Origin of the sequence: Palleronia pelagia, from assembly GCF_900110115.1 — a bacterium.
GTDB classification, from domain to species: Bacteria; Pseudomonadota; Alphaproteobacteria; order Rhodobacterales; family Rhodobacteraceae; genus Palleronia; species Palleronia pelagia.
The window spans coordinates 222,859-334,078 of sequence record NZ_FOCM01000002.1 but is presented as its reverse complement, the minus strand read 5'-3'; the positions used below and the strand labels follow the sequence as shown (position 1 = coordinate 334,078).

Below are 111,220 nucleotides of genomic sequence, written 5' to 3'. Positions count from 1 at the left end.
AGCGAAAAGGATGAAGAGGCCAAGAACGATGCGCTTCATGAGCATTCCAGATAGGATGCTCCGGGCTTTTTCACACCCGGATGGCGCGGGACCTATGGCGATGTGGCCGAAATATGCGGCTTGGGAATTGTCCGCGACGGCGGAAGCGTCCGGTCGGTCGCGCAGCAGATTCGGATGCGAGATTTGGACGACACCCAAAAAGCTATGCGTTTCGCCACGAACGCAGTGCGCAGAGATGAGTGGCAGGTCACGACCTTCGTCCGCGAAGTCCTTGGCCCGGCGAAATCCCTGACACGTCAGGCCGCCGGAAAATCCACCCGCACGCTGTCTTCGGGGAAATGATCGAAGCTTTTCGGCCAATCCAGCCCGGGCCAGTGGATGTCCACGGCGCCGTCCGCGGGGCGGTAGGCGGCGGTGAACAGCGTGCCGAACCCGTGCGAGAACGCGGTTGAGTAGAGGGGCGGCTTCAGGAAGGCGCCCACGAACTTGTCCTGCGTTTCGGGATGCAGGGTCAGGCGATGCAGAAGGAATCGCTCGCGCTCGACCGTCGCGGTAAAGCGCGCGTGGCTCGACCATTCCACCCGTTCCTGGTGGTTCGTCGCAACGGCGGCGTGGGTGATCTGGGTGGGCCGGTCGGGCGTGAGATAGGCCGTCAGGTAATTGCGCTGACGGTCCAGCACCGTGACGTTGTAGCTCATATGCGAGGGCACTCGTTTCAGAACGGCGCCGGCCTCGTCCGCGGTGGCGCAGGTCTGCAGGATATAGCGCAGGATCAGTGGCACGCCGAAGCCCTGGCCGACCTCGCGCCGCCCGCCGAAGGTCAGCGACACGGCGAGACCCGCGTCGTTCACCCCGTCGACAAGCCCGAACAGCCCGTCGGTGGTGCCGATGACGCCCCGGCCCTGCCACCGGGTCTTCATCACCACGGCATCGAAGGCTTTCTGCGAATAGTCGTAGTTGCGCACCAGCAGGGGCGTCTCGCCGGGCCAGATCGCCTGGCTGCATCCCGACAGATACGCGGGCGGCGTGTAGAAGCTGAGAAACCGCGCCTGCGCGTCGCTGCCGCCCGCCAGTTCGCACAGCGTGTCGTAGAGATCGGCGATCTCGGGCATGTGGGTGCGAATCTGCCGGCGCGACTCGAGATAGGTGGGCCGGCCGCGAAGACCCTCGCGCCGCCACCACGCGTGGTAGGCAGGCCAGTATTCGGCGAAAAGCCCGGCCCATTTCGGGCCGGGCTGATCCTCCGAGACGGCTCGGAACGTCAGGCTCATGAGGCCCCTTACATGATCTTGAAGGCGGGGCTTTCCGTAGCGGCGGCCGAGGGCAGCGGTCGGGCCGAGTAGGCCTTCTTGATGCCGTCGATCCAGGCGCGGGACTTGTCCGTCAGCTGGAAGTTCTTGGTCATAGACCGACCGCGCGTCACGAGGATGCCCAGGTCCGCCCCTTCGTAGCGATAGTCGCCGGGGGCCGAGATGCGCAGGAAGAACGCCTCGTCCTCGCCCTCGACGGCGCGACGGTGATAGTCGAAGCGGTCGAAGGCGATCGTGCCGTCCTCGTGCATCTTGTAGATGCCGGTGGGCGGCGCGTGGGTGATGATGTCGACGTTGTCCTCGGTGTGCTTGATGACCATCTGCGACCACGAGTCGATCATGTCCGGGTCGGCCCAGCGGGCGTTCAGCTCTTCCACGTCCAGCTTGAAGGGCTTCTTGGAAAACTCCAGCAGGTGGAACAGGAACAGCGGCGCGTCCGCGTGGGCGAAGGCCGCGTGGTTGGTCATCGACGACGCGCCGGTGATGCGCGGGTTCAGCTCGCCCAGCCAAATGTCGCCGGTCTTCTTGTCGATCAGGAAGTCGAGCTCGAAGTAGCCGCGATAGCCTTCCTTGCGCAGCTGTTCGCCGAACTGGAAGGTCAGCTCGCGCGCCTTCTGCCGCGCCTTCGGCGCGAAGGCGGTCGAGAAGATCTCGTTCCCGCACCAGCCGCCGCGATAGGGCGTCAGCTCCTTGAAGCCCACGAGCTCGGTCATCAGCGGGCCGACGATCGTGCCCTCGGACGTGGCGCAGGCCTCGATGGCCGAGCCGCGGCAGTCGATGCGCTTCATGATCTTGATCTCGCCCTCGTCGACGATCTCGTGCTCGTGCTTGCGCCAGTCCTCTTCCGAGTTGATGAAGAAGGTGGTGTGACCGCTGTCGCCGAAGGCCGATTGCAGAACCAGGTCGTCGCCCAGGTCATGCTCGGCGCAGATCTTCTTCAGCTCGTCGTAGGACTTCACCTCGGCCAGCGTGTTGGGCACCGACGGCACGCCGGCCTTGTTGCCCACGCGCACGGTCTCGATCTTGTTGTCCATGGATTGGCGCAGCTTCGCCTTGGGGAACCAGACTTCGCCGCCCAGTTCCTTGACCAGCCGCTCGGTCGTCTCGTCGAACATCAGGAACACGAATTTCGGCTTGCCGCCGCGTGCCTTGACGTAGTCGACAACTTCCTTGTGCTGCAGAAGATAGTTGTTGATGTCCTCGATCGACTGGAACTCGTCATGCGGGATTTCGCTGGGGCACAGCACGTTCGGGTGCTTGCCGTCGAAGCAGTCCATGTAACAGATGAACTTGAAATTCTTCACCCACTCGTCCAGCCCGAGCAGGTTGAAGTTGGTGGCCGAGACGAAATAGATCGGATCCTTGTTGGTGTGGAAGAAGCGCCGAATCTCCGAGATATTTCTCAGGGTCTTCTTGGGCATCAATGTCTCCTCTGTCGTCTGTTTTTTGTTATTTCGGTCTGCTTTCAGGTCTTCTTCTTGTGGACCAGCTTGTTCAGTGCCTCGGGCGTGAACACGCGCAGGCCCAGGTCGGGGCGGTATCCGTGGATCTCGCTCACGTCGAGCGCGCGCATGAACGCCAGGATCTCGTGGCTGATGACCTGCCCCGGCACCAGGATCGGAAATCCGGGCGGGTAGGGGATGATGAAGCTGGCCGAGACCAGTTCCTCGCCATCCACCAGCCGGGTCATCAGGTTGTCGTCCAGGCTGAGATAGTCGCAGTTGGTCTCGTCGTAGGCGAGGAAGAACGCCTCGCGGATGTCGCCCTCGGGCGTGTCGCGGCCCGAGCGGAACGCCTCGTGGAAGCGTGAGAAGTCGGGCAGGGGCGGCACGTCCTCGATCAGGGCCTTCACCCGGTTGTCGAAGCTGCGCCGCTCCATCAGTGAGGCGTCGTCCAGCAGGTCGTCGAGCCCGTTGGCGATCTCGACCAGCACCTCGATCAGGTAGGCGACCGAGCTTCGGGTGGTCCCGATATTGGTCATGAACAGGACCGAGTTGCGCGAGGTCTTGTTGATCTGGATGCCGTAGCGATCCATCAGCACCTTGGTCTTGAAGGTGTCGCCGTCCCAGCCCGTCCCACCGACGGCCAGGGTCACGCGGGTGGGATCGAGGACGAATTCGTCCGTGGCCCAGATCTCCTGCTTGTCCGACCAGCCCTCGTGCGCGTCGTAATAGGCCGTGACCCCGCTTTCGCGGTATTGCTCTGGGATCATGTCCTTGGGCGTCAGGACCCGGAAGTATTTCTTCAGCACCGGGTGGGTCATCACCGCGCGGCGGATCGCCATGGCGGATTCCACCTGCCGCTGCACGAATTCGAACCCTTCCAGCTCGACCTGGCGGCGGCCCACGTCCAGCGACGCGATGATCTGGTAGTTGGGCGAGGTCGAGGTGTGCGTCATGTAGGCTTCGTGGAAGGCCTGTTCGACTTCGCCTTTGAAGTCCATGTCATTCACATGGATCATCGATCCTTGCCGCAGCGAGGTCAGCGTCTTGTGGGTCGACTGGGTGGCGTAGACCCGCACGCGTGCGTCGGGCGGCGGCACCAGCCGCGTATTGATCAGAGTTTCATCGTCTGCGCCTTCGAGCGCCTCCTGCTGTTCGTTCCAGGCGCGCGCACATTCCTCGGTGCGCAGCGTCTCGCGCAGGTCGTTGGCCACACCCATGGCGGTGCGCTGGCGGTAAGTGGGGCCGAAGCGGGCGAAAGCAAACCAAGCCTCGTCCCACAGAAAAACCAGGTCCTTCTTGATGGCGAGGCATTCTTCCATCACGCGGCGAACGTTGTAGACCAGCCCGTCGAAGGTCGAGCTCGTCAGAAGCACCATCCGAACTTTGTCGAGCTTGCCCGCCGCCTTCATCTTCAGCAGCGTGTGCTTGATCTCGGAGATCGGCACCGCGCCGTACATCGAGTATTCATGCAGCGGATAGCTGTCCATGTAGGCCACGTGCGCACCGGCCAGCACCATGCCGTAATGGTGCGACTTGTGGCAGTCGCGGTCGACCAGCACGATGTCGCCCGGCCGGACCAGCGCCTGAACCACGATCTTGTTGGATGTCGACGTGCCGTTGGTGCCGAAGAACGTCTGCTTGGCCCCGAAGGCGCGGGCTGCGAGTTCCTGTGCCTCCTTGATCGGCCCGCGTGGCTCCAGAAGCGAGTCGAGCCCGCCCGAGGTCGCGGACGTCTCGGCCAGGAAGATGTTCGGCCCGTAGAAATCGCCCATGTCCTGAATCCAGTGCGACCGGCTGATCGATTTGCCGCGGCTGATGGGCATGGCGTGGAACACGCCGGTGGGCTGCTTGGAATATTCCTTCAGCGCGGTGAAGAACGGCGTCTTGTAACGCCGGTTCACGCCGCGCAGCACGTTCAGATGCAGTTCAAGGAAGTCCTCCTGGTTGTAGAACACCCGGCGGCAGCGGCCCAGGTCCAGCCCGGCGATATCCTCGGCCGAGCGGTCGGTGATCAGATAGGCGTCCAACTCGGGGCGGACCCTGGCGATTAGGCGGCAGGCCTCGGGGCCGTATTCATTGGGCTGCAGCCCGTCCACGTCGGTGTTGTCGCTCAGACGCTTCAGGTATTCCTTGATCATCGGCAGGTTGTTCTTGGATTTCAGAACCAACCCGGGCCGGACGATGACCGCCTGGACGTTGTGGTTGAACAGGATCCCGATCAGCGCGTCTTCGAGGCTGGGCACGAAGACCGGTTCATAGATGAACTGGTCCTCGCTCCGCCGCGCGCGCTGCAGATTGTTGCGCAGGAACCGCTCCTGGTGCTCGGTCAGCTGATCGACGACCAGAACCTCGAAATAGGGTCGTCCCAGTGCGCGAGCCTCGGGGGGCAGGGTGGCCTCGTCCTCGAAATCGTCGAGATCCGTATCTCCGCCCACCAGCGGGATACTGCGGCGCCGGAACGCGCCCGAGGTCAGCGCCCGCGCCACCCGCCGCAGCGACGTCGACAGCTCCGGGATATTGCGCTGGTCCAGCATCTTGCGCAGATGCTCGAAGGCGATCCGGCCCGGGAAGGCCCAGTAGATCTCGATCGGCGCAAGGCTGTCGAACAGCTCTTCCGCACGTGCGATCAGCCGGTCGCCGCGCCGCCCCTCTATGCCGTCGGCCGACATCGACTCGGCCACCTCGCGCAGGGCGCTCCACCGGTCGGCCCTGAGTTGCGTGAAGCTGTAATAGTCGCTGATCGACGGAAGTGTGACGTCCCTTGGTTGCTCATTCATGCTGGCTCTCCCTTGGTGCGCCACACTTCGGCGCGTCATATTATTGGGGCCCGGGCGTTAGCCGGTGCCCGTGCCCTTGAAGTTCGCGCCGCTCCATTGGCTGAACTGCACTTGTTTTCCATCAGATAGCGCGGTGCGCGGGTCTGCCATGTCAACCCCGGCGCGCGATCCCTGTCCCGGCGTCTCGAGCGGGCCGAGGGTCGAAAGATAGGCATCCGTGCCGCTGGTGCGGTCGTAGACGGAAAAGTCGGCGGCCCGGTCGCGGAAGGATTTCAGAACCTGGCCCAGCCCCTTGAGGCCGGTCTCGCGCTGGCGGCGGACCATGTCGAGATCCACCTCGATGGGGAACATGTCTTCCTGCCCGGCGGACTGGTGCAGCACCGTGGCCGCGGGATCGACCACCAGCGACCGGCCCACGCCGCCCGCGCCCAGTCCATTCACGTCGATGACGTAGCACTGGAACTGCGCCGCCGTGGCCTTGGCGATGGAAATCTCGGCCTCGCGGTCCGTGGTGCCGGTCAGGACCGGGTGCAGCAGCACCTCGACCCCCTGGCTGGTCAGCTGGCGCGTGGTCTCGGGGAACCAGATGTCATAGCAGATCGACAGGCCGAACCGGCCCACGTCGGGCACGTCGAAGACGCAGAAATCGGTGCCCGAGCTGATCCCGGCCTCGTAGGGCTTGAACGGGAACATCTTGGAGTATTTCGATACGATCTCGCCTTCGGGATTGATGACCACCGAGGTGTTGTAGATCGAGCCATCCGCCCGCTTTTCGAACATCGACCCCGGGATCAGCCAGATGCCGAAGCGGCGGGCGTCTTCCTGGAACTGGGCGATGGTGTCGTTCGGGAATGGCTGGGCATACTGGTCGAGCGGGCCGAACGGCGCCAGTTCCGAGAACAGGACCATCTGGGTCCACGGGAACCGCGCCATCAGGATCTCGATCCGGTGGCGCATGTCTTCGACGTTGGAATGAAGGGCCGAGACGTGCATCTGCACGCCGGCAATGGCGAATGGTTTCATGTCAGGCGTTTGCCTCCTGGAACGTCCCGCGGCGCATTCGGTGCGGCGGGATCGGAATTCTTGGTGTCGGACAGGTCGGGGACCGGTCCCTGGTCGCGATGGGCGGTCATACGCCCTGGCGCGACGAGTTGCAGGTAGCTTTTCAAGCTCGGGTCGCTTTTACAACACCTCCGTGAGTTGGTGGGTCTAGAAGGTCGGCGGCGTGCAGGCGCTGACGATGATGCAGGGCTCGTGCCCGATATTGCGGAAGCGGTGGGGCAGGCGGCTGTCGAACAGGTACCCGTCGCCGGGGTTCAGCACCCGCACCTGGTCGTCCACCGTCACCTCGATGATGCCCGAGATCACCACGCCCGATTCTTCGCCCTCGTGGCTCAGCATGTCGGGACCGGTGTCGGCGCCGGGCGGATAGCGTTCGTGCAGCATCTGCAGGGAATGCTCGGCCGCGCGCCCGATCTGGCGCAGCGACACCCGGGCGGCGGCGTCGCCGAATCCGGCTTCTTGCGGCGACAGCTCGGTGAATTCGCTGGCGGCGTAGAAATAGCGTGCCTCGCCCTCGGCTTCGCACTCGGCGAAGAACTCGGACATGGTCAGGGGCAGGGCGTCCAGCAGCGATTTCAGCGACGCCACCGATGGGGATGTCTTGTTCTGCTCGATCAGCGAAATGGCGCCGCCGGTCAGGCCCGCGCGGGCCGCAAGGTCGCGTTGCGACAGTCTTTTCTCTTCGCGCACCGCCCTGAGCCGCCTGCCGATATCCACTGCCACACCCCTTGTTCAAGCACTCGCTTGATATAATAAGCGGTTGGCGCAGGGAAAGGTCAACGGGTGTCGTGCAGTCCACTTGCCTGCGGAGACGGGCGATTCCGGGAAATGGAACTGATCCGCCAGAATCACGATTGACAAGAATAATAAGCAGCCACATGAGTATTCTCATCGCACTTCGAACTTTCAAAGGCAGGATCACGGCCATGACCAAAACCACCGCCGACAAGAAGACCGCCGCCAAGCGCAGCAAGGCCGCCAGCCCGCGCAAGACCCGCGCCAAGGCCCAGGCCGAAACGGTCACCACCCCGGACGTGGTCGCGACCCATATCGCTGCGCCGCAGACCCACGCCCCCGTGCCGGCCCATACCGCGGGCTCGAACGACGCGCTGATGGCGCGCCGCAATGCTGCCGTTCCGCGCGGTGTGGCTTCGGCCATGCCGTTCTTCGCCGCCAAGGCCGAGAACGCCGAGCTGTGGGACGTCGAAGGCAACCGCTACATCGACTTCGCCGGCGGCATCGCCGTGCTGAACACCGGTCACCGCCACGCCAAGGTCGTCGAGGCCGCGAAGGCGCAGGAAGACCTCTACACACACACCTCGTTCCAGGTCGTTCCCTACGAGCCCTACGTCGCGCTGGCCGAGAAACTCAACGCGCTCGCCCCGGGTGAGTTCGAGAAGAAATCGCTGCTGGTCACCACCGGCGCCGAGGCCGTTGAAAACGCCGTGAAGATCGCCCGTGCCCATACCGGGCGTCCCGGCATCATCGCCTTCTCGGGCGGCTACCACGGCCGCACGCTGATGACGCTGGGCCTGACCGGCAAGGTCACCCCCTACAAGAAGGACGTGGGCCCGTTCCCCACCGACATCTTCCGCGCGCCGTTCCCCGATGCACGCCAGGGCGTGACGGTCGAGGATGCGCTGAAGGCGCTCGAGACGCTGATGCTGACCGATGCCGATCCGTCGCGCATCGCCGCCATCATCCTCGAGCCCGTCCTGGGCGAAGGTGGCTACGTGCCGGTCCCGGCCGAGATGTGGCAGGCGCTGCGCGCGATCTGCGACAAGCACGGCATCCTGCTGATCTCGGACGAGATCCAGGCGGGCTTCGGCCGCACCGGCACCTGGTTCGCCATCGAGCATTCGGGCGTCGCGCCCGACCTCATCACCGTGGCGAAATCCATGGCCGGCGGCTACCCCATCGCGGGCGTCATCGGCCGGGCCGATGTCATGGACGCGCCGATGCCGGGCGGCCTGGGCGGCACCTACGGCGGCAACCCGGTGGCCTGCGCCGCCGCGCTGGCGGCGATCGAGGCGCTGGACAGCGAGGGCCTGCTGGAGCGGTCGACCCGCATGGGCGAGCATTTCCGCGCCCGTTTCGCCGAGATCGGCGCCCGCACCGCGCCCTATCGCATGTGGGACATCCGCGGCCTTGGCGCGATGCTGGCTGTCGAGTTCGTGACCGATTTCGAAACGGCCACGCCCGACGCCGCGCTGACCAAGTCGGTGATCGCTCACGCCCAGAAGCGCGGCCTCATCCTGCTGGCCTGCGGCATGCACGGCAACGCGTTGCGCATCATGGTGCCGCTGACCGCCAGCGACGCCATCGTGGAAGAGGGGCTCGAGATCTTCGAAGCCGCCCTCGCGGACGCGGTCGCCGAACGGATGGCCCACGCGGCGGAATGATCGCCGCCCCGCGATGAACCTTTCCCGCCGTGGCGCGCGTTTCCCGTGTGCCACGGCTTTTCTTTGACGACAGGAGATTTCCCATGCTGGATCAGACCACCGACCTCGCGTCACTGCTGAACGATCCCGACCTTCTGGTCACCCGTGCCTACATCGCCGGCGAATGGGCCGATGCCGATGATGGCAAGACCTTCACCGTCACCAACCCCGCGCGCGGCGACACCATCGCCGAGGTCGCCGACCTGTCGCGCACCGAGGTGGCCCGCGCCATCGACGCCGCCCACAAGGCCCAGAAGGAGTGGGCGCAGTGGACCGGCAAGGAACGCGCCGCCGTCCTGCGCAAGTGGTACGACCTGATGGTCGAGCACGCCGACGACCTGGGCACCATCCTGACCGCCGAGCAGGGCAAGCCCCACGCCGAGGCCAAGGGCGAGATCATGTACGGCGCCAGCTTCATCGAGTGGTTCAGCGAAGAGGCCAAGCGCGTCTACGGCGAGACCATTCCCGGCCACCAGCGCGACAAGCGGATCACCGTGATCCAGCAGCCCATCGGCGTCGCGGCGTCGATCACTCCGTGGAACTTCCCCAACGCCATGATCACCCGCAAGGTCGGCCCCGCGCTGGCCGCCGGCTGCGCCTTCGTCGCCCGCCCCGCCGCCGAGACGCCCCTGTCGGCGCTGGCGCTGGGCGTGCTTGCGGACCGCGCCGGCATCCCCAAGGGCGTGCTGTCCATCGTGCCGTCCTCGCGCAGCTCGGAGATCGGCAAGGAATTCTGCGAGAACCCGATCGTGCGCAAGCTGACCTTCACCGGCTCGACCGAGGTGGGCCGCATCCTGCTGCGCCAGGCCGCCGACCAGGTGATGAAATGCAGCATGGAGCTGGGCGGCAACGCGCCCTTCATCGTGTTCGACGACGCCGACATCGACGCGGCGGTCGAAGGTGCCATGATCGCCAAGTTCCGCAACAACGGCCAGACCTGCGTCTGCGCGAACCGCATCTACGTGCAGGCGGGCGTCTATGACACCTTCGCGGCCAAGCTGAAGGAAAAGGTCGAGGCGATGAAGGTCGGCGACGGCCTGGAAGAGGGCAGCCAGCTCGGCCCGCTCATCAACCGCGACGCGGTCGAGAAGGTGGAAGAGCATGTCGCCGATGCCAAGTCCAAGGGCGGCAGCGTCCTGACCGGCGGCCAGCCCCACGACCTGGGCGGCACGTTCTACAAGCCCACCATCGTCACGGGCGCGACCCAGGACATGGTCTTCGCCCAGGACGAGACCTTCGGCCCCATGGCGCCGCTGTTCAAGTTCGAGGACGTGGACGATGTCATCGCCATGGCCAACGACACCATCTTCGGCCTGGCCGCCTATTTCTACGCCAAGGACCTGAGCCTGGTGACCAAGGTTCAGGAAGCGCTGGAATACGGCATGGTCGGTGTGAACACCGGTCTCATCTCGACCGAGGTCGCGCCCTTTGGCGGCGTGAAGCAATCGGGCCTTGGCCGCGAAGGCTCGCGCCACGGCATGGATGAGTTCATGGAGATGAAATACATCTGCACGTCGGTCTGACCCGCAGACCCGAAATCTCGCAGAAAATCCAGGCGCCGCGTCCCGGAGAGGGCGCGGCGCTTGCCATTCTCAGTCGCCGTAGATCGCCGTGACCGGGTCGCTGCCCTCGCGCACGTAGCCGCGATACATGCCCTCGCAGTTGAACGGCAACGCCAGGTTGCCCCGCGCATCCACTGCGATCACCCCGCCCGAGCCGTCATTGGGCGCCAGGTCTTCCATCACCACGTGGGTGGCTGCGTCGATCAGCGACTGGCCCGCGTGACGCATCCGCGCCGCGATCTCGGCGCCGGCGGTGTAGCGGATGAAGACCTCGCCATGGCCGGTGCCCGACACGGCGCAGGTGGCGTTGTCGGCGAAGGTGCCCGCCCCGGGGATCGGCGTGTCGCCGACGCGGCCCGGCAGCTTGGCGGTCATCCCGCCCGTCGAGGTCGCGGCGGCCACGTTGCCCTGCCGGTCGCAGGCCACGGCCCCCACCGTGCCGTGCTTGCGGGCGGGATCGTCGTCCTCGACGCCCTGTTCGCGCATGGCCAAGGTCTTTTGCAGCGCGTCCCAGCGGGATTGCGAGAAGAAGTAGTCCCGGTCGCCCATGGGCAGGCCCGCGCGCTCGGCCAGGGCCAGCGCGTTCGGGCCGATCAGGCAGACATGGGGGGTCTGCTCCATCACCGCGCGGGCAAGGCGGATGGGGTTTTTCGGCCCGAAGACGCCCGCGACGGCACCGGCCGACCGGTCGCGCCCGTCCATGACGCAGGCGTCCATCTCCTGCTGGCCCTCGGTGGTGTAGACCGCGCCGCGGCCGGCGTTGAACAGCGGCTCGTCCTCCAGCGCGCAGACCGCCGCGCAGACGGCGTCCATCGCGCTGCCGCCCGCGCGCAGGATATCCTCGCCCGCCGCGACGGCACGGGCCAGCCCGGCGTGGTAGTTCGCCTCGGCCTCGGGCGTCATCTTGGATTTCAGGATCGTTCCCGCGCCGCCGTGGATGGCAAGGGCGTAGGGGGTATCAGGCATTTGGTGTCTCCAATCGGGCCTCGACGGCGCAATAGGCCGCGATCTCGGCATGGGTTGCGATCCACACATCGCCCTTGGCGGTGATGTGGTCCAGCAATTCCTCGAGGATGAAGATGCGCGAGCGGTATCCGATCACATGCGGATGCATGGTCAGCAGGAACAGCCCGCCATCCTCGTGGGCGCCGTCGAATTCGCGGCGGAAGATGTCCAAGACGTCGGCGGGCGGGGTATAGGGCCGCTGCGCGCCGAAACGGTTCATCAGGAAATAGGCGGCATCGTCGCGGATCCACTCCACCGGCAGCTCGACGATACCTGTAGGGACACCGTCGGCCACGATCTCGTAGGGGTCATCGTCGGAGAAAAGCGAGCTGTCATAGCCCAGCCCCATCTCGCGGGCGATGGCCAGCGTGTGGTCGGAATAGTCCCAGGACGGCGTGCGCATCCCCACGGGCCGGCTGCCCGTCACGTCCTGCAACGCGTCGGCGGCGCGCAGCATCAGCTCGCGCTCGGCCTCGGGCGGCAGCTCGGTGTTGCGTTCGTGGATCCAGCCGTGCAGCCCGATCTCGTGCCCCTCGTCGACCAGCGCGCGTTGTTCGTCCGGGTGCAAGAGCGCCGAGACGGCGGGCACGAAGAAGCTCGCCCGCGCGCCGAAGCGCTCCAACACCCGCTTGATCCGCGGCAGGCCCGCGCGCGCGCCGTATTCGCCCCAGCTGAGCCGGGCGATGGAGCGCCCGCCGTCGCGCAGCTCGTTCGTCTCGTGATCGCTGTCGAAGCTCAGCGCCACCGCGCAGCGCGCGCCGCCGGGCCAGATTCGCGGCTTCAGCGACTGGCCCGCGCGGACGGCCTCGACGCGGCCGCGCCACTCGGGCTCGTCCCACTGCCATGGCTCCCGGCTCATGCGCGGCCCCCGTCCACCGACAGGATCTGCCCGGTGATCCAGCCCGCCTGGTCCGAGCACAGGAAGACGGTGGCGTGGGCGATGTCCTCGGGCGTGCCCAGCCGCCGCATGTGCGTGCCCTCGATCACCTGCTTCTGGCGGTCGGGTCCGAAAGCCTCCCATTGCCGCGCGGTGGCGGGGTTCGAGATGACGAAGCCCGGCGCGACCGAGTTCACGGTGATGCCGGCCGGCCCGAGTTCCAGCGCGAGCTGCTTGGTCAGGCCCACCAGCGCATGCTTGGCGGCGGCATAGGCCTGTATGCCGGTCAGGCTGGGGCGCAGCCCCGCGCCCGACGAAATGGTGACGATGCGTCCCGCACCGCGGGCCTTCATGTCCGGCGCGGCGGCCTGGGCACACCACATGGCGGCGTCCACGTTGGCCGCGAAGACGGCGTGCCAGTCGTCGGGCCGGATGTCGTCGATGGGGCGGCCCACCTGTCCGCGCACGCCACCCGCCGCGCAGACCAGACCGTCGATCCGGCCGTGGGCGTCCTGCACCGCGGCGATTGCACCGGCAGCGCCCGCGCGGTCGCCCAGGTCGGCGGCATGGCGGCTGGCGACGTCGAGATCGTTCAGGCCGGCCTCGTCGATGTCGATCGCCGCGACGATGGCGCCGGCGTCGCGCAGCCCGTCGCAGATCGCGCTGCCGATGCCCTGCGCCGCGCCGGTCACGGCGAAGACCCGCCCGTCCAGATCTACGCGCATAGGGGCGACAGTTCGTCCAGAAGGTCGGGCGATTGCGCGCGGCGGCCGGTCTCGATGTCGCGGATCAGCTCGACCATGCGTGCGAGCACCGGCATCTTCAGCCCGTGGGGTCGGGCGATGTCCAGCATAATCGCCATCTGCGCGTCGACCTCGGTCTTGCGCTTGCGCACGGCAAGGTCGCGCCAGATGCCGGAATGCGTTTTCGCCGTCTTGCGGTTGTGCGCGACCATGCGGTCCAGCGACTTGGCCATGCCGGCGCGGTCGGCGCGGCGGAAGGCCTCGGGGTCGAAGCCGTTGAACCCCAGCGGGCTGATGCCTTCGGCGGCGGCCAGGCGCATGACCTCGTGGCCCAGCGCCTCGTAGACTGGGCGGTGGTCGGGCCGGTCCAGCGCGTCGGACATGGATAGGGGGGTCAGCGCGGTGGCGAAAAGAAGCGCGCCATATCCAAGCTTTCCCCAGAGATATCCCCAGATATTTTCCGTCAACACCGCGTCCGGCTCGACCAGCGACAGCAGGGCATGGATCTCGCGCGCGCGCGGGGTGATCTGCCCGTCGAGCTCGCCCACGGCAATGGCGGCGCGGTTGCCGTAAAGGATTCGCCCGGGTTCCAGCCAGTCGGCGCCGAAATTCACGAAGCAGCCCAGCACGCGCTCGGACCCGATGCGGGCGGCGATTGTCCGCTCGTTCAGGCCGTTCTGCGCCGAGACGACATATCCACCGGGGGCCAGGTGCGGCAAGGCCATGTCCAGCGCCGCCTCGGTGTGGTGGGCTTTGACCGCAAGGATGATGCGGTCGAACTGACCCGTAAGCGTTTCGGGGGTGGAGGCCATAAGCGGCTGCACGAAGTCTTCCACCGGCCCCTCGATCCGCAGGCCGTCGCGCATGGCCGCCACGTGGTCTTCCACGATGTCGACCATGTGGACCGCGTGGCCCTCGCGCGCCAGCACCGCGCCGATGACGCCGCCGATGGCACCCGCGCCCCAGATCAGGATCGTGTCGCTCATGCCCAGTCGCCGTCCAGCAGCGCGCGGGTTTCCTCGACCGCCACGGCCCACAGCCGGTCGGTGTCGGCGTCGGGCTTCTGGTAGACGCCGCCGTAATTGCCGTCGCCGATCAACTCGCGCACTCCGGCCGCGTTACGGTCGCGCAGCTTCTCGAAGGGCACGAAAGGTTTCTGCGCGTCGGGCAGGGGGCGGCCGGGCAGGCGGGTCCAGGGAAAGTTCTCCATCCAGCTGGCGTGGCTGGCGACCGGGTCGATTTCCTGCACCGTGGCCCAGGTCTTCGGTGCCTTCCACCAGTCGTGGAACCGGCAGCGTGCGCCCTCGTGCGCCTCCATCCATTCGGCGCAGACGGGCTGAACCGGGCTGTTCCCGCCGTGGCCGTTGACGATCAGGATGCGGCGGAACCCGGTCGCGTAGAGGCTGTCGAGGATGTCGCGCACCAGCGCGGCGTAGGTGGCGAGCTTCAGGCTGACGCTGCCGGGGAAGCCCATGAAGTAAGGCGTGAGGCCGTAGGCCACTGCCGGGAAGACCGGCACGCCCAGCGGCGCGGCGGCGTCGGCGGCCACGCGTTCGGACAGGATCGAATCCACCGACAGGCTCAGGTAGGCGTGCTGCTCGGTCGAGCCGAGGGGCAGGACGGCCCGGTCATCGGTCTTGAGGTATTCCTCGACCTCGAACCAGTTGCTTTCGCTGATCTTCATTCGGCGGCATCCCTCGCGGGTTTGGGTTTGCGGCGGCAGGCCTCGATCGCGGGCAGCAGGTCGCTGCGGATGGACTGCACGTCGGGGGTATGGCGATATTCGAACGCCGCCTGGCCATCGGCCAGATCGCGGTTCAGGTAACCGGCGCCCGAGGCATAGATCACGACCTCGGCCTCGGCGATGCGCTGCGCTTCGTCGGCGTCGCCGCGCACCACCATGGACAGGTTCGAGACATGCGGCGCGAAGCGCTGGATGCCGGTCTTCATGATGGTGACGAAGCCCGGGAAATAGGAATAGCCGACCACCTTGGCGTCGGGGGTCAGGCCGGCCAGGGCGACGCGCGTCGCCTCGTTCGGGATCAGCGTCACCGCTACCGCGTCGACATCCGGTGCCCGCTCGCGGATCTGCGGCAGCAGGGTGCGCGGCCCGATGATCAGGTCGTGGCCGCCGGCGGTGTCGAACTGTTCCAGCGTCACCACGTCGATGGTGTCGGTGCCGGACAGGTGCGGGCGCAGGTCGTTGGCGTAACTTTCGGTGGCATCGTGGAAGTTGCCCACCATCAGGATGCGGATGCCGCGCGAAACGGCGGGCTGTGCCATGGCCACGCGCAGCGACAGGTCCGCCGGGGACAGGCCCGCTTCCCGCCCGGCGGCCAGGAGGTTGCCGATCATGGCGTCGATGGCGCCCAGCTTGCGGCGCTGGTCGTCGCCCGACGCGCCGCGCACGAAGGTGCCCGATCCTGCACGCCCCTCGATATGACCGGCCGATTGCAACGAGGCATAGACATGTGAGACGGTCACCGGTGAGATGCCGACGCGCTTGGCCAGCATACGGACGGAAGGCAGTTTCTGGCCCGTCGGCAGTTCGCCCGAGGCGATGCCGAATTCCAGCGCACCGCGCAGCTGGGTCGAGACCGAGACCGACGATTTCGGGTCGATCGCGGCGACGATTCGCTCCACGGCCGGATCAAACTGTGCCTGCTTTTCGCGCATCCGTTATACCCAAGTGAAACGATACCGGTCATTTATCCTATATCGAGACGGAATGCATCCGTCCACCGTTTTCACTGTTACAAAATTCTCTTGACCGTTCGCAAAATCGCTCCTTAACGTGACAGACAATGATAACAGTCCGACCGGGAGTCGCCATGACCAAACACCTTCTCAAATCCGCTGTCGCCGCCGCGGCCTTGCTGGCCGCCGCGCCCCTGGCCGCGCAGGAGCTGACCATCGGTCTGCGCGCCGGTCCGGACTCCATCGACCCGCACTGGTCGACCCTGGGCAGCCAGGCCGAGGCCCTGCGCCACGTGTTCGATACGCTGGTGGACGTGGACGACACCCTTCAGCTGAAGCCGGGCCTTGCGGTCAGTTGGGAGCCGATCGACGACACCACCTGGGAATTCAAGCTGCGCGAGGGCGTCACCTTCCACGACGGCTCGCCCTTCACCGCCGAGGACGTGAAATTCTCGATCGAGCGGATCCCCGAGGTCACCGGCCCGATGTCGATGACCCTTTACACCAAGTACGTGGACACCGTCGAAGTGGTCGACGACCTGACGCTTCGCGTGAACACCAAGGGCATCGCCCCCGCGCTGCCCAACGACTTCACGCGCCTTTTCGTCGTGCCGTCCGAGACGGGCATGGAGCAGGGCAACGAGGAGTTCAACTCGGGCGAGGCTGCCATCGGCACTGGGCCCTTCACCTTCGTCAGCTGGGAGCCCAAGGGCGACCTCGTGCTCGAGCGCTACGACGACTACTGGGGCGAGACGCCTGCGTGGGAGCGTGTGGTGCGCAAGGAAATCCCGGACGACGCCGCCCGCGTGGCCGCGCTGCGCTCGGGCGAGGTCGACCTGATCAACTACGTCCCGGCCAGCGACTACCTGGCCATGCAGAACGACGGCGACATCGAGACCTTCGTGTCGGACTCGGTCTACATCCTGAACGTCCAGCCCAACGTGAAGGACGAGGAGCCGCAGCCGATCACCGTCAACGGCGAAGAGGTCGACGGCAACCCGCTGCAGGACAAGCGCGTGCGCCAGGCTCTGGACCTGGCCATCAACCGCGACGTGCTGGTCGACGTGGTGCTCGAAGGTCTGGGCACCCCCGCCACGCAGCTGATGCCCGAGGGCTTCTTCGGCTATTCCGACGACATCGGTGCGCGCCCCTACGACATCGAGCAGGCCAAGGCCCTTCTGGCCGAGGCGGGCTACCCGGACGGGTTCGAGGTGGATTTCACCTGCACCAACAACCGCGTGCCGGGTGACGCCGTGGTCTGCGAGGCGCTGGCGCAGATGTGGTCGCGGCTGGGCCTGACGGTCAATGCGCAGGCGCTGAACGGCACCGTGTTCTTCCCCGCCGCCGCGCGCGAGGAATACACCATGGCGATGTCGGCCTGGGGCACCCTGACGGGCGAGGCTGCCTATACCTATGGCGCGATGATCCACTCGAAGGACGACGAGCTGGGCTTCGGCAACTTCAACCGGACCGGCTATTCGAACCCCGAGTTCGACGAGGTCTTCCAGCAGGGCACCCAGACCCTCGAAGCCGAAGAGCGCCGGGCGCTTTATGAGCAGGCGTCGGAGATCGCCATGGAGGACCGCGCGCTCATCCCGACCGTGATCCTTCAGACGGTCTGGGCGGCGGATGCCGACACGCTGGACTTCGCCCCGCGCGTCGATCAGGAAACCCGCGCCTACGAGATCACGCCGGCCGAGTAAGGCCCGCGTTCCCGACCTGACGGGCCGGGGCGGCTCCTGCCGCCCCGGCCATTCCCCCGAAGACCGCCCCACGCGACAGGGACCCCCCGCATGCTCGGCTATCTCATCCGCAGGCTCGCCCAGGCTGTCGTCGTGGTCTTCGCCATGTCGATCATCGTCTTCACCGGCGTCTATGCCATCGGCAACCCGATCGACGTGATGATCGATCCCGGCGCGACCGCCGAGATCCGCGAGAAGCTGATCGCGCAATACGGGCTCGACCAGCCGCTGTGGCGGCAATATTTCACCTTCCTCGCCAACGTGGCCCAGGGCGATATGGGCACCTCGATGGTCTACAACATTCCCGTGGTGGACCTGGTGTTCTCGCGCCTGCCCGCGACGCTGGAGCTGGTGTTCGTGTCGGTCTGCATCGCGACCTTCATCGGCATCCCCGCCGGGCTTTACGCCGGCTATCGCCCCGACAGCGTGGCGGCCAAGCTGATCATGGCGCTGTCGGTGCTGGGCTTTTCGGTGCCGACCTTCTGGATCGGCATGCTGCTGATCATGACCTTCGCGGTGAACCTGGGCGTGCTGCCATCGGGCGGGCGCGGAGACGTGGGATCATTGCTGGGCATCCCCACCTCGCTCGCCACGCTCGACGGGTGGAGCCACGTGATCATGCCCGCGCTGAACCTGTCGCTGTTCAAGATGGGCCTGATGATCCGCCTGACCCGCGCCGGCATGGTCGAGGCGATGCGCACCGACTACGTGAAATTCGCCCGCGCACAGGGGCTGACGGATCGCGAGATCATCTTCAGCCACGTCCTGCGCAACATCTCGATCCCCATCGTCACGGTGTTCGGGCTTGAGCTCGGATCGACGCTGGCCTTCGCCGTGGTGACCGAAAGCGTGTTCACCTGGCCCGGCGTCGGCAAGCTCATCATCGACTCGATCCTGCAACTCGACCGGCCGGTCATGGTGACGTATCTCGTGCTGGTGGTGATCCTGTTCGTCCTGATCAACCTGACCGTGGACCTGGTCTATGCCCGGCTTGACCCGCGGGTGCGTCTGAAAGGGGGCAGCTGATGTCCGATACCCTGACGCCCGAAGGCAACGTCACGGCCACGGCCTCGGCCGCGCCGGCCGAGACGCGGGCCAGCCGGTTGCGCGACTTCTGGTCCGACTACCGCCGCTCGCCCATCGCCTTGCTGTCGCTGGCCGTCGTGGTGCTGCTGGCCGCGCTCAGCTTCGGCGCGCCGCTGGTCGCGCCGCAGGACCCCTACGACATGGCCGCGCTCGACTGGCTCGACGCGTTCCTGCCGCCGGGCACCGAGGGCTCGGGCGGCTACACCCACCTGCTGGGCACTGACAATGCCGGGCGCGACATGCTGTCGGCCATCCTATACGGCCTGCGCACGTCTTTCGTGATCGGGCTCAGCGCCGGGGCGCTGGCGCTGATGGCGGGGATCTGCGTGGGGCTCAGCGCGGCCTATTTCGGTGGGCGGCTGGAAAGCCTGCTGATGCGGATCGTGGACCTGCAGCTGTCGATGCCCGCGATCCTGCTGGCGCTGGTGCTGGTCGCCATGCTGGGGCAGGGGGTCGGGCAGATCATCCTGGCGCTGGTGGTGGCGCAATACGCCTATTTCGCCCGCACCACCCATGGCGCGGCCACGGTCGAGCGCGGCAAGGATTATATCGAGGCCGCCCGCTCGACCCCGTTGCCGACCCGCCGGGTGCTGTTCCGCCACCTGCTTCCGAACGTGCTGCCGCCGCTGATCGTGGTGGCGACGGTCCAGGTCGCCAGCGCCATCGCGCTCGAAGCGACGCTCAGCTTTCTCGGCGTGGGCCTTCCCCTGACCGAGCCGTCGCTGGGCTCGCTCATCTCCAACGGTTTCAAATACATCCACACGGACCGCACATGGCTTTCGATCTATCCCGGCATCTTCCTGATGATCACCGTGGTCGCCATCAACCTGGTGGGCGATCAGGTGCGTCACGTCCTGGACCCGAAGAACCAGCGATGACCGCCGCACTGGACGTCCGGGGCCTGACCACCCGGTTCGAAACCCGGGGCGCCACCGTGACGGCCGTCAACGACGTGAGCTTCGCGGTCGAGCCGGGGCGCATCCTGGGCCTTGTCGGCGAAAGCGGCTCGGGCAAGAGCGTGACCGGCTTCTCGATCCTCGGGCTCATCGACAGCCCGGGCGAGATCGCGGCGGGCGAGGTCCGGATCGACGGCGACGACCTGCGCGCCATGTCGCCCGACCAGCTGCGCCGCATGCGCGGGCGCAAGGTCTCGATGGTGTTCCAGGACCCGATGATGACTCTGAACCCGGTTCTGCGGGTGGGCGACCAGATGGCCATGGCCGTGCGCGTGCACGACCGCGTGTCGAAACGGGCCGCGTGGGACCGCGCGCGCGTGGCGCTCGAGACCGTGGGCATCCCGGCGCCCGCCGAACGGCTGCGCGCCTATCCCCACCAGCTTTCGGGCGGGATGCGCCAGCGGGTCGCCATCGCCACGGCGCTGCTGCACCGCCCCTCGGTCATCATCGCGGACGAGCCGACCACCGCGCTTGACGTGTCGATCCAGGGTCAGATCCTGGCCGAGGTCCGGCGGCTGGCCGACGAGACCGGCACCGCCATCGTCTGGATCACCCACGACCTGGCGGTGGTGTCGTCGCTGGCCGACGATATCTGCGTCATGTACGCGGGCCGCATCGTGGAAAGCGGCACGGCCGAGCAGGTGATCGGCCATCCGCGCCACCCCTACACCAGGGGCCTGATCGACAGCGTGCCGTCGCGCGGCCAACCGGGCGAGGCGCTGCCGCAGATCCCCGGCTCGACACCGCAGCTGGCCGACCTGCCCACGGGCTGCGCCTTCCGGCCCCGCTGTTCCCGCGCGTCGGAGCTGTGCCGGACCGACCCGCCATTGATCGGCAAGGACCACACCGCGCTCTGCCATCACCCGATCGAGGAGCCCGCGCCATGAGCCTTCTGCGCGTCGATGCCGTGTCGAAACGGTTCAGCCGCACGCCCGGCCTGCTGGGCCGCGCCGCCGACCGCCTGACCGGGCGCAACTCGGCCGAGGTGGTGCATGCGCTGACCGGGATCGATTTGCGTGTGGAACGGGGAGAAGTGCTGGGGCTCGTGGGCGAAAGCGGGTGCGGCAAGTCCACGCTCGGGCGGATCGTGTCGGGGATCTATTCCCCCAGCGACGGCGCCGTGACCCTTGCCGGCAAGCCCGTCGCGCGCGATGTCGGCGGCGATGCACGCAAGCTGACAACGGCGGTGCAGATGATCCACCAGGATCCCTTCGCCAGCCTCGATCCCCGCATGAAAGTGGGCGAGACCATTTCCGAGGGGCCGCGCCTCCACGGGCTGTGGACCGCGGCCGAGGCGCCCGAGCGGGTGCGCGCGCTGCTGGCGCAGGTGGGGCTCGATGGCGGCTATGCAACGCGGCTGCCACACCAGTTCTCGGGCGGGCAGCGGCAGCGCATCGCGATCGCCCGCGCGCTTGCCATGGAGCCGGACCTGCTGGTGCTGGACGAGGCCGTCGCCTCGCTCGATGTTTCGATCCAGGCGCAGGTGCTGAACCTGTTCCTCGACCTGCGACGCGAGCTGGACCTGACCGCGCTGTTCATCAGCCACGACCTGAGCGTCGTGCGCCATGTCTGCGACCGCGTGGCGATCATGTATCTGGGCCGCGTGGTCGAACTGGCCAAGGCCGAGGATTTGTACGAGGCGCCGCAGCACCCCTACACCAAGGCGCTGTTCGCGTCCGTGCCCACTCTGGGCACCGGGCGGGCGGCCTTCCAGCCCATCAAAGGCGAGATCCCGTCGCCGCTGAACCCGCCAAACGGTTGCGCCTTCCATCCGCGTTGCCCGTTCGCCGGCCCGCGCTGCAAGGCCGAGGTGCCCCGGCTGACCAACGCGCCCACGGGGCAGGTCGCCTGCCACCTGAACGACGGCGGGACCGGGGCGCGCGCCGCGGCATGAATGATTTCGCAACGCTGTCGGGTCGGGTGAACGACCTTCTGTGCGCGGTGAACGCGCTGCAATGGGACTCGCGGGTGATGATGCCGGCCGCCGCCGCCGCCAGCCGCGGCCAGCAGATCGCGACCCTGAAGGGCATGGCACGCGAGCTGATCCTGTCGCCCGAGATGGCCCGCGCCACCGACGCAGCGGTTGACACGGCCACGACCGAGACCGAGCGCCGCGCGGCCCGCGCCATGGTCGAGGCGCGCAGCCACCACGCCCGCATTCCCGCCGACCTGTTGCAGGCCCAGGCCGAGCAGGCGGCCAGCGCCAATGCCGCGTGGGTGGCCGCGCGCCGCGATGCCGATTTCACGGTGTTCCAGCCCTATCTCGCCCGCAGCATCGAGCTTGCCCGCGCGCAGTCCGATGCGCTGGGCTTCGACGCGCATCCTTATGACCCCTGGGTCGCGCTGTTCGAGCCGGGTGAGACGGCGGCAAGCATCGCGGCCCTGTTCGACCGGCTGCGCGACGGGATCCTGCCCATCCTCGACGCGGCGCGCGGGCGACCCCGGCCGCGCACCGATTTCCTGTCGCGCCACTTCCCCGCCGCCGCGCAGCAGGCACTCTGCCGCGATCTCGCGGCGCGCGTGGGCTTCGACTTCACACGAGGGCGGCTCGATACCACGGTGCACCCGTTCGAGATCAGCCAGACCCATGCGGACGTGCGGATCACCGCCCGGTGGGAGGAGACCTACCTGCCCATGGCGATCTTCGGCACGCTGCACGAAGTCGGTCACGGGCTCTACGAGCAAGGCATCGACCCGGACCTCGCGCGCGGACCGCTGGCCACCGACCTGCCGGGTCTCTACGCCGTGGGCGGCACCAGCTTCGGGATGCACGAAAGCCAGTCGCGCCTGATCGAGAACCACGTGGGCCGCGCGCCGGCCTTCTGGCAGGCCCATTTCGGCCTGTTGCGCGACGCCTTTCCCGACCAGTTGTCGGACGTGTCGCTCGAGGAATGGCTGGCGGCGATCAATTCGCCCCGGCCGGGGTTCATCCGGATCCAGGCCGACGAGCTGACCTATGACCTGCACATCATGCTGCGCGTGCGGCTGGAAATGGCGCTGCTCGACGGCAGCCTTGCCGTCGCCGACCTGCCCGAGGCATGGAACGCCGCCATGCGCGACGACCTGGGGCTCGACGTGCCGGATGACGGGCAGGGCTGCCTGCAGGACGTGCATTGGTCACACGGCTATTTCGGGTCGTTCCCGACCTACACCATCGGAAACATGACGGCGGCGCACCTGTTCGAGACGTTGTCGCGCGATCCCGAGGTGGCGGCCGGGTTGTCCGATGCCGACTACGCGCCCTTGCGCGCCGCGTTGGGGCGGCATGTCTGGCGGCACGGCCGGTCCAGGATCCGCGCCGAGATTATGCGCGACGCGGGGGCCAATGGCGCGCCCGAGGATGCGTATCTGCGCCACCTGTCCACGCGGTTCGGCTGACCCGCCTCAGCGCGATTTCGGCGCAACCGGCGGCCACATGCGGGAAAACACGCCGTCGCGCTTCAGCAGGCCATGCTGGAGGGCGGCAAGCACATGCACCCCCAGGATCAGGCTGATCGCCCATGCGCCGTAGAAATGCACCGCCTTGGCGGTGTCGGCCAGCGCCTCGGACTTGGGGACAAGGAAGGGCGCGTTCACTGCGTTCAGCGCCTCGATCGGGAAGCCGCCGGCGATCACCCGCACGTAGCCCGCCACCGGCATGACGATCAGCAGGATATAAAGCGCGGTGTGGCTGGCCGCCGCCGCGCGGGCCTGCCAGGCGGGCAGGTGCGCGGGCAGGGGCGGCGTCGGGGTGAGCAGGCGGTAGGCGATGCGCAGCACGGCGAGCAGCCCCACCAGCACACCCACGTTCTTGTGAAAGATGAAGAGCCGGTTCTGCACGGTGCGGCTCAGCCCCTCCTGCACCATGAGCCAGCCCGCGACGATCATGGCGATGACCAGAAGGGCCATGATCCAGTGAAACAGGCGTGCGGTGGTCGCGTATCCTTGGGGCGTCCGGCTCATGGCGATCCTCGCGGTTCTACGCCGACGGGCAGGGCCCTTGCGGCAGTGCCGTTGGGCGGCACTTGACCCCGCCCGCTTTGCGCTAACCTATCATTCATGAGCCTGTTACACACGGATTTTTCCTCGCCGCCCCCGGCCATTGCGCGTACCCGTGCGGTGACCGCCCCGGCGTGGCGCTTTGCCGCCGCCGCGCTGCTGGGCGCTTGGGGCGTGGCGCTGCTGGCGACGTGGCTCATGCAGGGGGACACGGGCGCGACGGGGGGCGCCACGGTCGTGTATCTCGCCGCCTGCGCCTTCGTCGGCTACCGGATCCAAATGGCCTATCCCCACGACGCGCTGGGCTGGTGCAACCTTGTCACCCTGGCGCGTATGGGCATGGCCGCCGCACTGATCGTGCCGATCATTGATCCCGGCGCCAGCGGCTGGGCGGTGACCGCGCTTGCCGTTGTGGCGCTGTCGCTTGACGGGGTCGACGGGTGGCTCGCGCGCCGGCAGAACCTGTGCTCCGATTTCGGCGCCCGCTTCGACATGGAGGTGGACTCGGCCCTTGCCGCGCTTCTGGCGCTGAACGCGCTTGCCGCCGGGCAGGCCGGACCGCTGGTCCTGATCCTCGGCGCGCCGCATTACCTGTTTCTCGTCGCGGGCTGGATGATGCCGTGGATGGCGCGGCCGCTGCCGCAGCGGCTGGGGCGCAAGGCCGGCTGCGTGCTCCAGATCGCGGCGCTGATCGTGGTGCAGGTGCCCGCGATCTCCCCGACGCTCGCCACCCTGGCGGTGGGTATCGCGGTGCTGGCGCTGGCCTGGTCTTTCGGCCGCGACATCCACTGGCTCTGGCGCAGGCGCGCAGGGTGAGCCCGGGGCGCCTTGTGGGGCCCGTCCTGCTGCTGCTGTCGGCCCTTCTTCTTCACCTGCTCCTGATCCAGCCCAACCATCCCGGCGCGATGACGTGGCAGGCGCTGTTCCTGTTTCCGCTGGAGCTTCCTGCCATCCTGCTCGCCCTGATCGCGGCCTCGGGGCGGGTGGCGTTCGTCTTGCGGTTGGCGGTGACGGTGCTGCTCTGCCTGCTCGCGGTCCTGAAGGCTGCGGATTTCGCCTTCTTCACGGCGCTGGGGCGCGGGTTCAACCCGGTGGCCGATATCGTGCTGGTCGGCGCCGGGTTCCGGCTGCTGTCGGGCGCCATCGGCCTTGTTCCGGCGATCCTGGCGGCGGTCGGTGCGGTGATCGCCACCGCATTGGTGGTGCGCGCCACCTGGTGGGCCACCGGCGTCTGGGCGCGGGTGCAGCCGCCCATGCTGGCGCGCGGGGCCGCGGGTGTGGCCGCGATCGCCGCTGCCGGCGTCGCGGTGGGCGAGATCGGGCAGACCATGGGCCGCTGGCGGCTGCCCGTCGATCCGCCTGGCGCCGCTTTCACCGCCCGGGTCGCGGTGGAACGCGTCGGGCTGGCGCGGCGCACGCTGGCCGAGCTGCGCGATTTCCGCATCGCCGCACTGCGCGATCCCATGGCCGAGCGCGACGATCTGTTCGACCTGATCGACCGCGACGTGCTGCTGGTCTTCGTCGAAAGCTATGGCCGGGCCAGCCTCGATACGGATCTCTATGCCGCGACGCACCGCCAGACCTTGCGCGACGGGGCCCGGCGGTTGGAGGCGGCGGGGCTAGCCATGGCCTCGGGCTTCGTGTCGGCGCCGACGCAGGGCGGGCAGAGCTGGCTGTCGCATGCGACCTTCGCCAACGGGCTGTGGGTGAACGGCCAGACCAAGTATTCCGCCGTGCTCGCCTCGGGGCGCGAGACGCTGTTCCACCTGGCCGCCCGCTCGGGGTTCCACACCGCCGCCGTCATGCCGCAGATCACGCTGGACTGGCCCGAGTCCGCCGTCATGGGCTTCGATACCATCCTGGCCGCCGCCGACCTGGGCTATGAGGGTCCGGCCTTCAACTGGGTGACCATGCCCGACCAGTTCACCTTCGCCGCGCTGGACCGGCTGGTGCGGGATCCCATCGACCAGCCGGTCTTCGCCCAGCTCGCCACCGGGTCGTCGCACGCGCCCTGGGTGCCGGTGCCCGAACTGGTGGAGTGGGACGCCATCGGCGACGGGCGCATTTTCCAGTCGATGGTCGAGGGGGCCCCGACGCCGGAAGAGGTCTGGCGCGATCGCGACCGGGTCCGCGAGCAGTATCGCCGGGCGGTCGACTACGCGCTGTCCAACGTGATCGACTATGCCGCGCGCCACGCCGACGACCCGCCGCTGATGATCGTGACGGGCGACCACCAGGCCGCCGATTTCGTGGCGCTGGACGATCGCAGCGATGTGCCGGTTCACGTTATCGGTCCCCCGGAGCTCGTGGCGCAGGTGCGGGACTGGGGCTGGCGGCCCGGCCTGATCCCGGCGCCGGACACGCCCGTGATTGGCATGGACCGGATGCGCGACCGTCTGATCGGCGCGTTCACAAGCGGCCTGGCCGCCGTTCCCCTGGGGGGCTGAGCGTGCCGCGCTTGCCCGGATGGTTGCGGCGCGTGGCGCAGGTCGCGGTGGCGGTTCTGCTGCTGGGGCTGCTCTGGCGTTATGCCGGCGGGGGCGAGGCGCTGGATCGGCTTTGGCAGGCGCAGCCCGGCTGGCTGCTCGCCGCCTGGATCGCGCTGGTGACCCAGACCGTGCTGTCGGCCCTGCGCTGGCGCCTGACCGCCGCGCAGCTGGGCATTGGCATGAGCCGGGGCCGCGCGCTGTCGGAATACCTCGAGGCGCAGCTTCTGAACCAGTCGATCCCCGGCGGCGTTCTGGGCGACGCGCGCCGGGCGGTGCGGGCGCGCGACCAGGCGGGCATGTGGGCGGCGGGGCAGTCGGTGGTGATCGAACGCCTGGCGGGGCAGGTGGGCCTGTTCCTGTGCCTGGCCGTCGGCTTCGCCGCGACCCTTGTCGTGCCGGGCCGGGTCGACTGGCCCGGCTGGCTGGCCGTAGCCATCGCGCTGGGCCTTCTGGCCGCGGCCCTCGTGCCGCCCGGGCTGGCCTGGCTCGCGCGCCGAAACGACCGCGCACGCGCCATCTGGCGACCCGTGGCGCACGCGCTGCTGGCGCCGCAGGTGCTCCGCGCGCAGCTGATCCTGAGCTTTGGCACCGCGCTGTGCAACCTCGCGGGCTTCGCGCTGGCCGCGCGGGCGGTGGGGGCCGGACTTGGGCCCATCGAGACGCTAACGCTGGTGCCGCTGATCCTGCTTTCCATGCTCATCCCGCTTTCCATCAGCGGGTGGGGATTGCGCGAAGGGGCGGCTGCGGTGCTGTTCCCGCTGGCGGGGTTGTCGGCCAGCGCGGGGCTCGCGGCGAGCGTCACCTTCGGGCTGCTCCTGATCGCGTCGGCGCTGCCCGGCGTAGTGGTGCTGCTGCTGCGCAGACCAACCCCGGCCTGACCCGCCGGGTCAGCTTCCGGCGACGCGGCGCGGCTTGGCGTGGACCGGGTCCAGTGCGGCCTGCGCGTCGGGCGCCAGCGCACAATCGAAGACCACGTCCGATCCCAGCGAGAACACGCGCGTTTCGGGACGCAGCGCGTCGGACAGTTTCTCGGTCGGGTGGGGCAGGGTCAGGCCCAGCTGCCCGCCGCCGATCAGCAGCGGCGCGACCGAGACCTGGAGGCGCGTCAGGCACCCGGCCTCGATGAAATGCGAAATGGTCGTGCCGCCGCCCTCGATCAACAGGGATTGCAGGCCCAGGGCGTGCAGCGCCGCCAGGATCTCGGCCGGGTCGAACGCACCGTCCGGCGCGGCAAGGCGGACCACCTCGACCCCGTCGGGCCGCGGCAGGTCGACGCCCTGTATGACGATGCGGCGCGTGGCCTGGCAGTGCAGGAGCGGAGCGTCGTTGGGCAACCGTCCGCGCGGGTCGATGACCGCGCGCACGGGGCTGGGACCGGGACACAGCCGCACGGTCAGGCGCGGCGTGTCGTGCAGCGCGGTGCCGACCCCGATCACCACGCCGTCGACCAGCGCCCGCATCCGGTGCAGATGGGCCAGACCGTCCGGCCCCGAGATATCGCGTGCATCGCCCGTGACGGTGGCCACGCGCCCGTCCAGCGATTGCCCGATCTGGGCGACGGTCATGGGGCCGAGGTCGCGCCGGGCCAGCGGGCCGTAGAGCGCAAGCGCCGCGCGTTCACCGGGGGACCAGCTGCCGCAACAGGTGCAGAACCGTCCGTCTCGCACGGCAAGTAGGCGCTCCCAGACGCGTTCGGTGACCTCGATCGGCTCCATCACGCCCCTCCGCCGGGTATGGCCAGCAGGTCGATGTGACCCACGCGGCACTCGGCGGTGCCGGCGGCGGCCACGCGCCGCTGGCCCCATTCCCCCGCGCCGGCGGCCCCCGCGATGCCGCGCACCAGCTCGGCCTGCAACGCGGCGGCGTCGGGGCCCAGCCGCCACGGGCTGCGGGCGGTCCGGACGTCGAAGCCGGCGGCCTCGAAAGCCGCGGCACTGCGGTCGCCCGCCTCTGGCCCCATGGCGATGCCGAAGCCCTTGTCGGTCTGCTGATCGGCATTGAACGTGTCGGTCACCGCCGCGTCTTCGGGGTCGAGCGGGGTCCAGCCCATGTGCCCGTCGTAGGACAGCGCGGCGTAGAACGGCACGTCCAGCCGCGCCGCGAGGGCGCGCACCCAGTCCTCGGACGCGAGGTCCAGCAGGGCCGAGGCGGTCACGATGGTCACGTCCTCCAGCGGTAGGTCCTCGAGCCGTTGCAGGTCCAGCTCGTGGGTTTGCGCCCCGTCGCCGGCAGCGGCCGCGGCGTGGGGCAGAAGGTCCGGGTCGTTGTCCACCAGGTGCCATTTCGCGGATGCGGGCAGGTGCGGCCCGAGAGCGCGCACGGTGGCGCCGGTGCCGCAGCCCAGGTCCAGCACGACCGGATCGGGGCCCGCCGCCTCGGCTGCCTGCCGCAGCAGCGTCGCGTCCCGCGCCGCCATGTCGGCGGGCTCGCGCAGGGACAGCCAGTCGGCGGAAAAGCCCATGTCTAGACCTCGCCCTCGTACCAGGCGCGGGCCACGTGGCTTTCGTGGAGCAGGATGCGCAGCTTGCGCAGCCGCCCGCCGTCCTTCAGGTGTCCCTGCTTCACGAACTCGGCCATGCCGTCGAAGATATGGCGGCACAGGAACTCGGTCGTGGTGAACTTGCCCTTGAACTCGGGCACCTCGTCCAGGTTCTGGTAGCGCAGCGGCTCGAGCACCTTCGAAAGCCCCTCGGTGGCCAGGCCGATATCGACGACCAGGCCGTGCTCGTCGATGTCTTCGGTGAAGAAGGCGGCGTCGACGGTGAAGGTCGCCCCGTGCATCCCCTGCGCGGGGCCGAATACGGGCGAGGGCAGGGAATGGCCGATCATGATGTGGTCTCGGACTTCGACGGCGAACATGGTTGCTCCTTAAATTGGGTCGTAACGGACGCGGTGGCACAGGGTCGCGGGGTCGCCCAGGATCGCGCCATACCGTTCGGGCAGGTCGGCGAAGGCCGTCTCGCCCGAGATGAGGATATCGAGCCGCGGATCGCGCAGAAGGTTCAGCGCCATGCCCAGGCGGCGGGCGTAGTCCCAGCGCGCGCGCCGGTGCGGGGGCACCTGCCCGACCTGCGAGCCGATGATCCGCAGGCGGCGGCTGTGGAACGCGCCGCCCAGCGGGGCGGCGACCGTGCCGCTGCCGTACCAGCTGGCCTCGACCACGGCGGCCTCGACCCCCGCGCAGTCGATGGCAGAGGCCAGCCCGTCGGCGGTGGCCGAGGTGTGAATGACGACGTCGCAATCACGCGGGGCCGCCTCGGGGCTCGCGAAATCGCAGTCGAGCGTGCGGGCCGGCATCGCGCGGTCCGCGTTGACGTCGACCAGCGTGACCTCGGCCCCCGGAAGACGCGCGGCCAGGTAGCCTGTCAGCGTGCCGACCAGCCCGGCCCCGATCACGGCGATCCTGTCCCCGGCCCCCGCGCCGCTGTCCCACAGGATGTTCAGCGCGGTTTCCATGTTTGCGCCCAGCACGGCACGGTCGGCGGGCAGCCCGTCGGGCAGGGGCGTCAGCGCCTCGGCGGGCAGGCGGAATTGCGTCTGGTGCGGGTAGAGCGCGAAGACTTCCTGACCCTCGCGCGGACCTTCGAGCACGCGGCCCACGGCGGCGTAGCCGTATTTGACCGGGAAGGGGAAATCGCCTTCTTGTGCGGGCGCGCGCATGCGCCCCGCCTCGCTGTCGGGAACGCGGCCCTCGAAGACGAGCCGCTCGGTCCCGCGGCTGATCCCGGAATAAAGCGATCCGACCGCGATGCCGTCGCCCACCGCGCCCGCGCGCGCACTGACGACGCCCGGTGCGTCGCACCACAGCGCGGTGGCGTGCATGTTCATGGCAGCAGGTGCCCCGACCGGGCCGCCTTCGTCGCCAGGTAGTGCGCGTTCAGCGCCGAGCGTCCGACCTGCAAAGGCACGCGCTCGACCACGTCGATGCCGTGCTCGGTCAGGCGGGCGATCTTGGCGGGGTTGTTGGTCATCAGCCGCACGCGCGAGATGCCAAGGGCGTGCAGCATCTGCGCGCCGATGCGGAAGTCGCGCTGGTCGTCGTCGAAGCCCAGCCACTGGTTCGCGTCGACGGTGTCCAGCCCGGCATCCTGCAGGTTATAGGCTCGCATCTTGTTGGCCAGGCCGATGCCGCGTCCCTCCTGGTCGAGATACAGCAGCACGCCGCCCGCGGAGTCGCCCATCGTGGTCATGGCTGCCCGCAACTGCGGGCCGCAATCGCACTTGCGGCTGCCCAGCACGTCGCCGGTGAAACAGGCCGAGTGCAGGCGCACGAGGACGGGCTGCGAGAAATCCGGCTGTCCGACCTCGACGGCCGAGTGTTCGCGTCCGCCACCCTCGGCCCGGAAGACATGGACGCGGCCGGTCTCGGAGCTGTCGGTGGGCAGGGGCGCCGCGCTGACGCGGCCGTGCGAGGCCGACGTCCCGAGCGCGGCAAGGATGTCACCCGCGGCGATGGTCAGAAGGCCAAGCCGCGTGGCCTCGGCACGCCCGGCGCCCAGCGGCACCACGACGGCCGCCGGGAGCAGTTCCTCGGCCTTGGCCAGCCCCACGGCGGCGGCGTGCAGGTCCGAGCCGGGCTCGGCCGCCGCGGGCGGCACGGGCGTGACGGGCGCCAGGGTGGCCATGCCGCCCGCCATGGTGCGGATGGCTGCCGCGGTGCCGACGCGGGCCAGCGGCAGCCGCATGATGCTGCCGGTGCCCGGCGCGGGATGCGCGCCCAGGGCCACGGCGCGGTGATCGGTCAGCGCCAGCTCGACCGGGCCGAGCGACGACAGGGCGGCCAGGCGCGCGTCCGACAAGGGCTCGACCAGCGCGACAAGCGCAGAGCGCGCGCCGTCGGTCACCACGACCGGCAGGCCCATGCGCAGGTCGCCGCGCGCCCGCGCCAGTTTCTCGGTCCCGCGCGGGGCGAGAGCCGCGATGCCGGTGTCGTCATCCGCGGCGGGGTGTCTGAAGATCTGCAAGGCCGTGGTCCAATCGCTACTCAAGCTGGAAGATCAACTTAGGCGGGCTGGGACCAAGGCAAGCTGCGCGACGCGTTTCCGCCGGCCCGCGGGGTGAGGCCACTGGACGCAGGGCGGGGCGCGCTAAATGCCCCTCAACCAATGATTCATCGCAAAGGCGCCCCGATGCAGCACTGGCTGGGCTTTCTGAGGTCGTTCCTGATCTATCACAACCCCGTGACGATTGCGGCCTGGCGGCGGTTCTATCGCGGCGTTTTGACGCCGGGGGATCTGGTCTTCGACGTGGGCGCGCACATGGGAACGCGGGCCCGGGCCATGCGGGCGGCGGGCGCCCGGGTCGTCGCCTTCGAGCCGCAGGCCCCTTTCGCCGGGTTCCTGCGCCGCACCCTGCCGCGCGACATCACCCTGGTCGAGGCCGCGATCGGCGCCGAGGAGACCGTGGCCGAGATGGCCGTGTCGTCGCGCCACCCGACCGTGTCGTCGCTGGCCACCGGCTTCGTCGGCGGCGCGTCGCAGGCGCACGGGTTCGAGCATGTCAGCTGGGACAGGCGCCAGCAGGTGCAGATGGTGACGCTGGACGGCCTGATCGCGCGTCACGGGATGCCGTCCTACGTGAAGATCGACGTCGAGGGCTTCGAGATCGAGGTCCTGTCGGGCCTGTCGCAGCCGTTGCCGATGCTGTCGGTCGAATACCTGCCCGCCTTCCCCAAGCTCACCGTCGGCGTGATCGACCGGCTGTGCGCGCTGGGCGACTATCGCTTCAACCCCGTGCAGGGCGAGACGGGCGCGTTCCTCTGGCCCGATTGGCGCGATGCCGATGCCGCGAAGGCCTGGCTGGCCGGTCTGCCCGAGGACGCGGAGTCCGGCGATCTTTTCGCCCGGGTCGCGTCGCACTAGTGGCAGTCACCCCCCGCGGATGATCCGGGCGAAAGGCGTGAACAGGTCCGGGCCGGCGGCGATGACGTCACCCGTCGTCTCGGGCGGGCCGTCTGGCGTCCAGCTCTCGACCCGCGCCCCGGCGGCCCGCAGCAGGACAATCCCGGCCGCGATGTCCCATGGCTGCAACCGCCGTTCCCAGAACCCGTCCAGCCGCCCGGCCGCCACGTAGGCGAGGTCCAGCGCCGCCGCGCCGAACCGGCGCACCCCGGCGCAATGCGGGGCGATCCGGGCGATGTCTGCCGCGTGGTCGTCGATATGGGGCATGTCACCGAAGGGGATGCCGGTCCCGAACAGCGCCGCGGTCATGTCGCCACCCGGGGACGGCGCGATGGGGGCACCGTTCAGGGTGGCGGGACCGTCGCGGGTGGCGGCGAAGGTCTCGCCGCGCAGCGGGTCATGCACGACGCCGAGCGCGAGGCCGCCGTCATCCTCCAGCGCGATGGACACCGCGAAATGGCCCAGCCCGTGCAGGAAGTTCGTCGTGCCATCCAGCGGGTCGACGATCCAGCGGCGCGGGGCGGGCGCGCCGGCGCCGGTTTCCTCGCCCAGCCAGCCGTCCCTGGGGCGGGCGGCCTGCAACCGGTCGCGCAGGTGCCGCTCGGACGCGAGATCGGCCTGCGATACGAAATCGCCGGCCCGCTTGGATTGCGGCTGCAAGGTCGCGCGGTTCTGCCAGTGATGGCGCAGGATGTCCCCCGCTTCGCGCGCAAGCTCCACGGCCAGCGCAAGGTCTTCCTCCCGTCCGCTCATGCCGCCCGCCCCGTCACGCGGTCGAGAACGGCCAGCAGTCCCCGCCCGGTGTCGTCCCAGCTGGGAAGGTCACGGGCGGCGCTGCGCGCGGCCCCGGTGGCACCCGCATGGGCCACGGGATCGCTCAACAGGCCGCGCAGCGCGGTCGCGAAGGCGGCAGGGTCGTCGGGCGGCACCAGCCGGCCCGCACCAGGCGGCACGGTGCCCGGCACCGCGCCCGCCATGGTCGCGACGATGGGCAGACCGCTCAGCAGCGCCTCGTCGAAGACGATCCCGTACCCCTCGTACCGGGTGGCCAGCGCGAACAGATGGGCCCGGTCGTAGAGATCGCGCAGCCGGTCGTCGGGGACCCGGCCCGCGATCTCGACCCGGCCGGTCAGCCCCGCGCCGGCGATGCGGTCGCGCAGCCGGGTTTCGAAGCCGTCCTGCCAGGGCGCGCCGACGATCACCGCGTGCCACTTCAGATCACCAAGCATCGCCAGCGCGTCGACAAGCGTGTCGTGACCCTTGCGCGGGTGCAGCAGCCCCACGGACAGGATCAGCGGCGGGTCGTCCTTCGCCCTTTCGGTCGACGGCCGCGGCTCACCGCTGCGGCCCGGGCGCAGGACGGTCACGTCATTCTCTGCAACGCCGTAATCGGCCAGCAGCACGTCGCGGATATGCGGGCTGGGGACGATCACATGCGCCGCGCGGGCGAGATTGCGCCGCTCCTGCGCGGCAAGGCGCGCGGCGGTCTCGGGGGGCAGGTAGCTTTCGTGGGCCAGCGGATGATGGACCAAGGCCACGATGGGCGCCGCGATCCGCGCGACCGCGGCGTCGGGCAGGGCGCCGAAGGCCAGACCGTCGATGATGACGACCTCGTTGCCGGGCAGGGCGGCCAGCATGTCGGCCGCCCGCGCCATCTCGGTGTCGGTCGGGAAGGGGAAATCGCCCGGCAGGACCACGGGGCGCATGCCGTGCCCGGCGCGGCGCACGGCCTCGATCAGGCTGCGGTCGTAGTGGTATCCGCCGGTGGTGGCGTTCAGGTCGCCGGGAACGGCAAAGGCCGCGTCATGGGGCAAGATATTTCTCCCTGGATCGCTTGGAAGGCTTAGGGCGCGGCAGGGGCCGGGCAATGGGCGCGCGTGCGGTGGCGTGCGGGCCACGCCTGTTTTCGCGGCACGGATGCGCGAAATTGCGTCAGCCGCTTCGGAGTCGGGGTGGCTTGGGTGTCGTCGCGGCGAATTTCGCGCGGCCGATCCAGGCGGTTTTCGCCCGTTTCTCGGCCTGCCGGGCCCCGCGCCGCGGGACGCCGAAACCGCAGAAAGGATTTGACACGGCGGCGTCGCTGCGATGACAGTGCGGAAAGTGAAACGTTTCAATTCACGCCGAACACCACGGACTGCCCCAACCCGGAGCGACCTGACATGACCGAGACGCTGAAGCTGTCGATGGAGGGAATCGTCAAACGGTTCGGCGGCGTCGTGGCCCTGGACCACGTCGACTTCGAGCTGCGCCGGGGCGAGGTCATGGCGCTGGTGGGCGACAACGGGGCCGGCAAGTCGACGCTGATCAAGACGCTGGCCGGCGCTCACATGGCCGACGAGGGCGTCATGCGGCTGGACGGTGAGCCGGTGCGCTTCACCTCGCCGCAGGATGCCTGGTCGCGCGGCGTCGCCACGATCTTTCAGGAACTGGCCCTGGCCGGGAAGATGACCATCGCCGACAATATTTTCCTCGGCCGCGAGATCACCCGCAGCGTGGCCGGCATCCCGTTCCTCGACCGCCGCGCCATGCATCGCCGCTCGCGCGAGCTGCTGGAAGAGCTCGACGTCCATGTGCCCGACATCCACACCTGGGTCGAATACCTCTCGGGCGGTCAGCGGCAAGGCGTCGCCATCGCAAGGGCGCTGAATATCGACGCCGACGTCATCGTCATGGACGAACCCACCGCCGCACTGGCCGTGGCCGAGGTCCGCAAGGTGCTGGAGTTCATCAAGACCCTGCGGCGCCAGGGCAAGTCCGTCATTCTCATCTCGCACAACGTGCAGGATGTGTTCGAGGTGTCCGACCGGATCACCGTGCTCAGGCGCGGTCAGCGGATCGGGCTGCTCGAAACCCAGAAAACCACCCCCGAAGAGGTGGTCGGCTACATCACCGGAGCGGCCGAGACCAAACGGCGCCCGGTTGCGGCCGGTTGAACCAAGACAAACCCATCACGGAGGTCTTTCCATGTCACTGACGAAATCACTGTCGCTGGGCGCCGCACTGGGGCTTGCCACCGCAATCCCCGCCGCCGCGCAGGACGACACCACGCAGATCGCGTTCATACCCCAGATCGCGGGCATTCCCTACTACGTCGCGATGGAGGAGGGCGCGCAGCGCGCGGCCGAGGAACTGGGCGTCGAGTACGTCCAGGAAGGTCCGACCAGCACCAACGCGGCGGACCAGCTGCGCATCTTCGAAAGCTTCGTGAACCAGGGCTTCGACGTCATCGCGATCTCGCCCCTGGACGAGGAAACCCTGAAGCCCGCCATCGCGCGCGCGCTCGAGGCCGGGATCGTCGTGCTGACCTCGGACGCGGACGCGCCGGGCAGCGACCGGCAGTTCTTCGTCGCGCAGGCCCTGGACCAGGACCTGGGCTACACCCTGCTGGATGAGGCGGTCGAGCGCATCGGCGAAAGCGGCAAGATCGCGATCGTGTCTGACTCGCCCACCATCCAGTCGATGCAGAACTGGATCGCCGCCATCGAGGAACGCGCGGCCGAGGCCTATCCCGAGATCGAGATCGTGTCGGTCGACCACACCGACGGCACGGCGCAGCGGGCCTACCAGTTCGCCACCGACGCCATGACGCGGAACCCCGACCTGAAGGCGGTCCTGGGCATGGCCTCGACCACCTGCCCGGGCATCGCCCAGGCGGTCGAGGCGGCCGGGCTGGTGGGCGAGGTGCTGACCGCCGGCTATTGCTCGCCCAACACCGCGCGCGAATACATCAAGTCGGGCGCCATGCCCTTCTCGGTGCTGTGGAACCCGGCCGAGCTGGGCTACCTGACCGTCTGGGTCGGCGACCACTTGGTCGATGGCGGCGAGATCACCGAGGATTTCGAGGTCGACGGCTTGGAGCAGACCATCCAGTACCTGCCCGAGAACGACGTGATCCTGCTGGGACCGCCCGCCGTGTTCACCGAAGAGAATGTGGACGACTTTGACTTCTGAAGCCTCGGACGCGCGCAACCGCGCATCTGTGATCTCCCGGCCGATCCGCATCGGCCGGGAGGTGCTGTTGCTGATCGCGCTGGGCGTTCTCGTCGCGATCTTCGCCAGCCAATCCGAATTCTTCCTGTCCGAACGCAACCTGACCACGATCCTGCGCAACTCGGTCGATCTGGCCGTAATCTGCGCCGGGATGACCATCGTCATCATCCTGGGCGGGATCGACGTGAGCGTGGGCGGCATCGTCGCGGTGTCGGCGGTGCTGATCGGACGGGCCTATCAATACGACATGCCCGACATGGTCGTGGTGCCCATCGGCCTGGCTGCTGGGGCGGCGCTGGGCGCCATGAACGGCGCCATCATCGCCAAGTCGCGCGTGCCGCCCATCGTGGCAACGCTAGGCACCATGTACATCTTCATCGCCGTCCTGTTCCTGGTGATCGGCGGCGTCTGGATCAGCGGCCTGCCCAACACCCTGTCCTTCCTTGTGCTCGGCGAGTTCTTAGGTCTGCCCTCGGGTCTGTTCGTGATCGGCGCGATCTACGGGCTGTCGTGGCTCATGCTGCGGCGCACGCCGTGGGGCCAGCGGGTGGTGGCCATCGGCTGTGACGAGCATGCGGCGCGGCTGGTGGGCATCCGGGTGGACCGCACCAAGATCCAGGCCTACGCGCTTCTGGGGCTTTTCGCCGGGCTGGCGGCGGTCCTCTACGTCGCGCGGCTGCGCAATGTCGAGGTGAACATCGGCACCAACATCGCGCTCGAGGCCATCGCGGCCACGATCCTCGGCGGCGCCAACATCCGGGGCGGCATCGGCAGCCTGCTGGGCACGCTGATGGGCGTGCTGTTCATCAAGATGACCCAGAACGGGCTGGTACTGATCGGGGTGTCGTCGCTGTGGGAAACCGTGGTGATCGGTGGCCTTCTGATCGTGGTCCTCGTGCTGGACGCGCTGGAAACCCGGAGGACGTCATGAAGGATCCGCTGACGCAACGCATGGTGTTCCTCACCGGGCTGCTGGTGCTTGCCGGAGTGGCCGGGGCGCTGCTGTCGCCGCATTTCCTCCAGGGCTCCACCGTGGGTTACCTGCTGCAATACGTGCCGGTCCTGGGCGTGCTGGGCATGGCGCAGACGCTGGTGATGCTGTCGGGCGGCCCCGGCATCGACCTGTCGGTCGGCGCCACCATGTCGCTGGTGGGCCTTGCCATCGCCGCGATGTTCGGCGCCGGGGTGCCGCTGCTGCTGGCTTGCGCCGTGGGCCTTGTGATCGGCGGCCTGCTGGGCGCGGTGAACGCCGTGCTGGTCTGCGTGCTGAAGGTGCCGTCGCTCATGGGCACACTCGCCACCTTCTTCGCCTATTCGGGCCTGGCGCTGGCGCTGACCGGCGGCGCGCCCATCGGGGGCATCCCCGACTGGTTCGCGGGTCTGGCGCAGGGCCGGTTCCTGGGCATCCCCGTTCACATGTGGGTGGTCTTCGTCCCGCTGGCCGTGGTGCTGCACGTGATGCTGTCGCGCACCCGGATCGGCAGCCATATCTACGCCGCCGGCAACGACGAACGCGCCGCGTTCCTGTCGGGGGTGAAGGTCTGGAGGCTGCGCTTCGGGCTTTACTGCCTCAGCGGGGTCATCGCCGGGCTGGCCGCGATCATGACCCTGTCGTGGTTCCAGGCCGCGCGACCCGACGCGGGCGAGGGGATGGAGCTTCTGTCGGTGACCGTCGCCGTGCTGGGCGGCGCGCATATCTTCGGCGGGATCGGCCGGATCTCGGGCACCGTGCTCGCGGTGCTGATCGTCACCACGCTCCAGGTCGCGCTGCAGCTCGCCAACATCTCGCAGGCGTGGCAGCTGGCGGCGATCGGGGTGCTGCTGATCGGCAGCGTCATGGCCGACAACGCGGTGGGCGATCGTCTGCGCGCGGCGGCCCGCCGGGCCGCCTCCTGATCACGGGGCGGTCCAGCCGAACCAGTCCTTCTGCACCGCATCCGCACCCGACCCGTTCGCCGGGTCGGTGACATTCAGGCCGCGCGCCTGCGCCACCGCCAGGCACAGCGCTTGGCAGGTCAGCGCGGCATCGAAAGCCGCGCCCAGCGTGCCCAGCGGCGCGTCGAACCCGGCCAGCTGATGCCCGACGCCCAGCTGGTCCAAACCGTCGCGCAGCGACAGGGTGCGCGCGTCTCCGGCCGCGTCGGCGCCGCACAGGGTGGCGTGATCGCCGGGGCGCAGCATGAACTGGGCGCCGTGGGCGAAGTTCTCGGACTCGAAGGCGAAGGCCGTCAGACCGCCCGCTTCGTGCATCTTGGCCGCGCCGTACTCGGCCGACCCCAGGGCCGCACCGCTGCCCAGGAAGAAGAACCGGCCGTCGGAGGCCATGCCCGTCGCCGCAGCGTCCGCGGCCGCGTGTGCGCACGGGGTTCGGCCGTGGAACAGCGTCGCGATGGCATCGGGGTCCGGATCGTCCATCAGCGATGCCAGCGCCAGCAGCGTCACGTGGTAGTCCAGCCCGTGGGGGATCGCCCGGCTCACCGGCGTGTAGGGCAGCGCGACCACATCGTCCGCAGCCTTGCCCAGGGCGCTGTCCGGCCTGAGCGTGATCGCGATGGTGCGGGCGCCGCGTGCGCTGGCGGCGCTCAGGGCTTCGACGGTGCGACGCGTGCCGCCCGACAGGCTGATGGCGATGACCGTGTCGCCCGCCGCGATGGGCGCGTCCCACAGCATCTCGGCCGCCGAGGCCGGGCGGATATCGATCCCTGTCCTGCGGGCGTGGTGGGCGATGGCCCGCGCGGCGAACAGGCTGTCGCCGCAGCCGCCGACCCAGACGGGCCGCGTCCGGTCCAGCGCGATGCGGGACGCCGTGCCGACAAGCGCGCGCGCCGCCTCGGCCAGTATGTTGGGTTGTTCGTCCAGTTCGCGCGCCATCAGCGCGTGGCTTTCGGAGGCGTTCATGGCTGGATCTCCCCGTTGCCCCGGTGCCGGTCTACCGCGCCCCCTAGGTCAGCCGGGCGGACCGGGCCGATTTCGGTCAGGATCGACGTCACCAGGGTTGGCGGCACGATCTCGAGCTCGGGGGCCGCGGTCGTGGCCGTCTCGCCCGGTTTCAGAAGGAAGTCATAGCGGCGAAGCGGCGGCGCCGGCAGTTCGTCCCGTGTCCGGTCGCCCACCTTGAAAAGGTCCGCGGCGCCGTGCACGGGGATGCCGTTCGCCATTGCCGCCCGCGCCGCGGGAGTCGAGCCGACGGTGTTGCTGATACCGCCGTCGCGCGTGACGCTTTCGGCGCCCAGCAGCACCGCGTCGGACAGCGTCACCGCGTAGTCCAGCGCGGCGTCGGGCAGGAAGGCGATCTCGACCCCCAGGTCGGACAGCGCCGTCATGTAGCGCCGGCCGCCGTCGATGGCGCGGCTTTCGGGGATGATGATCCGGTCCAGGCCGGGACCGTTCGCCAGCGCGCGAACGAGGTCGGCCACGGTGCTGGAATAATCGAAGATCAGCGGCGCGCGCGTTCCGGCCAAGGCGGTGACACCCGCCTCGATCAGGGCGCGGCGGCGCGCTGCGGCGGCGCCCTCCCATTCGGCGGCGCGGTCGGACAGCAGGCGCGCGGCGTCCCGTGGGTCCAGCTCGGACGCGCCGGCCGTCTGCCAGCGCAGCGCGTTGGCGACGATGGGCGCGCCCTGGCCTCGGGTCCGCGCGATGAACTCGGCCAGCGCCAGCGCCTCGTCCCGCGCGGTCGGTCGGTCTGCGGCGGCCAGCCGGGCGACCAGTGGCAGGGCCAGCGTCACGTGGTTGGACGCGCCCAGCGTGCCCTCGTCCACGATGTCCAGAAGACCCTGCATGGTGGTCTCGTCGGGGGCGGGCCAGCCGCGCTCGGTCATCTCGGCTGCGAAATCGAACCGTTTCTCAGGCATGGGTGTCCTTCGGTGTTCGGGCGTCAAGAAAGGCCCCGACCTCGGAGCGGTCGGGCAGCCCGGTCTGCGCGCCGTAGGCCCGGACCGACAGCGCGGCCGCGGCGTTGGCGAAGCGCAGGGCCGTTGCGTCGTCTGCCCCGTCCAGCCGCGCGGTCAGGAAGGCGCCGGCGAAGGCATCGCCCGCGCCCGATGTGTCGGTCACGGGGACGGTGTGGCCGGGCAGGCGGGCGACCTCGCGTCCGCCGCGTTCCACCCGCGCGCCCGCGTCGCCCATGGTCGTCACGACGGTCCGGTCAGCGCGGTCGCCCACCGGGCCGATGGCGGCCTCGACGGCCGGGCGGCTCTGCGCGCTCAGGAACAGCAGGTCCACGGCCTCCACCAGCGCGCGCACCGACCCGCCCGAACTGTCCAGGTCCGCCGCCTCGAGATCCAGCGACACCGTGGCGCCGGCAGCGCGCGCCAGCTCGATCGCACGCAGCGCCAGGTCATGGCGGGTGAAGGTCATGTGCAGGTGGGCGATCCCGTCGAAGGCTTTCGGGGTCAGGTCCTCGGGCCGGGGCAGGTAGGCCGGGCTCAGCGCCTTCACCAGCGACTTCTCGCCCCGGTCGTCCACCATGATGACGCAGAAGAACGTGGCCGCGCCCGGTCGCACCGCAAGGTGGTCGAGATCCAGACGCTCCCGCTCCAGTGCCGCGCGCGCCTCGGCGCCCATCGCGTCGTCGCCAACGGCGGCCAGCAGCCGGGTCGGCATGCCCAGGCGCCGGGCCGCGACGGCGACGTTGGCGGCCATGCCGCCGGGGCATTGCAGCACCCGTTCGCCGTCGACCTTCTGATCGGGCCCCGGCGGCTTCGGCACCCGCAGGATGATGTCCATGTCCATGTCGCCCACGCACAACAGGCGGGGCGCGCCCGATACGTCGGTCATGTCAGCGCTCAGCCCCCGCGGTCTCGGTGGTCGTATCGGCCACGCCCAGGGACGCGGCGGTCGGGATGCGGCCTTGCGCCCCCATGGATTCCAGCGACAGGCTGGCGCCGCGCGTCGCCAGCTCCAGCGCCCGGGGCGCGTCGCCGCTGGACAGCCAGGCGGCCAGGAAGATGCCCGTGAAGGCGTCGCCCGCGCCGGTGGCATCCACCATGTCGATGCCGGGGGCGGGACAATGCAACGGGGTCTCGCCGGGGCGGTAGAGCGTCGCGCCCGCCGCGCCGTCGGTGATGAGAAGCGCCTTGCAGCGCGCATCGTCGGAAAGGCCGAACAGCCGCTCGGGCGCGTCGGCCGCCTCGGGCACCGCCGGGGCGAAGGCGTCCAGGGTTTCGCGGTTCAGGACCAGCAGGTCGAAGGTCCCGAGCAGCCCGGCCATGTCGTCGCGGCCGCGCCGCGTCTCGGGCAGGCCCGCGCCATGCAGCGCCATGCGGAAGCCCGCCGCGTGCAGGTCGGCCGCGACCTCTTCCGCCGCGCCCAGATGGAAGCCGTCGAAATGGACGCAGGCCGGCGCGGTCGCCCCGTCGTGGACGGTCAGGCGGCGTGCCAGCAGCTCGGCCGGGATGTTGAGGGGCTCGTTCACGATGGTGCGGCGGCCGCCATCCTCGACCAGCACGATGCAGCGCGACAGGCGGGTGCCCGGCTCCTGCAATGCGCCGCTCGCATCCACGCCGCGGGCGGCCAATTCTTCCAGCGCCCAGACGCTGTCGGGGTCGTGGCCAAGGCGCGTCACCAGCTCGACCGACAGGTCCAGCGGCGCGCCGAGTCCGGCGGCGAAGGCGGCGACGTTGGCGGCCGGGCCGCCCAGCATCTTGTCGATGGAGTGTGACGTGGTGCGGGCGCCGGGAGACGGCACCTCGCCGATCCGCACCATGTAATCGATCGAGATATAGCCGACGCAGATCAGCCGGGGCCGGTCGGGGCGGGCGGATACCTCGTTCCGGGGGCGCCGGGCGATCAACGATCGCGCCAGGCTGTTGGGCCGGTAGTCCAGCGTCTCGACGGCGTCGAGCACGGCCTTGCGCGCCGCGCTCGAGACGCCCTTGCTGTCGTTCAGGACATGGGACACCGTTCCCACCGACACGGCGGCCAGCCGCGCCACGTCCTTTATCGTGGCCCGACGGCTTCGTGCGTTGTCTTCCGGTGCCGCCACAGGTCCCCCGCGTCCGCTTCATTGAAACGTTTCACCGATCAGCGCCCACCTGTCAATGCGCTGTTCCGGCGCCGCCCGTGGCGACCGGGTGTCAGGCGGCGACGGCGCCCGTTCGCGACGGGCGGGGGCCGCGCAGCAGAAGCAGCAGCGCAAAGCCCAGCTCGGAGACCGTCACCACCAGCAGCAGCGCGACCTTCACGGCGGCCAGCCAGCCGGCCTCGGGCAGGGCGAACATCTGCACGCTGTCCACCAGGTATCCGGTGCCGCCGACGATCAGTCCAAGTCCCAGCAGCCGGGGATAAAGGCCCGAGCGCATCACCAGCGTGCCCAGCAGCCACAGGTGCAGCCAGAAGAAGACCTGCCAGATCCACACGCCCGCGTCGTGGACATGGCGCATGAGCCCCGCAAGCTCGACCCTCTGCGCCATGCTGAAACTGTCCAGCGGCACGGTGCCGTCGGCCAGCGCCAGCGACGCGGCGTGGAAGAACAGCATCGCCGCCATCACGGCGACCATCATCATCCGCGCGAAGGCCGCCGCCAGCGACAGCGTCGGGTTCACGGTGCGGAACATGAAGAACAGCATGGCCGAAACCATCACCTCGGCGGTCATCATCACCACGTCGCCGACCAGCCCCGCGTGAAACAGGCCGCGGCGCTCGGCGATGTTGGCGAAGGTGGCCGCCGGGTCGCCGGGCACGTTCAGCAGGCCGGGGACATAGAGGATGGCGAACCCGCCGGCGACGGCGATCACGAGATACAGCGCGCCGGTCACGCGAGCGTAGGCGCGGGAGGTTGGATCCTGGAAAGCGTGCATGGCGGGCCTCCTTTCAGTGTGAGCGATATTGAAGGGTGTCTAATGCTCTGCGAAGATGCAGGGAATTGACCGGAATTGCCGAGCTGATATGCGTATTCGCATGGATTGGCGCAGCGTCACCTTCGATTGGAACCGGGCCCGCGCCTTCCTGGTGACGGCCGAGGAAGGGTCCCTGTCCGCCGCCGCCCGGGCGTTGAAACTGGCGCAGCCCACGCTGGGCCGCCAGGTCGAGGCGCTGGAGGCCGAGCTTGGCGTCGCGCTGTTCGAACGGACGGGCCGGGGCCTGCGGCTGACACCGGCGGGTCACGAGCTGCTCGATCATGCGCGTGTCATGGGCGAGGGGGCGCGCGCCCTGTCGCGTGCGGCCTGGGGTCAGACCGAGGCGATCGAAGGCGACGTGGCGATCTCGGCCTCGGACGCCTACGCGGGGTATCTCCTGCCCCCGATCCTCGAGCGGCTGCACCGGTCCGAGCCGCGAATCCGCGTCGAGATCGTCGTCTCGAACGACCTGTCGGACCTGTCGCGCCGCGAGGCCGACATCGCGGTGCGCAACGTTCGCCCGTCCGAGCCCGACCTGATCGCCCGGCGCGTGCGCGACGCGCAGGCCCGGCTGTTCGCGGCGCCGGCCTATCTCGACCGGCTGGGGCGTCCGGCGGATGCGGCCGGCTTCTCGGCGGCGGAATTCATCGAGATCGACGCGGCTGGAAGCCTGATGGGATTGCTGAATGCGCGCGGCTTTCCCCTTACGCCGGAGAACTTTCCGTACCGCTGCCGCAACTTCACGGTGATGTGGGAAATGGTACGCCGCGGTTTGGGGCTCGGCATCCTCGACGACCGGATCGGCGATTCCGATCCGCAAGTCGAACGCGCGGTGCCTGGTTTCGCGCCGATCGACTTTCCTGTCTGGATCGTCGCCCACCGCGACATCGCACGCTCCCGTCGCCTGCGGGTGGTGTTCGACGCGCTGGTCGAAGGCTTCGGCGGCTGAGAGCGGCCAGGTCGCCGGATGTCCGGTAATCCGACCAGCCGAGTGCGCCCGTTTGTTGCGAATGCTTCGCAGGTGCATTGACGTGACCGCCGCCCGACACTAGCTCTTGCAATAGGGCAGTCGGATCGTCGGCTGCGATGAAGCGGGAGCTACCGATGATCCTTGGCAGGAGAGCCTTTCTGGCACTCGTCACGGCCATGGGCCTTGCGCAGGCCGCTGGCATGGCCGCCGCGCAGGAGCGTCTGTCGGTCGTCGCCACGACCGGCATGATCGCCGATGCCGCGCGCGAAGTCGGGGGCGACCTGGTCGACGTGCGGGCCCTGATGGGGCCAGGTGTCGATCCGCACGCCTATCGCCAGACCCGCAGCGACATCGTGGCGCTGGCCAATGCCGACCTCGTGCTGTGGAACGGTCTCTATCTCGAGGCGCAGATGGAGGAGTTCCTGCTCGAACTGGGCCGGGACCAGCCGGTGGTCGCGGTGGCCGAGGGCGTTCCCGCGGACCGGCTGATCGGCAGTGCGGATTACGACGGCCGCTATGATCCGCACCTGTGGATGACGCCCGAGCTGTGGTCGCGCGTGGTGGAAACCGTGCGCGATGCCCTGATCGAGGTGCGCCCCGAGGGCGCGGACACCTTCACCGCCAATGCCGAAGACTACCTGTCCGAGCTGTCCGACCTGGCCGACTATACCGCCGAGGCCCTGTCGTCGGTGCCCGCGGACCGCCGCGTGCTGGTCACGGCGCACGATGCCTTCGGCTATTTCGGCGCGGCCTATGACTTCGAGGTCATCGGCATCCAGGGCATCTCGACAGAAAGCGAGGCGGGGTTGCGCCGTGTCTCGGACCTGGTCGACCTGCTGGTCGAGCGCGACATCGGCGCCGTTTTCGTCGAGACCTCGGTCAGCGACCGCAACATCCGCGCCCTGATCGAAGGCGCCGCCGCCGAGGGGCACGAGGTCGCCATCGGGGGCGAGCTCTATTCCGACGCCATGGGTGAACCGGGCACCTACCGCGGAACCTATATCGGCATGATCGACTCGAACGCGACGACCATCGCCCGGGCGCTGGGCGGCGAGGCGCCCGAGGCCGGGATGCGGGACCTGCTGAACTGATGGCCTCCCCGATGACCCCTGGCCACCAGCCCACCATCGCAGCCGAAAACGGACGGGCCGCCCGGCCTGTCGCCGTGCCCTCGGGCGCGCCACTGGCGGTCCGCGGCCTGACCGTGTCGTATGGCGAGAAGCCTGCCGTCTTTTCGGTCGACGCGACCTTCCCGGCGGAATCCATGTCGGCGATCATCGGCCCCAACGGTGCCGGGAAATCGACGCTGCTGAAGGCGTCGCTGGGCGTGATCCCGCTCCTGTCCGGCGATGTCTACGTCTTCGGCCAGGCCATCGAGAAGGCCCGCGAGCGGATTGCCTATGTTCCCCAGCGCGCCAGCGTCGATTGGGACTTCCCGACCACCGTGATGGATGTCGTGCAGATGGGGCTGTATCGCAGGGTCGGGCTGCTGGGCCGGCTCTCGGGCAGGATGACGGCCCGCGCGCGGGATTGTCTTGACCGCGTCGGCATGGCGGATTTCGCCCATCGCCAGATCGGCCAGCTGTCGGGCGGCCAGCAACAGCGCGTGTTCCTGGCGCGCGCGCTGGCGCAGGACGCGGATCTCTACCTGCTGGACGAGCCTTTCGCGGGCGTGGATGCCGCGACCGAGCGCGCGATCATCGACGTGCTGAAGACGCTGAAGGCCGAGGGCAAGGCCGTGGTCGCCGTCCACCACGACCTGTCGACCGTCCGCGACTATTTCGACCACGTTTTCCTCATCAACGTGCGACGCATTGCCGAGGGGCCTGTCGCCACGGCTTTCACGACCGGGAACCTTCAGGCGACCTATGGCGGGCGGCTGGCTGCCACCCACCTCGACGAGCTGTCGCCGACCGGCGGGGCGTGATGCAGACGTTCCTCGACGCGCTGTTCCTGCAGGCGGGCTATAACGCCGCGCTGGTGTCGATCGGGGCTGCGCTGCTGGGCTTTGCCGCCGGATCGGCCGGGACGTTCCTGTTTCTCAGGAAACGCGCGCTGGTCTCGGATGCCGTGGCCCACGCGACCCTTCCCGGCGTCGGGATCGCCTTCATCGTCATGGTCTGGCTCGGCGGGGACGGGCGCAGCCTGCTGGGCCTGCTGGCGGGTTCGGCGCTGACGGCGTGGATCGGGCTCTTGTTGATCGAATGGATCACCCGGCGCACCCGGCTGGCCGAGGATGCGGCCATCGGCGCGGTGCTGGGCGTGTTCTTCGGGCTGGGTGTGGTTCTTCTGACCGTCGTGCAAAGCATGAGCGCGGGCCGGCAGGCGGGGCTGGAAACCTTCCTGCTGGGCTCGACCGCCGGGATGCTGTTCGAGGACGCGGTGGTGATCGCTGTGGGCGGATCGCTGACGGTGCTGGCCACCTGGCTTCTGCGCCGCCCGATGACGCTGGTGGCCTTCGACAGCGAATACGCCGCCGCCATGGGATACGATGTGCGGCGGATCGATCTTTTGATGATGGGCCTCGTCATGGCCGTGACGGTGATCGGCCTGAAACTGGTCGGACTGATCCTGATCGTCGCCATGCTGATCATTCCCGCCGTGACCGCCCGTTTCTGGACCGACCGGTCGCACCGCGTGATCTGGATCGCCGGGGCGGCGGGCGGCGCCTCGGGATACCTGGGGGCCGTGATCTCGGCCTCGGCCCCGTCGATGCCCACCGGTCCGATCATCGTGCTGGTCGCCGCGGCGATCTTCGTCGTGTCGCTGTTCTTCGCTCCCGGTCGCGGTGTGCTGGCCGCCGTGATGCGGCACCGCCGGTTCCAGGCGCGGGTGCACCGTCGGCAGGGGCTTCTGGCCCTGGCGGCGCAGCACCCGATCCGCGAAGCCTATACCGTGCGGCTTCTCGCGCGCGAGGGGCTGGTGCGCCCCGACGGCGTGCCGACCGATGCGGGCCGCGCGCAGGCCGCCAAGGTCGCCCGTGACGAACGCCGCTGGGACGTGGCGCGCGAGGTGCACCAGGATGCCGGGCTGACGGGCCGCTACGACGGGCTGACCCCCATCGAAGAGGTCTTCACCCGTGACGAGATCGACGAGTTCGACCGACGGCTCGGCCCGCCCATGGGCCTGGGGGACGTGTGATGGGGGCCGAGTTCGTCCAGTTCTCGCTGACGCCGATCCTGATCGGGATCTTCGCGGCCATCGCCTGCGCGCTGCCCGGAAACTTCCTGATCCTGCGGCGCCAGGCCCTGATCGGTGACGCCATCAGCCACGTTGTCCTGCCCGGCATCGTGGTGGCGTTCCTGCTGACCGGGATGGTCGCCGCGATACCGATGATGATTGGCGCGGCGGGCGCGGCCATTCTGGCCGTCATCCTGATCGAAGCGGTGAAGCGCCTGGGCCAGATCGAGCCGGGCGCGGCCATGGGCGTGGTCTTCACCACCATGTTCGCGGCCGGGGTGCTGATCCTCGAGCAGACCGACACCAGCCAGGTTCACCTGGATGTCGAGCACGCGCTGATGGGCAATCTCGAGTCGCTGATCTGGTTTCGGGCCGATGGGTGGGGCTCGCTCCTCGATCCGGCGGCGCTGGCTTCCCTGCCGGACGAGCTGCCGCGCATCGCGCTGGTCTGTGCGCTGGTGGTCGTGCTGACGCTGGTCTTCTGGCGCTGGCTGAAGATCGCGACCTTCGACGAGGGTTTCGCGCAGGCGCTGGGCATCCCGGCGGCGGCGGTGGGCTTCGGCCTGATGGTCACCGCGGCCGTGGCCGCCGTCGCGGCCTTCGACGCGGTGGGCTCGATCATCGTGATCGCCATGTTCATCTGCCCGCCCGCCGCCGCGCGGCTGATGACCAACCGGCTGGCGCACCAGGTCTGGTGGTCGGTCGCCTTCGCCACGCTGTCGGCCATCCTGGGCTATGTCTTCGCGGGCTACGGGCCGCTTTGGTTCGGGGCGCAGAACGCGGTGAGCGCGGCCGGAATGATCGCGACCGTGTCCGGCGTCATTTTGGGGCTCGCCTGTCTCTTCGGTCCGCACCGGAGCCGTGTGGGCGCAGGTCGGGACGAGGCCGCCTGATCGGAACGGCAGCGCCACCCGGCCGTTGACCGCCAGGGGTGGGGGAGATCGCCTGCCGCTGCCCGAAGGGCCGATCCGTAGCCAGGATCAGCCGCATCGAGCCAAGGAAGGTAAACGCATGTACGGAGAGATCGAAGGCACCGGGTTCGAGACCATCGACCCTGATTTCGAGTCCTGCCTGATCGGCCACGCGCGGGTCGAGAGGCTGTGGACCGGAGCGCGCTGGTCGGAAGGTCCGGTCTGGTTCGCCGCCGGGCGCTACCTGCTATGGTCCGACATTCCCAACAACCGCATCCTGCGCTGGGACGACACCGACGGCAGGGTCTCCGTCTTTCGCGAGCCGTCGCGCAATGCCAACGGGCACACGGTCGACCGGCAGGGCCGGCTGGTGTCCTGCGAGCACCTGTCGCGGCGGGTCACCCGCACCGAGCATGACGGCCGCGTAAGCGTCATCGCCGACCGCTACGAGGGCAAGCGCCTGAACTCGCCCAATGACGTGGTGGTGAAATCGGACGGCTCCATCTGGTTCAGTGATCCCAGCTACGGGATCCTGATGGATTACGAGGGCGCCCGCGCCGAAAGCGAGATCGGCGCATGCCACGTCTATCGCGTGGCGCCGGACGGCCGGATCAGCATCGCCGCCGACGACTACATGAAGCCCAACGGGCTGGCCTTCTCGCCCGACGAAAGCGTGCTCTACATCGCCGATACCGGCGTGACCCACACGCCGGGCGGACCCAAGCACATCCGCCGTCACGCGGTGGCCGAGGATGGCACCCTGTCGGGGGGAGAGGTTTTCGCCGAATGCACCGCCGGGTTCTTCGACGGCTTCCGCGTGGATCGCGATGGCCGAATCTGGACCTCGGCCGCCGACGGGGTGCATTGCTACGCGCCCGATGGCCGGTTGCTGGGCAAGATCCGCATCCCGGAGCTGGTGGCCAATGTCTGCTTCGGTGGCGCCAAGCTGAACCGGCTGTTCATCTGCGGGACCACGTCGCTCTACTCGGTGTTCCTGAACGTGAACGGCGTGTCACCGGTCTGAGGTCGGTTCAGTCCTCGCTTGCCAGGAAGCCGCCCGATTGGCGTTGCCACAGCCGGGCGTAAAGTCCGCCCTTCGCCAACAGCTCGGCGTGGGTGCCCTGCTCGGCGATGCGGCCGCCATCCATCACAACCAGCCGGTCCATGGCGGCAATGGTGGACAGCCGGTGCGCGATGGCGATCACGGTCTTGCCCTCCATCAGAACGGACAGGCGCGACTGGATGGCGGCCTCGACCTCGCTGTCGAGCGCGCTGGTCGCCTCGTCCAGCACCAGGATCGGCGCATCCTTCAGCGCCACGCGGGCGATCGCGATGCGCTGCCGCTGGCCGCCCGAAAGCTTCACGCCCCGCTCGCCCACGTGGGCGCCCAGACCGCGCCGCCCCTCGGCATCGCTGAGGCCCGGAACGAATTCCTGCGCCTCGGCCATTGCGACCGCCTGCTCGATCTGGGCCTCGCTGGCCTCGGGGCGGCCGTAGGCGATGTTCTCGCGCACCGAACGATGCAGCAGCGCGCTGTCCTGGCTGACGACGCCGATGGCGGCGCGCACGCTGTCCTGCGTAACTTCGCGCACGTCCTGCCCGTCGATGGTGATACGGCCCGCGTCGATGTCGTGCAGCCTGAGCAGCAGGTTGACCAGCGTCGACTTGCCGGCACCCGAGCGGCCCACGAGGCCCACCCGTTCGCCGGGACGGACATGCAGCGTCAGGTCGTTCAGCACCGCCATTGGCCGCGCATCGTCGGCGCCGGAATAGCGGAAGGTCACGCTGTCGAACCGGATCTCGCCCGCGACGGGCACGAGCGGCGCGGCGCCGGGGCGGTCCTGCACCGCGCGCGGCAGCGACAGGGTCGAGATCCCGTCGCGCACGGTGCCGATATTCTCGAATAGCGCGGCGAATTCCCAGGTGATCCAGTGCGACATGTTGTTGAGCCGCAGGGCCAGCGGCACGGCCACGGCCACGGCACCGACCTCGACCCGGCCCGCGGACCACAGCCACAGCCCGATGCCCGTCACCGCGGCCACCAGCGCCACGTTGATCGTGTTGAGGAAGATGTCCTGCGCCGCCGACAGCCGCATCTGGCGATGGACCGTGCCCAGGAACCGGTCCATCCCCTCGCGCATCCAGGCCTCTTCCCGGTCGGAATGGGAAAACAGCTTTACCGTGGCGATGTTGGTATAGCTGTCGACGAACCGTCCGGTCATGCCCGCGCGCGCGTCGGCCTGACGTTGCGCGACCTGTCCAAGCCGCGGCACGATCACCCACAGCATCACGCCATAGGCCGCGGCCCACGTGGCGAAGGGCAGGGCCAGGCGCCAGTCCAGCGTCGCCGCCAGCACCAGCGCCGACAGGAACAGGGTCGATACGTAAACGCCCACGTCGACCAGCTTCATCGCGACCTCGCGCACGGCCAGCGCGGTCTGCATCAACCGTTGCGAGATCCGGCCCGAGAACTCGTCGTTGAAGAACCCGATCGACTGCCGCAGCAGGTAGCGATGGGCCTGCCAGCGGATGCGCTGGGGGAAATTGCCCATGAGTGTCTGGTGCATGATGACCGTCGACACCGCGTTCAAGAGCGGCAGCACCAGCAGAAGCACCACCGCCATGAACAGGATGCGCCCCCCGTGCAGGTCCCAGAACTGGTCGCGGGGCGTGGCGGACAGGTCGTTGACGATCTCGCCCAGCCAGCCGAACAGCGCGACCTCGATCACGGCCATGGCACCCGACCCGAGCCCCAGCAGCACGAGCCATGGCAACGCGCCCCGGCTGTAATGCAGCATGAACCGTCCCAGCGTCGCAGGCGGCATCTGCGGCGGGTCATCGGGATAGGGCGCGATGCGCCGCTCGAACCAGGCAAACATGGGCTGTCCTCGGGGTGTCGCGCGGCCCGTCGGGCAGGCGGCGCAGGGCCTCAACATAGGCAGGTTGCCGGCTGTTGTCAGGGCCGGAATCGGCCACCTCCGCAAGCCCCGGCCCGAGGACGCCCGCGACGGCAGGCCATTACGACGCCACGTCGCTTGCGCAAGCGCTTGCAATGCGCGGGCGCCCCCCTAGTTCCCACGAAATACCCGCAGGAAAGCGGGTCGGCGAAAGGGCGTTACCGGGTGAGATCACGCCCGGCGAGTGGGACGATGCGTAAATGACGAAGAATGTACTGGTGCTCGATGACGAGGCCCTTATCGCCTACGACCTCGCCGACACGGTCGAAGCATCGGGACGCAAGGTGATCGGCCCCGCGATCTCGATCAACGAGGCCCGGGAACTGGCCAAGAAATACTGCCCTGACATCGCGCTGCTCGACATCAATATCCGCGGACAGACCGTATGGGAACTGGCCGAGGAACTGCGGCACCTGGGCTGCGCCCTGATCTTCTGCAGCGCGAACGCCGCGCCGAGCGATCCCGACTTCGCCTTCGCCGATTGCACCTTCGTACCGAAGCCGTCCTCGCCCGAGAAAATTTGCAAGGCGCTGGAACAGGCGGGGTAACGACGGCTGGCCTCGTGGCTCAGTCGTCGCCGTCCATGGCCGAGAAGACCAGCCGCCGCCGATAGCCCGAGTCCAGCCGCTCGGCCTCGACCTCGCCCGAGAGCTGGTGCGCCGTGGCCGAGACCAGCCGGGTCCCGAACCCGCTGCCATCGGGCACGTCGTCGGCCACGCCGTCTTCCAACCAATTCAGATCGATTTTACCGTCCGCATCGGTCCAGTCGATCCGCAGCGTGCCGCCATCGACGGCGAGCGCGCCGTACTTCATCGAATTGGTGATCCACTCGTGGAAGATCAGGGCGAGCGGCGTCAGCCGTTCTCGGCCGATGAGCACATCGGTGCCGTCGATCTGGATGGAATGGTCGTCCAGGACCGGCGACAGGACGGCGTCGATCACGTCACGCAAGGCGAATTCGTTGACCTCGTCCAGCCCGGTGGAAAGCGAATGGGACCGGTCCAGCGCCTGCAGGCGACCGCGCAGGGTCGCGGCGAAGGACTCCACGTCCTTTACGTCGCGGGCCGACACGCTGATCAGCGACGACACCACGGCAAAGAGGTTCTTCACCCGGTGATGCATCTCGCGGATCAGAAGTTCGCGCTGGGCCAGAAGCTCGCGCTCGGGCGAAACGTCGTAGGTCACGCCGATGAACTTGCGTTCGCTACCGGCGGGCACGCGCCGCCCCATGCCGTGCAGCCAGCGGGTGCCGCCGTCGCGCAGCTCGATCCGGAACACCTCGTCGAAATCTCGGTCGCCGTCCATGGCGCGGCGCAGGGCCGAGTTCACGCGGTTGCGGTCCTCTTCGGGCAGCTTCTCGAGGATTACGTCCATGCTGTCCTCGTTCGTATCCTGCGACAGGTCCAGCAGCGTGCGCTCGGTCTCGTCCAGCGTGATCGCGTCGCTTTTCGGCTCGTACTCCCACACGCCGATCCCGGCCACGTCAAGCGCAAGGCCCAACCGCTCCTGCTGCTCCTTCAGGTTCCGCTCGAGCATCAGGATGTTGGTGACATCTGTGAAGATCAGGGTCGCGCCGTCGGTCTCCCCGTCAAGCCGACGATAGGGCACGACGCGGGCGACGAAGGTTCGATCCTCGGTCTGGCTGCGGTATTCGCCGGACTCGTTGCGCCCGGCGGCCGCGCTGGCCATGTCCAGATATTCCTGGTCCGTCAGCTTGCTGGGGATGTCCGACAACGATTTGCCGACGCTGTGCTTGGACAGGTTGAAAAGATCCTCGGCGGGATCCGTATAGCTGCGCAGCCGCAAGTCCCGGTCAACCACCATCACCACCAGCTCTGTCGAGCCGAAGAAGTTCTTTAGGTCGGCATTGGCGACCGTCAGCTCGTCGACCTTGTTCTTCAGTTCGTCGTTGACGGTTGTCAGTTCCTCGTTCGTCGATTGAAGCTCTTCGTTCATCGACATCATTTCTTCGTTCGAGCTTTTCAGCTCTTCGTTCGTCGTCTCGAGCTCTTCGACGGTCGAACTCAGACGGTGCCGGGCCGATTGCAGTTCTTCCTCGAGATACCGCAGTTGGCCGTTCTGGGGATCGACCTCGGTCATCTCGTCGCCCTCGAAGGGCTGGAGCGGGCCGGTCTCGCGGATGACGAGGAGGGTCGAGGTCATCTCGATCGGCTCGGCGGCAACCGAACAGGGGATCTTGCCGAACTCGGTCGCGATCTCGACCTCGGGCAGGGTCACGCGGCGGGCCTCGGTACGGCTTTCGCGCAGCATGGCGCCCAGCACCTCGCGCAGACCCGGGCGGGCGAGCGACGGGACGTGCACATAGCGTTCGACCCGGTCGGGGAAATCCAGGTAGCGGCCGACGCGGCCCCATTTCTGCAGCAGGTTGCCCTGGTCGTCGATCAGCATGCTGACCGGCGCATAGGCCTCGGCCAGGCGGCGGAGCGCGGCGCTTTCGGTCGCGTCCTCGCGCGGCCGGGACCGCTCGCGATAGGGTGTCGCCGCCCGGCGTTCCCCGTCGCGGGTCGAGCCCCGCGCCAGTTGCAACGAATAGTGGCTGCGCACCGACTTGCGACGGAAGATGCGCGCGCTCTGGTCGATGGTCTCGAACAGGTCCTCGAACCGGCCGATGGCCTCGGACGAGCCAAGGAAAAGATAGGCATCCTTGCGCAGCGCGAAGTGGAACAGCGGCACCACCTGTGCCTGGATCTCTTCGTTGAGATAGATCAGCAGGTTGCGGCACGAGACCAGGTCGATCTTCGAGAAGGGCGGATCCTTGATCAGGCTGTGCAGGCTGAAGCGCACCATGTCGCGCACCTGCGGGATCAGCGAAAAGTTGTCCTGGTTGACGATGGTGTACTTATCGCGGAATTCGGCCGGGATATCGGTCAGGGCCGACAGCGGGAACGTACAGGCGCGGCCCAGGTCCAGCATCTTGTCGTCGATATCGGTGGCGAAGATTTGGACGTAGGGGCGCACGTCGTGCTTGCGGATCGCCTCGATGAAGTAGATCGCGTAGGTGAAGGCCTCTTCCCCGCTGGAGCAGCCGGGAACCCACAGACGGATTTCCTCGCCGTTGCGCGCGTTCGCCACCAGCGGCTCGATCACCTCGGCGTTGAGCTTCTCGAAATGCTCGGTGTCGCGGAAGAACCGCGTCACGTTGATCAGCAGGTCACGGAAGAGCAGGTTGCACTCTTCCAGGTTCGACTGGGTGAAGCGCAGGTACTCCATCCCGTCGTCGATCCCCAGAACCTGCATCCGGCGGGCGACGCGCCGCACCAGCGTGGGGCGCTTGTAGCTTGAGAAATCGTGCCCCACGGTCTCGCGCAGCCGGTCGCACAGCGCGTCGATGTAGTCGGGGCTGTCGATCTTGGCCGAGCGCGCCGTGGTCTGCATCTCGGTGCGGTCGAAGAAGCGGGACAGATGCTCGATGATCCCGTCGGGCTCGGACACCACGTCGACAAGACCGGTCCGGATGGCCGAGGTCGGCATCCCGTCATACCGCGCAGTCGACGGTTCCTGCACCAGACACAGGCCGCCCTGTTCCATGATGGCGCGCATGCCGCGGCTGCCGTCGGCCCCGGTGCCCGACAGGATCACGCAGGCCGAGTTGCCGCGCTTGTCATGCGCAAGGCTTTCCAGGAAATCGTCGATGGGCCGCCGCATGCCGCGGGGGTCGACGAACTCGGTCAGTTTCAGCACGCCCTGCTCGATCGCCAGACCATTGCCCGGCGGAATCACGTAGATGTGGTTCGCCTCGAGCACCTCGCCGCCGGCGGCCTGCGACACGGCCATGTCGGTATAGCGCTCGATCAGCTGCGCCATCAGCGACTCGTGCGTGGGGTCCAGGTGCTGCACGACGACGAAGGCCATGTCCGCAGGTTCGCGGAAGGCCGAGAACATCTCGCGCAGGGCCTCGAGCCCGCCCGCGGACGCGCCGATCCCCACCACCGGCAGGTTGTGCTGGTCGTAGCGGGGCCGATCTTCAATCATTCAGCTTCGCCTGGATGATGGTCTCGAAGCTAGATGCGAGCGTGGCGGTGGAGCTGAGCATGGGCCAGCCGCTCTGGCTGGTCAGCGCGTTGATCTGTTGGATGTCGCTGGCCAGCGCGTCGTCGAAGGCGTCGGCCCCGCGCGCGGTGAACTTCGTGATGTCGAACTGCGACCCGAGGAACAGCGTCGGTTTGCCGGGGCGGCGCAGCTTGGACATGTAAAGCAGGTTCAGAAACCGCTCGCCCGATTTGCGCACGTTCGAGATCAGGAACCGGTCCTGGGTCTTGGCGTCATTGGCCATGAAGGCGCGGATGCGCTCGCGCACGGGACCGGCGCCCTGTTCCGGTTGTAGGAAACGGCAGTTCCGGCCCACGACCTCGTCGCGGTCGTAGCCAGACAGCCGACAGAAGGCGTCGTTGGCAAAGATCAGGGGCGCGTCGTCGATGCCCGCATCGGCAAAGACGATGGGGACTTCACTGCGACTGAGGATCTCGATGACCGAAGCGGGAAGGGCGTGCTCGCCATGCCCGGCGGTGGAGGTGTCTGTCATGTTTGCAAGGTGCGCATTTATCGGGGAATGTCCAGTCGTCTCAAGGGGAAACGGCGCGTCAGATCAGGACGTGCGCGGCGGCGCCGAGACCGGCGCCCAGGGCGATCCCCGCCGCGACCGGCCAGCGCAGCGCGAAGAGCGCCACCGCGACCGCCACGGCGATGCCGGTCGCCACCGGGTCCAGTGTGGCGGGGGCCGGCAAAAGCAGCCTGGCGGGGCCGGCCCGCAGCGTGGCCAGCTCGGTGAACAGAACGTGCAGGGCGAACCAAACCGAAAGATTGGCGATCACCCCGACGACCGCCGCCGCCACGCCGGCCAGCGCTGCGGCCAGGCGACGGCGGCGCGACAGGATGTCGATCCATGGCGCGCCCGCGAAGATCCACAGGAAACAGGGGGCGAAGGTCGCCCACAGAGTCACGATTGCCCCCGCCAGTCCCCACCAAAGGGCATGCTCGGGCACCAGCGCGGCGCGGGCCGAAGCCAGGTAGCCCACGAACTCGGTCACCAGGATCAGCGGTCCGGGCGTCGTCTCGGCGAGACCCAGCGCGTCCAGCATCTCGCCCGCCGTCAGCCAGCCGCGCCCGGTCACGGCCTCCTGCGCCATGTAGGCCAGCACCGCGTAGGCGCCGCCGAAGCTGACGGTCGCGAGGGTCGCGAAGAACCGCGCTAGCTCGGCAAAGATCGGCGGCGCGACGAGGCCGATCGCGGCCAGGGGCAGCAGCCAGACCGCCAGCCACAGCGCCACGCGTCTCAGGGTGGCCGTGACCTCGGCCCCGCGCGGCGCGTCGCCCGAGTCCGATGCGGTGTTTGCCGGCGCGGCCAGCCGCAGCGCGCCCCATACCGCCGCCAGCGCCACCACGGCCGGGTAGGGCACCGCGAACACGAAGAGCGCGAGAAAGGCGAGCCCGGCGAGCGCGACCGCCTCGGGACCGCGCAGGGCCCGGCGCGACAGCCGGACCAGCGCCTGCACCACGATGACCAGCACCGCCGCCTTGATCCCGGTGAACAGCGCAGCCACCAGCGCGAGATCGCCGTAGCGACCGTATAACGCCGCCAGCGCCGCGATCAGGATCGCGCCGGGCAGCACGAACAGGCCGCCCGCTAAAAGGCCGCCGCGCACGCCGTGCATCCGCCATCCCGCGAAGGTCGCCAACTGCATCGCCTCGGGGCCGGGGAGCAACATGCAGAAGGACAGCGCGTCGAGGAACTGCCGTTCGCTCAGCCAGCGCCGTTCGTCCACCACCATCCGGTGCATCAGGGCGATCTGCGCCGCCGGGCCGCCGAAGGACAGGATCCCGATCCGCGCCCAGACCCGCGTCGCGTCCCGCAACGCGGGGGTTGGCTGGCTAGCGATCGCCGCGCCATCAGATTTCTCGGCCATAGCCATTCACCCTTGCGCGACTGCCCCACGGCGCATCTAGTCGCGGGAGTAGGCGAGGCAAGCGAGGCGCGTATGGGGGCCGGATACCGCAGAGAGGGGGCGAATGGCACAATGGCTGGCCGCTGCCGCGGACGGTGCCTGGGGCGCCCGTGAGCATTCCTGACACCGCCCGGGCCGTCATCATCGGAGGCGGCGTCATCGGCTGCTCGGTCGCCTATCACCTGGCGCAACTGGGATGGCGCGATGTCGTGCTGCTGGAGCGCAAACAGCTGACCAGCGGCACCACGTGGCACGCGGCCGGGTTGATCGCGCAGCTGCGCGCCAGCGCCAACATGACCCGGCTGGCGAAGTATTCCGCCGACCTCTACGCGCGGCTCGAATCCGAGACGGGCCTTGCCACCGGGATGCGGCAGACCGGTTCGATCACCGTGGCCCTGACCGAGACGCGGGTCGAGGAACTGCGGCGGCAGGCCGGCATGGCGCGCGCTTTCGGGGTCGAGATTTCCGAGCTGGCGCCGGACGAGATCGCGGCGCGATACCCGCACCTGAACACCGACGGCGTTTGCATGGGCGTGTGGCTGCCCGGCGACGGGCAGGGCGATCCGTCCAACATCGCGCTGGCGCTGGCCGCGGGCGCGCGGGCGGGCGGCGCGCGCATCGTTGAGCAGACCCGCGTGACGGCGATCGACCGGGTGGGCCGCCACGTCCGGGCCGTGCGCTACGACGGCCCCGATGGCCCGGGCCGCATCACTGCCGAGCACGTGGTCAACTGCGCCGGCATGTGGGCGCGCGAGGTCGGCGCCATGGCCGGCGCCACCGTGCCGCTGCACGCGGCCGAGCATTTCTACATCGTGACCGAGCCCGTCGCCGGCCTGGGCCGCCTGCCGGTCCTGCGCGTGCCGGACGAATGCGCTTACTACAAGGAGGACGCGGGCAAGCTGATGCTGGGCGCGTTCGAGCCGCGCGCCAAGCCCTGGGGTATGGAGGGCATCCCCGAAAGCTTCTGTTTCGACGAATTGCCCGAGGATCTCGACCATTTCGCGCCGATCCTGGAACGCGCGGTCGAGCGGATGCCGATGCTGGCGCAGGCGGGCATCCGGACGTTCTTCAACGGGCCGGAAAGCTTCACGCCCGACAACGCCTACCTGCTGGGCCGCTGCAACGAGGCCGACAACCTGTGGGTCGCGGCGGGCTTCAACTCGATCGGGATACAGTCCGCGGGCGGCGCGGGCATGGCGCTGGCGCAGTGGATGCAGGACGGCGTGCAGCCTTTCGACCTGGGCGATGTTGACGTGGCCCGTGCCCAGCCGTTCCAGCGCAACCGCCGCTACCTGCGCGACCGCGTGAGCGAGACGCTGGGTCTGCTCTACGCCGATCACACGCCTTTTCGACAGAAGGTCACCGCGCGGGGCGTGCGGCGCTCGCCCCTGCACGCCCACCTGCTGGCGCGGGGCGCCGTCATGGGCGAGCTTGCCGGATGGGAACGCGCAAACTGGTTCGCCGCGCCGGGCGGGGTCGCGGCATACGACATCGGATGGGGTCGCAGGCCCTGGTTTCCGAACTGGGCGGCCGAACATGCCGCGCTGCGCGAGGGGGTCGGTCTTTACGACATGTCCTCCTTCGGCAAGATCAGGGTCGAGGGCGCCGATGCCGCCGCCTTTCTCGACCGGGTCTGTGCCAACCGGATCGACGTTCCAGTGGGCCGCATCGTCTACACCCAGATGCTGAATCCCCGCGGCGGGATCGAGGCCGACGTGACCGTCACGCGCCTGTCCGACACGGCCTTCCTCGTGGTGACACCGGCCGCGCGCCTGCACGCCGACATGGCGTGGCTGCGCCGCCACTTGGGCGACGCCCGCGCCGTGATCGTGGATGTCACGGCGGGCGAGGCCGTGATCTGCGTCATGGGACCAGGGGTGCGCGGGCTGATGGCCGCGGTTTCGCCCGACGACTGGTCCGACGCGGCCCAGCCCTTCGGCACCGCCCGCGAGGTCGAGATCGGGATGGGCCTCGCCCGGGCGCACCGGGTCTCCTACGTAGGCGCGCTGGGCTACGAGCTTTACGTCAGCGCCGACATGGCCGCGCATGTGTTCGAAACGCTGGCCGCGGCGGGCGCGGATCACGGACTGGCGCTTTGCGGACTGCACGCCATGGACAGCTGCCGGATGGAGCGCGGGTTTCGCCATTTCGGCCACGACATCACGCCCGAGGACAGCCCGCTCGAGGCCGGGCTGAGCTTTGCCGTGCCGAAGGACAAGACAGGCTTCATCGGGTGTGACGCGGTCGCCCGGCAACGGGACGAGGGGGTGAAGCGGCGGATGGTCGCCCTGCGGCTGGACGACCCCGCGCCCATGCTGTTCAACAACGAACCGGTGCTGAAGGATGGCCGGGTGGTCGGGCACGTAACGTCCGGCAGCTATGGCCATCACGTGGGCGCGGCGCTGGGGCTTGCCTACCTGCCGTCCGAACTCTCGAACCCGGCTGCCCTGGCCGAGGGCGGCTTCGCCATCGAGGTGGCGGGGCAAGTGGTGCCCGCCACCGTGCAGCGCCGGGCGTTCTTCGATCCCGACGGGATCGCGATGCGCGGTGATCTTCCGGGCGCCCCCTAGGCGGTTCGCCTTGAACTACAGTCCCAGCTCGGCCGCCGTCGGAGGGTTGGCGCCCGCGCGGCTGACCGTCACGGCGGCCGCGCGCGTGCCAAGCGCCAGTGCCGCGCGCAGCGTCTCGTCGTCCAGCGCGGCGATGGCGTCCTTCGTCAGCACTCCGGCCCGGTCCAGCGCGGCGAGGAACCCCGCGTTGAACGTGTCCCCCGCGCCCACCGTATCGACCACCTCGACCCGCTGTGCGGTGACGCCAACCGATCCGCGCGCGGTGAAGGCGGTAACGCCCTTCGCGCCCTCGGTGATGCAGACGATCTTCGTGCCTTCCGCCACCAGCTCACCCGCCAACGTGGCGATGTCGCCGTCGCCCTTCAGCCAGTGCAGGTCCTCGTCGCTGAGCTTCACCACGTCCGCGCGCGGCAACATGGCGCCGAGCCGGGCGCGATAGGTGTCCTCGTCCGAGATGAAGCCGGGGCGGATATTGGGGTCGATCATCACCACGCGCTCGCCCGCCTCGCGCGCGCAAAGCGCGGCGTAGGCCTCGGCGCAGGGCTCGACCACCAGCGAAATTCCCCCGAAGAACAATGCTGTTGCAGATACGGCGTCTGGCAGGTCGCCCGGCGACAGCATGCGGCCGGCCGTGTTCTCGTCGTAGAAGGCATAGCTCGCGTGACCGTCGGTCAGGGTCACGAAGGCCAGCGTGGTGGGCTGCGACGACCGGGCCGCCAGCGCAGTGTCGACGCCGTCCCGCTTCAGCGTCTCGACCAGTTGCTGGCCGAACAGGTCGTCCGACAGGCCCGAGAAGAACTGCGTCTCCGCGCCGAGCCGCGCCAGCGCGATGGCCGTGTTGAAGACCGCACCGCCCGAGTAGGGGGCGAAGGCCCGCTCGCCCGCCGGCGTCTCGCGCGGCAGCATGTCGATCAGCGCCTCGCCGCAGCACAGGATCATGGCTTTCCTCCCCCTCTAGCCGTTCAACGCATAGACATAGCCCAGAACCGCCGCAAGGATCAGCCCGGCTCCCACCGCGAGCGCGATCTTCCACGCGGACCACGGCCGTTCGCCCTGCACGCGCCCCGTCTGGCCGTTGACCACGAAGCGGTAGCTTTTCCCGCGAAAGCGATAGGCGGCCAGCCACACCGGCAGCAGGACGTGCTTGAAGGTCACGTCGCTGATGTCGGTGTCGATCCGGTCGATCCGCTGCCGGTCGCCGCCGATGTCGAACCGGACATCATGGGCGATCTGCGCGTCCATCCGGGTGCGCGCGGTGCCGAACCCGTCCTCGAGCGGCACCTGGTAGCCCTCGGCCCGGAACCCGGCCAGGAAGTCGGGGCTGTAGGGCACCAGGGCCGACAGGTCCCACGGCTCCAGCGCGTCGGTGTGCCCCTTGGGCAGCGATGTCGAGGCCAGCACCAGGACATCGTCGAAGAACCGCGCCACGCGCCCCGAGACGGCCCGCCAGCGCACCTTCTGCACGCGCACCGTCTGGCGTTTGCCGTCGCGCATCACGGTCCGCGTCTCGTAGTAGACCGTGCCCCGCTGCCCGGAATAGCGCGACGCCGTGTCGGCGTCGAAGGTCCAGTAGGGGACATAGATCCCCTGCATCCGCCGGCCCTTGCGGGCGTAGTCCTTCAACCCGTTCGGCGCGAACCACAGCGACCCGAGCCAGTCCTTCATGCCCTGCCGCGCCGCCGCCTCGTCGACGGCGAAGGGCAGCAGGGCCTGCGGCTTGATATGCCGGTGCGCGCCGGTGTCGGTGACCACGGGCGTGGCGCAGAACGGGCATTCCGTGGCGTGGATCTCGGGGTCGAACGCGACCTCGGCGCCGCAATTGGGGCAGCGCGAGACGCGGGTTTCCTCCATCGCGGTGTCCGGCAGACGGGCCTCGATCGCGTCGCGGAAATCCCGCTCGGCGATGGCCGACGGCGCATCCCGGTCCAGCGTCTCGGTGTTGCCGCAATGGTCGCAGACCAGGTTCCCGGTGCCGGGGTCGAACCGCATGTCCGACCCGCAGGCGCCGCAGGGGAACCGATGGTCGGGGGCTGGACCGTCCATCATCGCCGGGCCTGCCGTTGCGGGCCGACCGGGAACGCGTGCGATCGGCGCATGTCAGACGCCGGGCGGCGGGGGCGGCGGCATCACGGTGAACAGGCGGGCAAGCTCGGCCACGTCCTCGGCCCGCATCCATCCGTCCTGGCCCTGCGTCCAGACCATCGTGTCGCGGGTCAGGCCGCCCTCGGTCGCCATGCGGCCCAGCCGTGCCTTGGAGTAGGGGCCGTGGGTCGATCCGTTCTCGGCGATATGCCAGACATGCTCGACCGGTGGCGGAGGCGGCGGCACGGCCGCGGCGGCGGGCGCGGGGCGCGCGCCCCAGGGGCCGGTCTGCGCCATGGCGCCGCCCATCTGCATGCCCAGCCCGGCGCCGAGACCGGTGCCCATGGCCGCGGCCGCCGCGCCGCCCTCGGCGCCCAACGCCTCGGCCGCGCGCCAGCGCATGTGCTCGTCCAGGTTCCCCGCCAGCCCGCGCGACGTCCGGTCGTCCAGCGCCTTTTCCACCGCCTGCGGCAGCGAGATGTTCTCGATGTAGAGCTCGGGGATGACCAGCCCGTAGGCGGCGACCGTCGCGCTGATCTCCTCGGCGACGATGCGGCCCAGGTCGGCGGTGTTGGCGGCCATGTCCAGGACCGGGATGCCCGACTGCGCGATGGCGCGGCTGAACTCCTGCACGATGATGTTGCGGATCTGGAAGCTGACCTCGTCCGAGGTGAAGGCCCCGTCGGTGCCCACGATCTCGCGCAGGAACAGGGCGGGATCGGCGACCTTCACGGTGTAGGTGCCGAAGGCGCGCACGCGCACGGGACCGAACTCGGGGTCGCGCAGGATCACCGGGTTCTTGGTGCCCCACTTCCAGTCGGTGAACCGCGCGGTCGAGACGAAATAGACCTCGGACTTGAAGGGCGAGCGGAAGCCGTGATCCCAGTGCTGGAGCGAGGTCATGATCGGCATGTTGTTGGTTTCGAGCAGGTAGAGCCCCGGCGTGAACACGTCGGCCAGCTGCCCCTCGTGCACGAACACCGCCGCCTGACCCTCGCGCACCGTCAGCTTGGCGCCGTACTTGATCTCGTGGCCCTCGCGCTCGAACCGCCAGACCATGGTGTCGCGGGTGTCGTCGGTCCAGTGGATGACGTCGATGAACTGACCGGCGAGGAAGTCGAATATGGGCATGGTCGGCTCCGGCAAAGAGAGGATTGGCGCCACTAGATCGCAGGTGGTCCCTCCGGCGCAAGGCCATGCGCGCGCTCGCATGTCACAAGGCGGCACGGGCGGCCGGCGCCGGATTCGAGTATTTGAAGACCAGTGATGGGAAGGGGCGCCCCTGCATCACTGGTCTTCAAATACTCACGGCGCAGCCGTTTCCGCCCGCGCAACGGGCCGGGCAGGGGAGAACGGCATGCTAGCTGCCGCCGCCGCCGATGGCCTCGCGCGCCAGTCCCGGCAGCAGGGGCGCGACCTCGGCCTCGGTCATGCCGGGGCGCAGGCGCGCGTCGTAGAGGATGCGCAGCAGCGCCTCGTCCATGGTGGTCAGCAGCGCGAATTCCTCGTCGTCGTTGAAGATCGACGGGCGGGCGCCGGGCCAGTCATTGGCCAGGCCCAGCCCTTGCGTGATCTCCTCGTGCAGGCAGCTCAGGCGCAACAGGTCGGGATGCTCGGCCCGGACGATGGCCACCGCGCGGGTGTAGGCGCCGTTGTCGCGCGGGTCAGAGGCGAAGACGACGCAATAGTTCTGGCGCGGCAGGTCCAGCACCGTTGACAGCGCGCCACTGCCAAGGCCCGGCAGCAGGCGGCGCAGCTCGGGGCCGAGCTCCTTCCTCTCGTCCTCGCGCACCACGTACACGATGAAGTTGCCGCCCTCTTCGACCACGTCCACCGGGTGCCGCGCGGCGCGCGACAGGCGCGACGCCAGCCCGATCATCGCATTGCGGTCACGGGTCACGCGGTCGGGCGTGACCGACGCGCCGAAGCGCGGCTCGATCCGCACGGGCCCCTCCCAGCGGTGCAGCTGGCTGGCGGTCTCGCGCTGCACCAGGCCGCCGCCGCTGGTGTCGTATTCCTGGAACAGCGCCACCCGGCGGAAGGTCTGCGCAAGCCGGTCGGCATCGAACGGCGTGTCAGGCCCGCCTCCGTCCTGGCGCAGCAATCCCTGGGTCAGCAGACTTTGCTGCACCCGCGTGTAGTAGTTGACCAGCGCCGCGCTTTCCGCCGGACGCTCGGCTTCTACGGTCTCGGGCGCCGGCGCGGCACGGGTGGGGCGTTCGGGCGGCCGCGGCACGGGATCGACCGGCAACAGCTCTGCGCACCCCGCCAGCAGCAGGGCCGTTGCGGCGACAACGCCGCGCAGCGGGGTGCGCCAGTGGTTCACTGGGTGGTCCGGTCGCCGCGCGACGATGCGGCGGCCAGCGTGGTCTTCAGCTCGGACTCCATCGCCTGAAGCTCTTCCTCGGCCTTGGCCCGACGCGCGCGACCCTCGTCGGCGATGCGCAGCGAATCCTCGATGGTAGCGATCAGCTGGGCGTTGGCGGCCTTCACCGCCTCGATGTCGAAGACACCGCGCTCCATCTCTTCGCGGACCTTGGCGTTGGACTCGCGCAGGTTGTCGGCATTGGCGCGCAGCAATTCGTTGGTCAGGTCGCCCGCCTGGCGCACCGCGTCGGCGGCATCCTCGGAGCGCTGGATCGTCACCGCCTGCGCCAGCTGGTTTTCCCAGAGCGGCACGGTGTTCACGAGGGTCGAGTTGATCTTCATGACCAGCGATTTGTCGTTCTCCTGCACCAGCCGGATCGACGGCAGCGACTGCATCGTCACCTGCCGCGTCAGCTTCAGGTCGTGCACCCGGCGTTCCAGGTCATCGCGGGCGGCGCGCATGTCGCGCAGATGCTGGCTGTCGATCACGTCGTCGCCCGCGCCGTCCGAGGCCTTGACCTCCAACTGCGGGATCTCGTCCTCGTCCAGGCGGCGCAGCTTCTCCTCGCCCGCCAGGATGAACAGCCCCAGTTCGTCATAGAAGGCCAGCGTCTTCTCGTAGAGCTTGTCCAGCGCCTTGATGTCCTTCAGCAGCTGGTGCTCGTGCCGTTCCAGGTTGCTGGCGATGTCGTCGATCTGGCCCTGCACCTCCTGGTAGCGGGCGGCGAATTTCGCGGCGGGCGCGGCGCGGCCCAGCAGGCGTTCCCAGAAGGTCCGGTCGCGCCGCATGTCGAGCTCGTTGACCGAGAAGCCGCGCAGCGCCGCCACCATCGACCGCAGGCCGTCGCCGGCCGGGCCCACGTCCTTGTTGCGCACGTCGGACAGCATCGCCTGGCTGATCTGCTGAAGCTCGGCCTGCGCAGCCGACCCGAAGCCCACGATCGATCCGGAATCGCCCATGTCGAGCTGCGCGATGCGCTGTTCGACCGCGTCGCGCGTCTCGGGCGGGGCCTCGGCCAGCGCGGGCATGTCGGGCGCCGGTTCGGGCAGGCTGTGGGCGGCGACCGCGTCGATTTCGTCGGTGATGGCGGTCTTGGTCTTCGGTGTGTCTTCGGCCATGGCGGGGTCCCCTAATCCCTGTCGGTCTGCGAGACGGCCAGTGATTCGCGCTCCAGCCGTTCGCGCAGCACTTCGATCTCGATATCCATATCCTGGCGATCGTCCAGCAGCATGGTCTCGGTGCGGCGGGCGAAACCATCCTCGAGGTCGTCCAGAAGCGCGATGTAGTCTTGTCGCACGGCCGGGTCGCGATTGCGCGCATAAAGCGTTGCGAACTTCTCGGTCGCGTCGCGGGCGCCCAGCAAATAGACGCCCAGCCACCGGCGCGCGGCCCGCAGGTCGCGCGGGTCCTGCTCGACGGCACGGAACAGCCGCCGCGCCGTGGCGATGAAGCTTTCGACCCGCGCCTTCAGCGGCTTGTCGCGGGTGGCGTCGATGACCGTGCGGATCTCCTCCAGGTGGGCCTCGGCCTCGTCCACGGCGCGGGCGACCCGGGCGCTGGTGGCCGCGTCGGCGCCCGGCGCGCCCTTGTCGCTCAGCGGATCGGGACCGAAGGCCAGCAGGTGCAGCCCGAAGCCCAGCACGCCGAAGATCACGGGCGCGGCCAGCTCGCCGCCGACCATACCGGCGGTGCCCAGCCCCAGCCCGGTTAGCGCGGCGCCCAGGATCTTGCGCGGCAGGGCAGGGCGGCGCGCGACGGTGCGCGCGTCATAGGCCTCGTGCGCACGCAGACCTTCCCGCGTCAGCCACGCGGCCGCCATGAGCATCCCGAAGGCGAGCAGGTTCAGCAGCAATCCGGTAGGGTCCGACCCGAAGGCGCGGAACACCAGCGGCACGGGCGCGATGAACAGGGCGTTCGACCGGGCACCGGCACGGCTGGGCTTGCGTTCGGCCCAGTCCGCGCCCCCGGCGCCGGGGCTGTGCCGCCCGCCGAAGCGCTGGGCCATCAGCCCGACCCCCAGATCGACACGTAAAGGATCAGGGCCACCAGGATCAGGAACGCTGTCTTCTGCATCATGCCTCCTCCGGGCCGCGCCTCGGACAGCGCCGCGCCACCGGCCCGGATCGCCTGCACCGCCGCGCTGACCACGACCGCCAGCGCGGCCACGATCACCGCGACGAGGATCAGTCTGGACATGACGGTGCGGCCCCCCTCGGCCCTCGATTGCTGCGGAACTTGGCCGGACGACGGACGCCGGGCAAGCCTATGTCATTCAAATATGCAGGTTTCCGCCCGTTCAAAGGGGCGGGCCGCGTCAATCGCGCGAACGGGGACGCTGGGGACGGCGCTTGCGCTGCGGCTTGGGCTTGGCTTCGGCGAAGCCCTCGGTTCCGAGACCCAGCTGCTCGCGCAGCACGCGCGGCTTGACCTCCTCGACCGCGCCGGCCTTCAGGTCGTTCAGGCGGAAGGGGCCGTAGGACACGCGGATCAGGCGGTTCACCGGCAGGCCGATGGATTCCATCGCGCGGCGCACCTCGCGGTTCTTGCCCTCGCGGATGCCCACCGTGACCCAGGCATTGGCGCCCTGCTGGCGGTCCAGCGTCACGGTCATGGGCTGGAAGTGTTCGCCGTCCAGCGTCAGTCCCTTGCGCAGCGGCTCGAACGCGGCATCGTCCGGATTTCCCTTCACCCGGGCGCGGTACTTGCGCAGCCAGCCGGTCGACGGCAGCTCGAGCCGACGCTTGATCTCGCCGTCGTTGGTCAGCAGCAACAGCCCCTCGGACGCGATGTCCAGCCGACCCACCGACAGCACGCGCGGCATGTCCTCGGGCAGGGCGTCGAACACGGTCTCGCGGCCCTTCTCGTCGCGGGTCGTGGTCACGAGGCCCGCGGGCTTGTGGTAGAGCCACAGGCGCGGGGCGGCCGGCGGCTCCAGCGCGTTGCCATCCACCGCGACACGGTCGGACGGCGTCACGTTCAGCGCGGGGCTGTCGATGATCTTGCCGTTCACCGTCACGCGGCCGGCCGCGATCATTTCCTCCGCGCCGCGCCGCGAGGCGAGTCCGGCGCGCGCGATCACCTTGGCGATGCGGTCGCCGGCGGGGCTGTTTTTCTCGGGGCTTGCCATGGCCGAGCGATACGGCGATGGACGAAAGATGCAAAGCCCCTTTCTGAGCCACATGGACCAGGCGCTGGACGAGGCCCGCCGCGCCGGGGAGCGGGGCGAGGTGCCTGTTGGCGCCGTGGTGGTGGCACCGAATGGCCGGGTCCTGGCCGCGCGCGGGAACGAGACGCGGGCGCTGAACGACCCGTCCGCCCATGCCGAGGTGCAGGCCATCCGCGCCGCCTGCGCCGAACTGGGGGCCGAGCGGCTGCCGGGCTGCGATCTTTACGTCACGCTGGAGCCCTGCGCGGCCTGCGCCGGGGTGATTGCCGCCGCGCGCATCGCCCGGCTGTATTTCGGTGCGGCCGATCCGAAGTCCGGCGGCGTGATGCATGGCGCGCGGGTCTTCGCCCACCCGCAGGCCCACCACGTGCCCGAGATCTACGACGGGATCGGCGCCGCGGCCGCCGAGACGCTGCTGCGCGACTTCTTCCGCGCCCGCCGCTGACGGGGGCGGGCGCGCGGCGGTGGTCTGCCTTGCTCAGTCCAGTGGCAGGCCGACGTAATTCTCGGCGATGGCCCGCGATGCGGCCTCGGATGAGGACAGGAAATCGAACTCCGCCCGCTGCATCCGCTTTTCGAAAGGCGAGTTCTCGGGGAATTGGTGCATCAGCGTCGACAGCTGCCACGAGAAGCGTTCGACCTTCCACACCCGCCGCAGGACCGTTTCGGAATAAGTGTCGATATGGTGGTCGTCCCCGTCGCGGAAATGGGCGATCAGCGCGCGCGACAGGATGCGGATGTCGGCCACGGCCAGGTTCAGGCCCTTGGCGCCGGTGGGCGGCACGATATGCGCGGCATCGCCCGCCAGGAACAGGTTGCCGTGGCGCATGGGCTCGGCCACGAAGGATCGCAGCGGCGCGATGGACTTCTCGAACGACGGCCCGGTTTCCAGTTTCGACGCGGCATCGGGACCCAGCCGCAGCGCCAGTTCCTCCCAGAACCGGTCGTCGGACCATTCGTCCACGTCGTCGGACAGGTCGCACTGCACGTAGTACCGGCTGCGCGTTTCCGACCGCATCGACGCCAGCGCGAAACCCCGCGCGTGGTTGGCATAGATCAGCTCGTGGCTCACGGGCGGTCGTTCGACCATGATGCCCAGCCAGCCGAAGGGGTAGACTCGCTCGAACGTCTTCAGCACGTCGGCGGGGATCGATTGCCGCGAAACGCCATGGAAGCCATCGCAGCCAGCGATATAGTCGCATTCGACGACGACCCGCGCGCCGTCATGGGTGAAGGCGACCTTCGGCCTGTCCGAGGTGATGTCGACCGGCTTGGCGTCGGGCACGTCGAAGTAGAAGACCTGACCCTCCTCGAAGCGCTTGTCGAACAGGTCCTTCGTCACCTCGGTCTGGCCGTAGACGGTTACCGATTTGCCGGTCAGCGCCTTGATGTCTATGCGGTGCCGGTCGCCGTCGAAGGCCAGGTCGAAGCCTTCGTGCGGCAGCCCCTCGCGGTGCAGGCGGTCGGCGACGCCGGCTTCCTCCAGCGCGGTGACGGTGCCCTGTTCCAGCACGCCCGCGCGGATCCGGCCCTCGATATAGGCGCGGTCGCGGCGGTCGATGACGATGGTGTCGATCCCGGCATTGGCCAGCAGTTGCGACAGCAGCAGACCGCTGGGCCCCGCGCCGATGATGCAGACTTGGGTCTTGACCGTTTGCGTCATGGGTAGGTCCTCATAGAACGGTTGTCAGGAACAGGGTCAGCGCCGGCACGAGGATCAGGATCGCCACGCGCACCAGCTCGATCGCGAAGAAGGGCGCCACGCCGCGGAAGATCGTGGCGATGCCCGTGTCGGGCGAGAACGACTTGATGACGAAGACATTCAGGCCCACGGGCGGCGTGATCAGCCCCAGCTCGACCACGATCAGCGCGAGGATCCCGAACCAGATGCGCAGGTCGGCATTGCTCATCCCGAAGGCCGCGGTGTCGGCGGTGACGTAATCGCCGCCGTTGATCTGGATCAGCACCGGCCAGAAGAACGGCACGACCACGAGGATCATCGACAAGCTTTCCATGAAGCAGCCCAGCACGATAAGGATCACCAGCATCGCCACCAGGATCAGGTAGGGATCGAGCGTCGAGGCCGCGGCCCAGTCGCTCATCGCGGTGGGCAGGTTGGTGCGCGCGAAGAAGCCCTTCAGGATGTCGGCGGCGAACAGGATGAAATAGATCATCGAGGCCGTCTTGGCGGTCGCCAGGAGCGCGGCCTTCAAGCGCCCCAGCGTCAGGCCGTCATCGTTCGACAGCGCGCGCAGCAGGATGCCGTAGACGAGGATCAGGAACACGCCGACCGCCGCCGCGGGCGTGGGCGTGAACAGTCCCATCCCGAGCCCCAGGATGATGGACCCGAAGATCAGCCCGACGGGCAGAAGCCGGCGGATGGCGTGGCGCACCTCGGCATCGGTCATGGCGGCGGGCGTGGGCGCGAGGTCGGGATTGCGGGCCAGTCGAAGGCGGATGACCACAAGGAAGAAAACGACCGCCAGCAGGCCCGGCACGATGGCCGCCTGGAACATGTCGATGATCGAGGCCTCGACCACGATGGCGTAGATGACCAGCGCGACGGATGGCGGGATCAGGATGCCCAGCGTTCCGCCCGCGGCCAGCACGCCGGTCGACAGCCCTTCGTTGTATTTGAGCTTGCGCAGCTCGGGCAGGGCCACCCGGCTCATGGTCGAGGCGGTGGCAATGGACGATCCGCTCACGGCCCCGAACCCGGCGCAGGCCAGGATCGTCGCCATGGCCACGCCGCCCCGGATCTTGCGGGTCAGCGCGCTGAGACCCTGGAACAGGTCGCGGCTGAGCCCCGTCTCGGCGGCGAGGAACCCCATCAGCACGAAAAGCGGCACCACCGACAGGTCGTAATTGGCGACGCTGTTCCACAGCGCCGTCTTGAACTGCAGCAGGTAGGGGCCGAACTTGATGAAGGGCGACGCGAGGCTCAGGACCCACGTCCCGGCGATGCCGGTGATCAGCATCGCCAGCGCGACCGGGATCCGCAGCATGATCAGGATGAACAGCGCGACGATCCCGTAGGCGCCGATAAGCTCACGCTCCATCCTGCGCCTCGCCGGTCACGAAGGTTTCGAGAAAGGCGGCGATGGCCCACAGCACGCAGGAGACGACGGCGAAGGGCATGAAGATCCAGACCGGCCATCCCAGCACGGCGGTCTCCACGTTGTCCGACCGGGTTTCCAGCGTGCCCTGGACCAGCATCACCGCCATGGTGCCCGCGACCGCGATGACCAGAAGGCCCGACAGGACCGACACGACGCGGTTCGCCAGCGGCGGCGCCTTCTGCATGAAGATGTCCACGGCGGCGTGACCGCCGTGGAGCTGGCAATAGGGAAACATGGCCAGAGCGGCGACGCCCACCAGCATGGTCACCGCGTCCTCGTAACCCGGCAGGCCGGGGACGTTGCCGCCCCAGCTGCGCGCCACGGTGTTGGCGGTGAAGCCGATGGCGTTCACGGCGGTCGCCAGGACGATCACCAGGAGCAGCACGCCGCCAAGCAGCGCCCACAGGCTGATGACCCGCGAAAGCAGGGTACCCACGCGCATGTTTCCCCCTTGGTCGGGCTGGTTACTCCGAGTGCTCGGCGACCGCGGCCTTGGCCTTTTCCAGCAGGGCGGCGGCGTCGATCCCCTGTCCGCTCGCCTCGTCGACCCAACGCTGGGCGACGGCGGCGAAGGGCTCTTCGAACGCGGCGGTGGCCTCGGCGTCGAGGGCGACGACGCTGTTGCCCGCGTCCCGCGCCATCTGCTTGCCCACCGGCTCGATCTCGTTCCACGCCGTGCCCATCTCGGCGGCCAGCGCGGCGCCGGAATGATCGTCGATCACCTGCTTCAGGTCATCGGGCAGCGACTCGTAGGCGTCCTTGTTCATGGCGAACAGGAAGGTCGAGGTGCCGAAACGCGCGCCTTCGTTCAACTCGACCGAGGCCGAGGTCAGCTCGGCCAGGCCCAGCGGGATCGCCACCTCGAACGGGACGAGCCCCGCGTCGACGGTGTTCTTCGACAATGCCTGCGGCAGGGCGGGGACCGGCATGCCCACCGGCTCGGCGCCCAGCGCCTCGAGCACCCAGGCGCCCGTGCGCGACGGGCTGCGGACCTTCAGGCCTTCGAAATCGGCGGCCGACTCGACTGTGCCGTTCGCCAGGTGCAGCGCGTTGCCGGAATGGACGTGGACCAGGATCGGGTGCACGTCTTCGAAATCGGCGGCCAGGTCGTCCATCATGTCCTGGATGGCAAGGTTGGTCGCACGCGCGTCGCCCACGTGAACGCTGGGCAGTTCGAACACCTCGGTGCGGGGGAAGGTCCCGGGGGTATAGCCCGGCAGCGTCCAGACGAGGTCGGCCACGCCGTCGCGCACCTGGCTGTAAAGCTCCGGCGGGGCACCGCCCAGCGACATGGCCGGGAAGATCTCGAACTGGATGCGCCCCTCCGACGCTTCTTCGACCGATTGGACCCACGGCTCCAGCAGGACGGTCTGCGTGGGCGCGGCGGGGCTCAGGAAATGGTGGATCGAGAACGTGAAGTCCTGCGCCTGCGCCCCGGTGGACAGCGCGAGGGCCGCCAGGGTGGACGAGGTGCCTGCAAGAAGTGTGGCCAGTCGTGACATGAAATCCTCCCGATTAGTGTCAGCTTGGCTCATACCATAGCGGTTCGGGCGTGTAACGATATGGACCGACGAAACAATCTCTTGCACTATCCGATCATGTCGAGCCCAATTGATCCAGATCAAGGACACGCGCATATGTCGCCCGGTCGTGCCGTTCCAAGCTTTGAGTTGTACGGCGAATGGCTGTCCGGCAGGCATACCGATCCCATCCACCACGAAACCATCCGGGAACGCAGCAGTCAGCACGACTGGACAATTCGACTTCATCGGCACCGGGCACTGGCGCAGGTTTTCCTGTTCCGCACCGACACCGTGTCCTTCCGGGTCGAGGACGCGGCGCGCAGCACGGCCGAGCCGCATATCCTGTTCGTCCCGCCGGGCATCGCCCACGGCTTTCGCTTCAGGGAGGACGTGGATGGCGACGTGCTGAGCTTTCGCGTGGACGAGCTCGGGCCGGCCGTGTCGGACCTGCTGCGCCGGCCGGCGCTGAAGGCGGCGGGCATCCTGCCGCAGGCCGCTTTTCCCGATTTCGCGCACACCGCGTCGCTTTTCGACCAGGTCCGGCACGTCTATCACGGCATGGCTCCGGGGCGGTCCGACCTGCTGGCGGCGCTGACGCAGCTGATCCTGGCCTACGTCTCGGGCGGCCTTCGCCAAGTGCAATCCGTCGGCGCGATCAGCCGGACCGACGGCCCGACCCGGCACGAGGCGCGGGCCGAGGCTTTCTGCGCGCTGGTCGAGACGCATTTCAACGAGGATCTGGCGGTCGGCGACTACGCGGCGATGCTAGACATCTCGGCCCCGCATCTCACGCGGCTTTGCCGCGCGGCGCTGGGCCTTTCGCCGAACGAACTGGTGCGCCAGCGCCGCCTGCTCGAAGCGATGCGGCTGCTGGAATATACGCGGCTGTCGGTTGCCGAGATAGCGCATCGGTCCGGCTTCCAGGATCCGGCCTTCTTCAGCCGGACCTTTCGCCGTGCGCAGGGCGTGCCGCCCACGAGCTACCGCGAACAGCGCGACCGGTGACGCGCGCTCAGGCCGGTTCGGGCGTGGCGCGGGTGTCCTCGCTCCGCTCGTCCTCGCGGTCCCGTTGCAGCAGGTCGTACAGCACCGGCGTCAGGAACAGCGTCAGGATCGACGCGGCCATGAAGCCGCCGATGATGACGATGCCGATGGAAAACCGGCTGGCCGCGCCTGCGCCCGACGACAGCACCAGCGGCACCGCGCCCAGCACAGTGGACATCACCGTCATCAGGATCGGCCGCAGGCGCACGGCCGACGCCTCGATCACCGCCTCGCGAACGTCCTTGCCGCGGGCGCGCAACTGGTTCGCGAACTCGACGATCAGGATGCCGTTCTTCGCCATCAACCCGATCAGCATGACCATGCCCACCTGCGTGTAGATGTTCACCGCCTCGCCCAGCACGAACAGTGTCACCAAGGCCCCCGCCGCGGCGAGCGGCACCGAGAGCAGGATGACCACCGGCTGAATGAAGCTTTCGAACTGCGCGGCGAGCACCAGGAACACGATCAGGATCGCCAGCCCGAAGGTCAGCGCGATACCGCCCGAGGTCTCCTGGAAGCTTTCGGCCTGCCCGGAATAGGCGATCTGCATTTGCGCCGTCAGAGCCTGCGGCAGGCTCTCAGCTGGTCCTCGTAGCGCACGGCGCGGCGGGCCACCCGGTCGGACACTTCCAGCAGCCACGGCTTGGCGTTGTAGCTGCCGCGGGAATAGCCGGTGCGCCCCTCGTGATAGGCCAGGTACTGGTTGCGCGCGTCGCCGCGGCTGATGCCGAGACGCTTGGTGGTCTGGTCCATGTACCAGCCCATGAAATCGGTCGCGTCGTCGATGTCGTCGCGCTTGGCCCGGCGGCGGCCGGTCTCGGCCTTGTATTCGTCCCAGGTGCCGTCCAGCGCCTGGCTGTAGCCATAGGCCGAGCTCTGGCGGCCCATGGGGATCACACCAAGCGCATAGCGCAGCGGCGTGCGGGCGTTGCCGATGAACTTGCTCTCCTGGTGGATGGTCGCCATCTGCACGGGCACAGGGATGCCGTAGCGCCGTTCGGTGCGGCGCATGGCGCGCAGGTAATGGGGCCGTTCGTCCACGATGGCGCACGCGTTGTCGAGGTTTCGGGGCGCAGTCCGTTCGCTGCTGCCGCATCCCGCGACGAACACCAAAAGGATCAGGGCGCGGAGGGATCTGCTCATCTGCCGCTCGTTTGTTGTTTTGTGCCTGTTTTTCTTTTCAAGTTAGCCCAAACGCGCCGCCCGATAAACAGGGAAGGCGCCCGGTCAGATCACGAAAGCGAGGACCAGAGGCAGCGTGAGCACGCTGAGCGTCGTGCTGACCACGACCAGCGACGCCACCGCGTCGGCATCGGCCCCGTATTTCGCCGCCAGCAGGTAGGACGTGACCGCCACGGGCGTGGCGACCTGCAGGATCAGCACGGCCAGTGCCACGGGCGGCAGTCCGAACCATGCGCCGGTGGCCCAGGCCAGCCCGATGCAGGCCACGGCCTTCAGGACCGACAGGACCAGCGGCATCCCCAGGCTCTTGGGGCTGAGACGCGCCACGGCCACGCCCAGCGTGATCAGCATGAGCGGGATCGCCAGCTGCCCGATCAGGTCCAGCGTGTTGGTCAGGAAGGTGGGCGTCTGCCAGTCCTGCCACAGGAACAGCGCGCCCAGCAGCGTGCCCCAGACCAGCGGTTCCTTCAGGGCCTTCAGGGGCGACCCGCCGCCCGCCACCATCCAGATCCCGATGGTGAAGGAATAGATCGCCATGATGGCGAAGACGACCACTGCATAGCCCAGCCCCTCGGCGCCGAAGGCGAACAGCGCCAGCGGCAGGCCGAGGTTGCCGGTATTGCCGAAGATCAGAGGGGCGAGATAGGTCCGCATGTCCAGACGGAACACCGCCACCAGCGCCAGCATCGCGGCGGTGACCGCCGCGTAGGCCACGACCGTTGCCAGCGACAGGGTGGTCAGCGCGGCGGGCGGGATCTCGGTCTCCATCAGGGCCACGAAGATCAGGCACGGGATCGACAGGGTCATCGCCATGCGGGTGACGAACTCGATCTGGTAGTCGAAGCCCATCCGCACCCAGACGAAACCGATGATGGCCAGGAAAAAGACGGGCGCGACGACTTCGCCCACTGTCAGGATCAAATGCACAGTGTGTTTCCCCCGAAACCGCCGTCATTGTTTGCCAAAACCGGGCACCTTCCGTATGTTGACCACCGGAGGGCCAGATGCTGAGTACACGTGCGCGTTATCACCTTGGGCAGATCGTCCGCCACCGGAAACATCCGTTCCGGGGGGTCGTTTTCGACGTCGATCCCAAGTTCAACAACACCGAGGAATGGTACGAATCCATCCCCGAGGAAGCCCGTCCCGCGAAGGACCAGCCCTATTACCACCTGCTGGCCGAGAACGAGCAGAGCTATTACGTGGCATACGTGTCTGAGCAGAACCTGATCGCGGATTACTCGGGCGAACCCGTGGGGCACCCGGACCTGCCCGACCTGTTCGGTGACATCGAAGACGGCACCTACCCGCTGCAATTCGCGATGAACTAGGCCTGCTCGACCGGCAGGCCGGCGTCTTTCCACGCGGAAAAGCCGCCGTCCATCTCGGCCACATTCTCGACACCCATGTCCTGCAACGTCTTGGCCGCGAGGGCCGAGCGCCAGGCCGACGCGCAGAACAGCACGATGCGCTTGTCGGTGGCGAAGTCGGGCTTGTGATAGGGGCTTTCGGGATCGACCCAGAATTCCAGCATGCCGCGCGGCGCGTGCACCGCGCCGGGGATGCGGCCAGTCTTGGCCAGTTCGCGCACGTCGCGGATATCGACCAACAGGGCGCGCCCGGCATCGGCCTCGGCGCGGGCGTCCTCCAGGCTCAGCGTGGTGACCTGGCCCTTGGCGGCGCGCACAAGGTCGGCGACGGGGGTGATCGGCATCGGGTGTCTCCTCAGTAGCCCAGGGCGCAGCCATCCTTGCGCGGATCGGATGCGCCTTCCAGCACGCCGCTGTCATCGATGCGAATGGTCTGCGCGCCGCCGATGGCGACCTCGGGGCGACTGACGGCGTGGCCGCGGCGGGCCAGCTCGTCATAGACCTCGGGCGAATAGCCGTTCTCGACCTTCATGTCGCCCGCGTCGCTGAAGCTGCGCGCGGTGTCGATGGTCTGCTGCGGGTGCATCCCGAAATCGGCGATGTTGCTGACGAAACGGGCGTGGCCGTTGGCCTGGTAGGCGCCGCCCATGACGCCGAAGGGCATCAGCAGCTTGCCGTCCCGCTTCAGCATCGCGGGTATGATCGTGTGCATGGGCCGCTTGCCGCCTGCGGCTTCGTTCGGATGCCCTTCCGCGAGCGAGAAGCCCGAGCCGCGATTCTGCATCAGGATGCCGAACTTGTCGGACGCGATGCCCGAGCCGAAGCTGTTGAAGATCGAGTAGATCAGCGACACCGCCATGCGGTCGCGGTCGACCACGGTGATGTAGATCGTATCCTTGTGAACGTTCTCGGACACCCGCGCCGGGGCCTCCATCGCACGCTCCATGTCGATGAGGGCCGCCAGCTTCCGGGCCGTGTCCATCGACAGCAGGTGGTCGGTGCGGGTCATGTGATCGGGGTCGGCGATGAAGCGGTTGCGCGCGTCGTAGGCCAGCTTGGACGCCTCGGCCTCGACATGGGCGCGGTCGGCGCCCAGCGGGTCCATGGAGGCGATGTCGAAATGGGACAGGATGTTGCACAGCAGGATGGCCGCCGCGCCCTGTCCGTTCGGCGGATGCTCGACCAGCTCATAGCCGCGATACTGTCCGCTGATCGGGGTCACGTAGTCCGACGTGCAGGCGGCGAAATCGTCCAGCGTGTGGGTGCCGCCCATGGCGCGCAGGCTGTCGACCATGTCCTCGGCGACTTCGCCCTCGTAGAAGGCGTCGCGCCCGTCCATGGCGATGCGGCGCAGCACCTCGGCCTGTTTCGGCGAGCGGAACAGCTGGCCTGGCGCGGGCGCCTTGCCGTCCAGAAGGTAATCGTCGCGCGCCACCCCTTGCAGCGTGTCGACCGCCAGCCCCCAGTCGAAAGCCACGCGCGGAGCCACGGGAATGCCGGCCTCGGCGTAGTGAATGGCGGGGGCCAGACATGCCGCCAGCCCGGCGCGGCCGTGATCGGCCGACAGGCGGCAGAAGGCGTCGATCGCGCCCGGCACGGTGACGGCGTGGGGGCTGGTGGCGGACAGGGTGTCCATGCCCTGCGCCCGAAGATCCGCCGCCGACAGGCCGGCCGGGGCCCGGCCCGAGCCGTTCAGCGCCACGATCTCGTCGCTGTCGCCGCGCTTGACCAGCGCGAACAGGTCGCCGCCGATGCCGGTCATCTGCGGCTCGGCGATGCCCAGCAGCACGGCGCCGGCGATGGCGGCGTCCACGGCGTTGCCGCCGGATTCGAGGACCTGGATCGCGACCTTCGAGGCCAGCGGGTGCGACGTCGCGCACATCCCGTTCGTGGCATAGACCGCCGAGCGGCCCGGCAAGTGAAAGTCCCGCATCCTGAAGCACCCCTACGTTGCGTCATGTTCGTGTCGCGGGCAATCTAGCCGCTGCGACAGGAATGACCAGACGGGCTGTCCCGACACGATACGGTTTGCGCTACCGGTCCGCCGCGCCGCGCGCTTCGGTGCGCTTTGGCGGCCGGGCTCATGCGGCTTGCACGACCGGCAGTCGGAAGCGCAGGCGGTTGCGCCGCCCCGCGCGGACGTAGTCCAGGTCACTGACAAGCGACTTGATCAGCAGCCAGCCGAACCCGCCCTGGGGCGCGTCGGCCGGTTCGGGTCTTGGCGGGTCGGGCACAAGCCCCCGGGGCAGGGGCGCGCCGTCGTCCAGGGTCTGGCAGGACAGCGCGCCGTTGCGCAGGTCGACCCGAAGCTCGATCCGCCCGGACGGCACGTCCGCGTAGGCGTGTTCGACGATGTTGTTCATGACTTCCGCCAGGACCAGCTCGAGCGACTGGATCGTGTCGCGCGACAGCCGCAGCGGGGCCAGCGCACCCAGCGTCACCGCGAGCGCCGCACGCACCGTCCGGGGCGAGCCGTCCAGCACCACCCGTACGCCATCATCGGAATAGGCGCAGTCGATGGGTCCCTCGCGGACCGGCCTGCGCCCCTGGTCAGACGGCATGGTGATGAATGGCCTGCGCGGGGTCGGCCGCCGGCTCCTCGGCCCCCGGTGCGCGGGCGTGGATCGTGAACAGCGTGTCCATCCGTGTCAGCCGGAACACCTGTGCCACGGCATCGCGCAGCCCGGCGAGTTCCAGGACCTGGTGCGGCGGCATCATCTTGTGCACGCCGATCACGGCGCCCAGGCCCGAGCTGTCCATGAAATCGACGCGGGCGAGGTCCAGCACGACCCGGCCCCGCGCCCCGGCGCTGGCCGCGCGCACCGCGTCCTTGAATTGCACGGCCACGGCGGCGTCCAGGCGACGTTCGCGAACCCGCAGCACGGTGGCGTCCTCGGTCTGGTGGGTGTCGATGATCATGCGCTCCGCGCCCCTTGTTGTGCCCCGGACAAAGCTAGGGCACGATCCTTAAGCCTTCGTATAGACCGACCCAGAGAGAGACCGCCCCATGCGCGACATCGCCATCACCGCCGCCCGCCGTACGCCCATGGGCGGCCTTCAAGGGGACTTCGCCACGCTGTCGGCGCCCGAGCTCGGCGGCGCGGCGATCGCCGCCGCGCTGGACGATGCCGGGCGACCCGCCGTCGATGCGGTGCTCATGGGCTGCGTGCTGCCTGCGGGGCAGGGGCAGGCCCCCGCGCGGCAGGCGGGCTTCGCCGCCGGCCTCGGCGAGGAAGTTCCGGCGACGACGCTGAACAAGATGTGCGGCTCGGGGATGCAGGCGGCGATGAACGCCTTCGATACCTTGTGCGCGGGCGGCGCCGCCACGCTGGTCGCCGGCGGGATGGAGAGCATGACGAACGCCCCCTACCTGCTGCCCAAGATGCGCGGCGGCGCGCGGCTGGGCCACGGCCAGGTGATCGACTCGATGTTTCTCGACGGGCTCGAGGACGCCTACGACAAGGGCCGTCTCATGGGCACCTTCGCCGAGGATTGCGCCGAGCATTACCAGTTCACCCGCGCCGCGCAGGACGACTTCGCGCTGGTCTCGCTCGACCGGGCCTTGAAGGCCGGCGAAAGCGGCGCCTTCGACGCCGAGGTCACGCCGGTCACCTTCCGCAGCCGCAAGGGCGAGGTCACAGTGCATCGCGACGAGCAACCCCAGAGCGCGCGGCCCGACAAGATCCCGCAGCTGAAGCCCGCCTTCCGCGAAGGCGGCACGGTGACGGCGGCCAACGCCTCGTCGATTTCGGACGGGGCGGCGGCGCTCGTGCTTTCGGCCGACCCCGACGCCACGGCCCGCGCCTATATCCGCGGCCACGCCACCCACGCGCAGGCCCCCGGCTGGTTCACCACCGCGCCGGTCCCGGCGACACGAAAGCTCCTGGACCGGCTGGGCTGGTCGGTGTCGGACGTGGACCTGTGGGAGGTGAACGAGGCCTTCGCGGTCGTTCCCATGGCCTTCATGCGCGAGATGGGCGTCGATCACGACCGGCTGAACGTGAATGGTGGCGCCTGCGCACTGGGCCATCCCATCGGCGCCTCGGGCGCACGGATCCTCTGCACGCTGCTGTCCGCGATGGAGGCGCAGGGCGCCCGGCGCGGCGTGGCCGCCATCTGCATTGGCGGTGGCGAAGGCACCGCCATCGCGATAGAGCGGCCCTGATCGCGCCGGATACAAGGCGTTTCTTGTCCGTGAGGCCCCATGCCCGATTACGACCTGCTGTCGAAAACCATCGCGTCTCTGACCGAGGGCGAAGATGACGCCGTCGCGCTGATGGCCACCGTCGCCTGCGAGGTGCACCATGCCGACGAGCGGTTCGACTGGACCGGTTTCTACCGCGTGGTGGCCCTGGACCTGCTGAAGATCGGGCCCTACCAGGGCGGCCACGGCTGCCTTGTCATCCCGTTCGACTCGGGCGTCTGCGGCGCCGCCGCCCGCTCGCGCGAGGTGCAGCTGGTCGACGATGTCGAGGCGTTTCCCGGCCACATCGCCTGCGCCTCCTCGACCCGGTCCGAGCTGGTCCTCCCGGTCTTCAACGGGGCGGGCGACGTCATCGCCGTCTTCGATATCGACAGCGACCTGCCGGCCGCCTTCACGCGGGACGACGCCGACCGCCTGGGCGCGATCCTGGGGGACGTGTTTGGCCGGCTCTGACTACGCGCCACCGGTCGATCCGATCGAGATCCTGCACCGCGACGACGACCTGCTTGTCGCGGTGAAGCCCGAGGGCCTTCTGTCGGTGCCGGGGAAGGGCCCCGCGCTGGCCGATTGTCTCGAGGCGCGCTTGCGGGCCGACGATCCGGGCGTGTTTCTGGTTCACAGGCTGGACCGGGACACCTCGGGCGTCATGGTCTTCGCCCGAAACCCCGCGGCGCAGCGGCACCTGGGCCTTCAGTTCGAGCGGCGGCACGTGGAAAAGCGCTACGTCGCGCTTGCGGCGGGGCAGGTCGCGGACGCCGAAGGGGTGATCGACCGCCCGCTCATGGCCGACTGGCCCAACCGCCCCCGCCAGATGGTGCACCCGGACGGCAAGCGCGCGGTGACCCGGTGGCAGGTGGCGGCGCGCCACGCCGGCCACACCCGGATGATCCTGCACCCGGAAACGGGCCGGTCGCACCAGTTGCGCGTGCACCTGGCCGATCTGGGGCATCCGCTCCTCGGTGACCCGCTTTACGATGGTCCGCCCGCGCCGCGCATGATGCTGCATGCCGAGGCGCTGTCGCTCTTCCATCCCAGCGGCGGCGCGCGGCGAACCTTCGTCGCCCCCACACCGTTCTGAGCGCTCAGAGGAAGTCGGCGACCGCCTCGACCTCGGACTGGGGGATCTCGTGACCGCCGGGATGCCAGGCCAGCAGGCAATCCGCCTTCTGCGCGGTGAACCAATCGGCCAGCGCCTGCGTCAGCTCGGGCGGGCAGATCGGGTCCTGCCGCCCCGCGGTGATCAGCACGCGCGTCATCGCCATGCGCTCCTGCGGGTCGGGCACCCAGGGGATCAGCGGGTGCATCAGGACCAGCGCGTCGAAAAGCCCGGGCCGCTGGAACGCCACCGAGGCCAGGATATTGGCACCGTTGGAATAGCCCAGCCCGGTGACATGCTCGGCGCCGGTGCGTTCGCGTTCGGCCAGCACGAACTCGGTCATGGCGGCCGTGCGCTTGGCCAGGTCATCCATGTCGTAGACACCTTCGGCCTTGCGCCTGAAGAACCGCTGCGCGCCGCCCTCCAGCACGTCGCCGTTGGGCGACACGACGTGCGCGCCCGGCACCATCGCCTGCGCCGCGCCGTGGAATTGCCCGGCCGTGCCGCCGGTCCCGTGGAAGGTCAGGATCAGCCGGTTGGTGTCGCCGTCGTGGCGCAGAGCGTCGTAAGGCATCGCTATCACTCGATCGGTTGCAGGTGGCGCTCAAGCCGTTCGCGCAGGTACTCATGCTGCGACGGCAGTTTCAAGGCTTGGCCCAGATGCGCGGTGTCCTCGTCGCGGTCGAAGCCGGGCTCGTTCGTGGCGACCTCGAACAGGATGCCGCCCGGCGTGCGGAAGTAGATCGCCCAGAAATAATCGCGGTCGATCACCGGCGTCACCTGGTAGCCTGTGTCCAGAAGGGCCTCGCGCACCTCGAGCTGCCGCGCGCGGTTGTCCACCGAGAACGCGATGTGGTGCACCGATCCCGCGCCCTGTCCGGCGATGGGCGCGGTCGGGTGTTCCTCAATGTCGATCACGTTGGCGGTGCCATCCGGCACGATCATCCGCGTGGTGGCGCCGCGCGTCTCGACCGTGTCGTAGCCCATGAAGTTCAGGAGCTCGACGGTGGCCGCGCGGTCCCGCACCCGCATGGATGCCGAGTGGAAGCCGCGGATGGCTGCGTCTTCGGGCACGTCCGCCCCGGTCCAGGGCGTGCGGGCATCGTCGCCATCCTCGACCAAGGCGAAGAGGTCGCCGTCGGGGCCGGCGAAGCCGATCCGCGTGGCGCCGAAATCGTCCGTCTCGCGGCTGGCTTTCACGCCGCGGGCGCCCAGGCGCTCGCCCCAGTAGGACGCGACGCCCTGCGGGATGGTGAAGACGGTGGTGCCGACCTCGCCCGTGCCGCGCTGGCCGGGCCGCGCGCCGGGAAAGGGGAAATAGGTCATCACGCTGCCGGGGCTGCCGGTCTCGTCGCCGTAATACAGGTGATAGACGTCCGGCGCGTCGAAGTTCACCGTCTTTTTCACCCGGCGCAGGCCCAGGGTATCGGTGAAGAACGCGTTGTTGGCCCGGGCGTCCGAAGCCAGGGAGGTCACGTGGTGCAAACCGTTGATCTGGGACAGCATGGCGACTTTCCTCGTGTGATGTCGATTGCCAGGTAAACTAGGGGCGAAGGCTCGCGCACGAAACGCGGATCTGGGCGCAGGTTCTGTGCGAATTTGTGTATTCGGCATCCGGGTTGGCGTCGAACGACCGTTCCGCGTCCGCGGCAGATCGCGGAATGGGCGGTCCTTTCGCCGAAACCCCCTTGGTGCCGCGCCGCCCGTGCATAAGTTCAGGGGTAACGAATTAACAGAAGGAGGACCCCATGGCCCTGCGCATCGGCGATACCGCCCCCGACTTCACCGCCGACACCACCGAAGGCGAGATCCGTTTCCATGACTGGATCGGCGACGGCTACGCCATCCTGTTCAGCCACCCCAAGGACTTCACCCCGGTCTGCACGACCGAGCTTGGCATGATGGCCGGCATGGCCGACGAGTTCGCCAAGCGGAACGCCAAGATCATCGGCATCTCGGTCGACCCGGTGGACGACCACCACAAGTGGAAGGGCGACATCAAGAGCCTGACCGGCAACGAGGTCTCCTACCCGATGATCGGCGATCCCGACATGAAGATCGCCAAGCTCTACGACATGCTGCCGGCCGAGGCCTCTGGCGAGCCGGGCAACCGCACGCCCGCCGACAACCAGACCGTCCGCACCGTCTTCATCGTGGGGCCCGACAAGAAGGTGAAGCTGTCGCTGACCTATCCCATGACGACCGGGCGCAACTTCGACGAGATCCTGCGCGCGCTCGACTCGATCCGTCTGACGGCCGAGCACAAGGTCGCCACGCCCGCCGGCTGGACCCAAGGCGGTGACGTCATCCTCACCGCCGCGGTGAGCGACGAGGAAGGCGAAAGCAAGTACGGCGGGTTCGACAAGAAACTGCCCTACCTGCGCACGACGAAGCAGCCGGGCTGAACCGGGCACCAAGGCGGCGCCCTTCTCCGGGGTCGCCGCCATGCAGATCCCCTCGAAGACCGGGCGTGCGCGCCCGGTCTTTTTCGTTGGTGCCAAGGCAGGTGTGCCCCGTCGCGAAGGCCGCCCGCCGCACGGATCCAAGGTCGACGGCCCCGGAGTGCGCTTCTCCCCCACATCACTGGTCTGCAAATACTCATGTCGCGCGGCCGGCCACCGGGCAGGCCTTGACTCTGTCGCGCTGCGGGCGCCTCAAGCGGGCATGAGCCAACATCCCCTCTACGGCCTGGCGCTGGCCCTCGCGGCCGCGCTGCTGATCGCCCCCGACACCCTGTTCATGCGGCTGTCGGGGATGAACGGCGTGCAGATGATGGCCTGGCGCGGGCTTCTGACAGGGCTCGCCATGGGATGCGCCTGGATCCTGCTCAGCCGCGACCGTGCGGGCGATCTGCGCGCGCTGGTCACCCCGCTGGGCGGTCTCGCGGTGCTGTGCCAGGCGGTCAACGCGCTGTTCTTCGTTCTGGGGATCGCGATGGCGCCGGTGGCGGTGGTCCTTTTCGCCGTGGCGACCGTGCCGATCTGGTCGGCCATCCTCGGGGCGGTGTTCCTGGGCGACAGCGTGGGCCGGGCGACGGCCATGACTTGCGCCGTGGTGCTGTCGGGGATCGGCCTGTCGGTGTTCGCGGGCGGCGAGGGCGACGGCAGCGGCAGCGCGGTGCTGGGCGCGGCCTGCGGGCTGGCGGTGTCGGTGTCGCTGGCGGGCAGCTTCACCGTCTACCGCGCGGATCGCAGCCTGCCGATCCTGCTGACCATCGGCCTGGGCGCGACCCTGTCGGGCTGCGTGGGCTGGCTGTTGGCCGAGGACCTGGCCGCCGCCCCCCTGCGCATGGCCGCGATCGCCTTCACCGGTCTCGTGATCCTGCCGGTGTCGTTTTTCCTGCTGTCACTGGCCAGCCGCTACACCGAGGCCGCGAATGTGAGCCTCTTCCTGCTCCTGGAAACGGTGCTGGGTCCGCTGCTGGTCTGGGCCGTCATCGGCGAGCCGGTTCCGCCGCTCAGCCTTCTGGGCGGCGCCGTCGTGGTCGCGGCACTGGCGGTCTACCTGAACCACCGGCGCCGCAAGGCTAGAGAATCATCAGCCTGATCCCGTAGGCCACAACGGCCAGCGCCGCCACGCTGGCCGCCCAGATCAGCACGAACCACCCGATCTTCTTCAGCATCAGTGGTATCCGTCGCCGACCTTCAGCTTGCCGCGGAACACCCAGTAAGCATAGGCCGTGTAGGCCAGGATCAGCGGCACCAGCACGATGGCGCCCACGAACATGAACAGCTGCGAGCTATAGGGGCTGGCGGCGTCCCACAGCGTGACCGAGGTCGGGATCACGTAGGGCCACATGCAGACGGCTAGGCCCAGGAAGCACAGCCCGAACAGCCCCAGCGTGATGAAAAAGGGCGCCCAGTCGTTGCGCTCGTCGAACAGCTCCTTGGCCAGCCACAGGGTCAGGCCCACGACGAGGATCGGGATCGGCGACACCTCGAGGATCTGGGGCCACGAGAACCAGCGCTCGAAATAGGCCGGTTCCAGGAACGGGGTCGCCAGGCTGACCGCGCCGATGAAGCCCATCGTTGCGAAGCCGAAGACCCGCGCCAGCACGCGCACCTTGTGCTGCAGTTCGCCATCGACCCGCCAGTTCAGCCATGTCGCGCCCAGCAGCGCATAGCCGCAGACAACCGCGACGCCGGTCAGCAGGGTGAAGGGCGTCAGCCAGTCCCACCAGCCGCCGCCATAGGCGCGGCCGTCGACCTCGATGCCCTGCAGAAGCGTGCCCAGGATCATGCCCTGCGTCAGCGCCGCCACGGTCGACCCGCCGATGAAGGCCGCGTCCCAGAACCGTTTCGAGAACTTGTTGCCCGCGCGCCAGCGGAACTCGAACGCCACGCCGCGGAAGATCAGACCCAGCAGCATGGCGATGATGAGCGGATAGACCGCCGGCATGATGATGGCATAGGCCAGCGGAAAGGCCGCGAACAGGCCGCCGCCGCCCAGGATCAGCCAAGTCTCGTTGCCGTCCCATACCGGCGCGACCGTGTTCATCATCAGGTCGCGGTCCTCCTTCCTGGGGAAGAACGGGTAAAGGATACCGATGCCCAGGTCGAACCCGTCGAGCACGACGTAGACATAGACGGCGAAGGCCAGAAGAAGGGCCCAGGCGACGGTCAGGTCGAAACTGATCTCCATGTGCTTACTCCGCGGGTTGCTGGTTCTTGCCGGGACCGGTCAGGTCGGCGGGGGTGATCCCGCCAGTCCGGATCGGACCCGGCTCGGTCCGGACGCCGCGCTGGCCGCGCTCGGGCGGGTTGCCCATCAGCTTCAGCAGGTAGACGACGCCGGCGCCGAAGATGGCGAAATAGATCAGGACGAAGGCGATCAGCGAGGCTCCCACCGCCTGCGCGCCCAGCGGCGACACCGCGTCTGCGGTCAGAAGCTCGCCGTAGACGACATATGGCTGGCGCCCGACCTCGGTGGTGATCCAGCCGGCGATGACGGCGACCAGGCCCGACGGCCCCATGACCAGCGCCGCGCGGTGCAGCATGCGGTCGTAGAACAGGTTTCCGCGCCAGCGCGCCCACAGCGACCAGAGGCCGATCCCCACCATCAGGAAGCCGATGCCGACCATGACGCGAAAGCTCCAGAACACGATCCCCACCGGGGGCTGCATCTCGCGCGGAACGGTGTCGAGCCCGTCCATCGACGCGTCGAGGCCTTTCTCCAGCATCGGGCCGCCCAGCCGGGGAATCGAGATCTGGTAGTCGATCCGCTGCTCTTCCTGGTTGGGGATGCCGAACAGGATCAGCGGGATGCCGTCCTCGTGGCTTTCGAAATGCCCCTCCATCGCCAGCACCTTGACGGGCTGGTGTTCGTAGGTGTTCAGCCCCTGCTCGTGGCCCGCGACGATCTGCAAGGGCGCGACGATCGCGGCCATCCACATGGCCATCGAGAACATGGTGCGCACGCCCGCATTGTCGGTGCGCCCGCGCAGAAGGTGATACGCGCCCACGCCGCCAACGATGAACGCGGTGGTCAGATACGCCGCCGTCAACGTGTGCGCGAGGCGATAGGGGAAGGACGGGTTGAAGACGATTTCCCACCAGTTTTCCGGCAGGAACTGGCCGTTCTCGCCCATCGTGAAGCCCGCGGGCGTGTGCATCCAGCTGTTGACCGACAGGATCCAGGTGGCCGAGATCGCGGTGCCCACCGCCACCATCAGGGTGGCCACCATGTGCAGCTTGTCACCGACCTTCTCGCGCCCGAACAGCATGATCCCCAGGAATCCGGCCTCGAGGAAGAATGCCGTCAGCACCTCGTAGGCCATGAGCGGCCCGACCACGGGCCCGGCGAGATCCGAGAAGACCGACCAGTTGGTGCCGAACTGGTAGGACATGACGATGCCCGACACGACGCCCATGGCGAACGAGATCGCGAAGATCTTCAGCCAGTACTTGAACAGCCGCAGGTAGGCCTCGTTCCTGGTCCACAGATACATCCCGTTCACGACAGCCAGGTAACTCGCCAGCCCGATCGAGAAGGCGGGAAAGATGAAATGGAACGCGACGGTGAACCCGAATTGAATCCGGGCCAGCAACGTGGCGTCCAGGCCGAACGAAAAATCCATGGGGACAGCTCCACTTGTGTTGCCCATGAAACTACTGCCCGTCGGTCCAAAGTCCAATGCGACGCAATGACTGCGACGTCGCGGCATCTGCCGCCCCCTTGAAACGCGAAACGGCCCGCGGAAGACCGCGGGCCGTCTGAGATCATCGGTGCGTGGCGCAGGTCAGCCCATCTTGGGGTACAGCACCACGGGCGTGTCGATCGGGGTCTGGTCGTACAGCACACGGATATGCTCGTTCGTCAGGCCGGCGCAGCCATTGGACACGGCGCGGCCGATCGTGCCGGGATCGTTGGTGCCGTGGATGCGCAGGAACGTGTCGCCGCGGCCGGGCTGGAACAGGTAAAGCGCGCGCACGCCCAGCGGGTTGTTGGGGCCGCCGGGGATGCCGTCTTCCTCGTACTGGGCGTATTTCTCGGGCTCACGCTCGACCATGCCGGGCGTGGGTTTCCAGGACGGGTTCGCCTTCTTGGCGCCCACGTAATATTGCCCCGGCTCGTACAGGCTGTCGCGGCCAACGCGGCACGCATATCGCACCGCGGTGCCGTCGGCACGCGTGTGGTACAGCCGGAAGTGATTGGGGAAGACGTGGATTTCGTTGGCGGGCAGCGGCACCCGCATCTGCACCAGCGTCGGCGGCGGAATGCCCGCTGCCTGCGCCTCGGCCCGCAGCCCGAGCGCCGAAAGGCCGAACGCGGCCAGCCCGGTCGTGATGAATTCGCGTCTGTTCATTGCCCACCTCTGGAAATAATCGGTTTGCGCCAAAGATACAGGCGATTTTGCGTGCGACAACCACGATGACACCGGCGTGACCGCGATTGGCGGTCAACCCGGACCGGCAAGCCGCAGTTTGTGCGCCATGGCGATGGCCTTGTCCACCCAGAGCCGCCTTTGCTTGGCCAATCCGTAGGTGGAGCGTCGCTGTGTCTTGTCGGCGCGCTGGGTGCGCGCATCAATGTCGCTGGGATGATCGCCGGCACGGAACAGCGGCGGCCAGACGCTCAGCCCCCGGCCGGTGCGGGTCTGCCAGTGGCGGTAGTGATTGTCGACCGGGCAGGTGATGTGGGCGGAGTCCGCGACAAGGCGCGCGGCGGCGTCCCGTGTCATCAGGATCGCGGTCCCGAGCATTGGGAAGTAATGCGCCCGCAGGACCGTGCGTCCCGCCACCTCGGCGAAGGGAGTCGAGATCTTGCGCTTATGCGCGCCCAGGTTCACCAGCTCCCACGGGGGAGCGTTGTCGCCGGACAGCCAGTCCAGCACCGGACCCATGGCCTCGACCGCGCCATCGGTCAGCGTGAAATCGTCCTCGAGCACCAGCCCGAGCGCATGGTCGCTGTCCAGGAACGCCTGCGCCGCCTTGGCGTGGCTCAGGTGGCAGGCGATCTCGCCCCCCGTCATCGACCGCCCCATGTAGCGGCGGGCGGCGGCGTCATCGTAGGCGTCGAAGGTGCTGACGGGCAGGCCGCGACCGTCCACCGCCGGCACGCGCAGCCAGTCCAGCCCGAGTGTCTCGAGCTGGGCCACCGCAGCCTGCCGCCGCGTGTCCGAGCCCTCGAGGTTGATGAGAAACGCCCCCACGGTCATCGTAGCGTCCGGACCTCGGCTTGCGGGGTCCTGAAAAGGCGCATGTAGGCGTCGCAGACCGCATCTTCGGAAAACATGGCCTCGAGCCGTTCGCGCGCCGATATCGCCATCTTCCTGGCGGCGTCGCGGTTCCCGAGAAGGCGCGACAGGGCGGCGGTGGTGCCGTCGACATCGTCGATATCGGCCATCAACCCGTCCTCGCCGTCGCGCATGAACCACGCCGGGCCCTCGCAGCGGCTGGAGACGCTCGGCACACCGGCCTTCCACGCTTCCAGCAGCACGTTGCCCAGCGGCTCGTGGCGCGAGGGCAGGACGAAGGCGTCGCCCGAGGCGATATGGTGTATGGGCTCGTCCACCCAGCCGACGAAGCGGGTGCGATCGGCAATCCCCAGCTCGCGGGCCAGCTGCTCCAATGCCTCGCGCTCCTTGCCGTCCCCGACCAGCCACAGCCACGCCCCCGGGATCTGCGCCACGGCGCGCAGCGCGATGTCCATCCCCTTGCGCGGCACGAACCGCCCGCCCGTCACCACCAGCGGCGCGTCCTCGGGGGTGTCATGCCGTGCGCGGGGAACGGGCTCGGGCGTCACCCAGCGGGGGAAGTTCGAGATCGTGGCCAGCCCGCGGTCCCAGCCCAGCGCGTCGCAATGGGCGGTGATGCCGGGTGTGTTCCCGACGATCATGTCGCAATGGCCGAAATGCTTGAGGTTCGCGGGATAGTCGCCCAGCCGCACCAGCCGCGTGCCATCGAAGTTGCGGGGTTGCAGCTGCGATGCGCGGGGCATCCACGACATCACGGCGTCGGGGCGAAACTCAACGATGTGACTGTCCAGCTTGCGCCGCGTCAGCCAGCGGGTCAGCGAGATACGGCGGAAATTGTCGTATTCCACGGGACCCAGCGCGGCGATGGCATCGCCCCAGCTGCGGTCCGGCCGGATGAAGAACCGCTGTTCCACGCCGCGCTGGTCGAAGGCCCTGGCGAGGTTCACGAAGAACCGCTCGGCCCCGCCCTCCTTTCCGAAATGCAGGTGTATGATCCTCATCCGTCGGCGCGCTCGCGCTCGAAAAGGATGTTCTTGTGCATGACGGTATGATGGACGAAGCCCTCGCGGACCAATTTTTCGATCATTTCATCCGTGGCCTCGGTTCCCACGATGTGCGGGTGCGTCTCGACGAGGAGCGCCCGCACACCGGCGGGCAGGGGATCTCGCAGCAAGTCGATCTCGGCCCCCTCCACGTCCATCACGATGACGTCGGGCTCAAGCGACGCCAGAAGATCCGAGAACGCGACCGCGGGCACTTCGACGCGTGTTGCCCCCGCTTCCCTGTCGATGATCGAGGAAGAGACGAGATTGGTGTCGCGGTAGAAGACCACCGGCTGGCCGTCCTTGGTGACTGCCTTGAACGTCAGGTCCGAGGCCATGTCGTTCAGTCGACGGTTCTCGTCCAGGATCGGTTTGAGCGTGTCGTTCGCCTCGAAGGACGATACGTTCTGCGCGCCGGCAAGGCGTGCCGCCAGCAGCGAAATGAACCCGACGCCCGTGCCGATCTCGAGAACCTTCTCGCCCGGCTTCAGACCTTTCTGCAAAAGTTCGGCTTCGGCCAGCTCGTAGGTGCCTGCAAGAATGGCGCCGCAGACCGATCGCGGCACGATCGTCTCGTCCACGCACAGCCTGACACCGAAGCGTTCCACGTGCTTAGTGCCGGTCAGTCGACCGAAGACGCGCCGAAGGGATCGCAGCGCCGGTTTCGGTCGCGGCACGTTTTCGATGAATACGGTGTGACCGGCGATCTCACGCGGTTCTCTCGTCATGCTATGGGTGCCTCCTGGAGACGAACCGCCGGTGCCGGTCCCGCTGAAGTGTGGTTGATCGAGAGAAGCCGAACCGTGCGTCCGTCTATCCTCGCGCCGTTGCCATGCCATACGCAACACGGCAGGGCGACAGTAGGATACTCGGTTACTTCTTGGCCACCAGCATCCAGCCGGGAGACACGGCGCAGATGCGATCGCCCCTTTGCCGGCGTAGACGGGTTGGCGGATGGTGATTTTCGCGTAGAGCCAGTCCTTCAGATGCTGAAGATGGAATTGGCCACGCGGCCAGATCCCCCGATGCCCAAGGATCGACCCAGCCGAGGTGTAGCGCCCCCAGACCAGCGGTTGAAGGTTCAGGGCTTCGAAGCCGACGCGGCGGCACGTTTCCTGCCACCAGCTCGGCGTGGCGCGGGTGAAATCATCGGGGTGACCGTGGATGCGGAAGATGAAGGGCACGGTGATGACCGCGCGCCCGCCTTTCTTGAGCACACGGAAGATCTCGTTCATCGAGGCGACGGGATCATAGATGTGTTCAAGGGTATTGAAGCAAACGACGCAGTCGAAACTGCCATCGTCGAAGGGCAAAGGCTCGCCCGGTTTGACGATGTGGGTCGGCTTAATGCCGGGATCGATATTCGCGGACTTCACGCTGTCCGCATTCTTCAGCAGGCCGGTATAGGGCGCCTTGTTGCCGCCGCCGTAGTCCAGCACATCGCCCGAAATGTCGGTCGAGCCGATGGCCTCGTATTCCAGCACGCGCAGGCAGGACAGGCCGGGATGGTCCCGGTAGAGCGCCCGCCACCGCGACAGCGTCGGCGTTGGCGGCGGAACATACGTGTATTCCATGTCTCGGGCCCTCGTGACCGGCACCCCCGCGGGGAGGCGGGGGTGCCAGCAAGGTTACGGCAGGGATCAGTCGGCCGCTTCTTCTTTCTTCAGCTCTTCGCCGGTCTCCTGGTCGACCATCTTCATGGCCAGGCGCACCTTGCCACGGTCGTCGAAGCCCAAGAGCTTCACGAAGACTTCCTGGCCTTCCTTCAGAACGTCCGAAGGATGGTTCAGGCGGCGGTTCTCAATCTGGCTCACATGCACCAGGCCGTCGCGCTTGCCGAAGAAGTTAACGAAGGCGCCGAAATCGACGATCTTGACCACGGTGCCCTTGTAGACCTTGCCTTCCTCGGGCTCGGCCACGATCGAATGGATCATGTCGTACGCCTTCTGGATGGCCTCGCCGTTGGCCGAGGCGATCTTGATGATGCCGTCGTCGTTGATGTCGACCTTGGCGCCCGAGGTTTCCACGATCTCGCGGATGACCTTGCCGCCCGAGCCGATCACTTCGCGGATCTTGTCGGTGGGGATCTGCATGGTCTCGATACGCGGCGCGTGCTCGGAGAAGCCCGAAGCCTCGCTCAGCGCCTTGTTCATCTCGCCCAGGATGTGCAGACGGCCCTGGCGCGCCTGCTCCAGAGCTTTCTCCATGATCTCGGGGGTGATGCCCGCGACCTTGATGTCCATCTGCAGCGACGTGATGCCGTCGGCGGTGCCGGCGACCTTGAAGTCCATGTCGCCCAGGTGATCCTCGTCGCCGAGGATGTCGGTCAGGATCGCGTATTCACCGCTGTCTTCCAGCACCAGGCCCATGGCCACGCCCGCGACCGCCGATTTCAGCGGGACGCCCGCGTCCATCATGGAAAGCGAGCCACCGCAGACCGACGCCATCGAGGACGAACCGTTCGATTCCGTGATCTCGGACACCACGCGGATGGTGTAGGGGAAGTCGGTGGCGGCGGGCAGCACGGCCTGAAGCGCACGCCAGGCCAGCTTGCCGTGGCCGATCTCGCGGCGACCCGGAGGGCCCACGCGACCCACTTCGCCGACCGAGTAGGGCGGGAAGTTGTAGTGCAGCAGGAAATTGCTGCGATACGTGCCCTGCAGCGCGTCGATCATCTGCTCGTCGTCGCCGGTGCCAAGGGTCGTGATGACCAGGCCCTGCGTCTCGCCCCGGGTGAACAGGGCCGAGCCGTGCGTGCGCGGCAGTATGCCGGTTTCGGCCAGGATCGGACGCACTTCGTCGGTGCGGCGGCCGTCGATGCGCTTGCCCGACTTCACCACGTCACCGCGCAGAACGGCGGATTCCAGCTTTTTCAGGGCCGAGCCGAGGTTCTCGTCCTCGAGCTGCTCCTCGGTCAGGCCGGCCTTGATGTCTTCCTTGACCTTGGCGACCGCGTTGGTGCGCTCCTGCTTGTCGGTGATGGCATAGGCGTCGCGCATCTTCTGCTCGCCCGCGGCCTTCACGGCGTCGTACAGAGCGCTGTAATCCGGCGGCTGGAAGTCGAAGGGCTCTTTCGCGGCGTCTTCGGCCAGGTCGATGATCAGGTCGATCACCGGCTGGATCTGCTCGTGCGCGAATTTCACCGCGCCCAGCATCTCGGTCTCGGTCAGCTCGTAGGCCTCGGACTCGACCATCATGACCGCGTCCTTGGTCCCCGCCACGACCAGGTCCAGGCGCTGATCGGGGTTGTTCTTGAGATCGTGCATGTCGTCGATCTCGGGGTTCAGGATGTATTCGCCCCCCTCGAAGCCCACGCGGCAGCCGGCGATCGGACCCATGAAGGGCGCGCCCGACAGGGTCAGCGCGGCCGACGCGGCGATCATCGCCACCATGTCAGGGTCGTTGACAAGGTCGTGGGACAGCACGGTGCACATCACCAGCACTTCGTTCTTGAAGCCGGGCGCGAACAGCGGGCGGATCGGACGGTCGATCAGGCGCGAGGTCAGCGTTTCCTTTTCGGTCGGGCGGGCCTCACGCTTGAAGAAGCCGCCGGGCACCTTGCCCGCGGCATAGTATTTCTCGTTGTAGTGCACGGTCAGCGGGAAGAAGTCCTGGCCGGGCTTCTGCTGCTTGGCGAAGGTCACGTTGGCCATGACGCTGGTCTCGCCCAGCGTCGCGATGACCGAGCCGTCGGCCTGGCGCGCGACCTTGCCGGTCTCGAGCGTCAGGGTCTCTTCGCCCCACTGCATATGTTTTTTCGTAACGTTAAACATCTATCGTATCCTATCTGGGCCGGATCTGCCGGAGCGTTCCCCGGTGGCCCTGTTTCGTGGCGGCCGTATTGCCGCCGACCCCTGTCTCATCGTTTTCATGCGCCGGGGTCATGGCGTCACGTCTCAGATGCGCGCGCCTTACAGGAAAATGCACGTGGTTGCTAGGTGGGGCGGGCGGATGCGCCGCAGGGCGCAGGTGGGTCCTCCAGCCCGTTAACGATTGTGTCGCGGTCGGGCACATTACGAAGGAAACCTGAATTATCTCCACCATATTGCCGCAATCGCATGTGAAGAACTCACAGTGATTTAACCGAATGTATAAGCCCGCCGGGTATCCGTGCCAGCGTAAGAAACCAAATCCGAACGACGCAGGGGCCTGAGAGCAGAGCAGATGGCAACCGTTTACGATCTCTTCGAGGTCACGGGGATCTCGGAAAACACGACGTACTCGTTGGCGCTCGGAAACCTGCTGGGCGTGGTGAACAGTGCGTCGGCGACGGATCTGGACGACGGCGAATTCGATATCGGCGACGATTTCGTCATCGACGGCACCACCTATACCATCGACCGCATCCAGGAGCCCAGCAACAGCGGCCGCTTCACCGAAGGCGACGGAACCACCAACTCCTTCAATCCTCAGAGCGAAAGCAATCTCGACGCGGTTTTCCTGACCGTTTCGAACGGCGGTGACACACGGTACTTCATCATCCCGTCGGATCGCTACGGCGACATGAATGTCGAGGAGATCCGCACGGGCGGGCTTACCGATGTTGGCGGAGACGACGCCGCGCTTGTGTCGACCACCGACAACAACGTGCGCGCCGTGTGCTTCGCCCGTGGCACCCGCATCTTCGTGTCCGCCGGGATGGACCGCCCGGTCGAGGAACTTCGCGTCGGCGACTGGGTGCGCACCGCGGATCGTGGCTTCCAGCGCGTCATCTGGATCGGCAAGACCCGCATCGACGCGCCGACCCTGCGGAAGAATCCCAAGCTCGGCCCGATCCGCATCCGCCGCGGTTCCCTCGGCCCGGGGCTGCCCACCCGTAATCTGACCGTGTCGCCGCAGCACCGCGTTCTCGTGCGGTCCCGGATCGCCGAACGCATGACCGGTTCGTCCGAGGTGCTGATCGCCGCCCGCCACCTGGTCGGCCTGGACGGGATCAAGCAAGCCGGCATCGGGAAAGGCGTAGATTATTACCATATCCTGCTGGAACAGCACGAAATACTCTGGGCCGAGCGGGCCTCGTGTGAAAGCCTGCTTCTGGGACGTGAGACTCTCAAGACACTGGGCGAAGACAAAGTGTCCGAGATCCGGACGAGCCATCCGTCGGCGCTGACCACCGCCGGGCCCGAGCAGGCGGCGCGGCCTATCCTCTCCTCCAAGAAAGCCCGGCGCTTGGCATGGCGCCACGCGAAGAATCAGAAGTGGCTGATCGAACCGCTCGCTCCCGCGGCGCCCCCGAAGCTTGCCGTGCCGGAGTTGCCAAGCGTGGAGGCGACGCGGCGCGACCTCAACCGCCCGTCCACACGGGCCAGGGCAGGGAGCCGGGCGGGGCATATGCCGGCCCGCAGGGGTATTGCCTGACGCGACGCCCGCCGATCTGGCAAGCATCGCGTCCGAGCGGTGGGCCGAGGGATAGCTTCCAGGCACCTGCACAAGCATTCCCGAGCATCGTCCATCGACGAAAAAGGGCCGCGTCATCGCGGCCCTTCGGAAGTCATTGGCTGACGCGCGCGTCTTAGCGGCGGATGCCCAGGCGCTTGATCAGGTCCTGGTACCGGGCCTCGTCGCGGGCCTTGGTGTAGTCCAGCAGCTTGCGGCGCTGGGCGACCAGCTTGAGAAGGCCACGGCGCGAGTGGTTGTCCTTCTTGTGGGTCTTGAAGTGCTCGGTCAGCGCGGCGATCCGGGTGGTCAGGATCGCGACCTGCACCTCGGGCGAACCGGTGTCGCCGCTCTTGGTGCCGAATTCCTTGATGAGACGCTGCTTTTCGTCTGCGGTGATCGACATCGGGTATCTCCTTCTTCAGATCTGGTTTGACGGCGCAGGCCGGGATGTCGTCCAGCAAGGCCCAAGGGCTCCGCACGCATCGATGCGGATGCGCGCGCTTAAACCAATCGGCAGGACATGAAAACCCCTTGTGCACGCCAGTCCCGGTGCTTCCTTCAATTTTCCCCATTTCGACCCCGCGCGGATCGCAATCGGGCGGCAGCATGGGGAGATAACAATCCCGGCAAGACGGAGCGGTCGGCATGTCTATGGTGTTCCTCACGGCGGCGGCCGCACTGTTCGTCCTTTCGATGATGGACCTGCGTGGTGCGCTGGGCGAGGGCGGCGGTGCCGTCGCTGGTCGCTTCCAGCGGTTGCGTCTCCTGATCGTCGACACCATGGGTGACCTGCGATCCCGCCTTGGCAGGCGCAGAGGGCCGGGTGCCGACGGCGCGGCCGAGGCCTGGGACGCTGACGCCGATGGCGACGACGGCCAGACCCTCGACGGGCTGTTGTCGAAGCTGGCCCCGTCTCCCGGCGTCACGGTCGAGGAAAACCGCGTTTCCCGAGAGGAGCTGCAAACCGACCTCGCGTGCGAGATCGGCTCGCTCCGGACGATGCACGACACGCAACGGACAGCCGCGCCGGCGAACGGACCCGCGCAGGCGACAGGACTAGCGCAGGCAGGAGGTCCCGCCTGTCCGCTTGCCGGCGGCATCTGGGTCGACGGCACCGAGGCCCGTGCGCCGGTCATCGATGATTTCGACCCCGACGAAGACCAGCTTGTCATCGTCTACGATCCCCATGCCTCGGCCTATCCCCGGATCTCGGTTCACGCGGTCGACGGCACGGAAGACGTTCTCGTGCGCCTGGACGGACAGGTGATGATGCGCGTGATCGGCGGGGCGGGCCGGGTCGATCCGGACGAAATCGAGCTCATCGGTTCGGATCTCGCTGCCGAGTTCGCCGCCGACGACGAGACCCGCGACGCCGCCTGAACCGCGCGCACTAGTCGTCCCCGAAGAAGTCCATCGCCGCGTCGATGACCTGGCCGGGCGCTTCCTCCATGGTGAAGTGCCCGCCATCGCACTCCGCCAGCGTGATGTCCTCGGCCCAGTCGTTCCACAGGCCGGCCGGATCGCCCGTGCGCGCCGGAAAGCCGCTGCGACCGTGCAGGAACAGGACCGGCGCCGCGATTCGCCGTCCGGCCGCGCGGTCCGCGTCGTCGATGCGCCGGTCGGTCGTGGCCCCCGCGCGATAGTCGGCGCACATGGCCGCGAGCCGCTCGGGCGCCGCCATCTGCGCGCGATAGGCCTCCAGCGCCATGTCCGAGAACGGCGACAGGTCGCCAGTCGCCGACCAGCTGGCCAGGGTCCAGTCCAGGTATCCCGCCGGGTCCGCGCCGATCATGCGCTCGGGCAGGGGGCTGGGCTGCGCGAGGAAGGTCCAGTGATAGGCCGCCATGGCGATCTCGGCCGTCCACATCGACCAGAAACTGCCGGTGGGCACGATCTCGACCACGCCCAGGCGGCGCAGGCGATCCGGATGGTCCAGCGCGAATCGGTAGGCCACCCGCGCGCCGCGGTCATGGCCCAAGACATGGGCCCGCTCGATCCCCAAGGCGTCCAGCAGACCGACGATATCCGCCGCCATCGCGCGCTTGGAATAGACCGTGTGGTCCGCGTCGTCGGAGGGCGCGTCGCTGTCGCCATAGCCCCGCAGGTCGGGCACGATCACGTCGAAGCGCGCCGCCAGCGCGGGCGCCACGCGGTGCCAGGCCTGCGACGTCTCGGGATAGCCGTGCAACAGCACAAGGGGCGGACCCGAACCAGCCCGCGCCACCGACAGGCTGACCGTCCCGCAGTCAACGCGGCGACGGTCGAACGCTTCGAAATCGGGCGGGGCGTTGGACATGAGCTTAACCTTGAAAGTGAATTTCTTCTCACACCCGACGGTAATCCAGCCACCCTAGGGTGTCCCGGACAATCGGGGCGGAAGGGGTGATGAAATGCTGGCAGCTTTGGTTCTGGCCGGTCTGGCGGGGGCGATGGCGCTTCCGGACGTGCTGTCCGTTGTGAAGGCGAGGGGCGATGACGACGCGAGCGATGACCAGTCCTCGCCCGAGAATGACGTGGTGCAGGCGCCGGAAGGGGGCGGCGACCTGCTGGATTATGTCGCGCCACGGCTTTCGGCGCCGGTCGGGCAAGACCCGGCCCGTGTGGGTGTGGCGACGACCCTGCACGTGGATGTCGGGTCGGGCACGCATCTGGTCGAAAACCTCGTGCCCGGGATCGACAGCGTGACGCTGTCGCTGCCTGACGATGTGTCGGCCCTTGTTCTGTCGCCGGCCACGGAAGATGCCGATGCGACCCTGTCGTGGCAACAGGACGGCGGGACTATCGCGCTGACCTTCCAGGGGTTCGAAACCGTGCCCGTCGACAGCGTCTCGGTCGCATTCGAAGGGCAGGCGGGGGCGGTGTCCCTGTCCGATCTGTTGGCCGCGCAGGCCGAAGAGGCCGCGATCGTGACCGCGCCCGATACGCCGTCCGGCTCCGCCGATGCCCCGGCCGGGGATACGCCGCCCGTCGCGCCCGAGGATCCCGAGACGCCCGCGACGCCACCTGACCCGGTCGACGACCCGGGCCAGGTCGTGGCCCCCGAAGATCCCGAGGCGCCGTCGCGCCCCGATCCGGGCTGCGATGACTACGGCGTTGTCCTGTCGCCGGACGAGGATCCGGAAGATTACCTCGACAGCGGTCCCGACGACCTGCCGCCCAGCGCCAGTGTCCTGCGCGTGTCCGATTTCACGCCCGGCGATGACCTGCTGCGGATCGAAACCGACGCGGCCGGCCCGCTGTCGCTCCGGCCCGCGCCCGATGGCGACGGGACGATGGTTTTCGTGGGCGACAGCTGGGTCGCGACCGTCGCGGGCCCGCAAGACGGCCTTTCGATCGATGATATCGTGATCGCGCCCCTTTCGGGGCAGGCCGCCTAGGCTACCAGGACTGCGGCGCAACGCCGTAGCCGATGTAGAGCGGGTGCTTCGGGTGGCCGGCCTTGCTGAGGCCCAGGTGATGCAGCGCGTGGCCCCGGTCGCGCAGAAGCCGCTCGACCGCGGGGCCGCGATCCAGCAACGCACCATGGGTGCCCCAGGCGCAGATCACGCGGTCGGCCCAGTCGGCCCCTTCGAGGATCGCGGCGTCGTTCTCGGGGCCGACAGGATCATCCACCTTGCGCAGGCCCTTCGGGTCGGTGCTGCGCCACGCGAAGATGTTGCACACCCGGAAGGCGCCGAAATCCTGCGCCCGTGCGCGGCGCTCGCAACGCTCGACCGTGGGGTCGTTCTGCACCTCGGTCGCGGTCGACGGGTTCAGCATGACGAACAGCGCGCGCGGCCCGTCGGTGTCCCAGACCCGGGTTAGATCCCAGCGATAGCCTTCGCAGTCGGAATAGCGCGCGACGCTGGCCGCGTCGCCTTTCTGGTGCGACCGCTCGATCATGCGCCCGCGTCGGAACGGTTCAGCACGCGCGACGGCTGGAACTGCCCCGCGCGGTAGGTGCCGATGGCCAGCGCCTGCCCGCGGTGGGCGGCCCAGCAGGTCTCGCCGAAATCGGCCTGGGTCGACAGCACGTCGCAGGGGTTGCCGTTCTTCAGTCGCGGCACGGCGATGGCGCCGATCTGCACCGAGGGCACCTGCTCCAGCCCCGCCTCGACGGGCAGCAACAGGTCGTCGATCTGGGGCGTGCGGCCGAGGCGCTGGATCTCGTCCAGCGTCACCGCGTGGTCCAGCGTGAAGGGCCCCGACCACAGCCGGCGCAGTGCGGTCACGTGCGCCCGGGTGCCCAGGGATTCGCCCAGGTCGCGGGCGATGGCGCGGACATACCCGCCCTTGCCGCAGACCAGTTGCAGATGCGCGCTGTCGGGGTCGGGCCGATCGGTCAGTTCAAGGCTGTCGACGTAAAGCGGGCGCGCGGCCAGCTCCATCTCGACGCCCTCGCGCGCCAGGTCGTAGGCGCGTTCGCCCTCGACCTTCACGGCGGACACCTGCGGCGGCACCTGCATGATGTCGCCGGTGAAGCCGGGCAGGGCGGCGCGCAATGCGTCGTCGTCGGGTCGCGCATCGCTGCGGGCCACGACGTCGCCGCCCGCATCGTCGGTGCTGGTCGCGGTGCCGAAGCGCACCTGGAAATCATAGGCCTTCAGCGCGTCGGTCAGCAGGGGCAGAACCTTCGTCGCCTCGCCCAGCGCCACGACGAGTATGCCGGTGGCGTCCGGGTCCAGCGTGCCGGCGTGTCCGGCCTTCTTCGCCTCGAACGCCCAGCGGACCTTGTTCACGACATCGGTCGAGCCGGTGCCGGCCGGCTTGTCCACGATGACGAAGCCCGAGATATCGCGCCCCTTGCGCCTGCGTGCCATGATCTACTCCGCCGGTTCGACCGTTCCGATGATCGGCCCCATGGGCAGGCCGAAATCGCTGCGCCCGCCCGCGCGGTCGTAAAGCCGCGAGATGTTGCCGTCGAAATAAAGTGCGTTGCGCGCGCCCAGCCCGTCGCGGAACAGCCGTCCGAAATGGTGGAAATTCACGGGCTGGTTGGAAATCGCCAGCCACGCTGTGCGGCCGTCCTCGCTGACGCCCGCGCCGTTGCGCACGTAGCGGCTGTCGCTGTCTTCCAGGAATCGCGGGTGAAGCTCGCCATCGATCACCAGCATGGGGCCCGACTGCGTCGCGTCGCGGCACTCGGGCGGGTTGGCCGCATAGGCGCGGCTTTCGACGATGCTGGCCGCGCCTTCGCGCAGGCACAGCACGCCGTTGGGCAGCAGGCCGAAATTGCCGGGCCCGTCCGAGGTGACCACGCGCATCACCTCCTGCCCGTCCTCGACGTAGTGGCCCACGGGCGCGCGGTCGGGGTGATACATGCCCGCGTTCATCGCCACGCCCAGCCGCGTGCCCTGCGGCTTCAGCTTCCGGTTCACGGCGGAAAAGCTGCCCAGCGGCACACCCTTGTCGTCATGCAGGAACAGGCGAAGGGTCTCGCGCGACAGGTCGATCTCGCAGACCGTGAAACGCGCCTTGTCGAAGCGCACGTCCTCGCAGGTGGCGGCCGCGGCGCCACCCGGCAGGCCCGCCCAGGCCACCGCGCACAGCCCGGCCCAAAGCCTAGTCTTCATCGTCGCCATCCAGATCGCGCCGCACCTCGTCGCGGGCGAACAGCTCGCGCGTGGCATCCATGCGGTCGAAGGTCTCGTCGATCAGGAACCGCAGGTCGGGCGTGTATTTCATCGTCATCTCGCGGCCCAGCGCGCGGCGCAGCTCGGATTTGTTGCGCTTCAGCGCGGCGATGGCTTCGGGGCGGTTGTCGCCGCCCAGCGGCAGGCAATAGACCGTGGCGATCTTCAGGTCCGGCGAGGTGCGCACCTCGGTCACCGTGACCGACATGCGGTTCAGCTCGGGGTCGTGGATATCGCCGCGATTCAGCACGTCCGACAGCGTGCGCCGGATCAGCTCGCCCACGCGCAGCTGACGGTTCGAGGGCCCGGGCCCATCGGAGAACTTGTTTCGTGCCATGGCTCGCATCTAGGCCCGCGCGCCCGGCCACGCAACCCGGACGTTGCACCCGTTGCCCGTGCGCGGTAGCGGTTTTCCGCACGCGACCGGACGGGAAGGAGACCCACCATGCGCATCGCGATCACCGGCGTCTCGGGGCGCATGGGGCGAATGCTGGTCGACACGGCCGCCACCATGAAAGGTGTCGAGGTGACGGGCGCCACCGAGCGTCCGGGCAGCGACTGGATCGGGCATGATCTGGGCCAGGCGCTGGGCGGTGCGGCCAGCGGCGTGACCGTGATGGACGACCTGGCGCAGGCGTTGGAACAGGCCGATGTCGCCATCGACTTCACCGCGCCCGCCGCCACGCTGGAGCACGCCAGCATCTGCGCCGACATGGGGCGCGCCCTGGTCATCGGCACCACCGGGTTCTCCGACGACGAGCTTGCGGCACTCGCCCCCTTCGCCGCGCGCGCCTGCTTCGTCCGCGCCGGCAACATGAGCCTTGGCGTCAACCTGCTGACCCGCGTGGTGAAACAGGTCGCCGCCGCGCTGGACGAGGCGTTCGATATCGAGGTCGTCGAGGCGCATCACCGCCACAAGGTCGACGCGCCCTCGGGCACCGCGCTGATGCTGGGCGAAGCGGCGGCCGAGGGGCGGGGCGTGCGCCTCGCCGATGTGGCCGACCGGGGCCGCGACGGGATCACGGGCGCGCGGAAGCCTGGCGATATCGGCTTCTCGGCCATTCGCGGCGGGTCGATCATCGGCACCCATGACGTGATCTTCGCGGGCGAGGGCGAGACCATCACCCTCAGCCACGTGGCGACCGATCGCAGCCTGTTCGCGCGCGGCGCGCTGAAGGCCGCGCTCTGGTGCGACGGAAAGCCGCCGGGCGCCTACGACATGTTGAGCGTGCTGGGTCTGGAATAGGGCCGCTCCGGGCCTAGGCTTCCTTTGCGTCAGGTCAAAGGAGCTTGCCCCATGCTGCGTGCCAGTCTGATCGCCGCCGCCCTTGTCGTCACACCGCTCGCCGCCGCGTCGTCGACGGACGAACGGATCACCACCCGCGCCGAATTCGTGGACCGCGTGGCGAACCGCAACCTCAGCCGGCTGGGCGTCGGCGTGCGCGTGACGCCCGGCGGCCAGATCGAGGGCAGCGCCTTCGGCACGCCGGTCACCGGGTCGTGGGACTGGCGCGGCAACCGGTTCTGCCGTGAAATGAAGTGGGGCGATCGCAGTTGGGGCGACAGCTGCCAAGCGGTCGTCATCCGGGAAAACCGGGTCTATTTCCAGCCCAGTTCGGGCAGCAGCGTCTACCTTTACATGCGCTGAGGGCGCGGCATCGCCTCAGAAATCGATGGCGATGCCCTTCTTCTCCCAGTCGCCGTAGCGCACGGGCTCGGGGCCGTCGCGGCCGCCAAGCTCGGGCGGCAGGTCCTGTGCCTTGGCCTTGCGGCGGCGTTCCTCGGCCTCGGCAAGGGCGCGTTTCGCGGCGTCGGGCAGGTCGTCCTGGGGCATCGGTCCGGTTCCGGTTGCGTCATCCATGATCCATAGCTAGGCCGCGACAGGCCCCGGCTCAAGAGCTGCGGGCGGTCCGTTGCAACGGGGATGACGACATGGCCGAGATCGACGGGGCGCGCGCCGCCGCACTGGCGCTGGTGGGTGACGTGACCGAGCACGGCCGGCTTATGTCCGAGGTGCTGGAGCAGCGGACCCGCGCACTGGAAGCCCCCGACCGGGCCCGCGCGCAGCGGCTGGCGATCGGTACCCTGCGCTGGATGGATCGCGCCGACCGGGCGCTGGGCCCGTTCCTGCGGATGAAGCCTTGGCCCGAGGTTCACAACATCCTGCGGCTGGCGATCTACGAGATCCACGAAGGCGGCACCCCGCCCCACGCAGCAGTCAGCGCCGCCGTCGACCTCGTCCGCGCGAGCGCGCGTGGCGCGGGGCAGGCGGGGCTGGTCAACGGCGTGCTGCGCAACGTCCAGCGCGCGGATGCCTGGGCCGCGCTCCCGGTGCCGCGCCTGCCCAAGTGGCTGCGCAAGCCGCTGCTCAAGGCCTACGGCAAGGCAGGGGTCGCGGGCATGGAGGACGCCTTCGCCGCGAACCCGCCGCTGGATCTGAGCGTGAAGGAAGATGCCCCCGGCTGGGCCGAGCGGCTGGGCGGGCAGGTGACCCCCACCGGATCGGTCCGGCTGCAACCCGGCGCCCAGGTTACCGCGCTGCCGGGATACGACGATGGGGCGTGGTGGGTGCAGGACGCCGCCGCCGCGCTGCCCGCCCGCGCGCTGAACCCGCAGCCGGGTGAGCGGATACTGGACCTCTGCGCCGCCCCTGGCGGCAAGACGCTTCAACTGGCCGCAGCGGGCGCCGAAGTCACCGCGCTCGACATTTCCGGGACCCGCATGGCCCGCGTCGCCCAGAACCTGTCGCGCTGTGGGCTTTCTGCCGAGGTGGTGGTGGCCGACGCGCTCACCTACGCGCCCGACCGGCCCTTCGACGCCGTGCTGCTGGACGCGCCGTGCTCGGCCACTGGCACGGTCCGCCGCCACCCGGACCTTCCGCGCGCCAAGGCGGCGCAGGATTTCGCGCCGCTGATCGCCTTGCAGGCAGCGCTGCTGGACAGGGCGGTGACACTGACCGCCCCGGGGGGGCGCATCGTCTACTGCACCTGCTCGCTCCTGCCCGAGGAGGGCGAGGCGCAGGTCGACGCGGCGCTGTCCCGACATCCCGGCCTGACTCTGGACCCCGGCGCGCTGGCGCTGGACGGCATCGCGCCCGACTGGATCGGGCCGCAGGGATTGCGGCTGCGCCCGGATTATTGGCCCGAGATCGGCGGGATGGACGGCTTCTTCGTGGCGGTCTTCCGCGTGGCGTGACGCGCGCCGGGATGACAGCCGCGCCGCGCGGCCCTAAGCTGCGGTCGAAGACCCATGAAGGGCCAGGCACGGGCAGCCGATGACCGACATTCGACAGACACGGGCTGACCGCCTGCACGCGCGGCTTGCCGGGCTCGGCCGCCGCGCGCGGGCCTTCGAGCATGAGCCGCTGCCGCCCGGCACCGGCATCGCCGAGCGTGGCGCGCAGATCGTCGCCGGGCATTTCCTGTTCCGCGGCTACCTCGTCGAGGCGGCCGAAACCTCGGTCTGGGATCTGCCGCTGCCGGACGACCCGCTGTTCGAGGCGGACCTGCACGGCATGGCTTGGCTGGACGACCTGGCCGCGCAGGGCACGCGCAAGGCCGATGTTCTGGCACGCGACTGGGTGCATGACTGGATCGCGCGGTTCGGGCGCGGCCGCGGTCCCGGCTGGCGGGCGGACCTCGCCGGTCGCCGGGTGACGCGCTGGATCCAGCATGGCGAGATGCTGCTCGACGGCGTTCCGCCCGCCACGCGACGCCGGTTCTTTCGTGCGCTGTCGCGGCAACTGACCTTCCTGTCCCGCCGTCAGCGGTCGTTGCCGATGGCCGCCCCGCGGCTCGAGTCGCTGATGGGGCTGCTGGTCGCGGGCCTGCACCTGCGCGGGGCTGGGCGGCACCTGTCCCGCGCCACGACGGGCCTCGCCAACGCCGCCGAGACCCTGATCGACGCCGAGGGTGGCATCGCCAACCGCAACCCCGAGGATCTGGCGATCGTCTTCGGGCACCTGGCCGCCGCCCGCGTCGCGCTGGCCGAGGCCGAGCGGCCGGTGCCGCAAGCGATCACCGACGCGCTGGTACGCGCGGCGCCCGTGCTGCGCTGCCTGCGCCACGCCGATGGCGGGCTTGGACGGTTCCACGGCGGCGGACGCGGCCAGCCCGGGCGGCTGGACCGGGCGCTCGCGCAGTCGGGCGTGGCGGCCAGCCCGCCGGGTGACCGCGCCATGGGCTTCGCACGCCTGTCCCACGTCCGCGCCACGGTGCTGATCGACGTGGCCGCCCCGCCCGAGGGCCCCGGATCGGCCGAGGCCCACGCCTCGACCCTCGCGTTCGAACTGACATCGGGCCGCCGTCCGGTCATCGTCAGCTGCGGCGCGGGCCGCAGCTTCGGCGAGAAATGGCGCCGCGCGGGCCGGGCCACGCCAAGCCACAGCACGCTGGCGCTGGACGGGTATTCCTCGGCCCGGCTGGGCGCCTCGGGCGACGGATTGCTCTCGGACGCGCCCCGCGACGTGCGGATGGAACGACGGCGCAGCGACCGCTCCACCGGGCTCATCGCCGGGCATGACGGCTATGTCGCCGATTTCGGGCTGACCCACGTGCGCCAGCTCTACCTCGATACGAACGGCCGCGCGCTGCGGGGTGAGGACGTGCTGGCAACGGTCGAGCAGAGCGACGAGGCGATCTTCGACCGCGCGCTGGACGCGACCGAGACCGGCCATCTGACCTTCCGCATCCGCTTCCACCTGCATCCCGACGTGGTGGTCCAGCCCGGCGACGATCCCAAAACGGTGCTGCTGCTGCTGAAAAGCGGCGAGCTCTGGTCCTTCCATCACGGCGGCGCGGCCGAGATGCGGGTCGAGCCGTCGGTCTATCTCGACAGCGTGTCACTTTCGCCGCGCGCGACCAGCCAGATCGTCCTGGCCTCCAGCGCCGCCGATTACGCCACACGGGTCAGCTGGACCCTTGCAAAAGCGCGCCAAACACCCGATGCGGTGCGCGACACGGTGCATGACGACCAGCCCGTCATAGCCTGACCGCAAGAAGGAGCCGCCCCGATGCCCGATCTCGTTCCCCTGAAACGCGCGCTGATTTCCGTCTCGGACAAGACCGGGTTGCTGGACCTGGGCCGCGCGCTGGCGGACCGGGGCGTCGAGATCCTGTCCACCGGCGGGTCGGCCAAGGCCCTGCGCGACGCGGGCATCGCCGTGCGCGACGTGGCCGAGGTGACGGGCTTCCCCGAGATGATGGACGGCCGCGTGAAGACGCTCCACCCCATGGTCCACGGCGGCCTGCTGGCGCTGCGCGACAACCCCGACCACGTGAAGGCGATGGAGGATCACGGCATCGGCGGGATCGACCTGCTGGTGGTGAACCTCTACCCGTTCGAGGCGACCGTCGCGCGCGGGGCCGACTGGGACGAGGCGATCGAGAATATCGACATCGGCGGTCCCGCAATGATCCGCGCCGCGGCCAAGAACCATGGCTTCGTAACAACCGTTGTCGATGTCGAGGATTACGCCGCCCTGCTGGTCGAGCTGGATGAGAACGGCGGCCAGACCAGCGCCGCGTTCCGGCGCACCCTGTCCCAGCGCGCCTATGCCCGCACCGCCGCCTACGACGCGGCGGTGTCGAGCTGGATGGCCGACACTACCGGTGAGGCCGCCCCGCGCCGCCGCGCCGTGGCCGGCTCCCTTAAGCAGACCATGCGCTACGGCGAGAACCCGCACCAGGCGGCGGCGTTCTACACCGATGGCAGCGATGCGCCCGGCGTCGCCACCGCGACCCAGCACCAGGGCAAGGAGCTCAGCTATAACAACATCAACGACACCGACGCCGCGTTCGAGCTTGTGAGCGAATTCGCGGGCGAAGATCCGGCCTGCGTCATCGTCAAGCACGCCAATCCCTGCGGCGTGGCCCGCGGCGAAACGCTGGCCGAGGCCTACGCCCGCGCCTATGACTGCGACCGCGTGTCGGCCTTCGGCGGGATCGTGGCGCTGAACCGCCCGCTGGACGGTGCGACGGCTGAAGCCATCGCCCAGATCTTCACCGAGGTCGTGATCGCGCCCGGCGCCGATGACGACGCCCGCGCTGTCTTCGCCGCCAAGAAGAACCTGCGCCTGCTGACCACCGACGGGCTGGCCGACGCCCGCGCCGGGGGCCGGGTCTGGCGTCAGGTCTCGGGCGGCTACCTGGTGCAGGACAAGGACGTGGGCCAGATCGCGCCCGACCAGCTGCGCGTGGTGACGAAGGTCCAGCCCACCGACGCGCAGCTCAATGACCTGCGCTTTGCCTGGACCGTTGCGAAACACGTCAAATCCAACGCCATCGTCTACGTGAAGGACGGCGCCACCGTGGGCGTCGGCGCGGGACAGATGAGCCGCGTGGACAGCACCCGCATCGCCGCCCGCAAGGCGCAGGACATGGCCGAGGCGCTGGGCCTGTCGGCGCCTCTGACCCAAGGCTCGGTCGTGGCGTCGGACGCGTTCTTCCCGTTCCCCGACGGTCTGCTGGCGGCGGCCGAGGCCGGCGCGACGGCAGTGATCCAGCCCGGCGGCTCCATGCGCGACGACGCGGTGATCGCCGCGGCGGACGAGGCGGGGCTGGCGATGGTCTTCACCGGCATGCGGCATTTCCGGCACTGACATGCGCCGGCTCTGGATCACAGCGGCGATCACCTTCGTCCTCGACCAGGTGGTGAAGCTGATCGTCGTGCAGGGCCTCGACCTTGCGCGCGTGGGCGCCATCGACGTCATCCCGCCCTTCCTGAACCTGCGCATGGCGTGGAACCGGGGGATCAACTTCGGTCTCTTCGCCGGCGACAGCGACGCGGCGCGCTGGGTGCTGATCGCGCTGGCGCTGGTGATCTCGGGCTGGGTCCTGCTGTGGATGCGGCGCGACCGGCCCGGTCCACTCGCCATGGTCTCGGCGGGCCTGCTGGTGGGGGGCGCCATGGGCAACGTGGTCGACCGGCTGATCTACGGCGCGGTTGCGGACTTCCTGAACATGTCCTGCTGCGGGATCGAGAACCCGTATGCCTTCAACGTGGCCGACATCGCCATCTTCGCCGGGGCGGTGGGGCTGGTTCTGTTCACCGGCGGGAAGAAGACCCCGTGACGGGCCGGACGTTGTGCGATATGCCTGCCGGGGACGAGCGATGAAGGGGGCGCGCATGCGCGGTCGGTTGATGCGGGGTCTTTTTGCGGCTGCCATGGCGGCGGGCCTGTCGGCCTGCGGCGGTCCGCCCGATCTCATCACGCTGACCTCCGACAGCCAGGGCCCCGACGAATTCGCCATCGTGCCCAACAAGCCGCTGCAGGCGCCCGAAAGCTTCAACGCTCTGCCGCCACCCACGCCGGGCGGGACCAACCGCTCGGACCAGACGCCCGAGGCCGACGCGATCGCCGCGCTGGGCGGGCGTCCGCAGGCGGGGCAGGTGCAGGGCGGCGCGCTCATCGCCCGCGCGACGCGCTTCGGCGTGAACGGCGACATCCGCCGCACCCTCGCCTCCGAGGATCTCGCCTTCCGCGAGGACAACGACGGCCGGCTGCTGGAACGGCTGTTCAATACCTCGATCTACTACAAGGCCTACGCGCCCCAGTCGCTGGATCAGCACGCCGAGCTGGAACGCTTCCGCCGCCAGGGCGTGCGCACCCCCGCCGCCCCGCCGGAAGAGCTGCAGTAACACCGCGGCCGGGGCGAATGGTCACAACGGCGTAAGGCCCATTGCGGCGCCCGCCGGCGTGCATAGTTTCTTGCGCAACCATTCGCCGAAGGAGCCGCCCTTGATGCTGCGCAAATCTATCCTGTCCATCGCCACGCTGCTGGGCCTGGCCCAGGCCGCCCACGCCGCCGACGTGTCCAGCTTCACGCTCGACAACGGCATGGAGGTGGTCGTGCTGGAAGACCCCCGCGCGCCCGTGGTGGTGCACATGGTCTGGTACCGCACCGGCGCCGCGGACGAGCCGCCCGGCGTCTCGGGCGTGGCGCATTACCTCGAACACCTGCTGTTCAAGGGCACCGAAAAGCTCGAGCCGGGCGAATTCAGCCGCGTGGTCGCCGCGAACGGCGGCACCGACAACGCCTTCACCGGCCAGGACTACACCGCGTATTTCCAGCGCGTCGCGTCGGACCGGCTGGGCCTGATGATGGAGATGGAAGCCGACCGGATGCGCAACCTGCAACTGGACGGACAGGACATCACCACCGAGCGGCGGGTCATCCAGGAAGAACGCCGCCAGAGGACCGAGAACGATCCCGGCGCGCTGTTCGGCGAGCAGCGCAGCGCCGCGCAGTACCAGAACCACCCCTACGGCATACCGGTCATCGGCTGGATGCACGAGGTCGAGGCACTGGAGCTCCAGGACGCGCTGGATTTCTACGAGACCTATTACAGCCCCAACAACGCGATCCTGATCGTGGCGGGTGACGTGACCCCCGACGATGTGCGCACCCTGGCCGAGGAGCATTACGGCCCGATCCCGACCAACCCGGACCTGCCCGAGCGCACCCGCCCGCAAGAGCCGCCGCAACTGGCCGAGCGTCGCCTGACCTTCGAGGATCCGCGCGTGGCGCAACCTTATGTCATCCGCACCTATCTCGCGCCCGAGCGTGACCCGGGCGACCAGCGCACGGCCGCCGCGCTGACGCTGCTGTCGGACGTGCTGGGGCAAGGCCAGACCTCCGAGCTGTCGCGCCGGCTGCAATTCGGCACGGGCGAGGCGCTGTATGCGTCGGCCTTCTATGGCGGCACGTCGCTGGACGACACGACCTTCGGTCTGGTCGTCGTCCCCGCGCCGGGCGTGTCCCTTGAGGATGCCGAGGCCGCGCTCGACCGCGAGCTTGCCGATTTCATCGAGGACGGCGTCGATCCCGAACAGCTCGACCGGATCAAGATGCAGATGCGCGCCGCCGAGATCTACGAGGCCGACAGCACCCAGTCGCTCGCCCGCCGCTACGGCGCGGCCCTGACCTCGGGGCTGACCATCGAGGATGTCGAGGCGTGGCCGGGCATCCTGCAATCCATCACCGGCGAGGAAATCGTCGAGGCCGCACGGCAGGTCTTCGACCGGCGCAACGCGGTCACGGGCTACCTGACCACGCCGCAGGACACCGCGCCCGCCGCCACGGCGACCGCGCCCGATCCGACCCCGGCGGCGAACGAAACGGTTCCGCAAGACCCGCAGGAGATGACCCAATGATGATGCGTATCGCAGCCTTCGCCGGCCTCCTCTGGGCCGCCGCCCTGCCGGTCTCGGCGGCCGTCGAGATCGACGAGGTGACGTCGCCCGGCGGCATCGACGCCTGGCTGGTGCAGGAGGACTCGATCCCCTTCACCGCGCTGGAAATCCGCTTCAAGGGCGGCACGATCCTGGACCCCGAGGGCAAGGAAGGCGCCGTGAACCTGATGATGGGCCTGCTCGAGGAAGGGGCCGCCGAGATGGATGCGCAGGGCTTCGCCGCCGCGCGCGAGGAACTGGCGGCATCCTTCGAGTTCGACGCCTACGACGACGCGGTCAGCATCTCGGCCCGCTTCCTGACCGAGAACCGCGACGAGGCGGTGGCGCTGCTGCGCGCCGCCCTGGTCGAGCCGACCTTCGACCAGGTGGCCGTGGACCGGGTGCGCGACCAGGTGCTGTCGAACATCGCCAGCGACCTGAACGACCCCCGCACGATCGCCTACCGCGCCTTCAGCGACGCGGCCTTCCCTGACCACCCCTACAGCCGGCCCAACGACGGCACGCGCGACAGCGTGGCGACCCTGACGCGGCAGGACATCGTCGACGCGCACGCGGCCACCCTTGTCCGCGACCGGCTTTACGTGGGCGCGGTGGGCGACATCACGCCCGAAGAGCTGGGCACGCTGCTCGATGACTTGCTGGGCGATCTGCCCGCGACAGGCGGCACACTGCCCGAAGACGCCGCGTATTCGGCCGAGCCGGGTGTTAGTGTCATCGACTACGACACCCCGCAATCGGTCGTCATCTTCGGCCACGAGGGCATCGACCGCCACGATCCCGATTTCTTCGCCGCCTACGTCGCCAACGAGATCTTCGGCGGCGGCGGCTTCAACTCGCGCCTGATGGAAGAGGTGCGCGTCAAGCGCGGCCTGACCTACGGCGTCGGCACCGGGCTTCAGCCCATGGATTACGGCGCGCTGATCCTGGGGCAGGCCAGCACCGCGAACGAAAGCGTCTCTGAAACGGTCGAGGTCCTGCGCGACGAATGGGCCCGCATCGCCGAGGGGGTGACCGAGGAAGAACTCGACGCCGCAAAGACCTACCTGACCGGGGCCTACCCGCTGCGCTTCGACGGCAACGCGCGCATCGCCGGCATCCTTGTCGGGATGCAGATGGACGGGCTCGGCGTCGACTACATCGCCAGCCGCAACGACAAGATCGAGGCGGTGACGCTGGATGATATCGCCCGCGTGGCCGACCGGATCTACCGCCCCGAGGACCTGCGCTTCGTGGTGGTTGGCCAGCCCGAGGGGCTCGACGCCACCAACTGATCCAGGCGCGCCCCGGCCGTCGCGCCGGGGCGCGGTCGGGCGGCGCGGGCCGACCCGCCATTTCCTGTTGATAAGCCCAGATCCCCCCTGTGCAGGTGGGGCGAGGCCATGCTACCACTGGTGGCATGACGTTGCATGACCCCAAGATAGGCGCGGATCGCCCCAGAATTCGTCAACTGGACGATGGAGCGATCAATCGCATCGCCGCCGGCGAGGTGGTCGAACGTCCCGCCTCGGCGGTGAAGGAACTGGTCGAGAACGCGCTGGATGCCGGGGCCACGCGCATCGACATCGCCTATGCCGATGGCGGCAAGACCCTGATCCGCGTGACCGACGACGGCTGCGGCATGACGCCCGAGGATCTGCCGCTGGCCCTGGCCCGCCACGCAACATCGAAGATCGACGGGTCGGACCTGCTGAAC

The 111,220-nt window shown here is 68.6% G+C and carries 110 protein-coding genes (2 of these 110 running past the window's edge); 45 read left to right on the top strand and 65 right to left on the bottom strand.

Going from position 1 to position 111,220, the window contains the following annotated elements; translation table 11 throughout:
- The 6 genes from BMX96_RS05870 to BMX96_RS05845 all read right to left on the bottom strand — a co-directional run.
- A protein-coding gene (locus tag BMX96_RS05870; protein WP_091844849.1) for a mechanosensitive ion channel family protein crosses the window boundary here: on the bottom strand, positions 1–39 show its beginning. It extends 1,290 nt beyond the left edge of the window; only the first 39 of its 1,329 coding nucleotides appear in the window; its start codon is at positions 37–39; its stop codon lies off the left edge, out of view.
- A 257-nt stretch (positions 40–296) separates the two neighbouring features.
- The gene (locus BMX96_RS05865; protein ID WP_175481667.1) at positions 297–1,271 is read right to left on the bottom strand and encodes a C45 family autoproteolytic acyltransferase/hydrolase; all 975 of its coding nucleotides are present in this window, start codon (positions 1,269–1,271) and stop codon (positions 297–299) included.
- Positions 1,272–1,279: 8 nt separating this feature from the next.
- Complete coding sequence (locus BMX96_RS05860; RefSeq protein WP_269085879.1) at positions 1,280–2,779, bottom strand: biotin carboxylase; 1,500 nt, start codon at positions 2,777–2,779, stop codon at positions 1,280–1,282.
- On the bottom strand, positions 2,776–5,532 hold the full coding sequence (locus BMX96_RS05855; RefSeq protein ID WP_091844653.1) for an aminotransferase class I/II-fold pyridoxal phosphate-dependent enzyme: 2,757 nt from the start codon (positions 5,530–5,532) through the stop codon (positions 2,776–2,778). The genes BMX96_RS05860 and BMX96_RS05855 overlap by 4 nt, the downstream gene beginning before the upstream one ends.
- A 57-nt stretch (positions 5,533–5,589) precedes the next feature.
- A complete protein-coding gene (locus tag BMX96_RS05850; protein ID WP_091844652.1) occupies positions 5,590–6,555 on the bottom strand; it encodes a carbon-nitrogen hydrolase family protein in 966 nt (321 codons plus the stop codon).
- Positions 6,556–6,741: 186 nt separating this feature from the next.
- Positions 6,742–7,311, bottom strand: coding sequence for a cupin domain-containing protein (locus tag BMX96_RS05845; RefSeq protein WP_073130320.1), 570 nt, complete (start codon positions 7,309–7,311; stop codon positions 6,742–6,744).
- A gap of 395 nt (positions 7,312–7,706) precedes the next feature.
- Between BMX96_RS05845 and gabT the strand changes: the two genes are divergently transcribed.
- Complete coding sequence (gene gabT, locus BMX96_RS05840) at positions 7,707–8,996, top strand: 4-aminobutyrate--2-oxoglutarate transaminase (protein WP_091844847.1); 1,290 nt, start codon at positions 7,707–7,709, stop codon at positions 8,994–8,996.
- An 83-nt stretch (positions 8,997–9,079) separates the two neighbouring features.
- Positions 9,080–10,558 carry an NAD-dependent succinate-semialdehyde dehydrogenase gene (locus BMX96_RS05835; protein ID WP_073130316.1) on the top strand — a complete coding sequence of 493 codons (1,479 nt, stop codon included), beginning with the start codon at positions 9,080–9,082 and terminating at the stop codon, positions 10,556–10,558.
- Between the two features lie 69 nt (positions 10,559–10,627).
- Here the strand turns inward: BMX96_RS05835 and BMX96_RS05830 are convergent, their stop codons facing one another.
- Genes BMX96_RS05830 through BMX96_RS05805 form a run of 6 tightly spaced genes read right to left on the bottom strand, consistent with a single transcriptional unit; the run spans position 10,628 to position 15,865 of the window.
- Complete coding sequence (locus BMX96_RS05830; protein ID WP_091844651.1) at positions 10,628–11,563, bottom strand: isoaspartyl peptidase/L-asparaginase family protein; 936 nt, start codon at positions 11,561–11,563, stop codon at positions 10,628–10,630.
- Positions 11,556–12,461 (bottom strand): polysaccharide deacetylase family protein, encoded by a 906-nt coding sequence (locus tag BMX96_RS05825; RefSeq protein ID WP_091844650.1) that lies wholly within the window; start codon positions 12,459–12,461, stop codon positions 11,556–11,558. The genes BMX96_RS05830 and BMX96_RS05825 overlap by 8 nt, the downstream gene beginning before the upstream one ends.
- Positions 12,458–13,204 carry an SDR family NAD(P)-dependent oxidoreductase gene (locus BMX96_RS05820; RefSeq protein ID WP_091844649.1) on the bottom strand — a complete coding sequence of 249 codons (747 nt, stop codon included), beginning with the start codon at positions 13,202–13,204 and terminating at the stop codon, positions 12,458–12,460. Before BMX96_RS05820 ends, BMX96_RS05825 begins: the two co-directional genes overlap by 4 nt.
- The gene (locus BMX96_RS05815) at positions 13,195–14,208 is read right to left on the bottom strand and encodes a ketopantoate reductase family protein (protein ID WP_091844648.1); all 1,014 of its coding nucleotides are present in this window, start codon (positions 14,206–14,208) and stop codon (positions 13,195–13,197) included. Before BMX96_RS05815 ends, BMX96_RS05820 begins: the two co-directional genes overlap by 10 nt.
- Positions 14,205–14,906, bottom strand: coding sequence for a creatininase family protein (locus BMX96_RS05810; protein ID WP_091844647.1), 702 nt, complete (start codon positions 14,904–14,906; stop codon positions 14,205–14,207). The genes BMX96_RS05815 and BMX96_RS05810 overlap by 4 nt, the downstream gene beginning before the upstream one ends.
- Positions 14,903–15,865 carry a GntR family transcriptional regulator gene (locus BMX96_RS05805; protein ID WP_236736981.1) on the bottom strand — a complete coding sequence of 321 codons (963 nt, stop codon included), beginning with the start codon at positions 15,863–15,865 and terminating at the stop codon, positions 14,903–14,905. Before BMX96_RS05805 ends, BMX96_RS05810 begins: the two co-directional genes overlap by 4 nt.
- 188 nt (positions 15,866–16,053) lie before the next feature.
- On the opposite strand from BMX96_RS05805, the gene BMX96_RS05800 reads away from it, so the two are divergent.
- The 6 genes from BMX96_RS05800 to BMX96_RS05775 all read left to right on the top strand — a co-directional run bounded on the left by BMX96_RS05800 (position 16,054) and on the right by BMX96_RS05775 (position 23,081).
- Complete coding sequence (locus BMX96_RS05800; RefSeq protein ID WP_091844645.1) at positions 16,054–17,622, top strand: ABC transporter substrate-binding protein; 1,569 nt, start codon at positions 16,054–16,056, stop codon at positions 17,620–17,622.
- Between the two features lie 90 nt (positions 17,623–17,712).
- Complete coding sequence (locus tag BMX96_RS05795) at positions 17,713–18,687, top strand: ABC transporter permease (protein ID WP_073130290.1); 975 nt, start codon at positions 17,713–17,715, stop codon at positions 18,685–18,687.
- Complete coding sequence (locus BMX96_RS05790) at positions 18,687–19,625, top strand: ABC transporter permease (RefSeq protein WP_091844644.1); 939 nt, start codon at positions 18,687–18,689, stop codon at positions 19,623–19,625. The genes BMX96_RS05795 and BMX96_RS05790 overlap by 1 nt, the downstream gene beginning before the upstream one ends.
- Positions 19,622–20,590 carry an ABC transporter ATP-binding protein gene (locus BMX96_RS05785; RefSeq protein WP_073130284.1) on the top strand — a complete coding sequence of 323 codons (969 nt, stop codon included), beginning with the start codon at positions 19,622–19,624 and terminating at the stop codon, positions 20,588–20,590. Before BMX96_RS05790 ends, BMX96_RS05785 begins: the two co-directional genes overlap by 4 nt.
- Positions 20,587–21,597, top strand: coding sequence for an ABC transporter ATP-binding protein (locus BMX96_RS05780; protein WP_091844643.1), 1,011 nt, complete (start codon positions 20,587–20,589; stop codon positions 21,595–21,597). Before BMX96_RS05785 ends, BMX96_RS05780 begins: the two co-directional genes overlap by 4 nt.
- The gene (locus tag BMX96_RS05775) at positions 21,594–23,081 is read left to right on the top strand and encodes a carboxypeptidase M32 (RefSeq protein ID WP_091844642.1); all 1,488 of its coding nucleotides are present in this window, start codon (positions 21,594–21,596) and stop codon (positions 23,079–23,081) included. The genes BMX96_RS05780 and BMX96_RS05775 overlap by 4 nt, the downstream gene beginning before the upstream one ends.
- A gap of 6 nt (positions 23,082–23,087) precedes the next feature.
- Here BMX96_RS05775 and BMX96_RS05770 read toward each other — a convergent pair whose 3' ends face one another.
- Entirely contained in the window at positions 23,088–23,645 is a 558-nt protein-coding gene (locus BMX96_RS05770; protein ID WP_073130274.1) for a cytochrome b, read from the bottom strand.
- A 96-nt stretch (positions 23,646–23,741) separates the two neighbouring features.
- Here BMX96_RS05770 and BMX96_RS05765 point away from each other — a divergent pair, with 96 nt between their 5' ends.
- The 3 genes from BMX96_RS05765 to BMX96_RS05755 are packed head-to-tail and all read left to right on the top strand — an operon-like array spanning position 23,742 to position 27,048.
- Positions 23,742–24,497: a CDP-alcohol phosphatidyltransferase family protein gene (locus BMX96_RS05765; protein ID WP_236736980.1), complete on the top strand. Its 756-nt coding sequence runs from the start codon at positions 23,742–23,744 to the stop codon at positions 24,495–24,497.
- Positions 24,494–26,128: a sulfatase-like hydrolase/transferase gene (locus BMX96_RS05760; RefSeq protein WP_236736979.1), complete on the top strand. Its 1,635-nt coding sequence runs from the start codon at positions 24,494–24,496 to the stop codon at positions 26,126–26,128. Before BMX96_RS05765 ends, BMX96_RS05760 begins: the two co-directional genes overlap by 4 nt.
- A 2-nt stretch (positions 26,129–26,130) precedes the next feature.
- Positions 26,131–27,048 (top strand): lysylphosphatidylglycerol synthase transmembrane domain-containing protein, encoded by a 918-nt coding sequence (locus BMX96_RS05755; RefSeq protein ID WP_236736978.1) that lies wholly within the window; start codon positions 26,131–26,133, stop codon positions 27,046–27,048.
- Between the two features lie 9 nt (positions 27,049–27,057).
- Here the strand turns inward: BMX96_RS05755 and BMX96_RS05750 are convergent, their stop codons facing one another.
- Genes BMX96_RS05750 through ribA form a run of 5 tightly spaced genes read right to left on the bottom strand, consistent with a single transcriptional unit; the run spans position 27,058 to position 31,134 of the window.
- Complete coding sequence (locus tag BMX96_RS05750) at positions 27,058–27,885, bottom strand: RibD family protein (RefSeq protein ID WP_091844641.1); 828 nt, start codon at positions 27,883–27,885, stop codon at positions 27,058–27,060.
- Complete coding sequence (locus BMX96_RS05745; protein ID WP_091844640.1) at positions 27,885–28,631, bottom strand: class I SAM-dependent methyltransferase; 747 nt, start codon at positions 28,629–28,631, stop codon at positions 27,885–27,887. Before BMX96_RS05745 ends, BMX96_RS05750 begins: the two co-directional genes overlap by 1 nt.
- Positions 28,632–28,633: 2 nt before the next feature.
- The gene (locus BMX96_RS05740) at positions 28,634–29,029 is read right to left on the bottom strand and encodes a 6-pyruvoyl trahydropterin synthase family protein (protein WP_073130264.1); all 396 of its coding nucleotides are present in this window, start codon (positions 29,027–29,029) and stop codon (positions 28,634–28,636) included.
- 9 nt (positions 29,030–29,038) lie between these two features.
- Complete coding sequence (locus BMX96_RS05735) at positions 29,039–29,998, bottom strand: zinc-dependent alcohol dehydrogenase (RefSeq protein WP_236736977.1); 960 nt, start codon at positions 29,996–29,998, stop codon at positions 29,039–29,041.
- Positions 29,995–31,134: a GTP cyclohydrolase II gene (ribA, locus tag BMX96_RS05730; RefSeq protein WP_330220631.1), complete on the bottom strand. Its 1,140-nt coding sequence runs from the start codon at positions 31,132–31,134 to the stop codon at positions 29,995–29,997. Before ribA ends, BMX96_RS05735 begins: the two co-directional genes overlap by 4 nt.
- Positions 31,135–31,275: 141 nt before the next feature.
- Here ribA and BMX96_RS05725 point away from each other — a divergent pair, with 141 nt between their 5' ends.
- Positions 31,276–32,031, top strand: coding sequence for an FkbM family methyltransferase (locus BMX96_RS05725; protein WP_236736976.1), 756 nt, complete (start codon positions 31,276–31,278; stop codon positions 32,029–32,031).
- Between the two features lie 6 nt (positions 32,032–32,037).
- Here the strand turns inward: BMX96_RS05725 and BMX96_RS05720 are convergent, their stop codons facing one another.
- Positions 32,038–32,823, bottom strand: coding sequence for an inositol monophosphatase family protein (locus BMX96_RS05720; RefSeq protein ID WP_091844638.1), 786 nt, complete (start codon positions 32,821–32,823; stop codon positions 32,038–32,040).
- Positions 32,820–33,884 (bottom strand): glycosyltransferase family 4 protein, encoded by a 1,065-nt coding sequence (locus tag BMX96_RS05715; protein ID WP_091844637.1) that lies wholly within the window; start codon positions 33,882–33,884, stop codon positions 32,820–32,822. Before BMX96_RS05715 ends, BMX96_RS05720 begins: the two co-directional genes overlap by 4 nt.
- 345 nt (positions 33,885–34,229) lie before the next feature.
- Between BMX96_RS05715 and BMX96_RS05710 the strand changes: the two genes are divergently transcribed.
- Genes BMX96_RS05710 through BMX96_RS05695 form a run of 4 tightly spaced genes read left to right on the top strand, consistent with a single transcriptional unit; the run spans position 34,230 to position 37,956 of the window.
- Entirely contained in the window at positions 34,230–35,003 is a 774-nt protein-coding gene (locus BMX96_RS05710; RefSeq protein ID WP_073130252.1) for an ATP-binding cassette domain-containing protein, read from the top strand.
- Positions 35,004–35,034: 31 nt separating this feature from the next.
- Positions 35,035–36,021: an autoinducer 2 ABC transporter substrate-binding protein gene (locus BMX96_RS05705; RefSeq protein ID WP_073130247.1), complete on the top strand. Its 987-nt coding sequence runs from the start codon at positions 35,035–35,037 to the stop codon at positions 36,019–36,021.
- Between the two features lie 28 nt (positions 36,022–36,049).
- Positions 36,050–36,991, top strand: a complete 942-nt coding sequence (locus BMX96_RS05700; protein ID WP_175481666.1) for an ABC transporter permease — start codon at positions 36,050–36,052, stop codon at positions 36,989–36,991.
- Positions 36,988–37,956: an ABC transporter permease gene (locus BMX96_RS05695; RefSeq protein ID WP_091844635.1), complete on the top strand. Its 969-nt coding sequence runs from the start codon at positions 36,988–36,990 to the stop codon at positions 37,954–37,956. Before BMX96_RS05700 ends, BMX96_RS05695 begins: the two co-directional genes overlap by 4 nt.
- Here the strand turns inward: BMX96_RS05695 and BMX96_RS05690 are convergent, their stop codons facing one another.
- The 5 genes from BMX96_RS05690 to BMX96_RS05670 form a co-directional block, all read right to left on the bottom strand.
- Positions 37,957–38,958 (bottom strand): SIS domain-containing protein, encoded by a 1,002-nt coding sequence (locus BMX96_RS05690; RefSeq protein ID WP_091844634.1) that lies wholly within the window; start codon positions 38,956–38,958, stop codon positions 37,957–37,959. It lies immediately after the preceding gene.
- Positions 38,955–39,914 (bottom strand): eIF2B alpha/beta/delta subunit family protein, encoded by a 960-nt coding sequence (locus BMX96_RS05685; RefSeq protein ID WP_091844633.1) that lies wholly within the window; start codon positions 39,912–39,914, stop codon positions 38,955–38,957. The genes BMX96_RS05690 and BMX96_RS05685 overlap by 4 nt, the downstream gene beginning before the upstream one ends.
- Entirely contained in the window at positions 39,907–40,839 is a 933-nt protein-coding gene (locus BMX96_RS05680; protein WP_091844632.1) for a carbohydrate kinase family protein, read from the bottom strand. Before BMX96_RS05680 ends, BMX96_RS05685 begins: the two co-directional genes overlap by 8 nt.
- A 1-nt stretch (position 40,840) precedes the next feature.
- Positions 40,841–41,995 carry a PfkB family carbohydrate kinase gene (locus BMX96_RS05675; RefSeq protein WP_330220630.1) on the bottom strand — a complete coding sequence of 385 codons (1,155 nt, stop codon included), beginning with the start codon at positions 41,993–41,995 and terminating at the stop codon, positions 40,841–40,843.
- 142 nt (positions 41,996–42,137) lie between these two features.
- Complete coding sequence (locus tag BMX96_RS05670) at positions 42,138–42,860, bottom strand: DUF4386 domain-containing protein (protein WP_091844630.1); 723 nt, start codon at positions 42,858–42,860, stop codon at positions 42,138–42,140.
- Positions 42,861–42,960: 100 nt separating this feature from the next.
- Here BMX96_RS05670 and BMX96_RS05665 point away from each other — a divergent pair, with 100 nt between their 5' ends.
- The 6 genes from BMX96_RS05665 (at position 42,961) to BMX96_RS05640 (ending at position 48,984) form a co-directional block, all read left to right on the top strand.
- Positions 42,961–43,848 (top strand): LysR family transcriptional regulator, encoded by an 888-nt coding sequence (locus tag BMX96_RS05665; protein ID WP_236736975.1) that lies wholly within the window; start codon positions 42,961–42,963, stop codon positions 43,846–43,848.
- Between the two features lie 197 nt (positions 43,849–44,045).
- Positions 44,046–44,960, top strand: coding sequence for a metal ABC transporter solute-binding protein, Zn/Mn family (locus BMX96_RS05660; protein ID WP_236736974.1), 915 nt, complete (start codon positions 44,046–44,048; stop codon positions 44,958–44,960).
- An 11-nt stretch (positions 44,961–44,971) separates the two neighbouring features.
- Positions 44,972–45,796, top strand: coding sequence for a metal ABC transporter ATP-binding protein (locus BMX96_RS05655; RefSeq protein WP_091844627.1), 825 nt, complete (start codon positions 44,972–44,974; stop codon positions 45,794–45,796).
- Positions 45,796–47,010, top strand: coding sequence for a metal ABC transporter permease (locus BMX96_RS05650; RefSeq protein ID WP_091844626.1), 1,215 nt, complete (start codon positions 45,796–45,798; stop codon positions 47,008–47,010). The genes BMX96_RS05655 and BMX96_RS05650 overlap by 1 nt, the downstream gene beginning before the upstream one ends.
- Positions 47,010–47,942 carry a metal ABC transporter permease gene (locus BMX96_RS05645; protein WP_091844625.1) on the top strand — a complete coding sequence of 311 codons (933 nt, stop codon included), beginning with the start codon at positions 47,010–47,012 and terminating at the stop codon, positions 47,940–47,942. The genes BMX96_RS05650 and BMX96_RS05645 overlap by 1 nt, the downstream gene beginning before the upstream one ends.
- Before the next feature lie 118 nt (positions 47,943–48,060).
- On the top strand, positions 48,061–48,984 hold the full coding sequence (locus tag BMX96_RS05640; RefSeq protein ID WP_091844624.1) for an SMP-30/gluconolactonase/LRE family protein: 924 nt from the start codon (positions 48,061–48,063) through the stop codon (positions 48,982–48,984).
- A gap of 7 nt (positions 48,985–48,991) precedes the next feature.
- On the opposite strand, the gene BMX96_RS05635 is transcribed toward BMX96_RS05640, so the two are convergent.
- Positions 48,992–50,839, bottom strand: coding sequence for an ABC transporter ATP-binding protein (locus tag BMX96_RS05635; RefSeq protein ID WP_091844623.1), 1,848 nt, complete (start codon positions 50,837–50,839; stop codon positions 48,992–48,994).
- A 278-nt stretch (positions 50,840–51,117) separates the two neighbouring features.
- On the opposite strand from BMX96_RS05635, the gene BMX96_RS05630 reads away from it, so the two are divergent.
- Entirely contained in the window at positions 51,118–51,465 is a 348-nt protein-coding gene (locus BMX96_RS05630) for a response regulator (RefSeq protein ID WP_091844622.1), read from the top strand.
- A gap of 19 nt (positions 51,466–51,484) precedes the next feature.
- On the opposite strand, the gene BMX96_RS05625 is transcribed toward BMX96_RS05630, so the two are convergent.
- From BMX96_RS05625 to chrA, 3 genes are read right to left on the bottom strand one after another with little or no spacing between them, the layout of a single operon-like run.
- Positions 51,485–54,910, bottom strand: coding sequence for a chemotaxis protein CheB (locus BMX96_RS05625; protein ID WP_091844621.1), 3,426 nt, complete (start codon positions 54,908–54,910; stop codon positions 51,485–51,487).
- A complete protein-coding gene (locus BMX96_RS05620; RefSeq protein WP_091844620.1) occupies positions 54,903–55,460 on the bottom strand; it encodes a PAS domain-containing protein in 558 nt (185 codons plus the stop codon). Before BMX96_RS05620 ends, BMX96_RS05625 begins: the two co-directional genes overlap by 8 nt.
- 58 nt (positions 55,461–55,518) lie before the next feature.
- Positions 55,519–56,841, bottom strand: coding sequence for a chromate efflux transporter (gene chrA, locus BMX96_RS05615; protein WP_091844619.1), 1,323 nt, complete (start codon positions 56,839–56,841; stop codon positions 55,519–55,521).
- Positions 56,842–56,990: 149 nt separating this feature from the next.
- Here chrA and BMX96_RS05610 point away from each other — a divergent pair, with 149 nt between their 5' ends.
- A complete protein-coding gene (locus BMX96_RS05610) occupies positions 56,991–59,450 on the top strand; it encodes a GcvT family protein (RefSeq protein WP_091844618.1) in 2,460 nt (819 codons plus the stop codon).
- Positions 59,451–59,465: 15 nt separating this feature from the next.
- Here BMX96_RS05610 and BMX96_RS05605 read toward each other — a convergent pair whose 3' ends face one another.
- The 8 genes from BMX96_RS05605 to BMX96_RS05570 form a co-directional block, all read right to left on the bottom strand.
- Positions 59,466–60,389 carry a carbohydrate kinase family protein gene (locus BMX96_RS05605; RefSeq protein WP_091844617.1) on the bottom strand — a complete coding sequence of 308 codons (924 nt, stop codon included), beginning with the start codon at positions 60,387–60,389 and terminating at the stop codon, positions 59,466–59,468.
- A gap of 15 nt (positions 60,390–60,404) precedes the next feature.
- On the bottom strand, positions 60,405–61,493 hold the full coding sequence (locus tag BMX96_RS05600) for a TFIIB-type zinc finger domain-containing protein (protein ID WP_236736973.1): 1,089 nt from the start codon (positions 61,491–61,493) through the stop codon (positions 60,405–60,407).
- 54 nt (positions 61,494–61,547) lie between these two features.
- Positions 61,548–62,663 (bottom strand): SPFH domain-containing protein, encoded by a 1,116-nt coding sequence (locus tag BMX96_RS05595; RefSeq protein ID WP_091844615.1) that lies wholly within the window; start codon positions 62,661–62,663, stop codon positions 61,548–61,550.
- A gap of 229 nt (positions 62,664–62,892) precedes the next feature.
- Complete coding sequence (locus tag BMX96_RS05590; RefSeq protein WP_236736972.1) at positions 62,893–63,858, bottom strand: DUF2927 domain-containing protein; 966 nt, start codon at positions 63,856–63,858, stop codon at positions 62,893–62,895.
- Positions 63,855–65,018: a toxic anion resistance protein gene (locus BMX96_RS05585; RefSeq protein ID WP_091844614.1), complete on the bottom strand. Its 1,164-nt coding sequence runs from the start codon at positions 65,016–65,018 to the stop codon at positions 63,855–63,857. The genes BMX96_RS05590 and BMX96_RS05585 overlap by 4 nt, the downstream gene beginning before the upstream one ends.
- Before the next feature lie 11 nt (positions 65,019–65,029).
- The gene (locus tag BMX96_RS05580; RefSeq protein ID WP_091844613.1) at positions 65,030–65,905 is read right to left on the bottom strand and encodes a 5-bromo-4-chloroindolyl phosphate hydrolysis family protein; all 876 of its coding nucleotides are present in this window, start codon (positions 65,903–65,905) and stop codon (positions 65,030–65,032) included.
- The gene (locus BMX96_RS05575) at positions 65,905–66,096 is read right to left on the bottom strand and encodes a hypothetical protein (RefSeq protein ID WP_091844612.1); all 192 of its coding nucleotides are present in this window, start codon (positions 66,094–66,096) and stop codon (positions 65,905–65,907) included. The genes BMX96_RS05580 and BMX96_RS05575 overlap by 1 nt, the downstream gene beginning before the upstream one ends.
- Positions 66,097–66,214: 118 nt before the next feature.
- The gene (locus BMX96_RS05570) at positions 66,215–67,027 is read right to left on the bottom strand and encodes a pseudouridine synthase (RefSeq protein WP_091844611.1); all 813 of its coding nucleotides are present in this window, start codon (positions 67,025–67,027) and stop codon (positions 66,215–66,217) included.
- A gap of 28 nt (positions 67,028–67,055) precedes the next feature.
- On the opposite strand from BMX96_RS05570, the gene BMX96_RS05565 reads away from it, so the two are divergent.
- Positions 67,056–67,511 (top strand): nucleoside deaminase, encoded by a 456-nt coding sequence (locus tag BMX96_RS05565; protein ID WP_236736971.1) that lies wholly within the window; start codon positions 67,056–67,058, stop codon positions 67,509–67,511.
- A gap of 33 nt (positions 67,512–67,544) precedes the next feature.
- Here BMX96_RS05565 and pobA read toward each other — a convergent pair whose 3' ends face one another.
- The 4 genes from pobA to BMX96_RS05545 are packed head-to-tail and all read right to left on the bottom strand — an operon-like array spanning position 67,545 to position 71,687.
- A complete protein-coding gene (pobA, locus tag BMX96_RS05560) occupies positions 67,545–68,729 on the bottom strand; it encodes a 4-hydroxybenzoate 3-monooxygenase (RefSeq protein ID WP_091844609.1) in 1,185 nt (394 codons plus the stop codon).
- A gap of 10 nt (positions 68,730–68,739) precedes the next feature.
- Positions 68,740–70,125 carry a TRAP transporter large permease gene (locus tag BMX96_RS05555; RefSeq protein WP_091844608.1) on the bottom strand — a complete coding sequence of 462 codons (1,386 nt, stop codon included), beginning with the start codon at positions 70,123–70,125 and terminating at the stop codon, positions 68,740–68,742.
- Positions 70,115–70,627: a TRAP transporter small permease gene (locus BMX96_RS05550; protein ID WP_091844607.1), complete on the bottom strand. Its 513-nt coding sequence runs from the start codon at positions 70,625–70,627 to the stop codon at positions 70,115–70,117. The genes BMX96_RS05555 and BMX96_RS05550 overlap by 11 nt, the downstream gene beginning before the upstream one ends.
- A gap of 22 nt (positions 70,628–70,649) precedes the next feature.
- Positions 70,650–71,687, bottom strand: coding sequence for a TRAP transporter substrate-binding protein (locus BMX96_RS05545; protein WP_091844606.1), 1,038 nt, complete (start codon positions 71,685–71,687; stop codon positions 70,650–70,652).
- 135 nt (positions 71,688–71,822) lie between these two features.
- Here BMX96_RS05545 and BMX96_RS05540 point away from each other — a divergent pair, with 135 nt between their 5' ends.
- A complete protein-coding gene (locus BMX96_RS05540) occupies positions 71,823–72,713 on the top strand; it encodes a helix-turn-helix domain-containing protein (RefSeq protein WP_175481665.1) in 891 nt (296 codons plus the stop codon).
- A 7-nt stretch (positions 72,714–72,720) separates the two neighbouring features.
- Here BMX96_RS05540 and BMX96_RS19885 read toward each other — a convergent pair whose 3' ends face one another.
- The 3 genes from BMX96_RS19885 to BMX96_RS05530 all read right to left on the bottom strand — a co-directional run bounded on the left by BMX96_RS19885 (position 72,721) and on the right by BMX96_RS05530 (position 74,861).
- Positions 72,721–73,302, bottom strand: a complete 582-nt coding sequence (locus tag BMX96_RS19885) for an efflux RND transporter permease subunit (protein ID WP_236736970.1) — start codon at positions 73,300–73,302, stop codon at positions 72,721–72,723.
- Positions 73,303–73,310: 8 nt separating this feature from the next.
- On the bottom strand, positions 73,311–73,895 hold the full coding sequence (locus tag BMX96_RS19880) for a transglycosylase SLT domain-containing protein (RefSeq protein ID WP_236736969.1): 585 nt from the start codon (positions 73,893–73,895) through the stop codon (positions 73,311–73,313).
- A gap of 84 nt (positions 73,896–73,979) precedes the next feature.
- Complete coding sequence (locus BMX96_RS05530; protein WP_073129416.1) at positions 73,980–74,861, bottom strand: AEC family transporter; 882 nt, start codon at positions 74,859–74,861, stop codon at positions 73,980–73,982.
- Positions 74,862–74,938: 77 nt separating this feature from the next.
- On the opposite strand from BMX96_RS05530, the gene hspQ reads away from it, so the two are divergent.
- Positions 74,939–75,265, top strand: coding sequence for a heat shock protein HspQ (gene hspQ, locus BMX96_RS05525; protein ID WP_073129417.1), 327 nt, complete (start codon positions 74,939–74,941; stop codon positions 75,263–75,265).
- On the opposite strand, the gene BMX96_RS05520 is transcribed toward hspQ, so the two are convergent.
- From BMX96_RS05520 to BMX96_RS05505, 4 genes are all read right to left on the bottom strand, one after another.
- Positions 75,262–75,648 carry a rhodanese-like domain-containing protein gene (locus BMX96_RS05520; RefSeq protein WP_091844603.1) on the bottom strand — a complete coding sequence of 129 codons (387 nt, stop codon included), beginning with the start codon at positions 75,646–75,648 and terminating at the stop codon, positions 75,262–75,264. The genes hspQ and BMX96_RS05520 overlap by 4 nt on opposite strands.
- An 11-nt stretch (positions 75,649–75,659) precedes the next feature.
- Positions 75,660–77,237 (bottom strand): gamma-glutamyltransferase family protein, encoded by a 1,578-nt coding sequence (locus BMX96_RS05515; RefSeq protein WP_091844602.1) that lies wholly within the window; start codon positions 77,235–77,237, stop codon positions 75,660–75,662.
- A 148-nt stretch (positions 77,238–77,385) separates the two neighbouring features.
- Positions 77,386–77,865 carry an ATP-binding protein gene (locus tag BMX96_RS05510; protein WP_091844601.1) on the bottom strand — a complete coding sequence of 160 codons (480 nt, stop codon included), beginning with the start codon at positions 77,863–77,865 and terminating at the stop codon, positions 77,386–77,388.
- The gene (locus tag BMX96_RS05505; RefSeq protein WP_091844600.1) at positions 77,855–78,223 is read right to left on the bottom strand and encodes an STAS domain-containing protein; all 369 of its coding nucleotides are present in this window, start codon (positions 78,221–78,223) and stop codon (positions 77,855–77,857) included. Before BMX96_RS05505 ends, BMX96_RS05510 begins: the two co-directional genes overlap by 11 nt.
- 88 nt (positions 78,224–78,311) lie before the next feature.
- On the opposite strand from BMX96_RS05505, the gene BMX96_RS05500 reads away from it, so the two are divergent.
- The 3 genes from BMX96_RS05500 to BMX96_RS05490 are packed head-to-tail and all read left to right on the top strand — an operon-like array spanning position 78,312 to position 80,586.
- Entirely contained in the window at positions 78,312–79,469 is a 1,158-nt protein-coding gene (locus BMX96_RS05500; protein WP_091844599.1) for an acetyl-CoA C-acyltransferase, read from the top strand.
- Positions 79,470–79,508: 39 nt separating this feature from the next.
- Positions 79,509–79,961, top strand: a complete 453-nt coding sequence (locus BMX96_RS05495) for a GAF domain-containing protein (protein ID WP_091844598.1) — start codon at positions 79,509–79,511, stop codon at positions 79,959–79,961.
- Positions 79,948–80,586: an RluA family pseudouridine synthase gene (locus tag BMX96_RS05490; protein WP_091844597.1), complete on the top strand. Its 639-nt coding sequence runs from the start codon at positions 79,948–79,950 to the stop codon at positions 80,584–80,586. The genes BMX96_RS05495 and BMX96_RS05490 overlap by 14 nt, the downstream gene beginning before the upstream one ends.
- Before the next feature lie 4 nt (positions 80,587–80,590).
- Here BMX96_RS05490 and BMX96_RS05485 read toward each other — a convergent pair whose 3' ends face one another.
- Positions 80,591–81,178 carry an alpha/beta hydrolase gene (locus BMX96_RS05485; protein WP_091844596.1) on the bottom strand — a complete coding sequence of 196 codons (588 nt, stop codon included), beginning with the start codon at positions 81,176–81,178 and terminating at the stop codon, positions 80,591–80,593.
- Positions 81,179–81,183: 5 nt separating this feature from the next.
- Entirely contained in the window at positions 81,184–82,110 is a 927-nt protein-coding gene (locus BMX96_RS05480; RefSeq protein ID WP_091844595.1) for a VOC family protein, read from the bottom strand.
- Positions 82,111–82,352: 242 nt separating this feature from the next.
- Between BMX96_RS05480 and BMX96_RS05475 the strand changes: the two genes are divergently transcribed.
- Together BMX96_RS05475 and BMX96_RS05470 are read left to right on the top strand one after the other, a co-directional pair.
- Positions 82,353–83,009 carry a peroxiredoxin gene (locus tag BMX96_RS05475; protein WP_073129426.1) on the top strand — a complete coding sequence of 219 codons (657 nt, stop codon included), beginning with the start codon at positions 82,353–82,355 and terminating at the stop codon, positions 83,007–83,009.
- Positions 83,010–83,268: 259 nt separating this feature from the next.
- A complete protein-coding gene (locus tag BMX96_RS05470) occupies positions 83,269–84,150 on the top strand; it encodes a DMT family transporter (RefSeq protein WP_091844594.1) in 882 nt (293 codons plus the stop codon).
- On the opposite strand, the gene BMX96_RS05465 is transcribed toward BMX96_RS05470, so the two are convergent.
- The 8 genes from BMX96_RS05465 to pnp all read right to left on the bottom strand — a co-directional run bounded on the left by BMX96_RS05465 (position 84,131) and on the right by pnp (position 93,116).
- Positions 84,131–84,226, bottom strand: coding sequence for a DUF2474 family protein (locus BMX96_RS05465; protein ID WP_091844593.1), 96 nt, complete (start codon positions 84,224–84,226; stop codon positions 84,131–84,133). The genes BMX96_RS05470 and BMX96_RS05465 overlap by 20 nt on opposite strands.
- Entirely contained in the window at positions 84,226–85,239 is a 1,014-nt protein-coding gene (gene cydB / locus BMX96_RS05460) for a cytochrome d ubiquinol oxidase subunit II (RefSeq protein ID WP_214606832.1), read from the bottom strand. Before cydB ends, BMX96_RS05465 begins: the two co-directional genes overlap by 1 nt.
- A 10-nt stretch (positions 85,240–85,249) precedes the next feature.
- Complete coding sequence (locus BMX96_RS05455; protein ID WP_091844591.1) at positions 85,250–86,680, bottom strand: cytochrome ubiquinol oxidase subunit I; 1,431 nt, start codon at positions 86,678–86,680, stop codon at positions 85,250–85,252.
- 162 nt (positions 86,681–86,842) lie between these two features.
- Positions 86,843–87,409, bottom strand: coding sequence for a L,D-transpeptidase (locus tag BMX96_RS05450; RefSeq protein ID WP_091844590.1), 567 nt, complete (start codon positions 87,407–87,409; stop codon positions 86,843–86,845).
- 93 nt (positions 87,410–87,502) lie between these two features.
- Positions 87,503–88,261, bottom strand: coding sequence for a glycosyltransferase family 25 protein (locus tag BMX96_RS05445; RefSeq protein WP_091844589.1), 759 nt, complete (start codon positions 88,259–88,261; stop codon positions 87,503–87,505).
- The gene (locus BMX96_RS05440) at positions 88,258–89,301 is read right to left on the bottom strand and encodes a glycosyltransferase (protein ID WP_091844588.1); all 1,044 of its coding nucleotides are present in this window, start codon (positions 89,299–89,301) and stop codon (positions 88,258–88,260) included. Before BMX96_RS05440 ends, BMX96_RS05445 begins: the two co-directional genes overlap by 4 nt.
- A complete protein-coding gene (locus tag BMX96_RS05435) occupies positions 89,298–90,917 on the bottom strand; it encodes a class I SAM-dependent methyltransferase (protein ID WP_091844587.1) in 1,620 nt (539 codons plus the stop codon). The genes BMX96_RS05440 and BMX96_RS05435 overlap by 4 nt, the downstream gene beginning before the upstream one ends.
- A gap of 66 nt (positions 90,918–90,983) precedes the next feature.
- Positions 90,984–93,116 (bottom strand): polyribonucleotide nucleotidyltransferase, encoded by a 2,133-nt coding sequence (pnp, locus tag BMX96_RS05430; RefSeq protein ID WP_091844586.1) that lies wholly within the window; start codon positions 93,114–93,116, stop codon positions 90,984–90,986.
- A 391-nt stretch (positions 93,117–93,507) separates the two neighbouring features.
- Here pnp and BMX96_RS05425 point away from each other — a divergent pair, with 391 nt between their 5' ends.
- Complete coding sequence (locus BMX96_RS05425) at positions 93,508–94,701, top strand: Hint domain-containing protein (protein WP_091844585.1); 1,194 nt, start codon at positions 93,508–93,510, stop codon at positions 94,699–94,701.
- Between the two features lie 154 nt (positions 94,702–94,855).
- Here BMX96_RS05425 and rpsO read toward each other — a convergent pair whose 3' ends face one another.
- Positions 94,856–95,125 (bottom strand): 30S ribosomal protein S15, encoded by a 270-nt coding sequence (rpsO, locus tag BMX96_RS05420; RefSeq protein ID WP_073129437.1) that lies wholly within the window; start codon positions 95,123–95,125, stop codon positions 94,856–94,858.
- Between the two features lie 242 nt (positions 95,126–95,367).
- Here rpsO and BMX96_RS05415 point away from each other — a divergent pair, with 242 nt between their 5' ends.
- Complete coding sequence (locus BMX96_RS05415) at positions 95,368–96,102, top strand: hypothetical protein (RefSeq protein WP_139209984.1); 735 nt, start codon at positions 95,368–95,370, stop codon at positions 96,100–96,102.
- 10 nt (positions 96,103–96,112) lie between these two features.
- Here BMX96_RS05415 and BMX96_RS05410 read toward each other — a convergent pair whose 3' ends face one another.
- Positions 96,113–97,018 carry an alpha/beta fold hydrolase gene (locus BMX96_RS05410; RefSeq protein ID WP_091844583.1) on the bottom strand — a complete coding sequence of 302 codons (906 nt, stop codon included), beginning with the start codon at positions 97,016–97,018 and terminating at the stop codon, positions 96,113–96,115.
- 94 nt (positions 97,019–97,112) lie between these two features.
- Between BMX96_RS05410 and BMX96_RS05405 the strand changes: the two genes are divergently transcribed.
- A complete protein-coding gene (locus tag BMX96_RS05405) occupies positions 97,113–98,099 on the top strand; it encodes a hypothetical protein (protein ID WP_091844582.1) in 987 nt (328 codons plus the stop codon).
- Position 98,100: 1 nt separating this feature from the next.
- Here BMX96_RS05405 and BMX96_RS05400 read toward each other — a convergent pair whose 3' ends face one another.
- The 4 genes from BMX96_RS05400 to rbfA are packed head-to-tail and all read right to left on the bottom strand — an operon-like array spanning position 98,101 to position 100,671.
- Positions 98,101–98,604, bottom strand: coding sequence for a DUF1643 domain-containing protein (locus BMX96_RS05400; RefSeq protein ID WP_091844581.1), 504 nt, complete (start codon positions 98,602–98,604; stop codon positions 98,101–98,103).
- Positions 98,601–99,521, bottom strand: coding sequence for a tRNA pseudouridine(55) synthase TruB (gene truB, locus BMX96_RS05395; RefSeq protein ID WP_091844580.1), 921 nt, complete (start codon positions 99,519–99,521; stop codon positions 98,601–98,603). The genes BMX96_RS05400 and truB overlap by 4 nt, the downstream gene beginning before the upstream one ends.
- Before the next feature lie 3 nt (positions 99,522–99,524).
- Entirely contained in the window at positions 99,525–100,274 is a 750-nt protein-coding gene (locus BMX96_RS05390) for a phosphodiester glycosidase family protein (protein ID WP_091844579.1), read from the bottom strand.
- Positions 100,264–100,671, bottom strand: coding sequence for a 30S ribosome-binding factor RbfA (gene rbfA, locus BMX96_RS05385; RefSeq protein ID WP_073129443.1), 408 nt, complete (start codon positions 100,669–100,671; stop codon positions 100,264–100,266). The genes BMX96_RS05390 and rbfA overlap by 11 nt, the downstream gene beginning before the upstream one ends.
- Before the next feature lie 108 nt (positions 100,672–100,779).
- Here rbfA and dapB point away from each other — a divergent pair, with 108 nt between their 5' ends.
- Together dapB and BMX96_RS05375 are read left to right on the top strand one after the other, a co-directional pair.
- Positions 100,780–101,580 carry a 4-hydroxy-tetrahydrodipicolinate reductase gene (dapB, locus tag BMX96_RS05380; protein WP_091844578.1) on the top strand — a complete coding sequence of 267 codons (801 nt, stop codon included), beginning with the start codon at positions 100,780–100,782 and terminating at the stop codon, positions 101,578–101,580.
- A gap of 51 nt (positions 101,581–101,631) precedes the next feature.
- On the top strand, positions 101,632–101,982 hold the full coding sequence (locus tag BMX96_RS05375) for a hypothetical protein (protein WP_091844577.1): 351 nt from the start codon (positions 101,632–101,634) through the stop codon (positions 101,980–101,982).
- Positions 101,983–101,997: 15 nt separating this feature from the next.
- Here BMX96_RS05375 and BMX96_RS05370 read toward each other — a convergent pair whose 3' ends face one another.
- Complete coding sequence (locus BMX96_RS05370) at positions 101,998–102,195, bottom strand: DUF1674 domain-containing protein (protein ID WP_236736968.1); 198 nt, start codon at positions 102,193–102,195, stop codon at positions 101,998–102,000.
- Between the two features lie 71 nt (positions 102,196–102,266).
- Here BMX96_RS05370 and BMX96_RS05365 point away from each other — a divergent pair, with 71 nt between their 5' ends.
- The 8 genes from BMX96_RS05365 to mutL all read left to right on the top strand — a co-directional run.
- The gene (locus BMX96_RS05365) at positions 102,267–103,529 is read left to right on the top strand and encodes an RsmB/NOP family class I SAM-dependent RNA methyltransferase (RefSeq protein WP_091844575.1); all 1,263 of its coding nucleotides are present in this window, start codon (positions 102,267–102,269) and stop codon (positions 103,527–103,529) included.
- A gap of 79 nt (positions 103,530–103,608) precedes the next feature.
- Positions 103,609–105,324, top strand: a complete 1,716-nt coding sequence (locus BMX96_RS05360; protein WP_091844574.1) for a heparinase II/III family protein — start codon at positions 103,609–103,611, stop codon at positions 105,322–105,324.
- A gap of 21 nt (positions 105,325–105,345) precedes the next feature.
- Positions 105,346–106,932: a bifunctional phosphoribosylaminoimidazolecarboxamide formyltransferase/IMP cyclohydrolase gene (gene purH, locus BMX96_RS05355; protein WP_091844573.1), complete on the top strand. Its 1,587-nt coding sequence runs from the start codon at positions 105,346–105,348 to the stop codon at positions 106,930–106,932.
- A 1-nt stretch (position 106,933) separates the two neighbouring features.
- Positions 106,934–107,404 (top strand): signal peptidase II, encoded by a 471-nt coding sequence (gene lspA, locus BMX96_RS05350; RefSeq protein WP_091844572.1) that lies wholly within the window; start codon positions 106,934–106,936, stop codon positions 107,402–107,404.
- A gap of 55 nt (positions 107,405–107,459) precedes the next feature.
- Positions 107,460–107,972, top strand: a complete 513-nt coding sequence (locus BMX96_RS05345) for a DUF3035 domain-containing protein (RefSeq protein WP_073129451.1) — start codon at positions 107,460–107,462, stop codon at positions 107,970–107,972.
- Positions 107,973–108,075: 103 nt separating this feature from the next.
- Positions 108,076–109,488 (top strand): M16 family metallopeptidase, encoded by a 1,413-nt coding sequence (locus BMX96_RS05340; protein ID WP_091844571.1) that lies wholly within the window; start codon positions 108,076–108,078, stop codon positions 109,486–109,488.
- Positions 109,485–110,798 (top strand): M16 family metallopeptidase, encoded by a 1,314-nt coding sequence (locus BMX96_RS05335; protein ID WP_456238455.1) that lies wholly within the window; start codon positions 109,485–109,487, stop codon positions 110,796–110,798. The genes BMX96_RS05340 and BMX96_RS05335 overlap by 4 nt, the downstream gene beginning before the upstream one ends.
- A gap of 125 nt (positions 110,799–110,923) precedes the next feature.
- Positions 110,924–111,220, top strand: the 5' portion of a protein-coding gene (gene mutL, locus BMX96_RS05330) for a DNA mismatch repair endonuclease MutL (RefSeq protein ID WP_091844570.1). It continues 1,536 nt past the right edge of the window; only the first 297 of its 1,833 coding nucleotides appear in the window; the start codon lies at positions 110,924–110,926; its stop codon lies beyond the right edge, outside the window.

Bases quoted from the DNA above. Each gene is read 5' to 3' on its own strand.
- BMX96_RS05740 (WP_073130264.1), bottom strand. From the start codon at position 29,029: ATGTTCGCCGTCGAAGTCCGAGACCACATCATGATCGGCCATTCCCTG.
- BMX96_RS05635 (WP_091844623.1), bottom strand. From the start codon at position 50,839: ATGTTTGCCTGGTTCGAGCGGCGCATCGCGCCCTATCCCGATGACCCG.
- BMX96_RS05775 (WP_091844642.1), top strand. From the start codon at position 21,594: ATGAATGATTTCGCAACGCTGTCGGGTCGGGTGAACGACCTTCTGTGC.
- BMX96_RS05370 (WP_236736968.1), bottom strand. From the start codon at position 102,195: ATGGATGACGCAACCGGAACCGGACCGATGCCCCAGGACGACCTGCCC.
- BMX96_RS05485 (WP_091844596.1), bottom strand. From the start codon at position 81,178: ATGCCTTACGACGCTCTGCGCCACGACGGCGACACCAACCGGCTGATC.
- BMX96_RS05720 (WP_091844638.1), bottom strand. From the start codon at position 32,823: ATGAGCGGACGGGAGGAAGACCTTGCGCTGGCCGTGGAGCTTGCGCGC.
- BMX96_RS05655 (WP_091844627.1), top strand. From the start codon at position 44,972: ATGACCCCTGGCCACCAGCCCACCATCGCAGCCGAAAACGGACGGGCC.
- BMX96_RS05405 (WP_091844582.1), top strand. From the start codon at position 97,113: ATGCTGGCAGCTTTGGTTCTGGCCGGTCTGGCGGGGGCGATGGCGCTT.
- BMX96_RS05335 (WP_456238455.1), top strand. From the start codon at position 109,485: ATGATGATGCGTATCGCAGCCTTCGCCGGCCTCCTCTGGGCCGCCGCC.
- BMX96_RS05680 (WP_091844632.1), bottom strand. From the start codon at position 40,839: ATGACCGACGTATCGGGCGCGCCCCGCCTGTTGTGCGTGGGCGACATG.
- BMX96_RS05575 (WP_091844612.1), bottom strand. From the start codon at position 66,096: ATGTCCAGACTGATCCTCGTCGCGGTGATCGTGGCCGCGCTGGCGGTC.
- BMX96_RS05400 (WP_091844581.1), bottom strand. From the start codon at position 98,604: ATGATCGAGCGGTCGCACCAGAAAGGCGACGCGGCCAGCGTCGCGCGC.
- BMX96_RS05470 (WP_091844594.1), top strand. From the start codon at position 83,269: ATGAGCCAACATCCCCTCTACGGCCTGGCGCTGGCCCTCGCGGCCGCG.
- BMX96_RS05765 (WP_236736980.1), top strand. From the start codon at position 23,742: ATGAGCCTGTTACACACGGATTTTTCCTCGCCGCCCCCGGCCATTGCG.
- BMX96_RS05515 (WP_091844602.1), bottom strand. From the start codon at position 77,237: ATGCGGGACTTTCACTTGCCGGGCCGCTCGGCGGTCTATGCCACGAAC.
- BMX96_RS05410 (WP_091844583.1), bottom strand. From the start codon at position 97,018: ATGTCCAACGCCCCGCCCGATTTCGAAGCGTTCGACCGTCGCCGCGTT.
- BMX96_RS05800 (WP_091844645.1), top strand. From the start codon at position 16,054: ATGACCAAACACCTTCTCAAATCCGCTGTCGCCGCCGCGGCCTTGCTG.
- BMX96_RS05450 (WP_091844590.1), bottom strand. From the start codon at position 87,409: ATGAACAGACGCGAATTCATCACGACCGGGCTGGCCGCGTTCGGCCTT.
- BMX96_RS05505 (WP_091844600.1), bottom strand. From the start codon at position 78,223: ATGATCATCGACACCCACCAGACCGAGGACGCCACCGTGCTGCGGGTT.
- BMX96_RS05580 (WP_091844613.1), bottom strand. From the start codon at position 65,905: ATGGCCCAGCGCTTCGGCGGGCGGCACAGCCCCGGCGCCGGGGGCGCG.
- BMX96_RS05620 (WP_091844620.1), bottom strand. From the start codon at position 55,460: ATGACAGACACCTCCACCGCCGGGCATGGCGAGCACGCCCTTCCCGCT.
- BMX96_RS05865 (WP_175481667.1), bottom strand. From the start codon at position 1,271: ATGAGCCTGACGTTCCGAGCCGTCTCGGAGGATCAGCCCGGCCCGAAA.
- BMX96_RS05750 (WP_091844641.1), bottom strand. From the start codon at position 27,885: ATGGAGCCGATCGAGGTCACCGAACGCGTCTGGGAGCGCCTACTTGCC.
- BMX96_RS05600 (WP_236736973.1), bottom strand. From the start codon at position 61,493: ATGGACGGTCCAGCCCCCGACCATCGGTTCCCCTGCGGCGCCTGCGGG.
- BMX96_RS05745 (WP_091844640.1), bottom strand. From the start codon at position 28,631: ATGGGCTTTTCCGCCGACTGGCTGTCCCTGCGCGAGCCCGCCGACATG.
- BMX96_RS05595 (WP_091844615.1), bottom strand. From the start codon at position 62,663: ATGCCCATATTCGACTTCCTCGCCGGTCAGTTCATCGACGTCATCCAC.
- BMX96_RS05465 (WP_091844593.1), bottom strand. From the start codon at position 84,226: ATGCTGAAGAAGATCGGGTGGTTCGTGCTGATCTGGGCGGCCAGCGTG.
- BMX96_RS05570 (WP_091844611.1), bottom strand. From the start codon at position 67,027: ATGGCAAGCCCCGAGAAAAACAGCCCCGCCGGCGACCGCATCGCCAAG.
- rpsO (WP_073129437.1), bottom strand. From the start codon at position 95,125: ATGTCGATCACCGCAGACGAAAAGCAGCGTCTCATCAAGGAATTCGGC.
- BMX96_RS05540 (WP_175481665.1), top strand. From the start codon at position 71,823: ATGTCGCCCGGTCGTGCCGTTCCAAGCTTTGAGTTGTACGGCGAATGG.
- BMX96_RS05850 (WP_091844652.1), bottom strand. From the start codon at position 6,555: ATGAAACCATTCGCCATTGCCGGCGTGCAGATGCACGTCTCGGCCCTT.
- BMX96_RS05780 (WP_091844643.1), top strand. From the start codon at position 20,587: ATGAGCCTTCTGCGCGTCGATGCCGTGTCGAAACGGTTCAGCCGCACG.
- BMX96_RS05770 (WP_073130274.1), bottom strand. From the start codon at position 23,645: ATGAGCCGGACGCCCCAAGGATACGCGACCACCGCACGCCTGTTTCAC.
- chrA (WP_091844619.1), bottom strand. From the start codon at position 56,841: ATGGCCGAGAAATCTGATGGCGCGGCGATCGCTAGCCAGCCAACCCCC.
- BMX96_RS05475 (WP_073129426.1), top strand. From the start codon at position 82,353: ATGGCCCTGCGCATCGGCGATACCGCCCCCGACTTCACCGCCGACACC.
- BMX96_RS05695 (WP_091844635.1), top strand. From the start codon at position 36,988: ATGAAGGATCCGCTGACGCAACGCATGGTGTTCCTCACCGGGCTGCTG.
- BMX96_RS05650 (WP_091844626.1), top strand. From the start codon at position 45,796: ATGCAGACGTTCCTCGACGCGCTGTTCCTGCAGGCGGGCTATAACGCC.
- gabT (WP_091844847.1), top strand. From the start codon at position 7,707: ATGGCGCGCCGCAATGCTGCCGTTCCGCGCGGTGTGGCTTCGGCCATG.
- BMX96_RS05375 (WP_091844577.1), top strand. From the start codon at position 101,632: ATGCTGCGTGCCAGTCTGATCGCCGCCGCCCTTGTCGTCACACCGCTC.
- BMX96_RS05365 (WP_091844575.1), top strand. From the start codon at position 102,267: ATGGCCGAGATCGACGGGGCGCGCGCCGCCGCACTGGCGCTGGTGGGT.
- BMX96_RS19880 (WP_236736969.1), bottom strand. From the start codon at position 73,895: ATGAGCAGATCCCTCCGCGCCCTGATCCTTTTGGTGTTCGTCGCGGGA.
- BMX96_RS05415 (WP_139209984.1), top strand. From the start codon at position 95,368: ATGTCTATGGTGTTCCTCACGGCGGCGGCCGCACTGTTCGTCCTTTCG.
- BMX96_RS05710 (WP_073130252.1), top strand. From the start codon at position 34,230: ATGACCGAGACGCTGAAGCTGTCGATGGAGGGAATCGTCAAACGGTTC.
- BMX96_RS05810 (WP_091844647.1), bottom strand. From the start codon at position 14,906: ATGAAGATCAGCGAAAGCAACTGGTTCGAGGTCGAGGAATACCTCAAG.
- BMX96_RS05735 (WP_236736977.1), bottom strand. From the start codon at position 29,998: ATGAACATGCACGCCACCGCGCTGTGGTGCGACGCACCGGGCGTCGTC.
- pnp (WP_091844586.1), bottom strand. From the start codon at position 93,116: ATGTTTAACGTTACGAAAAAACATATGCAGTGGGGCGAAGAGACCCTG.
- BMX96_RS05690 (WP_091844634.1), bottom strand. From the start codon at position 38,958: ATGAACGCCTCCGAAAGCCACGCGCTGATGGCGCGCGAACTGGACGAA.
- BMX96_RS05440 (WP_091844588.1), bottom strand. From the start codon at position 89,301: ATGAGGATCATACACCTGCATTTCGGAAAGGAGGGCGGGGCCGAGCGG.
- BMX96_RS05660 (WP_236736974.1), top strand. From the start codon at position 44,046: ATGGGCCTTGCGCAGGCCGCTGGCATGGCCGCCGCGCAGGAGCGTCTG.
- BMX96_RS05670 (WP_091844630.1), bottom strand. From the start codon at position 42,860: ATGCACGCTTTCCAGGATCCAACCTCCCGCGCCTACGCTCGCGTGACC.
- BMX96_RS05425 (WP_091844585.1), top strand. From the start codon at position 93,508: ATGGCAACCGTTTACGATCTCTTCGAGGTCACGGGGATCTCGGAAAAC.
- BMX96_RS05825 (WP_091844650.1), bottom strand. From the start codon at position 12,461: ATGAGCCGGGAGCCATGGCAGTGGGACGAGCCCGAGTGGCGCGGCCGC.
- BMX96_RS05820 (WP_091844649.1), bottom strand. From the start codon at position 13,204: ATGCGCGTAGATCTGGACGGGCGGGTCTTCGCCGTGACCGGCGCGGCG.
- BMX96_RS05340 (WP_091844571.1), top strand. From the start codon at position 108,076: ATGCTGCGCAAATCTATCCTGTCCATCGCCACGCTGCTGGGCCTGGCC.
- BMX96_RS05790 (WP_091844644.1), top strand. From the start codon at position 18,687: ATGTCCGATACCCTGACGCCCGAAGGCAACGTCACGGCCACGGCCTCG.
- BMX96_RS05500 (WP_091844599.1), top strand. From the start codon at position 78,312: ATGCGCGACATCGCCATCACCGCCGCCCGCCGTACGCCCATGGGCGGC.
- BMX96_RS05565 (WP_236736971.1), top strand. From the start codon at position 67,056: ATGCAAAGCCCCTTTCTGAGCCACATGGACCAGGCGCTGGACGAGGCC.
- dapB (WP_091844578.1), top strand. From the start codon at position 100,780: ATGCGCATCGCGATCACCGGCGTCTCGGGGCGCATGGGGCGAATGCTG.
- purH (WP_091844573.1), top strand. From the start codon at position 105,346: ATGCCCGATCTCGTTCCCCTGAAACGCGCGCTGATTTCCGTCTCGGAC.
- BMX96_RS19885 (WP_236736970.1), bottom strand. From the start codon at position 73,302: ATGCAGATCGCCTATTCCGGGCAGGCCGAAAGCTTCCAGGAGACCTCG.
- BMX96_RS05480 (WP_091844595.1), bottom strand. From the start codon at position 82,110: ATGCTGTCCCAGATCAACGGTTTGCACCACGTGACCTCCCTGGCTTCG.
- BMX96_RS05455 (WP_091844591.1), bottom strand. From the start codon at position 86,680: ATGGATTTTTCGTTCGGCCTGGACGCCACGTTGCTGGCCCGGATTCAA.
- pobA (WP_091844609.1), bottom strand. From the start codon at position 68,729: ATGACGCAAACGGTCAAGACCCAAGTCTGCATCATCGGCGCGGGGCCC.
- BMX96_RS05725 (WP_236736976.1), top strand. From the start codon at position 31,276: ATGATTCATCGCAAAGGCGCCCCGATGCAGCACTGGCTGGGCTTTCTG.
- BMX96_RS05435 (WP_091844587.1), bottom strand. From the start codon at position 90,917: ATGGAATACACGTATGTTCCGCCGCCAACGCCGACGCTGTCGCGGTGG.
- BMX96_RS05550 (WP_091844607.1), bottom strand. From the start codon at position 70,627: ATGCGCGTGGGTACCCTGCTTTCGCGGGTCATCAGCCTGTGGGCGCTG.
- BMX96_RS05665 (WP_236736975.1), top strand. From the start codon at position 42,961: ATGGATTGGCGCAGCGTCACCTTCGATTGGAACCGGGCCCGCGCCTTC.
- BMX96_RS05835 (WP_073130316.1), top strand. From the start codon at position 9,080: ATGCTGGATCAGACCACCGACCTCGCGTCACTGCTGAACGATCCCGAC.
- BMX96_RS05520 (WP_091844603.1), bottom strand. From the start codon at position 75,648: ATGCCGATCACCCCCGTCGCCGACCTTGTGCGCGCCGCCAAGGGCCAG.
- BMX96_RS05855 (WP_091844653.1), bottom strand. From the start codon at position 5,532: ATGAATGAGCAACCAAGGGACGTCACACTTCCGTCGATCAGCGACTAT.
- BMX96_RS05640 (WP_091844624.1), top strand. From the start codon at position 48,061: ATGTACGGAGAGATCGAAGGCACCGGGTTCGAGACCATCGACCCTGAT.
- BMX96_RS05445 (WP_091844589.1), bottom strand. From the start codon at position 88,261: ATGACCGTGGGGGCGTTTCTCATCAACCTCGAGGGCTCGGACACGCGG.
- BMX96_RS05360 (WP_091844574.1), top strand. From the start codon at position 103,609: ATGACCGACATTCGACAGACACGGGCTGACCGCCTGCACGCGCGGCTT.
- BMX96_RS05685 (WP_091844633.1), bottom strand. From the start codon at position 39,914: ATGCCTGAGAAACGGTTCGATTTCGCAGCCGAGATGACCGAGCGCGGC.
- BMX96_RS05390 (WP_091844579.1), bottom strand. From the start codon at position 100,274: ATGAAGACTAGGCTTTGGGCCGGGCTGTGCGCGGTGGCCTGGGCGGGC.
- BMX96_RS05645 (WP_091844625.1), top strand. From the start codon at position 47,010: ATGGGGGCCGAGTTCGTCCAGTTCTCGCTGACGCCGATCCTGATCGGG.
- BMX96_RS05345 (WP_073129451.1), top strand. From the start codon at position 107,460: ATGCGCGGTCGGTTGATGCGGGGTCTTTTTGCGGCTGCCATGGCGGCG.
- BMX96_RS05510 (WP_091844601.1), bottom strand. From the start codon at position 77,865: ATGCCGTCTGACCAGGGGCGCAGGCCGGTCCGCGAGGGACCCATCGAC.
- BMX96_RS05625 (WP_091844621.1), bottom strand. From the start codon at position 54,910: ATGATTGAAGATCGGCCCCGCTACGACCAGCACAACCTGCCGGTGGTG.
- truB (WP_091844580.1), bottom strand. From the start codon at position 99,521: ATGGCACGCAGGCGCAAGGGGCGCGATATCTCGGGCTTCGTCATCGTG.
- BMX96_RS05545 (WP_091844606.1), bottom strand. From the start codon at position 71,687: ATGTCACGACTGGCCACACTTCTTGCAGGCACCTCGTCCACCCTGGCG.
- BMX96_RS05795 (WP_073130290.1), top strand. From the start codon at position 17,713: ATGCTCGGCTATCTCATCCGCAGGCTCGCCCAGGCTGTCGTCGTGGTC.
- rbfA (WP_073129443.1), bottom strand. From the start codon at position 100,671: ATGGCACGAAACAAGTTCTCCGATGGGCCCGGGCCCTCGAACCGTCAG.
- lspA (WP_091844572.1), top strand. From the start codon at position 106,934: ATGCGCCGGCTCTGGATCACAGCGGCGATCACCTTCGTCCTCGACCAG.
- BMX96_RS05830 (WP_091844651.1), bottom strand. From the start codon at position 11,563: ATGCCTGATACCCCCTACGCCCTTGCCATCCACGGCGGCGCGGGAACG.
- BMX96_RS05705 (WP_073130247.1), top strand. From the start codon at position 35,035: ATGTCACTGACGAAATCACTGTCGCTGGGCGCCGCACTGGGGCTTGCC.
- BMX96_RS05495 (WP_091844598.1), top strand. From the start codon at position 79,509: ATGCCCGATTACGACCTGCTGTCGAAAACCATCGCGTCTCTGACCGAG.
- BMX96_RS05585 (WP_091844614.1), bottom strand. From the start codon at position 65,018: ATGGCCGAAGACACACCGAAGACCAAGACCGCCATCACCGACGAAATC.
- BMX96_RS05605 (WP_091844617.1), bottom strand. From the start codon at position 60,389: ATGATCCTGTGCTGCGGCGAGGCGCTGATCGACATGCTGCCGCGCGAG.
- BMX96_RS05630 (WP_091844622.1), top strand. From the start codon at position 51,118: ATGACGAAGAATGTACTGGTGCTCGATGACGAGGCCCTTATCGCCTAC.
- BMX96_RS05815 (WP_091844648.1), bottom strand. From the start codon at position 14,208: ATGAGCGACACGATCCTGATCTGGGGCGCGGGTGCCATCGGCGGCGTC.
- BMX96_RS05785 (WP_073130284.1), top strand. From the start codon at position 19,622: ATGACCGCCGCACTGGACGTCCGGGGCCTGACCACCCGGTTCGAAACC.
- hspQ (WP_073129417.1), top strand. From the start codon at position 74,939: ATGCTGAGTACACGTGCGCGTTATCACCTTGGGCAGATCGTCCGCCAC.
- BMX96_RS05555 (WP_091844608.1), bottom strand. From the start codon at position 70,125: ATGGAGCGTGAGCTTATCGGCGCCTACGGGATCGTCGCGCTGTTCATC.